Origin of the sequence: Xanthomonas sp. WHRI 6106, from assembly GCF_040202405.1 — a bacterium.
Classification (GTDB): domain Bacteria; phylum Pseudomonadota; class Gammaproteobacteria; order Xanthomonadales; family Xanthomonadaceae; genus Xanthomonas; species Xanthomonas cannabis.
On record NZ_JBEGFC010000003.1, the window covers coordinates 1 to 113,437 of the forward strand.

The 113,437-nt window shown below is 66.2% G+C and carries 98 protein-coding genes, 1 tRNA gene and 5 pseudogenes (1 of these 104 cut by a window edge); 57 read left to right on the forward strand and 47 right to left on the reverse strand.

All coding sequences use genetic code 11. The annotated features are described in order from the left end of the window. Positions 1-449: 449 nt before the first annotated feature. The gene (gene putA, locus ABQZ09_RS05565) at positions 450-3,650 is read right to left on the reverse strand and encodes a bifunctional proline dehydrogenase/L-glutamate gamma-semialdehyde dehydrogenase PutA (protein WP_349776354.1); all 3,201 of its coding nucleotides are present in this window, start codon (positions 3,648-3,650) and stop codon (positions 450-452) included. A gap of 276 nt (positions 3,651-3,926) precedes the next feature. On the opposite strand from putA, the gene ABQZ09_RS05570 reads away from it, so the two are divergent. The 6 genes from ABQZ09_RS05570 to ABQZ09_RS05595 are packed head-to-tail and all read left to right on the forward strand — an operon-like array spanning position 3,927 to position 8,687. Further along, positions 3,927-4,403, forward strand: coding sequence for a DUF2244 domain-containing protein (locus ABQZ09_RS05570; protein WP_228334745.1), 477 nt, complete (start codon positions 3,927-3,929; stop codon positions 4,401-4,403). Between the two features lie 16 nt (positions 4,404-4,419). Next, positions 4,420-5,370, forward strand: coding sequence for a cytochrome c oxidase subunit II (gene coxB / locus ABQZ09_RS05575; protein WP_184391044.1), 951 nt, complete (start codon positions 4,420-4,422; stop codon positions 5,368-5,370). 41 nt (positions 5,371-5,411) lie between these two features. Beyond that, positions 5,412-7,016, forward strand: a complete 1,605-nt coding sequence (ctaD, locus tag ABQZ09_RS05580) for a cytochrome c oxidase subunit I (RefSeq protein WP_039408685.1) — start codon at positions 5,412-5,414, stop codon at positions 7,014-7,016. 19 nt (positions 7,017-7,035) lie between these two features. Continuing rightward, on the forward strand, positions 7,036-7,170 hold the full coding sequence (locus ABQZ09_RS05585; protein WP_008577456.1) for a hypothetical protein: 135 nt from the start codon (positions 7,036-7,038) through the stop codon (positions 7,168-7,170). Further along, the gene (locus tag ABQZ09_RS05590) at positions 7,167-7,775 is read left to right on the forward strand and encodes a cytochrome c oxidase assembly protein (RefSeq protein WP_349776355.1); all 609 of its coding nucleotides are present in this window, start codon (positions 7,167-7,169) and stop codon (positions 7,773-7,775) included. The genes ABQZ09_RS05585 and ABQZ09_RS05590 overlap by 4 nt, the downstream gene beginning before the upstream one ends. Positions 7,776-7,811: 36 nt before the next feature. Next, positions 7,812-8,687 carry a cytochrome c oxidase subunit 3 gene (locus tag ABQZ09_RS05595; RefSeq protein WP_039564424.1) on the forward strand — a complete coding sequence of 292 codons (876 nt, stop codon included), beginning with the start codon at positions 7,812-7,814 and terminating at the stop codon, positions 8,685-8,687. 94 nt (positions 8,688-8,781) lie between these two features. Here the strand turns inward: ABQZ09_RS05595 and ABQZ09_RS05600 are convergent, their stop codons facing one another. Then, positions 8,782-9,000, reverse strand: coding sequence for a twin transmembrane helix small protein (locus ABQZ09_RS05600; RefSeq protein WP_104543860.1), 219 nt, complete (start codon positions 8,998-9,000; stop codon positions 8,782-8,784). A gap of 60 nt (positions 9,001-9,060) precedes the next feature. Here ABQZ09_RS05600 and ABQZ09_RS05605 point away from each other — a divergent pair, with 60 nt between their 5' ends. From ABQZ09_RS05605 to cyoE, 4 genes are read left to right on the forward strand one after another with little or no spacing between them, the layout of a single operon-like run. Further along, positions 9,061-9,786 (forward strand): SURF1 family protein, encoded by a 726-nt coding sequence (locus ABQZ09_RS05605; RefSeq protein ID WP_349776356.1) that lies wholly within the window; start codon positions 9,061-9,063, stop codon positions 9,784-9,786. A 27-nt stretch (positions 9,787-9,813) separates the two neighbouring features. Continuing rightward, positions 9,814-10,389 carry a redox-active disulfide-containing membrane protein gene (locus tag ABQZ09_RS05610; RefSeq protein ID WP_228314763.1) on the forward strand — a complete coding sequence of 192 codons (576 nt, stop codon included), beginning with the start codon at positions 9,814-9,816 and terminating at the stop codon, positions 10,387-10,389. A 5-nt stretch (positions 10,390-10,394) separates the two neighbouring features. Further along, positions 10,395-11,558, forward strand: coding sequence for a COX15/CtaA family protein (locus tag ABQZ09_RS05615; RefSeq protein WP_039408698.1), 1,164 nt, complete (start codon positions 10,395-10,397; stop codon positions 11,556-11,558). Positions 11,559-11,560: 2 nt separating this feature from the next. Then, the gene (cyoE, locus tag ABQZ09_RS05620; RefSeq protein WP_039408661.1) at positions 11,561-12,457 is read left to right on the forward strand and encodes a heme o synthase; all 897 of its coding nucleotides are present in this window, start codon (positions 11,561-11,563) and stop codon (positions 12,455-12,457) included. Between the two features lie 63 nt (positions 12,458-12,520). Here the strand turns inward: cyoE and ABQZ09_RS05625 are convergent, their stop codons facing one another. The 6 genes from ABQZ09_RS05625 to rpsU form a co-directional block, all read right to left on the reverse strand. Beyond that, positions 12,521-14,101, reverse strand: coding sequence for a thioredoxin family protein (locus ABQZ09_RS05625; RefSeq protein WP_349776357.1), 1,581 nt, complete (start codon positions 14,099-14,101; stop codon positions 12,521-12,523). Between the two features lie 153 nt (positions 14,102-14,254). After that, the gene (locus ABQZ09_RS05630) at positions 14,255-15,256 is read right to left on the reverse strand and encodes a bile acid:sodium symporter (protein WP_179456307.1); all 1,002 of its coding nucleotides are present in this window, start codon (positions 15,254-15,256) and stop codon (positions 14,255-14,257) included. Positions 15,257-15,408: 152 nt separating this feature from the next. Further along, positions 15,409-17,157, reverse strand: coding sequence for a DNA primase (gene dnaG, locus ABQZ09_RS05635; RefSeq protein WP_039408652.1), 1,749 nt, complete (start codon positions 17,155-17,157; stop codon positions 15,409-15,411). Between the two features lie 92 nt (positions 17,158-17,249). After that, a complete protein-coding gene (locus tag ABQZ09_RS05640; RefSeq protein WP_104581268.1) occupies positions 17,250-18,206 on the reverse strand; it encodes a YihY/virulence factor BrkB family protein in 957 nt (318 codons plus the stop codon). Positions 18,207-18,722: 516 nt separating this feature from the next. Then, positions 18,723-19,169: a GatB/YqeY domain-containing protein gene (locus tag ABQZ09_RS05645; RefSeq protein ID WP_039408646.1), complete on the reverse strand. Its 447-nt coding sequence runs from the start codon at positions 19,167-19,169 to the stop codon at positions 18,723-18,725. 226 nt (positions 19,170-19,395) lie between these two features. Beyond that, positions 19,396-19,611, reverse strand: a complete 216-nt coding sequence (gene rpsU / locus ABQZ09_RS05650) for a 30S ribosomal protein S21 (protein ID WP_002808376.1) — start codon at positions 19,609-19,611, stop codon at positions 19,396-19,398. Positions 19,612-19,891: 280 nt separating this feature from the next. On the opposite strand from rpsU, the gene tsaD reads away from it, so the two are divergent. From tsaD to ABQZ09_RS05665, 3 genes are all read left to right on the forward strand, one after another. Continuing rightward, positions 19,892-20,956, forward strand: coding sequence for a tRNA (adenosine(37)-N6)-threonylcarbamoyltransferase complex transferase subunit TsaD (gene tsaD / locus ABQZ09_RS05655; RefSeq protein WP_349776358.1), 1,065 nt, complete (start codon positions 19,892-19,894; stop codon positions 20,954-20,956). A 73-nt stretch (positions 20,957-21,029) separates the two neighbouring features. Next, positions 21,030-21,386 (forward strand): dihydroneopterin aldolase, encoded by a 357-nt coding sequence (folB, locus tag ABQZ09_RS05660; RefSeq protein ID WP_039408607.1) that lies wholly within the window; start codon positions 21,030-21,032, stop codon positions 21,384-21,386. 216 nt (positions 21,387-21,602) lie between these two features. Continuing rightward, entirely contained in the window at positions 21,603-23,774 is a 2,172-nt protein-coding gene (locus ABQZ09_RS05665) for a glycoside hydrolase family 3 N-terminal domain-containing protein (RefSeq protein WP_228314768.1), read from the forward strand. A gap of 126 nt (positions 23,775-23,900) precedes the next feature. On the opposite strand, the gene ABQZ09_RS05670 is transcribed toward ABQZ09_RS05665, so the two are convergent. From ABQZ09_RS05670 to ABQZ09_RS05700, 7 genes are all read right to left on the reverse strand, one after another. Further along, the gene (locus ABQZ09_RS05670) at positions 23,901-25,079 is read right to left on the reverse strand and encodes a PQQ-dependent sugar dehydrogenase (RefSeq protein ID WP_349776359.1); all 1,179 of its coding nucleotides are present in this window, start codon (positions 25,077-25,079) and stop codon (positions 23,901-23,903) included. Positions 25,080-25,719: 640 nt separating this feature from the next. Continuing rightward, positions 25,720-26,049, reverse strand: a complete 330-nt coding sequence (locus tag ABQZ09_RS05675; RefSeq protein ID WP_039408600.1) for a hypothetical protein — start codon at positions 26,047-26,049, stop codon at positions 25,720-25,722. A 146-nt stretch (positions 26,050-26,195) separates the two neighbouring features. After that, positions 26,196-26,693 carry a hypothetical protein gene (locus ABQZ09_RS05680; RefSeq protein WP_039408598.1) on the reverse strand — a complete coding sequence of 166 codons (498 nt, stop codon included), beginning with the start codon at positions 26,691-26,693 and terminating at the stop codon, positions 26,196-26,198. Between the two features lie 87 nt (positions 26,694-26,780). Continuing rightward, positions 26,781-28,088, reverse strand: coding sequence for an APC family permease (locus tag ABQZ09_RS05685; RefSeq protein ID WP_349776360.1), 1,308 nt, complete (start codon positions 28,086-28,088; stop codon positions 26,781-26,783). After that, positions 28,085-28,858 carry a L,D-transpeptidase family protein gene (locus ABQZ09_RS05690; protein ID WP_349776361.1) on the reverse strand — a complete coding sequence of 258 codons (774 nt, stop codon included), beginning with the start codon at positions 28,856-28,858 and terminating at the stop codon, positions 28,085-28,087. The genes ABQZ09_RS05685 and ABQZ09_RS05690 overlap by 4 nt, the downstream gene beginning before the upstream one ends. A gap of 275 nt (positions 28,859-29,133) precedes the next feature. Next, positions 29,134-30,231, reverse strand: coding sequence for a dipeptide epimerase (locus ABQZ09_RS05695; RefSeq protein ID WP_349776362.1), 1,098 nt, complete (start codon positions 30,229-30,231; stop codon positions 29,134-29,136). Continuing rightward, positions 30,228-31,637, reverse strand: coding sequence for a C40 family peptidase (locus ABQZ09_RS05700; protein ID WP_349776363.1), 1,410 nt, complete (start codon positions 31,635-31,637; stop codon positions 30,228-30,230). Before ABQZ09_RS05700 ends, ABQZ09_RS05695 begins: the two co-directional genes overlap by 4 nt. Positions 31,638-31,990: 353 nt before the next feature. On the opposite strand from ABQZ09_RS05700, the gene ABQZ09_RS05705 reads away from it, so the two are divergent. The 10 genes from ABQZ09_RS05705 (at position 31,991) to hglS (ending at position 39,523) form a co-directional block, all read left to right on the forward strand. Next, positions 31,991-32,797: an N-acetylmuramoyl-L-alanine amidase gene (locus ABQZ09_RS05705; RefSeq protein WP_349776364.1), complete on the forward strand. Its 807-nt coding sequence runs from the start codon at positions 31,991-31,993 to the stop codon at positions 32,795-32,797. Between the two features lie 120 nt (positions 32,798-32,917). Further along, the gene (locus ABQZ09_RS05710; RefSeq protein WP_349776540.1) at positions 32,918-33,586 is read left to right on the forward strand and encodes a M15 family metallopeptidase; all 669 of its coding nucleotides are present in this window, start codon (positions 32,918-32,920) and stop codon (positions 33,584-33,586) included. Positions 33,587-33,729: 143 nt separating this feature from the next. Continuing rightward, positions 33,730-33,924, forward strand: a complete 195-nt coding sequence (locus tag ABQZ09_RS05715) for a CPXCG motif-containing cysteine-rich protein (RefSeq protein WP_039405377.1) — start codon at positions 33,730-33,732, stop codon at positions 33,922-33,924. 194 nt (positions 33,925-34,118) lie between these two features. Then, positions 34,119-34,496 carry a hypothetical protein gene (locus ABQZ09_RS05720; protein WP_039405375.1) on the forward strand — a complete coding sequence of 126 codons (378 nt, stop codon included), beginning with the start codon at positions 34,119-34,121 and terminating at the stop codon, positions 34,494-34,496. A 226-nt stretch (positions 34,497-34,722) separates the two neighbouring features. Further along, entirely contained in the window at positions 34,723-35,100 is a 378-nt protein-coding gene (locus ABQZ09_RS05725) for an EF-hand domain-containing protein (RefSeq protein ID WP_039405373.1), read from the forward strand. 236 nt (positions 35,101-35,336) lie between these two features. Beyond that, positions 35,337-35,744, forward strand: a complete 408-nt coding sequence (locus ABQZ09_RS05730) for an EF-hand domain-containing protein (protein WP_184441779.1) — start codon at positions 35,337-35,339, stop codon at positions 35,742-35,744. Positions 35,745-35,781: 37 nt separating this feature from the next. After that, entirely contained in the window at positions 35,782-36,540 is a 759-nt protein-coding gene (locus ABQZ09_RS05735) for an HAD family hydrolase (RefSeq protein WP_349776365.1), read from the forward strand. A 249-nt stretch (positions 36,541-36,789) separates the two neighbouring features. After that, positions 36,790-37,359, forward strand: a complete 570-nt coding sequence (locus ABQZ09_RS05740) for a hypothetical protein (RefSeq protein WP_349776366.1) — start codon at positions 36,790-36,792, stop codon at positions 37,357-37,359. Positions 37,360-37,390: 31 nt separating this feature from the next. Further along, positions 37,391-38,008 (forward strand): hypothetical protein, encoded by a 618-nt coding sequence (locus ABQZ09_RS05745; RefSeq protein WP_349776541.1) that lies wholly within the window; start codon positions 37,391-37,393, stop codon positions 38,006-38,008. A 147-nt stretch (positions 38,009-38,155) separates the two neighbouring features. Further along, positions 38,156-39,523 (forward strand): 2-oxoadipate dioxygenase/decarboxylase HglS, encoded by a 1,368-nt coding sequence (hglS, locus tag ABQZ09_RS05750; RefSeq protein WP_184375524.1) that lies wholly within the window; start codon positions 38,156-38,158, stop codon positions 39,521-39,523. A 51-nt stretch (positions 39,524-39,574) separates the two neighbouring features. Here hglS and ABQZ09_RS05755 read toward each other — a convergent pair whose 3' ends face one another. The 3 genes from ABQZ09_RS05755 to ABQZ09_RS05765 form a co-directional block, all read right to left on the reverse strand. Then, positions 39,575-42,718 (reverse strand): efflux RND transporter permease subunit, encoded by a 3,144-nt coding sequence (locus ABQZ09_RS05755; protein WP_349776367.1) that lies wholly within the window; start codon positions 42,716-42,718, stop codon positions 39,575-39,577. A gap of 145 nt (positions 42,719-42,863) precedes the next feature. Beyond that, positions 42,864-46,112 carry an efflux RND transporter permease subunit gene (locus tag ABQZ09_RS05760; protein ID WP_349776368.1) on the reverse strand — a complete coding sequence of 1,083 codons (3,249 nt, stop codon included), beginning with the start codon at positions 46,110-46,112 and terminating at the stop codon, positions 42,864-42,866. Positions 46,113-46,211: 99 nt separating this feature from the next. Further along, a complete protein-coding gene (locus tag ABQZ09_RS05765) occupies positions 46,212-47,453 on the reverse strand; it encodes an efflux RND transporter periplasmic adaptor subunit (protein WP_349776369.1) in 1,242 nt (413 codons plus the stop codon). Between the two features lie 257 nt (positions 47,454-47,710). Here ABQZ09_RS05765 and ABQZ09_RS05770 point away from each other — a divergent pair, with 257 nt between their 5' ends. From ABQZ09_RS05770 to ABQZ09_RS05790, 5 genes are all read left to right on the forward strand, one after another. Beyond that, positions 47,711-49,027 carry a M20 family metallopeptidase gene (locus tag ABQZ09_RS05770; protein ID WP_349776370.1) on the forward strand — a complete coding sequence of 439 codons (1,317 nt, stop codon included), beginning with the start codon at positions 47,711-47,713 and terminating at the stop codon, positions 49,025-49,027. 163 nt (positions 49,028-49,190) lie between these two features. Next, on the forward strand, positions 49,191-50,006 hold the full coding sequence (gene queF, locus ABQZ09_RS05775) for an NADPH-dependent 7-cyano-7-deazaguanine reductase QueF (protein ID WP_228314784.1): 816 nt from the start codon (positions 49,191-49,193) through the stop codon (positions 50,004-50,006). A 102-nt stretch (positions 50,007-50,108) separates the two neighbouring features. Further along, positions 50,109-50,402: a LysM peptidoglycan-binding domain-containing protein gene (locus ABQZ09_RS05780; protein WP_039564919.1), complete on the forward strand. Its 294-nt coding sequence runs from the start codon at positions 50,109-50,111 to the stop codon at positions 50,400-50,402. Between the two features lie 81 nt (positions 50,403-50,483). Beyond that, positions 50,484-51,044 carry a hypothetical protein gene (locus ABQZ09_RS05785; protein ID WP_349776371.1) on the forward strand — a complete coding sequence of 187 codons (561 nt, stop codon included), beginning with the start codon at positions 50,484-50,486 and terminating at the stop codon, positions 51,042-51,044. Positions 51,045-51,396: 352 nt separating this feature from the next. Beyond that, positions 51,397-53,628 carry an NADP-dependent isocitrate dehydrogenase gene (locus ABQZ09_RS05790; RefSeq protein WP_349776372.1) on the forward strand — a complete coding sequence of 744 codons (2,232 nt, stop codon included), beginning with the start codon at positions 51,397-51,399 and terminating at the stop codon, positions 53,626-53,628. Between the two features lie 73 nt (positions 53,629-53,701). On the opposite strand, the gene ABQZ09_RS05795 is transcribed toward ABQZ09_RS05790, so the two are convergent. Continuing rightward, positions 53,702-53,962, reverse strand: coding sequence for a hypothetical protein (locus ABQZ09_RS05795; RefSeq protein WP_349776373.1), 261 nt, complete (start codon positions 53,960-53,962; stop codon positions 53,702-53,704). Positions 53,963-54,064: 102 nt separating this feature from the next. Here ABQZ09_RS05795 and ABQZ09_RS05800 point away from each other — a divergent pair, with 102 nt between their 5' ends. Continuing rightward, positions 54,065-55,012, forward strand: a complete 948-nt coding sequence (locus tag ABQZ09_RS05800; protein ID WP_349776374.1) for a LysR substrate-binding domain-containing protein — start codon at positions 54,065-54,067, stop codon at positions 55,010-55,012. Further along, entirely contained in the window at positions 55,009-56,748 is a 1,740-nt protein-coding gene (gene aceK / locus ABQZ09_RS05805; protein ID WP_184555560.1) for a bifunctional isocitrate dehydrogenase kinase/phosphatase, read from the forward strand. The genes ABQZ09_RS05800 and aceK overlap by 4 nt, the downstream gene beginning before the upstream one ends. Before the next feature lie 132 nt (positions 56,749-56,880). Here aceK and rho read toward each other — a convergent pair whose 3' ends face one another. Together rho and trxA are read right to left on the reverse strand one after the other, a co-directional pair. Continuing rightward, entirely contained in the window at positions 56,881-58,719 is a 1,839-nt protein-coding gene (gene rho, locus ABQZ09_RS05810) for a transcription termination factor Rho (RefSeq protein WP_166752340.1), read from the reverse strand. Between the two features lie 219 nt (positions 58,720-58,938). Next, entirely contained in the window at positions 58,939-59,280 is a 342-nt protein-coding gene (gene trxA / locus ABQZ09_RS05815; RefSeq protein WP_039405310.1) for a thioredoxin TrxA, read from the reverse strand. Between the two features lie 197 nt (positions 59,281-59,477). Here trxA and rhlB point away from each other — a divergent pair, with 197 nt between their 5' ends. From rhlB to rpoH, 6 genes are all read left to right on the forward strand, one after another. Next, positions 59,478-61,199: an ATP-dependent RNA helicase RhlB gene (gene rhlB, locus ABQZ09_RS05820; RefSeq protein ID WP_349776375.1), complete on the forward strand. Its 1,722-nt coding sequence runs from the start codon at positions 59,478-59,480 to the stop codon at positions 61,197-61,199. 76 nt (positions 61,200-61,275) lie between these two features. Further along, on the forward strand, positions 61,276-61,962 hold the full coding sequence (gene ftsE, locus ABQZ09_RS05825; protein ID WP_003484499.1) for a cell division ATP-binding protein FtsE: 687 nt from the start codon (positions 61,276-61,278) through the stop codon (positions 61,960-61,962). Continuing rightward, positions 61,959-62,909 (forward strand): permease-like cell division protein FtsX, encoded by a 951-nt coding sequence (gene ftsX, locus ABQZ09_RS05830; protein WP_047694624.1) that lies wholly within the window; start codon positions 61,959-61,961, stop codon positions 62,907-62,909. The genes ftsE and ftsX overlap by 4 nt, the downstream gene beginning before the upstream one ends. A gap of 8 nt (positions 62,910-62,917) precedes the next feature. Further along, entirely contained in the window at positions 62,918-63,760 is an 843-nt protein-coding gene (locus tag ABQZ09_RS05835; protein WP_039405267.1) for a response regulator, read from the forward strand. Next, complete coding sequence (gene ung, locus ABQZ09_RS05840; protein WP_349776376.1) at positions 63,757-64,482, forward strand: uracil-DNA glycosylase; 726 nt, start codon at positions 63,757-63,759, stop codon at positions 64,480-64,482. The genes ABQZ09_RS05835 and ung overlap by 4 nt, the downstream gene beginning before the upstream one ends. Positions 64,483-64,680: 198 nt before the next feature. Further along, the gene (gene rpoH / locus ABQZ09_RS05845) at positions 64,681-65,556 is read left to right on the forward strand and encodes an RNA polymerase sigma factor RpoH (RefSeq protein WP_039564933.1); all 876 of its coding nucleotides are present in this window, start codon (positions 64,681-64,683) and stop codon (positions 65,554-65,556) included. A 124-nt stretch (positions 65,557-65,680) separates the two neighbouring features. Here rpoH and ABQZ09_RS05850 read toward each other — a convergent pair whose 3' ends face one another. Further along, positions 65,681-66,295: a trimeric intracellular cation channel family protein gene (locus ABQZ09_RS05850; RefSeq protein ID WP_039405257.1), complete on the reverse strand. Its 615-nt coding sequence runs from the start codon at positions 66,293-66,295 to the stop codon at positions 65,681-65,683. Between the two features lie 50 nt (positions 66,296-66,345). Beyond that, positions 66,346-67,638, reverse strand: coding sequence for an NAD(P)/FAD-dependent oxidoreductase (locus ABQZ09_RS05855; RefSeq protein ID WP_349776377.1), 1,293 nt, complete (start codon positions 67,636-67,638; stop codon positions 66,346-66,348). A 118-nt stretch (positions 67,639-67,756) separates the two neighbouring features. Between ABQZ09_RS05855 and ABQZ09_RS05860 the strand changes: the two genes are divergently transcribed. Genes ABQZ09_RS05860 through ABQZ09_RS05870 form a run of 3 tightly spaced genes read left to right on the forward strand, consistent with a single transcriptional unit; the run spans position 67,757 to position 69,797 of the window. Further along, positions 67,757-68,311: a hypothetical protein gene (locus ABQZ09_RS05860; protein WP_349776378.1), complete on the forward strand. Its 555-nt coding sequence runs from the start codon at positions 67,757-67,759 to the stop codon at positions 68,309-68,311. Beyond that, positions 68,308-69,138, forward strand: coding sequence for an NYN domain-containing protein (locus ABQZ09_RS05865; RefSeq protein WP_349776379.1), 831 nt, complete (start codon positions 68,308-68,310; stop codon positions 69,136-69,138). Before ABQZ09_RS05860 ends, ABQZ09_RS05865 begins: the two co-directional genes overlap by 4 nt. A 35-nt stretch (positions 69,139-69,173) precedes the next feature. After that, positions 69,174-69,797 carry a glutathione S-transferase family protein gene (locus tag ABQZ09_RS05870; RefSeq protein ID WP_349776542.1) on the forward strand — a complete coding sequence of 208 codons (624 nt, stop codon included), beginning with the start codon at positions 69,174-69,176 and terminating at the stop codon, positions 69,795-69,797. Between the two features lie 383 nt (positions 69,798-70,180). Here the strand turns inward: ABQZ09_RS05870 and ABQZ09_RS05875 are convergent, their stop codons facing one another. After that, positions 70,181-72,403, reverse strand: a complete 2,223-nt coding sequence (locus ABQZ09_RS05875) for a primosomal protein N' (RefSeq protein WP_349776380.1) — start codon at positions 72,401-72,403, stop codon at positions 70,181-70,183. A 459-nt stretch (positions 72,404-72,862) separates the two neighbouring features. Here ABQZ09_RS05875 and ABQZ09_RS05880 point away from each other — a divergent pair, with 459 nt between their 5' ends. Next, on the forward strand, positions 72,863-73,891 hold the full coding sequence (locus ABQZ09_RS05880) for a hypothetical protein (RefSeq protein ID WP_184555593.1): 1,029 nt from the start codon (positions 72,863-72,865) through the stop codon (positions 73,889-73,891). Continuing rightward, a complete protein-coding gene (locus ABQZ09_RS05885) occupies positions 73,878-74,450 on the forward strand; it encodes a DUF3106 domain-containing protein (RefSeq protein ID WP_184555596.1) in 573 nt (190 codons plus the stop codon). The genes ABQZ09_RS05880 and ABQZ09_RS05885 overlap by 14 nt, the downstream gene beginning before the upstream one ends. 222 nt (positions 74,451-74,672) lie before the next feature. Here the strand turns inward: ABQZ09_RS05885 and ABQZ09_RS05890 are convergent. Next, positions 74,673-74,912, reverse strand: a pseudogene (locus ABQZ09_RS05890) (hypothetical protein); the annotation flags it as partial. Positions 74,913-75,121: 209 nt separating this feature from the next. On the opposite strand from ABQZ09_RS05890, the gene ABQZ09_RS05895 reads away from it, so the two are divergent. Continuing rightward, positions 75,122-76,498, forward strand: a complete 1,377-nt coding sequence (locus ABQZ09_RS05895) for an MATE family efflux transporter (protein WP_349776381.1) — start codon at positions 75,122-75,124, stop codon at positions 76,496-76,498. A gap of 84 nt (positions 76,499-76,582) precedes the next feature. Further along, the gene (gene sppA / locus ABQZ09_RS05900) at positions 76,583-78,484 is read left to right on the forward strand and encodes a signal peptide peptidase SppA (protein WP_104581298.1); all 1,902 of its coding nucleotides are present in this window, start codon (positions 76,583-76,585) and stop codon (positions 78,482-78,484) included. Between the two features lie 64 nt (positions 78,485-78,548). On the opposite strand, the gene ABQZ09_RS05905 is transcribed toward sppA, so the two are convergent. After that, complete coding sequence (locus ABQZ09_RS05905; RefSeq protein ID WP_184555604.1) at positions 78,549-78,764, reverse strand: hypothetical protein; 216 nt, start codon at positions 78,762-78,764, stop codon at positions 78,549-78,551. A 106-nt stretch (positions 78,765-78,870) separates the two neighbouring features. Here ABQZ09_RS05905 and ABQZ09_RS05910 point away from each other — a divergent pair, with 106 nt between their 5' ends. Further along, positions 78,871-79,647: an SDR family oxidoreductase gene (locus ABQZ09_RS05910; RefSeq protein WP_228314798.1), complete on the forward strand. Its 777-nt coding sequence runs from the start codon at positions 78,871-78,873 to the stop codon at positions 79,645-79,647. Positions 79,648-80,018: 371 nt separating this feature from the next. On the opposite strand, the gene ABQZ09_RS05915 is transcribed toward ABQZ09_RS05910, so the two are convergent. The 9 genes from ABQZ09_RS05915 to ABQZ09_RS05955 all read right to left on the reverse strand — a co-directional run bounded on the left by ABQZ09_RS05915 (position 80,019) and on the right by ABQZ09_RS05955 (position 90,159). Continuing rightward, the gene (locus ABQZ09_RS05915; RefSeq protein ID WP_349776382.1) at positions 80,019-80,678 is read right to left on the reverse strand and encodes a DUF4124 domain-containing protein; all 660 of its coding nucleotides are present in this window, start codon (positions 80,676-80,678) and stop codon (positions 80,019-80,021) included. Next, positions 80,675-81,445 carry a DUF4124 domain-containing protein gene (locus ABQZ09_RS05920; RefSeq protein WP_349776383.1) on the reverse strand — a complete coding sequence of 257 codons (771 nt, stop codon included), beginning with the start codon at positions 81,443-81,445 and terminating at the stop codon, positions 80,675-80,677. The genes ABQZ09_RS05915 and ABQZ09_RS05920 overlap by 4 nt, the downstream gene beginning before the upstream one ends. A gap of 521 nt (positions 81,446-81,966) precedes the next feature. Continuing rightward, positions 81,967-82,530 carry an L-threonylcarbamoyladenylate synthase type 1 TsaC gene (gene tsaC / locus ABQZ09_RS05925; RefSeq protein WP_349776384.1) on the reverse strand — a complete coding sequence of 188 codons (564 nt, stop codon included), beginning with the start codon at positions 82,528-82,530 and terminating at the stop codon, positions 81,967-81,969. Positions 82,531-82,538: 8 nt separating this feature from the next. Continuing rightward, complete coding sequence (locus ABQZ09_RS05930; RefSeq protein ID WP_349776385.1) at positions 82,539-85,034, reverse strand: DNA topoisomerase I; 2,496 nt, start codon at positions 85,032-85,034, stop codon at positions 82,539-82,541. Between the two features lie 182 nt (positions 85,035-85,216). Then, positions 85,217-86,494 (reverse strand): RDD family protein, encoded by a 1,278-nt coding sequence (locus tag ABQZ09_RS05935; RefSeq protein WP_349776386.1) that lies wholly within the window; start codon positions 86,492-86,494, stop codon positions 85,217-85,219. Positions 86,495-86,535: 41 nt separating this feature from the next. Continuing rightward, positions 86,536-87,258: a pilin gene (locus ABQZ09_RS05940; RefSeq protein ID WP_228314803.1), complete on the reverse strand. Its 723-nt coding sequence runs from the start codon at positions 87,256-87,258 to the stop codon at positions 86,536-86,538. A gap of 40 nt (positions 87,259-87,298) precedes the next feature. Next, the gene (locus tag ABQZ09_RS05945; RefSeq protein ID WP_003484452.1) at positions 87,299-87,772 is read right to left on the reverse strand and encodes a DUF494 family protein; all 474 of its coding nucleotides are present in this window, start codon (positions 87,770-87,772) and stop codon (positions 87,299-87,301) included. 42 nt (positions 87,773-87,814) lie between these two features. Continuing rightward, the gene (dprA, locus tag ABQZ09_RS05950; protein ID WP_349776387.1) at positions 87,815-88,951 is read right to left on the reverse strand and encodes a DNA-processing protein DprA; all 1,137 of its coding nucleotides are present in this window, start codon (positions 88,949-88,951) and stop codon (positions 87,815-87,817) included. A gap of 71 nt (positions 88,952-89,022) precedes the next feature. Then, positions 89,023-90,159 carry a LysM peptidoglycan-binding domain-containing protein gene (locus ABQZ09_RS05955; protein ID WP_349776388.1) on the reverse strand — a complete coding sequence of 379 codons (1,137 nt, stop codon included), beginning with the start codon at positions 90,157-90,159 and terminating at the stop codon, positions 89,023-89,025. Between the two features lie 130 nt (positions 90,160-90,289). On the opposite strand from ABQZ09_RS05955, the gene def reads away from it, so the two are divergent. The 5 genes from def (at position 90,290) to ABQZ09_RS05980 (ending at position 96,643) form a co-directional block, all read left to right on the forward strand. Beyond that, positions 90,290-90,802 (forward strand): peptide deformylase, encoded by a 513-nt coding sequence (gene def / locus ABQZ09_RS05960; RefSeq protein WP_039564470.1) that lies wholly within the window; start codon positions 90,290-90,292, stop codon positions 90,800-90,802. A 399-nt stretch (positions 90,803-91,201) separates the two neighbouring features. Continuing rightward, a complete protein-coding gene (gene fmt / locus ABQZ09_RS05965; protein WP_349776389.1) occupies positions 91,202-92,125 on the forward strand; it encodes a methionyl-tRNA formyltransferase in 924 nt (307 codons plus the stop codon). Then, positions 92,125-93,435: a 16S rRNA (cytosine(967)-C(5))-methyltransferase RsmB gene (rsmB, locus tag ABQZ09_RS05970; protein ID WP_349776390.1), complete on the forward strand. Its 1,311-nt coding sequence runs from the start codon at positions 92,125-92,127 to the stop codon at positions 93,433-93,435. The genes fmt and rsmB overlap by 1 nt, the downstream gene beginning before the upstream one ends. Before the next feature lie 48 nt (positions 93,436-93,483). After that, positions 93,484-95,205, forward strand: coding sequence for an ArnT family glycosyltransferase (locus tag ABQZ09_RS05975; RefSeq protein ID WP_349776391.1), 1,722 nt, complete (start codon positions 93,484-93,486; stop codon positions 95,203-95,205). A 151-nt stretch (positions 95,206-95,356) separates the two neighbouring features. After that, complete coding sequence (locus tag ABQZ09_RS05980) at positions 95,357-96,643, forward strand: O-antigen ligase family protein (protein ID WP_349776392.1); 1,287 nt, start codon at positions 95,357-95,359, stop codon at positions 96,641-96,643. A 20-nt stretch (positions 96,644-96,663) separates the two neighbouring features. Here the strand turns inward: ABQZ09_RS05980 and ABQZ09_RS05985 are convergent, their stop codons facing one another. Beyond that, on the reverse strand, positions 96,664-97,488 hold the full coding sequence (locus tag ABQZ09_RS05985; RefSeq protein ID WP_039413609.1) for a glycosyltransferase family 2 protein: 825 nt from the start codon (positions 97,486-97,488) through the stop codon (positions 96,664-96,666). On the opposite strand from ABQZ09_RS05985, the gene ABQZ09_RS05990 reads away from it, so the two are divergent. Beyond that, complete coding sequence (locus ABQZ09_RS05990; protein WP_349776393.1) at positions 97,489-98,547, forward strand: CDP-glycerol glycerophosphotransferase family protein; 1,059 nt, start codon at positions 97,489-97,491, stop codon at positions 98,545-98,547. Positions 98,548-98,627: 80 nt separating this feature from the next. On the opposite strand, the gene ABQZ09_RS05995 is transcribed toward ABQZ09_RS05990, so the two are convergent. The 3 genes from ABQZ09_RS05995 to ribA form a co-directional block, all read right to left on the reverse strand. After that, positions 98,628-100,136 (reverse strand): PH domain-containing protein, encoded by a 1,509-nt coding sequence (locus tag ABQZ09_RS05995; protein ID WP_349776394.1) that lies wholly within the window; start codon positions 100,134-100,136, stop codon positions 98,628-98,630. After that, positions 100,133-100,642 carry a PH domain-containing protein gene (locus ABQZ09_RS06000; protein WP_349776543.1) on the reverse strand — a complete coding sequence of 170 codons (510 nt, stop codon included), beginning with the start codon at positions 100,640-100,642 and terminating at the stop codon, positions 100,133-100,135. The genes ABQZ09_RS05995 and ABQZ09_RS06000 overlap by 4 nt, the downstream gene beginning before the upstream one ends. 105 nt (positions 100,643-100,747) lie before the next feature. Continuing rightward, positions 100,748-101,881 (reverse strand): GTP cyclohydrolase II RibA, encoded by a 1,134-nt coding sequence (gene ribA / locus ABQZ09_RS06005; RefSeq protein ID WP_349776395.1) that lies wholly within the window; start codon positions 101,879-101,881, stop codon positions 100,748-100,750. Between the two features lie 241 nt (positions 101,882-102,122). Here ribA and ABQZ09_RS06010 point away from each other — a divergent pair, with 241 nt between their 5' ends. Further along, complete coding sequence (locus ABQZ09_RS06010; protein WP_166749411.1) at positions 102,123-102,644, forward strand: GNAT family N-acetyltransferase; 522 nt, start codon at positions 102,123-102,125, stop codon at positions 102,642-102,644. Positions 102,645-102,935: 291 nt separating this feature from the next. Here the strand turns inward: ABQZ09_RS06010 and ABQZ09_RS06015 are convergent, their stop codons facing one another. Continuing rightward, positions 102,936-103,850 carry a lauroyl acyltransferase gene (locus tag ABQZ09_RS06015; RefSeq protein ID WP_039408481.1) on the reverse strand — a complete coding sequence of 305 codons (915 nt, stop codon included), beginning with the start codon at positions 103,848-103,850 and terminating at the stop codon, positions 102,936-102,938. Between the two features lie 99 nt (positions 103,851-103,949). Here ABQZ09_RS06015 and dtd point away from each other — a divergent pair, with 99 nt between their 5' ends. The 4 genes from dtd (at position 103,950) to ABQZ09_RS06035 (ending at position 107,190) form a co-directional block, all read left to right on the forward strand. Next, positions 103,950-104,390: a D-aminoacyl-tRNA deacylase gene (gene dtd / locus ABQZ09_RS06020; RefSeq protein WP_047694681.1), complete on the forward strand. Its 441-nt coding sequence runs from the start codon at positions 103,950-103,952 to the stop codon at positions 104,388-104,390. A gap of 108 nt (positions 104,391-104,498) precedes the next feature. Then, positions 104,499-106,373, forward strand: coding sequence for an RNA polymerase sigma factor RpoD (gene rpoD, locus ABQZ09_RS06025; RefSeq protein WP_039564462.1), 1,875 nt, complete (start codon positions 104,499-104,501; stop codon positions 106,371-106,373). 161 nt (positions 106,374-106,534) lie between these two features. Continuing rightward, a complete protein-coding gene (locus ABQZ09_RS06030) occupies positions 106,535-106,858 on the forward strand; it encodes a DUF6566 family protein (protein ID WP_349776396.1) in 324 nt (107 codons plus the stop codon). A gap of 256 nt (positions 106,859-107,114) precedes the next feature. Beyond that, positions 107,115-107,190, forward strand: a tRNA-Ile gene (locus tag ABQZ09_RS06035). Between the two features lie 424 nt (positions 107,191-107,614). On the opposite strand, the gene ABQZ09_RS06040 is transcribed toward ABQZ09_RS06035, so the two are convergent. The 3 genes and pseudogenes from ABQZ09_RS06040 to ABQZ09_RS06050 all read right to left on the reverse strand — a co-directional run. Continuing rightward, on the reverse strand, positions 107,615-108,355 hold the full coding sequence (locus ABQZ09_RS06040; protein WP_349776397.1) for an SDR family NAD(P)-dependent oxidoreductase: 741 nt from the start codon (positions 108,353-108,355) through the stop codon (positions 107,615-107,617). A 46-nt stretch (positions 108,356-108,401) separates the two neighbouring features. Beyond that, on the reverse strand, positions 108,402-109,058 hold the full coding sequence (locus ABQZ09_RS06045; protein WP_349776398.1) for a TetR/AcrR family transcriptional regulator: 657 nt from the start codon (positions 109,056-109,058) through the stop codon (positions 108,402-108,404). Between the two features lie 437 nt (positions 109,059-109,495). Continuing rightward, a pseudogene (locus tag ABQZ09_RS06050) lies at positions 109,496-110,042 on the reverse strand (transposase); the annotation flags it as partial. A gap of 135 nt (positions 110,043-110,177) precedes the next feature. Here ABQZ09_RS06050 and ABQZ09_RS06055 point away from each other — a divergent pair. After that, on the forward strand, positions 110,178-110,765 hold the full coding sequence (locus ABQZ09_RS06055; protein ID WP_349776399.1) for a hypothetical protein: 588 nt from the start codon (positions 110,178-110,180) through the stop codon (positions 110,763-110,765). Positions 110,766-111,329: 564 nt separating this feature from the next. On the opposite strand, the pseudogene ABQZ09_RS06060 reads toward ABQZ09_RS06055, so the two are convergent. From ABQZ09_RS06060 to ABQZ09_RS06070, 3 pseudogenes are all read right to left on the reverse strand, one after another. Further along, positions 111,330-111,647 (reverse strand): annotated as a pseudogene (locus tag ABQZ09_RS06060) (phage virion morphogenesis protein); the annotation flags it as partial. Further along, positions 111,635-112,046: pseudogene (locus ABQZ09_RS06065) on the reverse strand (phage tail protein). The pseudogenes ABQZ09_RS06065 and ABQZ09_RS06060, both read right to left, overlap by 13 nt. Continuing rightward, positions 112,043-112,396, reverse strand: a pseudogene (locus tag ABQZ09_RS06070) (hypothetical protein); the annotation flags it as partial. The pseudogenes ABQZ09_RS06065 and ABQZ09_RS06070, both read right to left, overlap by 4 nt. Positions 112,397-112,506: 110 nt before the next feature. Here ABQZ09_RS06070 and ABQZ09_RS06075 point away from each other — a divergent pair. Further along, a complete protein-coding gene (locus ABQZ09_RS06075) occupies positions 112,507-112,893 on the forward strand; it encodes a hypothetical protein (RefSeq protein ID WP_349776400.1) in 387 nt (128 codons plus the stop codon). A gap of 442 nt (positions 112,894-113,335) precedes the next feature. Here the strand turns inward: ABQZ09_RS06075 and ABQZ09_RS06080 are convergent, their stop codons facing one another. Beyond that, a protein-coding gene (locus ABQZ09_RS06080) for a hypothetical protein (protein WP_349776401.1) crosses the window boundary here: on the reverse strand, positions 113,336-113,437 show its final stretch. The gene runs 177 nt beyond the window's last position; the window shows 102 of its 279 coding nt (coding positions 178-279); its start codon lies beyond the right edge, outside the window; the stop codon is at positions 113,336-113,338.

A 113,437-nucleotide genomic window follows, 5' to 3' on the forward strand; every position in this document is an offset into this window, starting at 1 on the left:
TGAGTTTGTAGCGCACTACGGCAGCTGCGACATGTGAGCCATCAAGTCGACGCCGCAGCGTCCAACGGACGCCTGATCGCCCGTGCATCGCCCTCCGCGCCTACCGCAGCCCGCCGCTTGTTTGCCGCGGCCATCTCTCTAGCTAGATAGAGGCAGTTGCAGCAAGTTGATACGCATCTACGATGCTTCGTCCGGTGCGCGACATCCGCTAAAACAGCGACAGCCGCCTCCGCGGGCACCAAAGCGGCTGATGTTGAAAGGCGGCGCTAAGCAACGTCGGGCATCGCGCCTGGATCAATGCAGCGCTTGTTGGCACTATCGGTGTCTGCCGGTGCCTGACCGAGTTCGACGGCGGAGCGGGTTTTGATCAGTCAATCGGAGTCCACGCCGCCACGCGCGCACAAAAAACCCCGCACCAGGCGGGGTTTTTGTGTGGGGCTTTTTTTTGATCAATCGCCCAGGGTCAGTAACGATGCATTACCACCTGCTGCGGTGGTATTCACGGTGACGACCTTTTCGGTCGCAAAGCGCAGCAGGTAATGCGGGCCGCCGGCCTTGGGGCCGGTACCTGACAGGCCTTGGCCCCCGAACGGCTGGACGCCGACGACGGCGCCGATCTGGTTGCGGTTGACATAGACGTTGCCGACTGCAACCCGCGAGGTGATGCGCTCGATGGTCTCATCAATGCGCGAATGCACGCCCAGGGTCAGGCCGTAACCAGTCGCGTTGATCTGATCGATGACAGCATCGAGTTGGTCGGCCTTCCAGCGGATGACATGCAAGACCGGCCCGAAAATCTCGCGTTGCAGCTGGGCCAGCGAGCCCAGCTCGTAGGCGCGCGGGGCGAAGAAGCTGCCGTGGGCGGTAGCGTCATCCAGCTTGGTACTTCCGATCAGGCGCGCCTCACGGTCCATGCGTGCTGCGTGATCGTCGAGGATCCTGAGCGCATCGGCGTCGATCACCGGTCCAACGTCGGTTGAGAGCAGGCCGGGGTCGCCGATCTTCAGCTCGCCCATGGCACCGGCCAGCATGGTCATGACCTTGTCGGCGATGTCGTCCTGGACGAACAGGACGCGTGCGGCCGAGCAACGCTGTCCAGCTGAGATGAACGCGCTGGAAATGGCGTCTTTCACCACGGCTTCGGGCAGCGAGGAGGAATCGGCAATAAAGGCGTTCTGCCCGCCGGTCTCGGCAATCAACACGCCGATGGCCGCATCGCGCGCGGCCAGGGTGCGATTGATGATGCGCGCGGTCTCGGTGGAGCCGGTGAATGCCACGCCAGCCACCCGGGGGTCGTTGGTCAGGGCTGCACCCACGGTGGCGCCATCTCCAGGCAGGAACTGCACTGCGGCTTCCGGGACCCCAGCGTCGTGCAGCAACTTCACTGCCGCATAGCCGATCAGATTGGTCTGTTCGGCGGGCTTGGCGATCACGCTGTTGCCGGCCGCCAACGCGGCCGCCACCTGGCCGAGGAAGATCGCGAGCGGGAAATTCCAGGGACTGATGCAGACGAAGACGCCGCGGCCATGCAATTGCAGCTCGTTGGATTCACCGGTCGGTCCGGGCAGGCGTTCGGGCGCGCCGAATTGCGCGCGCGCCTGGCCGGCGTAGTAACGCAAGAAGTCGACCGCCTCACGCACTTCGGCCACGGCATCGGGCAGGGTCTTGCCCGCTTCCTTGACGCAGATGGCCATGAACTCGGGCATGCGCGCTTCCAGCAGGTCGGCGGCGTGCTCCAGGATGGTGGCGCGGCTGGCTGCGGGCGTGCGGTTCCACCCGGGTTGTGCAGCCGCGGCCGCAGCAAGTGCCTTCTGTACCGTGGCCGGATCGGCTGGCTGCCAGTGACCCACCGTCTCGCGGCGATCTGCGGGATTGAGCACGGCTTCGCGCGGCGTGCTCATTACCGCACCGGGAACCAGTGGTGCGGCTGTCCATGGCTTGATTGCGGCGTTGAGTTGCTCGGCCAGCTGCCGCAGATCGTTGTCGTTGGCGAGGTTGGCGCCCATGGAGTTTTTCCTGTTCTGGTTCTGGCTGCGCAGCAGATCGGTCGGCAGCGGGATCTTTGGATGCGGGATGGATGCGAACGACGCGACAGCCTCGACCGGATCGCGGATCAGGTCTTCGATGGCAACGTCTTCATCGGTAATCCGATTGACGAAGCTGGAGTTAGCGCCGTTCTCGAGCAGGCGACGGACCAGGTAAGGCAGCAGATCCTCGTGCGAGCCGACCGGCGCGTACACACGGCACGGCAGGCCCAGGCGATCGGCCGGGATCACTTCGGCATACAGGTCGTCGCCCATGCCGTGCAGCTTCTGGTGCTCGTAGGTCTTGCCGGCGGAAATGGCGCGCACGGCGGCAATCGTCTGCGCGTTATGCGTGGCGAACATCGGGTACAGCGCGTCGCTATGCGCAAACATGCGACGTGCGCAGGCCAGGTAGGACACGTCGGTGTTCTGCTTGCGGGTAAACACGGGATAGCCGGGGTGCCCCTCGATCTGGGCGCGCTTGATCTCCGCATCCCAGTACGCGCCCTTGACCAGCCGTACCGGGATGCGGCGCCCGACACGACGCGCCAGGTCGGCCAGGAAATCGATCGTGTACGGCGTGCGTTTCTGATACGCCTGCACCGCCAGGCCATACCCTTCCCAGCCCTCCAGCGACGGGTCGGAGAAGGTAGCTTCGATGATGTCCAGCGACAGCTCCAGACGGTCGGCCTCTTCGGCGTCGACGGTGTAGCCGATGCCGAAGGACTTGGCCAGCTGCGCGAGTTCCAGCACGCCGGGCACCAGTTCGGCCATGACACGCGCGCGCTTGGCGTGTTCGTAGCGCGGGTAGAGCGCGGAAAGCTTGATGGAGATGCTGGGAGCGGCGAACACATCGGTGCCGACAAAGCTGCCGCTGCGGCCGATCGCATGGATGGCATCGCGATATGCCTGCAGGTAGCGCTGTGCATCCTTCATGGTGAGTGCGCCTTCGCCGAGCATGTCGAACGAATAGCGGTAGTCGGCGTTGTCGCCCTTGCGCGAACGCGACAGCGCCTCGCCGATGGTGCGGCCCATGACGAACTGGTGGCCCATGATCTTCATTGCCTGGCGCACTGCCAGGCGGATCACCGGCTCGCCGACGCGGCCGATCAAGCGCTTGAAGGCACCGGGCACATCGGCGCGGGTGAGGTCGTTGAGCTGCACCAGCCTGCCGGTCAGCATCAGTCCCCAGGTCGAAGCATTGACCAGCACCGAATCGCTGCCGCCCATGTGCTTTTTCCAGTCCGCATCGCCGAGCTTGTCGCGGATCAGCTTGTCTGCGGTCTCCTGGTCCGGAATGCGCAGCAGCGCTTCGGCGACGCACATGAGCAGCACGCCTTCCTCGCTGCCGAGATCGTACTGCCGCATGAAGGCTTCGATCGCGCCCTGGTCCTGCGCACGTGCACGCACGCGGGTGACCAGATCGGCGGCCAGCGCCTGCACCTTGGCCTGCTCGGCGGCGGGCAGGCGCGCCTGGTCGAGCAGTTCGCGTACATGTTCGGTCTCGTCCTTGAGCCAGGCAGCGGTGATGGCGGCGCGCAAGGCGCCGGATGCGGCCGGCAATTCCGGCGCGAGCAGCGGATGTGGAACGGCGGCGGAGGCAAGTGGGTCGAGCTGAGCGTTCATGCGAAAGATGCCTGGAGATCCATGCCCATTCTAGAGAGCGAAGGCGCGCGCGCACTTGTGTGGAAGCGGCAGCTTTCCCGCCGTTTTGTGCAGGTCGCCATCGCCTGTGACGGCAGGCCCAGTCCTCGGGTTGTGCCGTCGCGGGTTTTCGGAAGTGATTGATTTACGCGTGTTTTTAGCTGCACTGCAGCAAATTTTTGATCGCCGGAAATGCTTGCCGCATGCGTTCGCGCGGGTCTACCATCGGGCTGTTCCCGCAGTCCGCTGCGTGTTGCCATGATCGAAGTACTGCCGTTGATGTCCGAAGGGGTCGGGACGCAATTGCGGTTGCGGCCTCCGCGGGCGCTGTCGGCCAGGCAGTTCGTGATGCTGTTTGCGGTGCTGGCAGGAACGATGTGGTTGTTTGCGGGCCTGGGGTGGTGGACCGGCAATGCATTCGCGCCGGTATTCGCCCTGTTGCACAGTGGTGTGGTGGCGCTGGCGCTACGTCAGTTGTGGCGAAGTGGCGAGCGCGAAGAAGCGATCCGGGTGGGGGAGACCGTCGTTGAGGTGTTTCCGTCCGGACAGGCGCCACCAGCGTTTCAGGCACATCCGCACTGGGTGCGGCTATGCATGGAGCGCGACGACAGGGTGCTGCTGGTGAGCAGCGGCAGGCAGATCGAGATCGGAAGCTTTCTCGGGCCGGCCGAACGTGTGGAACTGGCAGATACGCTGAAACGCTTGCTCGCGGCCGCCAATGGCCGTCACCGATGACGTAAGGGTCTAGGCAATGACGCAACGCAGCAGCTGGAAGTCGACGTATTCACGCTTTGGCCTGGCGATGGCGGCGCTGTCGTGCGCACCCGCCGTGTGGGCGCAGTCGGCCGATCCGAAGGAGTGGCAGCTCAATATGGGGCGCGGTGTCACCCAGACTGCGCGCATGGCCTACGAGGCGCACATGGTGGCGCTGTGGGTGTGCGTGGTGATCGGCGCGCTGGTGTTCGCGGCGATGGGCTATGCGATGTTCAAGTTCCGCAAGTCCAAGGGGGCCGTCGCTGCGCAGTTCAGTCACAACACGCAGGCCGAAGTATTGTGGACCGTGATTCCGGTGCTGGTGCTGATTGCGATGGCGTGGCCGGCGACCGCCAAGTTGATTGCGATGTACGACACCCGCGAATCGGAAATGACCGTCAAGGTGACCGGTTACCAGTGGATGTGGAAGTACGAATATCTGGGCCAGGGGGTGGAATTCACCAGCCGCCTGGCGCGTGAGTCGGACCGCATCCGCCAGAGCGGCGAGCGGCCCACAGTCGCTTCGCAGCCGCACTACCTGTTGGACGTCGACAATCGGCTGGTGCTGCCAGTCAACACCAAGATCCGCTTTGTCATCACCGCCGACGACGTGATTCATGCCTGGTGGGTGCCGGCGCTTGGCTGGAAGCAGGATGCGATCCCGGGCATCGTCAACGAGGCCTGGACCAATATCGAGCAACCGGGCGTGTATCGCGGCCAGTGCGCCGAATTGTGCGGCAAGGATCATGGCTTCATGCCCATCGTGGTCGAGGCGTTGCCCAAGGCCGAATTCCAGCGTTGGCTAGCGGCGCGCCGCGCTGCTGGTACCGCACCCGCGGCGGCGCCCGTGCCCGCGGGCGCCCCGGCACCAGCGGCCGCCCCTGCTGGTGAAGCCGCGCCTGCCGCAGCGCCGGCAGCGCAACCTGCCGCACCGACCGCCGCTCTCTAACACCGCTCGCAACCGCACCGCTTCGCAGAGGCCGTTCCGTCATGGCGCACACCGCAGTCGATCACCACGGACACCACCAGCCCGGCTTCGTCGAGCGCTGGTTCTTTTCGACCAATCACAAGGACATCGGCACGCTGTACCTGCTGTTTTCCTTCGTGATGTTCATCATCGGCGCGGCGATGAGCGTGGTGATCCGCGCCGAACTGATGCAACCCGGGTTGCAGTTCGTCAAGCCGGAATTCTTCAACCAGATGACCACCGTGCATGCGTTGGTGATGATCTTCGGCGGCGTGATGCCGGCGTTCGTCGGTCTGGCCAACTGGATGATCCCGCTGCAGATCGGCGCGCCGGACATGGCGCTGCCGCGCATGAACAACTGGTCGTTCTGGCTGCTGCCCGTCGCCTTTACCCTGCTGTTGCTGACGCTGTTTTTGCCGGGTGGTGCGCCAGCCGGTGGCTGGACCTTGTATCCGCCGCTGTCGCTGCAGGGCGGCTACAACGTGGCCTTCAGCGTGTTTGCGATCCACGTGGCCGGTGTCAGTTCGATCATGGGCGCGATCAACATCATCGCCACCGTGCTCAATATGCGTGCGCCGGGCATCGATCTGCTGAAGATGCCGATCTTCTGCTGGGCCTGGCTGATCACCGCCTTCCTGCTGATTGCGGTGATGCCGGTACTGGCCGGTGCGGTGACCATGTTGCTGACCGACAAGTTCTTCGGCACCAGCTTCTTCAACGCGGCCGGCGGCGGCGACCCAGTGATGTACCAGCACATCTTCTGGTTCTTCGGGCACCCGGAGGTCTACATCATGATCCTGCCGGCGTTCGGCGTGGTCAGCGAAATCATTCCTACCTTCAGCCGCAAGCCGCTGTTCGGGTACCAGGCGATGGTGTATGCGATCGCGGCGATCGCGTTCCTGAGCTTCATCGTGTGGGCGCACCACATGTTCACGGTGGGCATGCCGCTGGGCGGCGAGATCTATTTCATGTTCGCCACCATGCTGATCTCCATTCCGACCGGAGTGAAGGTGTTCAACTGGGTCAGCACGATGTGGAAGGGCTCGCTGACGTTCGAATCGCCGATGCTGTGGGCAGTGGCGTTCGTGATCCTCTTCAGTATCGGTGGGTTCTCCGGTCTGATGCTGGCAATCGTTCCGGCCGACTTCCAGTATCACGACACCTATTTCGTGGTCGCGCATTTCCACTACGTGCTGGTGACCGGCGCGGTGTTCGCGTTGATCGCGGCGGTGTACTACTGGTGGCCGAAATGGACCGGCCGGATGTACAACGAGACCTGGGCCAAGGTGCATTTCTGGTGGACGATGATTTTCGTCAACCTGTTGTTCTTCCCGCAGCACTTCCTGGGCCTGGCCGGCATGCCGCGGCGTATTCCCGATTACAACGTGGTGTTTGCCGACTGGAACCTGGTCAGCTCGATCGGTGCGTTCGGCATGTTCGCCACCCCGTTCCTGATGGCGGCGATCTTGTTCGCTTCGCTGCGCAGCGGTGCCCGCGCCGATGCGCGTGCGTGGGAAGGTGCCAAGGGGCTGGAATGGACGGTGCCATCGCCGGCGCCGGCGCATACCTTCACCGTGCCGCCGGTGATCAAGCCTGGAGATCTTGCGCATGAAGACATCGGTCACTGACTCTGCATCGGAGCCGGCGGTGACGCGCCTGCTGTCGGCTGCCGAACGACAGGCGCAGCAACGCCGTGCCGTGCGACGGACTGCCATCACGGTGGGGATCATCGCGTTGCTGATCTACGCGGGCTTCATCGCGTCGGGAGTCATCGGGCGATGAATGCGCGCGTGCCAGCACCTGCGCCAACAGCGGGCTTGTTCAAGCTCCTCGGCGTGGTGCTGGGCGTATTCGTGCTGACCTTCTCGTTGGTGCCGCTGTACCGCATCGCCTGCGAGAAGGTGTTCGGTATCCGCATGGAGCGTGCGCCGGGCAGTACGCGCGCGAGTGCTGCTGGCGCAGGTGGTGCAGTGGCGGTGCCGGGCAGGCGCACGGTGCGCGTGGAGTTCGATGCGGGGGTCAACTCGAAGTTGCCGTGGACCTTCCATCCCGAGCAGATGACGATGGATGTGGTGCCCGGCGAACTCAACGAGGCGTTGTATTTCGCGCGCAACGACAGCAAGCGGGCGGTGGTCGGCAGCGCGGTGCCGTCGGTGGCGCCTGCGCGTGCGTCCGGGTATTTCAACAAGACCGAATGTTTCTGCTTTACCGCGCAAACCCTGCAGGCCGGTGAAACGCGCGACATGCCGCTGCGGTTCATCGTCGACCCTGCGTTGCCGCCGGAAGTCACCACGATCACCTTGTCGTACACGTTCTACCGCAACGACGCGCTGACTTCGCAATTGCCGGGCGGCGGCGCATCCGCTGCGCCGCGCGCGGCGCCGTAACCTTCATCCACCGCTCCACGACACGGAAGCAACGCCATGGCCGATCACAGTCCCAACGCCGATGCGTATTTCGTCCCGACGCAAAGCAAATGGCCCTTTGTCGGCTCGATTGCGATGTTCGTGATGATGATTGGCGTGGCCAGTTGGCTCAACGATGCGGCCTGGGGACGCTGGACCTTTTTCGTCGGCATGGCGATGTTGCTGGCGACCTTGTTCATGTGGTTTGGCGATGTCATTCGCGAGTCCAACGCCGGCAACTACAACCGCCAGGTGGACGGTTCGTTCCGCATGGGAATGGTGTGGTTCATTTTTTCCGAGGTGATGTTCTTTGGCGCCTTCTTCGGCGCCTTGTTCTACACACGCGTGCTGACGCTGCCCTGGTTGGGTGGCGAAGGCGATGGCGTGATGACCAATGAGTTGTTGTGGAACGGCTACTCCGCTGCATGGCCGACCAACGGCCCGGGCACGATCGGCGGGCAATTCCAGACCATTCCGGCCTGGGGCCTGCCGCTGATCAATACGCTGATCCTGCTGAGCTCCGGCGTGACCTTGACCATCGCCCATCACGCACTCAAAGGTGGGCGGCGTGGGGCGCTGTTGCTGTGGCTGGGCCTGACCGTGCTGCTGGGCTGCGTGTTCCTGTTCCTGCAGGCCGAGGAATACATCCACGCCTATACCGAACTCAATCTCACGCTGGGTTCGGGCATCTACGGCTCGACCTTCTTCATGCTCACCGGATTCCACGGCATGCACGTGCTGCTGGGCACGATCATGCTGGCGGTGATGTGGCTGCGCGCCGCCAAGGGACACTTCAGCCGCGACAACCATTTCGCATTCGAAGCGGCTGCCTGGTACTGGCACTTCGTCGACGTGGTGTGGCTGGCGCTGTTCCTGTTCGTGTATGTACTTTGAGGGCGGCGATTGGGGATTGGTGATTCGGGATTCGTAAAAGCGGCAGGCTTTAGTTTTTACGAATCCCCAATGCCGAATCGCCAATCCCGGCTCCTCAGCGGCCGACGCCATGCGGCTTGATCCAGCCGGTGTAGATGCCGATGATCACGATGGCGATCAATGCGACCGATAAGCCGATGCGCCAGGTGAGTGCGTTGACGGTGCGCTTGGTCTGGCCGCGGTCGGTCAACAGGTAGTAGAGACCGGCACCCAGGTTCCACAGGATCACGATCAGGAAGGCGACAATCAGCAGCGTCTTGAGCGAATCGTTCACAGCAGCCCCGGGAGTCGTCGGCGTGGTGTGGGCATTGCACGCCTTTTTGCGCCGCTTGTCATGACGCGCAAGCACACCGCCGCGATCGGGTGGGTGCTGGCGCTGCTGCTGAGTGCCGGATTCGCAGCGCTCGGGCAGTGGCAGCTGCAACGCATGCACGGCAAGGAAGCACTGCTGGAACGTGCCGCGCATGTCCGCGAAAGGCCGCTGACCCTGCGCCAGGCCGTGCAGGCTCAGCCCGGGTTGTGCTGGGTAAGCGGTCGGGTGCGGTTTTTGCCGGCGCAGGTGTTGCTGGACAACCAGTTACATGCGGGGCGTGCCGGCCTGCGCGTCTATCAGCTGGCCGCAGTGGAGGGCACCGCCAGCACGCTGCTGGTCGATCTGGGCTGGCTGCCGCTGCGGGCCGATCGGCAGTTGCCGCCCATCGCGGCACATGAGGGTGTGCAGGCAGTGCAGGGTCTGTTGAGCGCGCCGCCATCGGCGGGCCTGGCCATCGGTCCTGCACTGGCGCCCACCGCGACAGCGCACACCTGGCTGGCCACGCGCCTGGATACGCAGGCGCTGCGCGATGCGTTGGGCAGGCGCGACATTTCGTCGCAGGTCCTGCGCCTGGATCCGGCGTTGCCGGTGGGCTACGTGCGCGATCTGGACGTGCTGCCAAACACGCTGCCACCCGCGCGGCACTTGGGTTACGCGGTGCAATGGTTCGGGTTGGCGGCTGCCGTGCTGGCCACGGCCACGCTGCTGACATGGCGTGCGCGACGCCGCCGTCGGCGCGGGCACTAACGCCTGCGGCATGAGAAAATCGCCGCCATGACCTCTTCTACATCGGCCACGCCGCACTCGGTCAAACGCGGCCGCAGGATGCTGATTGCCCTGGCAGTGCTGTTCTTCGGCTCGATGTTGCTGGCCGGCGTGCTGCGCTTCTCCGGTTGGCAGCCAGCGGCGATGCGCAACAATGGCGAACTGCTGCATCCGCCTGCCGACCTGCGGGCGATGACGCCGTTGCGTGCGGACGGGCAGCCGTACCTGTGGGCGCCGGGCGAGCGCATCTGGCGGATTGCGCTGGCACCGCCGGCAGATTGTGCGCAGCGCTGCGTGGCGCTGGCCGCCGAGCTGGACAAGGTGTGGCAATTGCTCGGGCATCGCGCCGACAAGGTCGAGGTGCTGTGGATCGGCGCGCCACCGGCTGGCCTGCCGCCGATGCCCGCCCTGCGTGAACTGCGCAATGACGCGGGCTTGCGGCAAGCGCTGCCGCGCGCCAACGATGTCGCCGGCGTGCCGGTGTATGTGATCGACCCCAATGGCTTCGTGATCCTGCGCTATGCCCCCGGGTTCGCCCCGGCCGGCTTGCGCGCGGATCTGGTCAAGCTGCTGAAACTGATGTGAGCCCGATGAATCTGTTTGCGCCACCGGCGTTGTTCCGCCACTTCCACCGCATGGCCTGGCTGGCGGCGTTGTTCACCGCGAGCACGATCCTGTTCGGGTCATTCGTGCGCCTGTCCGATGCCGGCATGAGTTGCCCGGACTGGCCGACCTGCTACGGCCGCGTGACCTGGCCGCAGACCACCGACGAAGCCAACACCCACGTGGCCAGCAAGATCCGCCCGCTGGAATCGCACAAGGCCTGGCGTGAGCAGGTGCACCGCTTCCTGGCCGGTGCGCTGGGTGTGGAGGTGCTGGTGCTGTCGCTGCTGGCCGCGCGCCGACGTCGCATGGGCATCGCCCAGGTGGTCTCGGCCGCGGTGCTGGTGGCGCTGTCGATCCCGTTGTACATGTCCGGCTGGCACATCCCGGCGATGGGCGTGGCGATTGCCGGTGAGGCGATCCTGCTGCTGGCGGCCCTGCGCTGGAGCAATATCGATCTGGCGCGCGCGGCCGTGCTGACGCTGGCGGTGGTGATCTTCCAGGCGCTGCTGGGCATGTGGACGGTGACTTTGCTGCTCAAGCCCATCGTGGTGATGGGCCATCTGCTCGGCGGCATGCTGATGTTTTCGCTGCTGGTGTGGATGGCGTGGCGCGCAACGCACCTGCCGATCACGTTGGCCGACGCGTCGCGCTTGAAATGGCTGCTGCGCCTGGGTGTGGCAGTGCTGGGCCTGCAGATCGCGCTGGGCGGCTGGGTCAGTGCCAACTATGCGGCGCTGGCCTGCGGTGGCGGAAGCTGGTCGGCCGACAACTTCCCGCGCTGTGTCAGCCAATGGTGGCCACCGCATGACTTCCGCGAGGGCTTCACGCTGTGGCGCGGCATCGGCGTGGATTACGAAGGCGGCGTGCTCGATGGCGCGGCGCGGATTGCCATCCAGATGGCGCACCGGCTATGGGCGATTGCGACCGCGCTGTACCTGTGGTGGCTGGCGTGGCGTCTGTCGCGCTCGCCGGGGATGCGGGTGTGGGCCAGCGCGCTGGCGGTGCTGGTGGCCGTGCAGGTGACGCTGGGCATGCTCAACGTCAAGCTGGCGCTGCCACTGGAAGTGTCGGTGCTGCACAACGGCGGCGCAGTGGCCTTGCTGTTCGTGCTGGTGTCGCTGCTGGCGCGGCTGCGCGCGCCGGAGTGAGCATGGCTGTCAGTGCACGCGATTACTGGGATCTGACCAAGCCAAAGGTGGTGGCACTGATCGTGTTCACCGCGTTGGTCGGCATGTTCCTGGCCATTCCCGGCTTGCCCACCTGGGCGCAGGTGCGTGCCGGAACGTTGGGTTTTCTCGGCATCTGGCTTGCCGCCTCGGCGGCAGCGGCGATCAACCAGCTGCTCGATGCCAAGATCGATGCACAGATGGCGCGCACCTCGTGGCGGCCGCTGGTGGTGGGCAAGGTGCGGCCGTGGCAGGTGCTGGTCTTCGCCGGCGTGCTGATCGTGATCTCCATGACCATTCTGGTGGTGTGGGTGAACGTCATCACTGCGGTGCTGACCTTTGCGTCGATGATCGGTTACGCGGTGATCTACACCGTCTACCTGAAGCGGGCGACCTCGCAGAACATCGTGATCGGCGGGCTGGCGGGTGCCACGCCGCCGATGCTGGGCTGGGCGGCGGTGACCGGGCTGCCGACGAGCGCCGACTGGATCAACTCCGCGTTGCTGGTGCTGATCATCTTCATCTGGACGCCGCCGCATTTCTGGGCGCTGGCGATCTTCCGGCGCGCCGATTACGCCAAGGCCGCGATTCCGATGTTGCCGGTGACCCACGGCGTGCCGCACACGCGCAAGCAGATCCTGGTCTACACGGTGCTGCTGGCCATCGTGACTCTGCTGCCGGTGGCGGTGGGCATGAGCGGGGTGTTCTATCTCGGCGGGGCGGTGGTGCTCAACGCGGTGTTCCTCTGGTATGCGTGGCGCATGCTGGACCCACCGGACGAGCTGTTTTCGATGAAGATGTTCGGGTATTCCATCGTCTACCTGATGGCGCTGTTCGCGTTTCTGATGGTCGATCACCTGCTGCTGCCCTGGGTGCGCTAAAGGGCATGCGCCAGGCCTGCAGCCTGCCTGCGGCAGGCAGCAGGCTGTTGCAGGCGTCCGCTCTCAGCTCAGCCAGCCGGCGCAGTCGCTGGCATTCTTGCTGTCGCAGCTGGACTGCATCTTCTTCTGCAACCTGGCCAGGACCGCGCTGCCGTCCCGGTGGTGCTGCTTGCTCCAGCCTTTCAGGGCAGCGGCGAGCGTGTCGAACCGTTGCCGGGTTCGTTGGCGGTAGCCATCCGGCTGCCCGGCCAGCTCGCCGATCACCTGCGTGGCGGCGGTTTCGATGGCTGCCGTGTCGTCCGGGCTGAGCCGGATCAGCCCATCGACATACTGCACGCCCCATTGCACGCGGGTGGCCGGGCCCTGCGCGCCCTCATAGGCCTTCCTGAGCCATGCCAGCGCGGTTTTCTTGTCGCCACGGTGTTCGGCCAGATCTGCCAGTTCGGGCATGTAGTAGTACGGCGTCCGGGTCCGCGAGAGCTCTGCCAGCAGCAGCTGCTCGGCGCCGCTGTGGTCGCCCACCTCGCTCAACAGGGCCGCAGCCGTGCTGATGGTGGACTGACGTTCTTCATCGGTCCTGGCGGTTTCGCTGGCCCACTGCACGCGCTGGCGAACGGTATCGACGAGCTCCTGCGGAAGCGGCGGCGGATCTTTGGGCTCGGTCTCGGTTGGCTGGCCCTGCGCCAGGCGGGCCAGCTGGATGCGTGCGAACGCGGTGCCGAGCCTGTCGGAGACCGGCAGCGAGGGGTCGGCGTAGGCCTTGTCCAGGGCGTTGACCACCTCAGCGGACAGGGTGGCGCGTTCGCCGGCATCGGCGCTGGCGGCAGCGACCAGGCGTGCCGGCATGTAGTTCAGCGTGCCGAGATTGGCGCGCACCTCTGCCGGATCGGCCAGCACCGACTCGAGCAACGTGCGATAGCCCGGAGCGGGGGCGGGCGGGTCCTTGGCGGCAGTGAGTGCCGCCAGCGCAAAGCTGCGCTGCAGCGCCGGCTGTGGCGCCACCTTGGACAACCGGGTCAGCACGTCCGCTGCCTCCTCGCGCTTGAGCAGACGGTCGTCAGTGCCCCAGGCGTAGTTGCCGAGCACCGACCAGTCGTCTGGAGTCAGGGTCTGTGGCGCATGCAGTGCGGTGTCCAGCAGCTGTCTGGCGGTACTCGTGCTGCGGGCAGCCACGCGCAATACGTCGACCAGGCGGGCAGTGTCGGCGTCGCCGGCCAGGCGGGTGATCTCGCTGCGGTCAGGGCGCAGCACGATGATGGTGGGATAGCCCTTGATGCCGAAACGCTCGCCCCAGGCCTGCGCGCCTTCCGAATCGCCATCCAGGTGCACGGCAACGAATTGTTGGGTGCGCGCAATGAACGCCGGGTCCTTGAACAAGGTGGCCTTGAGGCGATTGCAGGGCGGGCACCAGGCTGCGCCCCAGTACAGCAGGACCGGCTTGCCGCTCTCCCTGGCCTCGGCGAAGGCATCGTCCACGTCGCCCTCGCGCCAGGCGATGCTGGACGCGGGAACAGGCGTTGCGGCTGCCTTGGGCGCTGTCGCCGGTGCCGCCGGGGGCGCGGGCTTGTTGCAGCCGGCCAGGAGCGCCAGCGCTGCCAGCAGCGCGGTCGCGCGCGGGGAAGGGCGTGGGAACGACAACGTCATGGCAGTCACCGTGGGGTTGGCAAATGTCGATCGCCTACGCTAGCGCACGCTGACGCGTGGGCGTCATAACCGTTGTATCTGTGCTGACAACCGGCAGCAGCCGGCCAGGCGAACCGGTGTCATGCAATGCGCAGTGGGCCACGCCCACCATCCTCAATGATGGCCGGCCTGGCCCTGCGCGGCGTCCGGCGCGGTACGCGCATAGCGGGCGGCCACGAAGGCGCACACGATCAGCTGCAACTGGTGGTAGAGCATGATCGGCAGCACGATGGCTCCCAGACCGCCGCCGGCAAACATCACCTTGGCCATCGGCACGCCGGTGGCCAGGCTCTTTTTCGAGCCGCAGAAGACGATGGCGATTTCGTCCGCGCGGTTGAAGCGCAGGCGCCGTGCGATGAAGGTGATCGACAGCATCGCCACCGCCAGCAGCAGCGCGGCGGCGCCCAGGACGGCGAGCAATGCCGGTAGCGGGGTCTTCTGCCACAGCCCTTCATTCACCGATGCACTGAAGGCGGTGTAGACCACCAGCAGGATGGTGCCCTGATCGGTGTAGCGCAGTACGGCGCGATGCCGCTCGACCCAGCCACCGATCCACGGGCGCAGGAAATGGCCGGCCAGAAACGGCACCAGCAACTGCAGCAGGATCTTGCCGATGGCTTCGGCGGGATGCGCCATGGCCCCTTGGCTGCCGACCAGCGCGCCCATCAGCAAGGGCGTGAAGAACACGCCCAGCAGGCTGGACAGCGAGGCCGCACAGACCGCGGCGGGCACATTGCCGCGCGCCATCGAGGTGAAGGCGATCGACGATTGCACCGTGGACGGCAACGCGCACAGGAACAGCACGCCGATGTACAGCTCCGGCGTCAGCGCAAGATGTGCCAACGGCTTGAACAGCAGCCCCAGTAGCGGAAACAGCACAAACGTGCAGGCCAGGATCACCAGATGCAGCCGCCAGTGCAGCGCGCCGGCCTTGACCGCTTCGCGCGACAACCGCGCGCCATGCAGGAAGAACAGCGCGGCGATGGCCACATCGGTGACATCGTCCATGACCGCCGCGGCCGTGCCCGAGACCGGGAGGAACGAGGCGAGCGTGACCGTGCACAGCAGCGCGAGGGTGAACGGATCAATGCGCAACCGCGCCAGCAGCTTCTTCATCGAGGTGGGAGGTGTCGCGCGATCACGCGCCTGGAGCGGGCCATTCTACGACGCGTGCGGGCGCAGCCTGTGTCGCCGCGTCAGCATCGTCTACGCGCGCCAGTGCAGTGATGCGCCCTGCGTCGCCTGCCGCGACGCCGGCAGCCACGACATCACAGTGCGGCGAGCGCCTTGAGCAACTCGCGCATTTCGTATTTATCGGTGTGGTCCAGGCCTTGCGCGCGCTGTTTGGCCTGCAGTTCTTCCACCCGCTGACGCAGCAATTGCTTGTCGAGCTGGGCAACGACGTCGTGCAGTTCGATCGCCCAGCTGTGCTCGTCGCCGGGCAGCTCCTGCGCGGCCAGTTTCTGCAGGGCCGGCAGCTCGTCGCGGTCGGTGAAATGCTCCAGCAGCGCTCCGGTGCTGATTTCCGGGCGTTGCCGCACCAGCGCCAGCAGCTCCATCAACAACTCGATGCCGGGCAGGCGCAGGCCGGAAAAATCGTGGTCGCCTTCCAGGCTCATCGCCAGCGATGGTTGCTGCAGCAGGATCGCGATCGATGCACGCACCAGGCTGCGTTTCTGCGTGGGGGCCACCATGCGCGCGGGTGGCCGCGCTTTGGCCGGGGATTGTTGCGCAGCGGTGCTCGCGCCAACGCCGGTCATGCGCGCCAGTTCCTGCTTCATCAGATCGCCGAATGCGCCTTCCGGGATCTGCGCCAGCATCGGACGTGCGCGTTCGGCCAGGCGTGCCTTGCCGTCCAGCGTGTGCAGGTTGATCTCGCGCGACATCTCGTCGAAGAAGAACTGCGACAGCGGGGTGGCCTGTTTCAGGCGCTGATCGAAGGCCTGCGCGCCTTCCTTGCGCACGATGGTGTCGGGGTCCTCGCCATCGGGCAGGAACAGGAAGAACGCCTGGCGGCCGTCCTTCATGCGCGGCAGCACCGATTCGAGCGCACGCCAGCCGGCCTTGCGCCCGGCGTTGTCGCCGTCGAAACAGAAGTACACATCCGGCGCGTTGCGGAACAGCAGCTCGGCATGTTCGGGCGTGGTGGCGGTGCCCAGCGTGGCCACCGCCTGGGTGACGCCGAACTGGAACAGCGAGACCACGTCCATGTAGCCCTCGACCACGATCAGCCGTTCGATCTTCTGATTGGCCTGGCGCACCTGCCACAGGCCATACAGCTCGCGGCCCTTGTGGAATAGTGCGGTTTCCGGCGAGTTGAGGTACTTCGGGCCCGGGTCGCGGCCGTCGGCCGGCGCGCCCATGATGCGGCCGCCGAAGGCGATCACGCGGCCGCGGCGGTCGAAGATCGGGAACATCACCCGGTCGCGGAACTTGTCGTAGACGTGGCCGCGATCGTTCTTGGAAAACAGCCCGGCGCGTTCGAGCACGCTCATGCGTCGCGCATCGGTGCCCAGGGTGTCCTTCAAAGCGCTGTAGCCGTCGGGGGCGTAGCCGATCTGGAAGCGTGCCTGGTTGTCGGCATCCACGCCGCGCCCGTCCAGGTAATCGCGGGCGCGGTCGCTGCCTTCGAGCTGGCGCTGAAAGAACTTGGTGGCCGCTTCCAGTGCCGAATACAGCTCGCGGCTGTCGTCCTGCTGTTGCGGCGTGCGCTGCTGGGTGTCGCGCGGGATGTCCATGCCGGCACGCTTGGCCAGCTCGTCGACCGCATCGAGAAACTCGAGGCGGTCGTAATTCATCAGAAAACTAATGGCAGTGCCGTGCGCGCCGCAGCCGAAGCAGTGGTAGAACTGCTTGGTGGGCGAGACCGTGAACGACGCCGAGCGCTCGTCATGGAACGGGCAGCGCGCCGAGTATTCCTTGCCCTGGCGCTTGAGCGGCACCCGGCCGCCCACCACCTCGACGATGTCGGTGCGTGCGAGCAGTTCGTCGATAAATGCGTCGGGGATGCGGGCCATCCCGCTAGGATATCCCAGCAGCTGGCACCGGCTGGCGCCAGCGGTCTACCGGTGGCGCAGCAGTCAGGCGTGAGGCAGCGTGCGGCGCGGTCTCAGGGGCGTGGCGCTGCCTGTGGCGGGTTCGGCGGCACCACGGCATCCGGCGTTGCAATGACCTGCGGCGGATGCTCCGGGTCGACCCCCGCCTCGCGCAGCTTGCGATGCGAGCGCACGCGCTCGTCGATCACCGCGGTCAGCAATGCGCCGACGAAGAACACCACCGAGGCGTAGTACATCCACACCAGCAGGATCACCAGCGTGCCCATCGACCCGTAGGCGCTGCCGGGCGCTGCCTTGGCGATGTACACGCCGATGGCATAGCGGCCCAGCGCAAACAACAAGGCCGTGATGACGCCACCGACAAAGGCCTGTCGCCAGTTCACGGTGCGATCGGGCAGGTAGCGATACAGGAACGCAAAGGCCAGCGAGTACAGCGCCAGCGTGGTGACATACCCCACCGCAGGCAGCACCGAGGGCAGCCGCGCGAACACCACCTGCAATGCGGTGGTCGCAATCATCGACACGATCAACAGGAAGCCCAGCGCCAGGATCACGCCGAACGAAAAGACGCGCTTCTTCAGCCACGCCATGAGCCCTTCCAGGCGCTGCTTGTCGGTACGGAAGATCAGGTTCAGGGCGTTCTGCAGCTGCGCGAATACCGCAGTTGCACCGACGAACAGCAACAGCGTGCTCCACAGACCCGCCAACGATCCGACCCCGGGTTGATCGGTGGCGTTGCGGATCACCGTATCGGCCACCTCGGCGGCGCTGCCGCCGGCCAATTGCGCGATCTGCTGCACCAGCGCTTCCTGCGCCGGCGGATACAGCGATGCGGTCAGCCACAACAGCAGCACCAGCAGCGGTGCCAGCGACAACAAGGCATAGAACGACAGCGACGCGGCCTGCGTCATCACGTCGATTTCGAGAAAGCGATTGAGCAGCGCCATCGGCAGACTGCGTTGCAGGCGGCCCAGATGTTTCTGCAGGTGTTCGGTCGAGAGCTTCGTCACCGGCGAGGGTCCTTGAGGCAGACGGTCATGCGCACAGAGGTCGTCAGGCAGTCCCGGGTGCGGCATGCCTCGCCCGCGTCTGCGCTGGCGACCCGTTCTAACAGGGCACTATCGAAGGTCTGGTGAAAGCGCCGGCAGTGGTGTTGCTGTGGGCGTACGCAAGCATGCCTGATACCTGCCTGTTGCACGTCGCGGCTGTGGCGCGTGCAGACGGCAGCGTCGATCCGCTGCACTGCGCCTGCACTGTCGCGATGGGGCGGCTCTGGATGAGCCGTGATGGAGTCTGCAAGCGATCTGCGCAACGCTGCACGTTGCCGCGGGGCAACACTGCGCTGTGCCTGCCGGTGGACTGCGCGCAGGTTGCCGGCACTCAGCTACAACGGCACGTGCATCAGCTGCAGAGGTGCACTGCGCATCACGCCTTGCGCATCAATTGCAGACGCACCCTGCAACCGTCCGGCGAATGTCGCGGCGATCGTGCCGTGTCGCGGCCGAACGACCACGACACGGCATGGCTCAGCCGGCCAGCTGTTGCTTGACCAGCGTGGAGACCAGGCCCATGTCGGCCTGTCCGGCGAGCTTGGGCTTGAGCGCACCCATCAGCTTGCCGATATCGGCCGGGCTGCTGGCGCCGGTTTCGGCGATGGCGGCCTGGATGGCCGCCACGATCTCGGCTTCGCCCATCTTGGCCGGCAGGTAACGCTCGATCACCACGATTTCCTCGCGCTCGATCTGCGCCAGGTCTTCGCGCGCGGCGCCTTCGTATTGGGTGACCGAGTCCTTGCGCTGTTTGACCATCTTGTCGAGCACGGCGATGACGGCGGCATCGTCCATCTCGATGCGCTCGTCCACTTCCTTCTGCTTGATCGCGGCGTTGATCAGCCGGATCACGCCCAAGCTGTGCTTGTCGCCGGACTTCATCGCGGCCTTCATGTCATCGGTGAGCTGCTGCTTGAGGGGCATGGGGTGACTCCTGGGTGGCAGGTGAGAGGTGTCGACGCGTGCTGTCGGGCGCCTGCGTCGGCATAGAGGGAATGGGGCGGCGGCGTCTGGTCCGGCGCTGAGTACCTGGCGGGACGGCTGCAGGCCAATACAAAAAGCCGGCGACGCTTGCGCGTGCCGGCTCTTGGGTTCAATCCCGCTGGGCCGCGCCTACAGCGCATGCCCGGCGGCAAGGAACCGCGTTCGATCAGTACAAGCGCTGGCGCTTGGTGACGTCGCGCGAGGAACGACGCAGCTGACGCTTCACGGCAGCGGCAGCCTTGCGCTTACGCTCCTGGGTCGGCTTTTCATAGAACTCGCGCTTGCGGGTCTCGGCCAGCACGCCGGCCTTTTCGCAGGTGCGCTTGAAACGGCGGAGCGCAAATTCGAAGGGCTCGTTCTCGCGGACTTTAACGCTGGGCATGTGTTCTCCAGAAAATGGGATTTCCGTCCGGGAGCCCCGGGCGGGTGCGAGCGGACTCGCGTGACGGAATTTCCGGGTTGCCCCGGCGAGCCGCGCATTATAACGACTTGCAAGCGGCCTGCAAGCCCCGGGTGAAAATTGCCGGGAACGGTGCGGCAGAGCGTGCGTCGGCGCGCGTTTCCCGGCAGCCGACGCGGCGGCTGCGCACCTGCGGGTCGGCGCATCTGCGCAACCCAAAAGCTGCGAAAATGCGGGCCTGTTCCTTGTCTGCCGAGTTGCCGTGAAAGTCCTTGGGATCGAATCATCGTGCGATGAGACCGGCGTGGCGGTCTATGACACTGCCTTGTCCGGCGTGCCGGCGCTGCGCGCCCACGCGGTCTACAGCCAGATTGCGCTGCATGCCGAGTATGGCGGCGTGGTGCCGGAGCTGGCCAGCCGCGACCACGTGCGCAAGCTGCTGCCGCTGATCCGCCAGACCCTGGGTGAGGCCGGGCTGCGGATCGACGAACTGGATGGCGTGGCCTACACGGCCGGGCCGGGGTTGGTCGGCGCGCTGCTGGTCGGTGCCGGGGTGGCGCGGTCGCTGGCCTGGGCGCTGGACGTGCCGGCGATCGGCGTGCATCACATGGAAGGTCATCTGCTGGCGCCGCTGATGGAAGACGACCCACCGCAGCCGCCGTTCGTGGCCTTGCTGGTGTCGGGCGGGCATACCCAATTGGTGTCGGTGAAGGCGCTGGGCAGCTACGAGGTGCTGGGCGAGACGCTGGACGATGCGGCCGGCGAGGCCTTCGACAAGACCGCCAAGATGATGGGCCTGCCGTATCCCGGTGGCCCGCAGCTGGCGGCGCTGGCCGAAACCGGCACGCCGGGGCGCTACAGGTTTGCGCGGCCGATGACCGACCGGCCCGGGCTGGATTTCAGTTTCAGCGGGCTCAAGACCCAGGTGCTGCTGGCCTGGCGCAACAGCGATCAGTCAGACACTACCCGGGCGGACATCGCGCGCGGCTTCGAGGACGCGGTGGTGGAGACGCTGGCCATCAAATGCCTGCGCGCGCTGGATGCGGCCGGCTGCGACACCCTGGTGGTGGCCGGCGGGGTGGGCGCCAACAAGCGCCTGCGTGCGCAGCTGCAGGAGGCCGCGCAGCGCCGCGGGGGCAGGGTCTGCTTCCCGCGCCCGGCCTTGTGCACCGACAACGGCGCCATGATCGCCTTCGCCGGCGCGCTGCGCCTGGAGGCCGGCGAACGGGCCGACGCGGCGGTGCAGGTGACGCCGCGTTGGGATATGGCGAGCTTGCCGCTGTTGGCGGCGGCGCGGGATTCGGGAGTGGGGATTGGGGATTCGTAGAAGCTAGCCCTTTCACCTGCTTTCTGTTGCGCTCTTGCGAATCCCGACTCCCCAATCCCAAATCTCGGCTCCCATGGATAAAGTGTTTATTGAAGGTCTCGACATCGATGCGCTGATCGGCATCTACGATTGGGAGCGGCGCATTCGCCAGACGCTGCGGTTCGATCTGGAGATGGGGTTCGACAACCGCATCCCGGCTGCCAGCGACGACATCGCCGACACGCTGAACTACAAGGCGGTGAGCAAGCGGCTGATCGAGTTCGTGCAGGCGTCGGATTTCGGGCTGGTCGAAACCCTGGCCGAGCGCTGCGCGGCGATCGTGCTGGACGAATTCGGCGTGCAGTGGCTGCGGCTGAAGCTGAGCAAGCCCGGTGCTGTGCGCGGGGCGCAGGCAGTGGGCGTGATCATCGAGCGGGGACGCGCCGCCTGAGTGTCGCGAACCGCCCACCTGGCTTGCATGCCTGGATCCCGGAGTATCGAAGGTTGCGGCGGACCAGGCGCTGCGCCATTGCCGCTCCGACGGCAACATGCCGTGCAACCGGCCTCTACAAATCCCCAATCTCGAATCCCGGCCTGCAAAACTTGCCCTCCCGCAGCCGCGTCAGGCTAGAATTGCCGGCCATGTAAACGTTTTCTCAAGGATCTCATGGCTGCTGATCGCATCGAAACCCTGATTGCCCGGATGACCGTCGAAGAGAAGGTCGGACAGTTGGGTGTGTTCGCCGACATGGTGCGGCCGTTTGCGCCGGACGTGAATCCCGAAGCCAATGTGCGCAATGCCGACGAGGTGTTGCAGCAGGTGCGCGAGGGCCGGGTCGGCTCGCTGTTCAATGGCGTGGGCGCCGCGCTGGGCGTGCAGATCCAGAAAGTCGCCGTGGAAGAAAGCCGGCTGGGCATCCCGGTGATCCTGGCGGCGGACGTGATCCACGGCATGCGTACGGTGTTCCCGATCCCGCTGGGCGAGGCAGCCAGCTTCGAGCCGGAGCTGGCCGAGCGCACCGCGCGCGCCACCGCGATCGAAGCGACCGCCGCCGGCCTGCATTGGACTTACGCACCGGCCGTGGACATCGCGCGCGACCAGCGCTGGGGCCGCGGTGCCGAAGGTGCCGGCGAAGACGTGGTGCTGGGCGCGGCGTTTGCCGCCGCGCGTGTGCGCGGTTTTCAGGGCAGCGACCTCACCGCCGACGATGCGTTGCTGGCCACGCCCAAGCACTTTGCCGCCTATGGCGCAGTGGCCGCAGGCATGGAATACAACACCGTCGATATCGCGCCGCAGACCCTGCGCGATGTGCATCTGCCGCCATTCAAGGCGGCCTTCGATGCCGGCGCATTGACCGTGATGTCGTCCTTCAACGACATCAATGGCGTTCCGGCCAGCGCCAACCACGAGTTGCTGACCGAGATCCTGCGCGGCGAATGGCAGTTCCCCGGCGTGGTGATTTCCGACTACACCGCCGACATGGAACTGATCGCGCACGGCTACGCCGCCGATGAGCGCGATGCCACCAAGAAGGCATTCCTGGCCGGGCTGGACCTGAGCATGCAGAGCGGGTTCTATGCCGCGCATCTGCCGTCGCTGGTGGACAGCGGCGAGGTGCCGATGGCCACCCTGGATGCCAGCGTGCGCCGCATCCTGCAGCTCAAGGAGGCGATTGGTCTGTTCGACAATCCGTACCGCTCGCTGGACCCGGCACGCGAAGCCGACACCGCGCATCTGCCGGCCCACGACGCACTGTCGCGCGATGCGGCGCGCCGCTCGATCGTGTTGTTGAAAAACCAAGGCGATGTGCTGCCGCTGAAGAAGAGCGGCCAGCGCATCGCGCTGATCGGCCCGTTCGTGCAGGACCGCGAAAACATCGAGGGCTGCTGGACCCTGTTCGGCGACAAGGAACGCTACGTGACCCTGGAGCAGGGCGTGCGTGCAGTGGTCGGCACCGAAGATCTGAGCGTGGTGGCGGGCTGCGGCCTGGAAGAAGCACTGCCGGGTGGCATTTCCGCCGCGATCGATGCTGCACAGGCCGCCGACGTGGTGGTGCTGGCCCTGGGCGAGCCGCAGCGTTTCAGCGGCGAGGCGCAGTCGCGGACCGAGATCACCCTGCCGCCCGCGCAGCAGGCGTTGGCAGAAGCGGTGGCCGCGACCGGTACGCCGGTGGTGGTGTTGCTGCGCAACGGCCGCGCGCTGGCGCTGAGCGGTGCCGTGCGCGACGCCGATGCAATTGCCGTGACCTGGTATCTGGGTACCCAGACCGGCACCGCCGTGGCTGATGTCTTGTTCGGCGACTACAACCCGTCGGCGCGGCTGCCGATCAGCTTTCCGCAGGTGACCGGCCAGCAGCCGTACTTCTACAACCATCTGCGCACCGGCCGCCCGGAGTTGCCGACGTTGTCCGAGTACAAGGCGCGTTGGCGCGAGATGCCCAATGAGCCCTTGTATCCGTTCGGGCATGGCGTGAGCTACACCACCTTTGCCTACGCGCAGCCGCAGCTGAGCGCCGTGAAACTGGGCTGGGACGACACGCTGACCATCACCACCCGGGTGACCAACACCGGTGCGGTGGCAGGCGAGGAAGTGGTGCAGCTGTACGTGCACGATCGCGTGGCCAGCCGGGTGCGGCCAGTGCGCGAGCTCAAGGGCTTCCGCAAGGTATTGCTGCAGCCGGGTGAGAGCGTGGACGTGGCATTTACGCTGACGCGCGATGCGCTGGCATTTACCAATCACAAGGGCGTGTTCGGCGCAGAGCCGGGTCAGTTCGATGTGTGGGTTTGTGCATCGGCTATCAGCGGCGACGCGGTCACGTTCGAGCTGCTGGACGCCTGAGGCGCGTCAACTGACGCAGGTGTACGCGCCTGCATCGGCATCACCAGCGCTCATCGAGCGCTGGTGATGCTGCAAGGCACTCCTGGATGCGCGCGGTGCACGTCGCACGGCCGCACCCCACCACGCTTACGCGTCGTTTTCGACTGCTGCCTTGCTCTTGGGGGTCAACTTGAGCAGGCGCCCGGTACTGCCGCTGGCTTCGTCCTCCAGCAACCACAGGGCACCGTCCGGTCCCTGTTCCACTTCGCGGATGCGTGCGCCCATGTCGTAGCGGGCAACCTCGCGTGGCTGGTCGCCCAACGAGACCTGCACCAGCGCCATCGATGACAAGCCACCGATGAAGCCATTGCCGCGCCACGCGGGGAATTGCTTGCCGCTGTAGATCACAAAGCCGGCCGGCGAGATCACCGGTGTCCAGCTGATCTTGGGCGCGGCAAATTCCGGGCGGGTGTTGTGGTCGGGGATCGGCGTGCCGTCGTAATGGTCGCCATTGGAAACGATCGGATAGCCATAGTTGGCACCGCGCTGGATCAGGTTGAGCTCATCGCCGCCGGCCGGGCCCATCTCGTGTTCCCACAGGCGGCCCTTGCTGTCGAAGGCAATGCCCAGGATATTGCGGTGACCCAGCGACCAGACCTGCGCAGCCACACCGCCCTGCGCGGCGAACGGATTGTCGGCCGGCACGCTGCCGTCGTCGTTGAGGCGGATCAGCTTGCCGAGATTGGCCTTCATGTCCTGCGCAGGATCGAACTTCTGCCGCTCGCTGGAGGTGATCCACAGCTTTCCGTTCGAGTCGAACGCAAGCCGATGACCGAAGTGACCGTTGCCGGAAACCTTGGGCTCCTGTCGCCAGATCACCTTCAGGCCGGACAAGGTGCCGCCACCAGTGGCATCCAGCGTGAGCTTGGCACGCGCAACCGCCGCTCCGCGCGTGTCGCCCTGGCCCGGTTCGGCATAACTCACATAGACCAGGCCGTTTTTAGCAAAGCGCGGGTGCGCGAGCACATCGCCAAATCCGCCCTGACCGCCATAGGCAACCGCAGGCACGCCGGTGACCGCGCTCTTGCGCTTGGTCTTTGGATCGAACCGCATCAACGCGCCGCGTTTTTCACTGACCAGCAGCGTGCCATCGGGCAGGAAGGTCATCGCCCAGGGCTCGTCGAAGTCGGCAACGGTGGCGGCCTGGAATGGCCATTGCGCCTTGGGAATGGATGCTGCCGGTGCGGCGGCAGGCGCAGCCAGCGCGGCGCCGGAGGTCAACAGGGTGGCCGAGCAGGCCAAGGCAAGCAGACGACGGATAGACATGAGGTCCTCCAGGGGATGGGACGGTCACGCTGCAGCCCTCCCGCAACGTGTTCCGCGTCGGGTTTTCATTACCTTACACGACGCTGCGCACCACACCCTTGTCGCAGATCACTCTCTGCAGGGCAGGCACGTCGCATATCGTTGTTCACGAACGGATAGTTCATGAAGCGGTTCTGACGGCGGTACAAACCTGTATGCGTCGTCACCATCCGGCTGGTCGCGTTGCGCGATCACGCTGCCGACCCGGTCCGCATGGGAATGCTTAGCGTTGCATGGCCAAAAACCCATGGCCTTGTCCAATGCTGGTTCGGCCTATGTGCTCCTGTATTGCAGCAGTAACGAGTGCTCGTGTGACGCAATCCCAACACTCCCGCTGCGTCCTGCGATTGCTGGTTCACTGAGCATCTCGCGGGTGCCGCTGCGATATGCGCTCAATGCGATCTTGCTGCCTAGCAGAAAAGGATTTGCTGCACTGCATATGTGCCGAGTCCGTTCGCGTCAGTGACAGTGCATAACGACATATGCAATGCGATGCAATCGAAGTCGGCGGCGCCACGTGCAACTCACCTGTGGCGCCCCCGACACTGAGGTGCTCTTACACGCCAAAAAACAACGCCACCTCGACGGTGGCGGTGTTCGTCTACGGTTTTGACTTGTCGCCGGTGACGAAGTCGGCTGCGTTTTCCCAGGCACGCTTGACCGCGTGACGGGCCTTGCTCCAACTCAGGCCTTCGGTGCCGCGCTTGGCTTCCCAATCACGGTGCAGTTCGGCTTCCACCTGATCATAGGCGCGGGCATTTTCGCGAATTCGCGCTTCGTGCCCGGCCAAATAGGCGCCCTCATAATCTTCGTAACGGTCGCCTTCGGTGTAATACGGTTCTTCGGTGAAGCGCTCGCGCCAATAGTTGGATACGTTCTGGCTGCGGTCTTCGTCCGGTGCGCGGCCCGGAATCTGATACGGCACGTTCATGCTCGTCTCCATCAATGCGAATGTGCAGTCAACTTAGGCAGCGAGGTGTTAACAGCGCGGCACGCCAGGTGACGACGGGATCAAGGCAGCGATGCCCTGCAGGCGACAGCCGCCACCTTGTTGCCAGCCCAGCTCCGGCATCGGCGTCAGACCGCAGCAGACGCCGCTTCATACGGCAGGGGAGTTGCTCCGGCGGTCAGCAGCGCTGGCTCGGACGCGTGGAGGGTCTGCTCGTCGGCGTCGATGACCACCAACACACGGCCGGATTCGATTTCATCTTCGAATTGGCGCCGTACCGGGTCGGGCACGGTGGCACCGACCAGCGCCGACGACCAGCTGCCCACCAGTGCGCCCGCCAATGCCATGACCCCTACGCCGGCCAGGGTCAAACCGATCGGCGGCACGGCGACCGCCACCAGCCCCGCCACCAGACCGGCAGCACCACCGGTTGCAGCGCCACGTGCCGCAGCCGGAACGAAATCGGTCTTGGCGTCCTTGCGCTCGTCCGGGACATCATGCAGTTCGATATCGGCACGCGCGATCAGCGACAGCGCGTCGTTATCGATGCCGGCACTGCGCGCTGACTGCAGCACGCGCTGCGCGCTTTCAAGATCGGGTGTGCTGTAGACGCGGCGCAGTTTCATCGCAAGCTCCCAGGCAGGTGAGAGCCGCAGCGTTGGGCGTGCGCGGTTAGGCGTGCGTGAGCGTGGCGCGAGTGTATTGCGAAGCTGTCAGGCAGGTGTGCGCGGGAACAGATAAAACGCCCCTCCCACCAGCACTGCCACACCGGCCGCAGCCAGATTCTGCCAGCTGGCGCTGGCCAGCAGCCCAAGCGAGAGCACCAGCGCGGCGACGGGAATGAGCGGGCCACCCGGCAAGCGCAAGGTGTCGGTGCGGTGCCGATAGCGACGCGCCAGCACGATGACGGCAGCGGCAGTGCCGATGTAGGCGAACAGGCGCGTGACCATCGACAACAGCGCCAGCTGCGTGAATGAGCCCGACAACGCCAGTGCCAGCGACAGCACGCCCTGGGTGAGCACGGCCGCCGCCGGGGTGTGGAAGCGCGGGTGCACACGGGCAAGAAATGCCGGCCCATACCCGTCCTGCGCAAGCGCAAACAGAAAGCGCGGGCCCAGCATCACCGTGTTGCTGGTGGTGCCCAGGATGGAAATGGTGGCGCCCACGGTAAGGATCAGCGCCAGTGCCTCGCCACCGAAGCCGCTGGCCGCATCGGCCAACGGCGTGGGCGAAGCGGCCAGGTTGGGCAGCGTACCTTGCGCCACCACCTGCACGGCGGCGTAGATCAAGGTGACCGTGACGATCATGGTGATCAGGGCGAACGGGACGTCGCGGCGCGGGTTGCGGTATTCGCCCGCTGCGGCGGGGATGTTCTCGAAGCCGGCATAGGCAAACAGCAGCAGCAATGCGGCCTCGCCGAGATTGCCCATGTCGCGCAGATCCGGCGCAGTGCCGGCAAACGCCCACGACCAGTCCACATAGAACAGGCCGATGGCCACGAACAGCAGCAACGGCACCAGCTTGCCGATCACCAGGGCGATCCCGGTGCGCGCGGCCGATTTGACGCCAATGACGTTGATCGCGGTCAGCACGCCCAGCGAGCCGACCACCACCAGCGTGCGCGCCCAGGTCTCGGTGGACGCGGTCGGCCAGAACCGCGCGACCGCATCAGCCAATCCATTGCTCAGTGCTGCCGCCGAACTGATGCGGGTCAGCCAGATCATCCAGCCGATCTGAAAGCCGACGAATGGGCCGAAGGCTTCACGTGTGTAGAGATAGCTGCCGCCGGGCGTATCGAAATAGCTCGCCGCCTGCGCGTAGCACAACACCAGCAGCGCGACCGCCAGGCCGGCCAGCATCACCGCCCACAGGCTCATCGGACCGAGCAGCGCGGCCGTGGCCGCGGGCAACAGATAGATGCCACTGCCGATGACGTCGTTGATCGACAAGCCGACGATCTGCCAACGGCTGACCACCCGTACCAGGCCGGTGGCATCGGGTGCGGGGGGCGGCGTGCTCATGGTGCGTCCTCGGCCAGCACGGGAAGCTGCCACTGCGCCTGCAGGCGTGTGTAGTCGGCGCGCGGCAACAACACGAACAGCGGGTGGTCTTCCGGTTTCAACCACGCCAGCAGACGCTGCATGTCGGCAGGCGCCATCGCAGTGCAGCCGGCGGTGAACTGGCCCGGCGTGCGCCACAGATGCGCAAAGATGCAGCTGCCGCGGCCGGGTACATTGCCGGGGTTGTGCGCAATGACGAAGCCCTCGCGGTAGCGCACATCGCCGGGTTGCCGCAGGTCCAGCCGCATCGGCTCGGTGGAACCGGCGACGGCGCGTTCGCCGACCTGCGCGGCATCGACGATGCGGTTGTACAGCGGCGAGTCGGGCACATCCATGCAGTAATGGGTGGCGCTCATCGCCTGATACGGCATGGCGCTGTCGATACGGGCCGCATCACCGAATGCCGGGCCGATGGCGAAAACGCCGGCCGGGCTGCGGCCATCGCCTTCGCGCTTCTGCGGGCCCTGCGGCTGGGCGGGGTGCAGGCCATCGCCCCAAGCGCTGCCGTGCCGGCCGAGCGCCACCGCGAATGCCGGCGCGGCCGGTGCCCATCCACCGTCCACTCGCGTAAAGGTCTGCAGGCGCGCCTGGGTGCTGTTCCAATCGGGAGTGGTCACCACGATCAGCGCACGTGCCTGCTGAAGCGCCTGCATCGGTTCATCGGCATGGGCGCTGCCGCACACTGTCAACGCCATCAACAGGGTGGATCGCAACAGGATGGCAAGACGCATGCAGGCTCCGGAGGCTGGGGGTGAGCTGAAACGAACGCGGTGCGTCCGTGCCGATCGCCATGTGGTGGCGCGAGGCAGAGACCGCGTAGGGCAGGTGCCGATGGTCGCTACTGTACCCAGCAATGCGGCCGCGTGGCGCACGCCCGTGCATCGTGCACGCATGGTTTGCGGCGACAGGCGGGCACGCCGCTGGCACGGCCCCACCTTGCCCTCTGCCCGCGCTGGTGGCTCATGGGCGTCGGTATCGGCATGACCGACCCTCGCCGAGGACGCGCTTAGTCCGGCAACAGCTCCAGCCCGCGGATGCGGCGGATGCCCAGCCCCGGCGAATCGTCGATGTGGATCTGCGCGTGGTCGAACCGGACGCCGCCATCAGTGGGGTCGAACTGGCCAAGTGCCGGCGCGTCCAGGTCGGCCAGGGTGATGCTGTGGGCCTTGGCCACGGCCAGATGCACGGCGGCGGCCACGCTGACACTGGATTCGATCATGCAGCCGATCATGCACGGCACGTCGTACACGGCCGCGATATCGGCGATGCGCATCGCGTTGGACAGGCCGCCGGTCTTCATCAGTTTGATGTTGACGATATCGGCGGCGCGGCGCTGGATCAGGTCGATCACCTGCGATGGCGAGAACACGCTTTCGTCGGCCATCACCGGGGTGTCGATGCGCGCGGTGACGAACGCGAGCCCGTCGACGTCGGCTGCCTTGACCGGCTGCTCGAGCAGCTCCAGCGCGATGCCGGCGTCTTCCAGCGTCCGCATGCTGCGCACTGCCTGCTTGGGCGTCCAACCCTGGTTGGCATCCAGGCGCAAGGTCGCGCGGCCATCGACGGCCGCATGGATCGCCTTGATACGTTCGACATCCGAGGCGCTGTCCTTGCCGACCTTGATCTTCAGCGCCCGGTAGCCACGTGCAAGCGCCTGCTGCGCCTGCGCGACCATGATGTCGATGGCATCGGCGCTGATGGTGAGGTCGGTGGTGATGTGTGGCGTGCCGCCACCCAGCAACTGGTAGAGCGGGGCGCCATAGGCCTGCGCCCACAGGTCGTACAGCGCGATCTCCACTGCAGCCTTGGCGCTGGTGTTGCGTTCCAGTGCGTGCTGCACCAGCCCGCACAGGCGATTCAAATCGGCCACGTCCTGGCCGATCAGGCGCGGGGCGATGCACTGCCGGATCGCGGCGACGATGCTGCCGTGCGTTTCGCCGGTGATCGCAGCAGTGGCCGGAGCGGAACCGTAGCCGATCTGGCCGCCATCGGTCTGCAGCAGCACCACCACGTCCTCGATTGCGTGCACGGTGCGCAGCGCGGTCTTGAACGGGGTGTGCAGCGGCACGCGCAGCATGCCGAGGGTGAAGCCGGTGATCTTCATGGGGAATCGATCGGTGCGATGCGCTGGATGCGGGTGATGTGGTCGATGAAGGCGGTGCCGTCGGTGGCCAGCAGGGGCAGCAGCGGCGTCACCGACACGCCATTCAGGCGCGCGCGCTGCACGCTGCCGTCGGCTGCGCGGTAGCTGGCACCGGCGACATCGTGAATCACCCAGGGCGCACCGTCTGCGTGCCCGATCACCATCATCACGTGGCCGGGAATATAGATCAGGTCGCCGATACGCAACTGCGCCAGCTGTTGCAGCCGCTGTTCCAGCGGTGCGTCGGCGGTGAACGCGACGCCGCGCAGGGCGCGGCTGCGTGCCTGGTCGCCGGTGTTGCGCGGCAGCGCAATGCCCACGCTGCGATAGACATCCAGCACGAACCCGCTGCAATCGCGCGCGTGGTAATCGTTGCCCCAGCCATAACGCTCGCCAAGGAATTTGAACGCCTGGCGCAGCAATGCCTCATCGGTGGCCGGCAATGGACCCATGCGCACGTCGGCACCGCGCGGCACCAGCGCAGGGACCAACTGCAAGCGGCCATCGCTGCCACGCAGCGGCAGCTGCACGACATAGGCGGCCAGCGGTAGCTGCCCGTTGACCGGCTGCTGCGGTGGCCAGGTGCGCTGCAAGGGCAGGCTGGTGCCCATGTCCAGCGACAGGGCAGAGACGGCCGGCAGCTCCGGCGTGTAGGCCGTCTGTACGCGTGCGCCGGTCACCATCAGGCGTGGGCGGCGCTGCGCGTACTGCAACACGTCCGCGCGCGGGCCTTCGGCAATCTGGTCGCTGGCGACCCATGCGGCGTAGTTGGCCGCAAGCACGAACGCCCATGCGCCATCGGCACTGCCGTGCAGGACCGCGACCGGCGTGCCGGGGTAGAGCGCCGATTCCTGGAAGCGGTCGATGTCATGCTCGTCGGGGCCGCTGAACACGCGCAGCGTGCTGGGGAAGGTCCGTAACGCGGCGCGCTTCACCACCAGCGCAAAGCGTGGCGTGACCTGGGCCGGGAGCGTGTCCAGTGCGAGCAGGCGGCGCAGCTCCGTCAACTGCGCTGGCTGGATCAGCTGCCCGTCTGCAGCGTAAAGCGTGCGTGTCGGTGGCGCCGACAGTTCCTCGATCTGCGCGCGCACCGTCGCGCCGGTCAGCAGCGCGGGCAGCTGCGCCAGATCGCGCATGGAGGCATCGTCGCGCAGCAAGCGTGTGGTGAACGCGTCGATCTGTGCGGCGTTCAGATGCGGCCGCTGCGCGTCGGGGCTGCGCCGGATCCAGTGGTCGGGCGTCAGCTGCGCATCGCTGACCGCAAACGGTGCAGCCGGCGCCTGCACGCTGGCACGCGTGGTCGCTGCGCCGCAGGGCAGGGCAAGGGCGATCGACAGCAACGTCAGCAGGCAGCGCGGCAGGAACATGAAGAGCTCGGGATCAGGGCAGGCGTGGGCGAACTGCAAGGCACGTGACGCAAGCGGCAGCACGGCCGCATTGTGCGGTGGCGACCATGGCGCAGTGTACGCGGGGTGCCTGGCGCTGCGAACGCAGCGCAGGCGGATGCGGGCGCCGACCCCGCTGGCCGATATCCCGACGCAGTGCACGGCCACGCCATCAACGGCGATGCGGGTGCGGCGCAATCGGCGCGTTGCAGCGTCGCCTCGCGCAGGCCGCGCGTTGCCGGCCACAGCGGCGACACTGGGCAGATAATGGCCGCGCCGGACCTAGCGCGGCCAACAGCGACGGCGCGGGCCGCGCGATCCTCCAGGAGACAACGATGCTGTCCAGCTTCCCTCTACGCCCGTCCGCCTGGCTGCGCGCAGCCCTCTGCGCGGTGGCGTTGTCGCTGGGTGCCTGCGCCCATGCGCCGCAGCGCAACGCCCTGGCCGAGTGGGTGCCGTCGCCGAACTTCGATGCCCGGCGCCCGATCCTGATCGTGCTGCACTTCACCGACCAGCACTCGGTCCGGCAAAGTCTGGGCACGCTGCGTGGGCGCAACAGCGGGGGGCGCGTGAGCGCGCATTACCTGATCGGCGAGGACGGTCGTCGCTACCAGCTGGTCAGCGACGAGCAGCGCGCCTGGCATGGCGGCGCCGGCCGCTGGGGCACCATCACCGATATCAACTCGGCCTCGATCGGCATCGAGCTGGACAACGACGGCAGCGAACCGTTCGCACCGGCGCAGATCGACAGCCTGCTCGTCCTGCTGGAAGACCTGTGCACGCGCCTGCGGATTCCACGCACGCAGATCGTCGGCCATGAAGACGTGGCTCCGACACGCAAGAACGACCCCGGCCCGCGCTTTCCCTGGAAGCGCCTGGCCGACGCCGGTTTTGGCCGCTGGCCGGCTGCCGATGCGCCGCCCGCACCGGAAGGCTTCGATCCCTGGCAGGCGCTTGCCCTGCTCGGCTACGGCCTCGACGACCCTACCGCCACCCTGCAGGCCTTCCACCATCACTATCGCGGCAACAGCGCCAGCACGCTGGATGCCGAGGATCTGCGGATCCTGCATGCGTTGACCGGGCCACTGCAGCCCTCGACGCCACCCGGTAATGTGGCGTCAGGCGAGGGCGAAAGCCCGTAGCGCCACGACGGCAAGAGTGTCTGGCCCGATAGAGGAGCAGCCATGCATCACATTCACCAGAACCGGCGTGCAGCTGAGCTGCCGCGCTCCAGTGCCCGCGCCGCCGTGGTGCTTCTGGCCATGCTGCTGTCGGGCGTGGGCGCGGCACAGCCGCATGTCTCACCCGCAACGACCGCTGCACAAGCGGGGCTGATCGATGTGCAGCGCCTTGCACCCAACCTCGCAGTGGACCTGCGCTACGCGGGCAGCAACAACTTTACCGGGCGCGTGGTGCCTGGATATCTTGCGCCGCGGTGCTATCTGCTGCGTCCCGCTGCCGAAGCGCTCGCGCGGGTGGCGCAGCGGCTTCAAGCCGATGGCTACCGCTTGCAGGTGTTCGACTGCTACCGGCCGGTGCGGGCCGTGCAGGCGTTCGTGGCCTGGGCGGCGGACCCGGGCGATCAATCGACCAAGGCCCAGTATTACCCGCGCGTGGACAAGCGCGCGCTGTTGGGCGACTACATCGCCGAAACGTCCGGGCATAGCCGCGGCGCGACGCTGGATCTTGGGCTGCTGGACTGCCGGCACGGCGCCTGTGCGGCGGTGGACATGGGCACCGCGTTCGATTTTTTCGATACCCGGGCACACACCGATGCACCCGAGATCACCGACGCGCAGCGTGCCCAGCGCAGGCGCCTGCTGCGCGCCATGGCGGCCGAGGGATTCGCCAATTATCCGATGGAGTGGTGGCACTTCACCTTCCGGCCGAAGCCCACGCCGGACACCGCCTACGATGTGCCGGTGGAGTGATCGCGGCGGCCTTGCCTGCCCGCATTGAAAGGTGCGTGCGCCCGATGCCTGCACCTGCCCGAACGCTCGTACACTTGCGCTCCCGTGTCGTGATTGCCGATCTGGCGCATCCGATCCGGTCTGCCCGCTGCCGAGGAACCCCCATGTCCGATCCGGAACGCTTTGTGGATGTCGCCTGCCCGTACTGCGGGGAGTGGATCACGCTGACACTGGATCTGAGCGGCGGTGATCAGCAGTACATCGAGGATTGCCAGGTGTGCTGCAAGCCGATCTCGGTCAACGTAGGCTGGGATGAAGAGGGCGAGGCGCAGGTGACTGCGCGCGGGCAGGACGACTAGGGCGCGCCTCACGGTCTCCAGTTGATTGCACGCACATGGTGCAGCGCTCGTTCCCCGGCGTGAGCGTTGGCCGTGCGGCGGTGGGCGCGACCAGGGCGGCTGGCCTATTCGCGCCTTCGTGTGTCGATCTGGATTGCAGCCGGATCCATGGCCGTAGCGGCTAGACTGGCACGCCAGCTGCCCGGATCAACACGATGAATCTGCCCCTGCACTTCGGCCTGCTCGGTTCGCTGGAGGCCGGCCTGATTGCGCTGGTGCTCGGTGTCCTGATCTTCGCCGTCATCGAACATGTCGGGCGGCGTCTGCACTTCACCCATGGCCACACCCTGGGGATTGCCTGTCTGTTGGCGGTGGCGATCGGCGCCGGTTACGACATCTGGCACCTGGTGTACACCAGCATCGTGCGACTGGAATCGCCGTTGTATGCACGTCTGGCACTGGCCAGGATCCATGACCCCAACGAACTGGGCTCGCGCGTCATCCTCGAGATTGCCGGCGCACTTGCAGGGGTGGTGGTAGGTTGGAAACTGTTCAGTTCCGGAAGCTGGGACGATGAGGCGCCCGGCGCGTAGCCATCGCCGAAAAAAAGCGGCGTGGTTCGCATAAATTTCCATGTTGAATGCTCTGCTTCTGTTTGACTCACCCATGCCTAACACCCGGCTAGCGGCAACGTTGCCGGTTGTGGTTAAGAGGACGTTTTGCAGGAAATTGCGCCGGGTTGGGCGTTCATTTGCGATCGGTACGGTAGTGCCATGTGCGGTGACACCGTGCATTCCAACGCCCAAGGAGACCACCCAAATGAAGAATCGCAACCGCACCTCGCTGCTCGCTGCCACCGCCGCTCTTGCCGCCGCCCTGGCGCTGCCGGCCATGGCGCAGAGCACCTCGCAGGACGCCGCAGCGCCAACGGGCAGTCCTGCTTCCTCGGCACAGTCGGGAAGTTCTGCGACCTCTGCCCAGGGCGGTGCCAGCTCCGGCGGCGGGCAGACCTGGGCCAGCGTGGATACCGACAGCGACGGCGCCATCAGCAAGCAGGAAGCGCAGGTCAACGCCGGGCTGGTCCAGATTTTCGACCAGGCCGACGGCGACACCGACGGCAAGCTGACCCCGGACGAATACAAGGCGTTTGTCGCCAAGCAGCAGAGCGGCGGCGCGACGGGGTCGCAAGGTAACTGATCGAGTGTTTTGAAAGCCGTCGCCGTCCGTAGTGCTCCGGACACGGACCTGCGGAGGGCTTGGCACCGCCACAGTGCGCGTCTGCATGCCAGGCACGCGTGACTGATCAGGATGGACACACGGGAGCGGCCTGCCAGGGCCGCTCCCGTTTTCTTTACGTGGCGCGCGTTACGGTGACGCCATTCGCTTCTGGTCCTGTCTTCATGCTGCAAACGCGCCTCAGCTTGCTCGCCGTCCTGTGCAGTCCACTGCTCGCGTCTGCCGCGCCACCGGAGTTGCCGCCCGCCACCCAGCAGACGGCAGCACCGTTCACCGGCGGCACCAACGCTGCGGGCATGGCGCCCTTGCCCATCGAGCCGCCGCCACCTGCCACCACCCCGTTGTTGCCCGCCGACCCGTCCGGGCCGTCCCGCGGCAAGGGGGGCGCTGCGCCGTCGGGGGCGCCCACCGCCGGCACGTTGGCGCCGCGCAGCTTCGACAGCCTGGACAGCGATGCCGACGGCTCGCTGACGCCGGCCGAAGCCGGCGCCGACCCGATCCTGCGCGAGAACTTTGCCGGCTTCGACAGCAACGGCGACGGGCGCCTGTCGCGTGACGAATTTGCCAGCTATCAGCCCGGCCCCGGCGACGCGGCAGGCGACTGACTGCAGCTGCGCTTCAGCGCGCTGCTAGACTTGCGCAATGACTTCTCTTGCACAGCGCGACGGCCAGGCGATCCAACTGGTCGGCTTCGACGGCGACGATACCCTCTGGAAAAGCGAGGACTACTACCGCACCGCAGAAGCGGATTTCGAAGCGATCCTGGCCCGCTATCTCGACCTGGGCGACAGTCGCATGCAGCAGCATCTGCTGGCGGTGGAACGGCGCAACCTCAAGGTGTTCGGCTACGGTGCCAAGGGCATGACGCTGTCGATGATCGAAACCGCCATCGAACTCACCGACGCGCGCATCGATGCGCGCGACATCCAGCGCATCGTGGAGATCGGCCGCGCCACCTTGCAGCACCCGGTGGAGGTGATTGCCGGTGTGCGCGAGGCGGTTGGCGCCATTGCCGCCCACTGTGCGGTGGTGTTGATCACCAAGGGCGACCTGTTTCACCAGGAGCAGAAGATCGAGCAGTCCGGTCTGGCCGACCTGTTTCCGCGGGTCGAGGTGGTGTCCGAAAAGGACCCCAAGACCTACGCACGCGTGCTGGGCGAATTCGACCTGCCGGCACAGCGCTTCGTGATGATCGGCAACTCGTTGCGCTCGGATGTGGAGCCGGTGCTGGCGATCGGTGGCTGGGGGATTTACACACCGTACGCGGTGACCTGGGCGCATGAGCAGGAGCACGGTGTCGCTGCAGACGAGCCGCGCATGCGCGAGGTGCCCGATGCGTCGGGCTGGCCGGCGGCGGTGCAGGCGCTGGATGCGGTGGCGCGGCAGCAGCTGCCACGCTGAGGGCTGCGGCGGCTGCGTCAGGCGGCCGAGGCAGGGCCGGCATGTCCACGCCTGTGGTCTTCATCGGCTACCTGCGCGCCGGCCTGGCAAGGTGCAACGTCGGCGGACCGGCCGCGCAAGACTGGCGCCTGGCCGGCGGCTCTGGCGCGAAGTGCCCATTGCTGATGTAGTGACGATGCGGGCGCCCGACGGCGCCTGGTAACAGGACGTTCCGGCCAGCACGCATGGCCGACCTTGGAGGGAATGCCCATGAACATGTTGTCCGTGATCCGTCGTGCAGGGCTGGCCGTCGCGCTGGGTGCGCTGATGGGCGTCGCGCCGCTGGCGGCTGCCGAACTGGAAGAAGAAGTCATCAACCCCAGCGAGGTGATCTTTCGCAATGGCCAGCCGTATTACGACGATGCAGGCCAGCATGTCCGCCTGCACACGCGGCAGGTGGGCGATGACGTGGTGTATTTCCGCACGGTGCGCTTCGATCGCGAACAAGGCTATGTGGATGCGCAGGGGCAGAGCATCGCCACCCTGCAGTCGCGACCAAGGGCAAGTGACCGCGGCACTGCGTTCGTGGGCGACCTCGACGGGGGGTATGTCGGTGCCTACAGCGGCTACGGGTACGGCTCCGCACTGCGACTGGGCGCGTCGCGCAACCGCCCCTACGGCCAGATCTATTACGGCAACGGCCTGTATGGCCCGGATCCGTACAGCAGCCCGCATAACCGCGATGCACGCCAGCGTTATCTCGGGCCCGGCTATGTGGGCGCCTGCGATCTGAACGGCTGCCGCGAGGTGCACTACCTGGGCATCTACGACCTGCGCTGACCTGCTCTGCATGCCTGACACCGGCACGGGCATGCGGCATCATCGCGACATGTCTGCCTTGCGCTACTTGCTGTTGCGATCGCTGCCTTTGCTGGCCGCGTTGCTGGTTCCGTCGCTGGCGCTTGCCCAGGCTGCCGCTGCGCCGGTAGCCGGCGGCGCGCAGGACGCGGCAGTGCCTGCGGTGATGCCGGGGACCGGCGATGCGTGGGTGGACCAGCATCTGGCCGACATGGGCAGCTACGCGCAACGCTACCCGGACAGCTTCATCGACGAGGTGGCGCGTTACACCGGCACGCCGCGCGGTTACGTGCAGGCGCTGCTGCAGGTGCATGGCTGGCACGCGGGGGACATCTACTTCGCCTGCGTGTGGGCGCAGACGGTGCAGCTGTCGTGTCGCGACAGCGTGCGGGCCTATAGCCGCGATCATCACGATGGGTGGCAAGGCGTGATCACGCGGCTGGCGGTGGCGCCGGACAATGCCCACATGCGCGCGTTGCGGCACGCCATCGTTGCCAGCTACGACCGATGGGCGCGGCCGATCACCCTGGACGCACTGTTGCGTCGCCAGCTCGGCGACCATGCGCAGCGGCTGGAGGCCGCACGTCAGGCCAGCGAAGCGGCCGAGGCGGCGGCGCAGGCCGGGTTGTAACGCCGGCGGCGCGCGCACACGTCTTGCAAGGCTGTCTGCACTGCCAACGCGCGTACGCGATGCTGCCGTGCAGCTGGTCGCCGCAGGGCACGGTCGGCGAGAATGCGACCAACGCCGGCGTTGGCCGGCCTCTGCCAAGACCAGCCCATGCGCGATACCGTGTTTGTCTCTCCCGATCACATCCGCAGCCTGTTCGCCCAGGCAATGTCGGACATGTATCGCGCCGAGGTGCCGTTGTACGGCGACCTGATGACGCTGGTGGCGCAGGTCAACGCGCAGACGTTGCAGGCCGATCCTGCGCTGGCGACGCGGCTGCAGCGCAACGACGAGCGGGCACGGCTGGATCTGGAGCGGCATGGCGCCATCCGGGTCGGCACGGCCGCAGAACTGGCCACCTTGCGTCGGCTGTTTGCGGTGATGGGCATGCACCCGGTGGGGTATTACGACCTGTCAGTGGCCGGCGTGCCGGTGCATTCCACCGCGTTCCGTCCGATCGACGATGCGGCGCTGTCGGCCAACCCGTTCCGCGTGTTCACCTCGCTGCTGCGCCTGGAGTTGATCGAGGATGCCGCGCTGCGCGCGCAGGCCGCGCAGATCCTGCAGCAACGGCAGATCTTTACTGCAGGTGCGCTGGAGCTGATCGACCACTGCGAACAGGCGGGCGGCCTGGACGCGGCACAGGCGCAGCAGTTCGTCGCCGAAGCGCTGGAGACCTTCCGCTGGCATGGCGATGCCACGGTGTCGCTGCCGACCTATCGCGCGCTGAGCGAGGCGCACAAGTTGATTGCCGATGTGGTGAGCTTCCACGGCCCGCACATCAACCATCTGACTCCGCGTACGCTGGATATCGATGCGGCGCAGGCGCAGATGCAGCGCGCCGGCATCGATGCGAAGGCGGTGATCGAAGGCCCGCCGCGTCGACGCGTGCCGATCCTGCTGCGCCAGACCAGTTTCAAGGCACTGGAAGAGCCGGTGCGGTTTGTCGGCGATGGCGGGCAGCCCGAACACGGCACGCATACCGCGCGCTTTGGCGAGATCGAGCAACGCGGGCTTGCGCTGACGCCCAAGGGACGCGCGCTGTACGACGCGTTGCTGGCGCAGGCGCGCGATGCCGACGGTGCCGGCAGCACGGGCAGCGATTACGCCACCCGCCTGCAGACCGCATTTGTGGCCTTTCCCGATGACGAGGCGCTGCTGCGCCAGGAAGGGCTGGGCTATTTCCGCTACACGCTGACCGAGGCAGGGCGTGCCGATCCGGCGCAGGTGGCCGCGATGCCGGCAGAAACTGCGATCGCGCTGGGGCTGGTGAGTGCCGACCCGATCATCTACGAAGACTTCCTGCCGGTCAGCGCGGCCGGCATCTTCCAGTCCAACCTGGGTGGGGCCGAGCAGCGCGCCTATGCCGCGCATTCGAGCAAGCGCAGCTTCGAACAGGCCCTGGGCGCCCAGGTGCACGACGAGTTCGCGTTGTACGCGCAGCTGGAGCGCGCCTCGCTGCAGGCCTTGGTGGCCTGAACCCGCGTACGTCGTCGCGTGGCGCGGCGGCTCCTGGTGTGCTGCGCCGCTTCAGTGCGCCGACGACGCGGCCGGGCGCCGTGCTGCCGCGCGCTCTGCCCGGCGTGCACGCGCACGTGCGCGTCGCGCCTTCCAGCGTTCGCTCAGGCACGAGAAGATCACGTACAACGCCGGCGTGCTGAGCAGGGTCAGGCCTTGCGAGAACACCAGCCCGCCGATCATCGCGATGCCGAGCGGCCGGCGCAGCTCCGAGCCTTCGCCCAGGCCCACTGCCAGCGGCACCGCGGCCAGGATCGCCACCATGGTGGTCATCATGATGGGGCGGAAGCGCACGATCGAGGCTTCGCGTGCGGCCGCGCGTGCATCCATGCCGTGCACGCGCTGCGCCACCAGCGCAAAGTCGATCATCATGATGGCGTTCTTCTTGACGATGCCGATCAGCAGCACCAATGCGATCATCGAGATCACCGACAGCTCGGTGTTGCTCAGGAACAACGCCAGCAGCGCACCGACGCCGGCGGCCGGCAACGTGGATAGGATGGTCACCGGGTGGATCAGGCTCTCGTAGAGCATGCCCAGCACGATGTAGACGGTGAGCACCGCGGCCAGCAGCAACACGCCCATCGAATTGGGGCTCAGCTGCACATTGAATCCGCCGCCGTCGCTGATGCGGATGCCGTCCGGCAGGCGCAGGCCTTCCACAGTGTTCTTGATGATCAGGTCCGCTTCGCCGGTGCTCACGCCCGGTGCGAGGTTGTAGCTTAGGTCCATCGTGGTGTACTGGTTGTCGTGCGTGATCTGTGGCGGCGCCAGCCCGGGCAGCTGGGTGGCGACCGCAGTGATCGGCACCATCTGGCCGGCACGGTTGGGCACGAAGACCTGATCCAGCGCCTTGGGTGTGGCGGTCTGCGAGGGCAGTGCATTGACCACCACGCTGTACTGGTTGAGATCGGAATAGATGGTGGAAATGGAGCGCTGGCCGAACGCGCCGTACAGCGCGCCGTCGATGGCGCCCACCGAGATGCCCAGGCGTGCTGCCCTGGCGCGGTCGATCACGATGTTCTGGCGCAGGCCCGAGGTGTCCACGTCTGTGCCCACATCGCGCAGACGCGGGTTCTTCTTCAGCGCGGCCTGCACCTTGGGCAGCCATTCCTGCAGCTGCGCCAGGTCGTTGCCCTGCAGCGACACCTTGTACTGCGCGCCCTGGCTGGTGCCACCGCCACCGTCGCTGGGCAGGTCCTGGATCGCGCGCAGGCGCAGGTCCAGGTCCGGGTAACGGTCGGCCTTGGCGCTCAGGCGCGCGACCACCTGTGCGGTGGTATCGCGGCGGCCCTCGTCGCGCTTTTTCAGCTCGATATTGAACGATGCGCTGGAGCCCTGACGGCCGGAGCCCAGGCGCGCGCCGACGGTCTTCACGGCCGGGTCGGCCATCAGCATGTCGGTGATGCGGCGCTGGCGGCTGACCATGTCGGCAAACGACACCGTAGCGCTGGAATTGGCGCGCCCCCAGATCAAGCCGGTGTCCTGCGGCGGGAACGACCCCTTCTTGACCGCGCCACCCAGGAAGATGGTGGCGGCGATCAGCAGCAGCGGCGTCAGCGACAGCAGCAAGGCGTGCCGCAGCGAGAAATCCAGTGCCACCGTGTACACCGCGAGCATGCGCGCGTGCATGCGGTCCAGCCACGCGCCGAAACGCCCGGGTTTTTCCGGCTCGGTATGCGCGGACAGGAAGCGGCTGCACAGCGCCGGCGTCAAGGTCAGCGACACCAGCATCGACACCACGATTGCCGCCACCAGGGTCACGGTGAACTCGCGGAAGAACGCGCCGATCATGCCGCTGGCAAACAGCATCGGGATGAACACCGCCACCAGCGAGGCGGTGATCGAGACGATGGTGAAACCGATCTCGCGCGCACCGGCCAGTGCCGCGTCCAGGCGCGGCATGCCTTCATCGAGATGACGCATGATGTTTTCGATCACCACGATCGCATCGTCGACCACGAACCCAATGGCGATCACCAGCGCCAGCAGGCTGAGGTTGTTCAAGGTGAAGCCAAGGACGTACATCACCAGCGCCGAACCGGCCAGCGACAACGGCACGGTCACCGCGGCAATCAAGGTCGGCGCCAGCCGGCGCAGGAACAGCGCCATGGTCAGCACCACCATCGCCAGGCTGATCATCAGCGTGGCCTGCACCTCGTGCAACGACGCGCGAATGGTGGGCGTGCGGTCGAAGTAGGGCGTGAGCCGGGTTCCGGGTTGCAGGTAGTTGCGCAGCTCGGGAATCTGCGCTTTGACCTGGTCCACGGTTTCGACGATGTTGGCCCCGGCGCGGGTGAAGGCGTACATCACCACCGCCGGCTTGCCGTCGAACCAGGCTGCCTGATACGCATCCTGCTGGCCGTCGTAGACGGTGGCCACATCGCCCAGCCGCACGATGCGTCCGTTGGACTGGGTGGAGATCGCCAGCTGCGCAAAGTCGGCTGCCTTGGCCACCGCATCGTTGGCGATGATGGCCATGGTGGTGTTGCCATCGGACAGGAACCCGGTGGGCGAGGTCACGTTGGCCGCGCGCACCGCGTTGCGCAGGTCGTCCGGGGTCAGCCCCAGCGCGTTGAGCGCACGCAGGTCCACGTCCACGCGTACTGCAGGGGTGGAGGCGCCTGCGATGTCGACCGAACTGATGCCGGTAATCTGGCGCAGCCGTTGCGCCAGCAACGAGTCGGCCACGTTGTACAGCTCATCGGCCGATTGCGTGTCCGAGGTGAGCGCAATGGCGATGACCGGGTCGTCGTTCGGATTGGCCTTGGAGTACATCGGCGTGCCAAGCCCGGACGGCAGATCCGATTGCGCCGCATTGATGGCGGTCTGCACGTCCTGCGCTGCCGAATCGATGTTGCGATTGCTCTGGAACACCATGAACACCATGCTGCTGCTCTCCGAACTGGAGGAGCGCATGTGGTCGATGCCGGGCAACTGGCCCAGGTGGCGTTCCAGCGGCGCGGTGACGGTGGAGGCCATGGTGCTGGCATCGGCACCGGACTGCGTGGCGTGCACGAAGATCACCGGAATCTGGATGTTCGGCAACGCCGCCACGCCCAGCCGCAGGTAGCACATCAATCCGATCACGAACAAACCGATCGCCAGCAGCGAGGTGCCGATCGGGCGCTTGATGAAGGGCGCGGAGATGTTCATGGGTGTGGGGCCGGGAGTCGGGATTCGGGATTTGGGATTCGGTAAAGGCCGAAGCCAAAGCCAAATCCACGGCAGCTGCCACGCGTGCGTGGAGGAAAGCGATGCCGCGGGCAGGCGGACCGATCAGCGATGACGCCAGCGGACGTCATGCCGAGCGCTCCGGGGTGGATGCCGGGGTGAGGCCATCACGGTGTGCGGCACGGCGCGCGCGCCAGGCACGCATGCGCTCGCCGGCGCGTTCCATGTACAGATAGATCACCGGGGTGGTGTACAGCGTCACCAGCTGCGAGAGCAGCAGGCCACCCACAATCGCGATGCCGAGCGGGCGGCGCAGTTCCGAGCCGATGCCCGTGCCCAGCGCCAGCGGCAGCGCGCCCAGCATGGCAGCGGCGGTGGTCATCATGATCGGGCGGAAGCGCAGCAGGCAGGCGCGCCGGATCGCGTCGTGCGCGTTCGCCCCTTCGCGGCGTGCGTCGATGGCGAAGTCGATCATCATGATGGCGTTCTTCTTGACGATGCCGATCAGCAGCACGATGCCGACGATACCGTCCACCGACAGGCTCAGCCCGCACATCATCAGGGCCAGCAACGCACCGACGCCGGCCGGCGGCAGCGTGGAGATGATGGTGAGCGGGTGGATGTAGCTTTCGTACAGCACGCCCAGCACGATGTAGATCACCACGATCGACGCCAGCAGCAGCCACACGATGTCGGTCTGGCTGCCGGTGAATTCGGCCGCCTTGCCGACGAATTGCGCATGCACCTGGCTGGGGATCTCGAGAGTTTCGCGCGCCTTCTCGATTGCCGCCACCGCTTGCGACAGCGAATGCCCCGGCGCCAGGTTGAACGAGATGGTCACCGCCGGCAGCTGCTGCTGGTGGCTCACCACCAACGGCGTGTTGGTGACCTTGGCTTCGGCCAGCGCGGCCAGCGGAATGATGTTGCCGGCGCCGACCACGATGCCGGTGTTCTGCGCGCCCACGCCGGTGGCCGTGGACGAGTTGGACGAGGTCACCTGGCCGAAGCTGGTGGCATTGGTGCCGGTCAGCGCGCCGCTGCCATTGCTGGCCACCGCCAGCTGGTTCATCAACGCGGTGCTGCTGCGGAATTCCGGCGCCACTTCCAGCACCACCCGGTACTGATTGAGCTCGGTGAAGATGGTGGAGATCTGGCGCTGTCCGAACGCGTCGTACAAGGTATCGTCGATGGTCTGCATCGGCACGCCGAGCATGCTGGCCTTGTCGCGGTCGATGCTCAGTTCCAGTGCACGCCCCTGGTTGGCCAGGTTGTTGTCGACATCCGCCAGCTCGGGCAGCTTGCGCATCGCCTCGGTCATGCGCCCGGCCCAGGTGGCCAGTTCGGTACTGTCCACATCCGACATCGAATACTGGTATTCGGTGGCCGCCACGCGCGTGTCCAGGGTGACGTCCTGCACCGGCTTGAGGAACAGCGCCACGCCGGGGATGCCGGCCACCGCGTTCTGCAGGCGCGGCAGCACCTCATCCAGCCCATCGCGGTCGCCGCGTGTCTTCAGCACGATCGACAGCTGGCCCTGGTTGATGGTGGGATTCATGGTGCCGGCACCGATGAAAGCGGCCACGCCGGTCACCGCCGGGTCCTTGCGCAGCGCCGCGGCCACCGCCTGGGTGCGCTGCTCCATCTGCGGGAACGCGACGTTCTGGTCGGCCTGCACCACGCCGGTGATCAGGCCGGTGTCCTGCTCGGGCAGCAAGCCCTTGGGAATGGCCACATACAGCACCACGGTCAGTGCCACCGCGCCGATCGCCACCGCCAGGGTCAGCGGCTGATGCGCCAGCACCCAGTCCAGGCTGCGCTCGTAGGTGCCGACGGTGCGCGTCCACAGGTTGGTCTTGCCGGCGGCTGCGGCGCGCTCGTGCGCGTCTTCGCCTTCGGGCAGCGCATCGGGCTTGAGCAGGTAGGCGCACATCATCGGCGTCAGCGTCAGCGACACCAGCATCGAGATCACCACTGCAATCGACAGCACCCACGCAAATTCGTGGAATAGCCGGCCGGTGACACCGGGCATCAGCAGCAGCGGCAGGAACACCGCCACCAGCGACACGGTCAGCGACAGCACGGTAAAGCCGATCTGCTTGGCACCGATCTCCGCCGCTTCCGGCCCGCTCTTGCCCTGCTCGATGTAGCGCACGATGTTTTCGATCATCACAATCGCATCGTCGACCACGAAGCCGGTGGCCACCACCAGCGCCATTAGCGACAGGTTGTCCAGCGACATGCCCGCAAATGCCATCACCCCGAAGGTGCCGGCCAGCGACAACGGCACCGCCACCGACGGAATGATGGTGGCCCACAGCCGGCGCAGGAACACGAAAATCACCGCCACCACCAGCGCGATGGTCAGCACCAGGGTGAACTTCACCTCGTGCACCGAGGCGCGGATGGTTTCGGTGCGGTCGGAGAACACCTCCAGATGCACGTCGGCCGGCAGCACCGATTGCAACTGCGGCAGGATGCTGCGGATCTGCTCCACCGTCTGCACGATGTTGGCGCCGGGCTGGCGGCGGATTTCCAGCAGCACCGCCGGCTTGCCATCGGCCCAGGCGGCGAGTTGGTCGTTCTCCACCCCGTCGACCACCTTGGCCACATCGGCCAGCCGCACCGGGCGGCCGTTGGCGAAGCTGATGATGGTGTCGCGGTATTGCGCGGCATCCACCAGCTGGTCGTTGGTGCCGATGCTGTAGGACTGGGTCTTGCCGTTGAGCGAGCCCTTGGGCGCGCTGACGTTGGTCTGGGTCAGCGCGCTGCGCAGCGACTCCATGGTCAGGCCCATGTTCGACAGCTGCGCCGGATTGACCTGGATGCGTACCGCAGGGCGCACGTTGCCGGCGATCGACACCAGGCCCACGCCCGGCACCTGCGACAGGCGCTGGGCCAGGATCGCATCGGCGTAGCGGTTGACCTCGCGCAGCGGCAGCGAATCGGAGGTGAGCTTGAGCGTGAGGATCGCCGCATCGGCCGGATTGACCCGGTTGTAGACCGGCTGGTACGGCAGCGACGAGGGCAGCGTGGCCTGGCGGATCGCGGCCTGCACGTCCTGCGAGGCGATGTCGATGTCGCGGTCCATCGAGAACTGCAGGATGATCGTGGACAACCCCGCCGACGAGTCGGAGGTCATCATCTGCAGGCCGGAGATCTGCCCGAACTGGCGCTCCAGCGGGGTGGTCACCAGCGAGGCCATGGTGGTGGCGTTGGCGCCGGGGTACTGGGTGGTCACGACCAGGCTGGGCGCGTCGATTTCCGGCAACGCCGAGACCGGCAACTGCCGGTAGCCCAGGATGCCCAGCAGCAGGACGCCCGCCATCAACAACGAGGTGGCGATCGGGCGGCGGATGAAGATGGTCGAAAAGCCCACGGGGGGTGTCCTTGCTGAAGACGTCAATCGATGCCGGCGCACACGGCGCCGACGCGCACCGGCGACGGGGCAGGCCCGTCGCCAGCGGTCAGGCCGGCATCAACGCGGGCCGCCGCCGCGACGGCCACCGCCGCCGCCGCGCTCCTGCTTGTTCTGGGCGGCCTTGAGCTCGGCTTCGGTCGGCTCCGGCGGGGTTTCGCCCGGCTTGAGCGCACTGACCTTGCTGCCTGGCTTGAGCCGGAACTGGCCTTCGGTCACCACCCGCTCGCCGGGCTTGAGCCCCTTGGTGAGCTGCACATGGCTGTCGTCCACTTCCACGCCCTGCACCACGGTACGCATCTGTGCGGTGTTGTCGTTGCCGACCACGTAGACGTAATCGCCATCCGGGCCGCGCTGCACTGCCTGGGTCGGGACCACGGTGCCGCCGGAGATGGTGCGCAGCTGCAACCGCACGTTGACGAACTGGCCCGGCCATAGCGCGTTGTCGGTGTTGTCGAAGATCGCGCGCGCACCGAAGGTGCCGCTGTCGGCAGCGATGCGGTTGTCGATCACATCCAGCTTGCCGTCGCCGCTGATCACATGCGCATCGCCACGGTCCAGCGCCGCCACGCCCAGCGGTGCCGCCGCCTGGCCGCTGCGCACGGCCTGCAGCTCGCGCTCGGGCAGGTTGAAGGACACGTAGATCGGGCGGATCTGGGTCAGCGTCACGATGGTGGAGCTGGTGCTGACGATATTGCCCACGTCCACGCCACGGATGCCGGCGATGCCGTCGATCGGCGCGGTGACGCGGGTGAACTGCAATTGCACCTGCGCCGAGCGCATCTGCGCATCGTTGGCGGCCACGGCGGCCTCGTACTGCGCCACCTGGTTGCGCTGGGTGTCCAGATCGGTGCGCGAGACGTATTGCTTGTAGGCCGGGTCATTGGAGCGCTGGTAATTCACCCGCGAGGTCGCCAGCAGCGCCTGGTTCTGGCGCTTGGCCGCCAGCGCCTGGTCGTAGCTGGCCTGCAGCGTGCGCGGGTCGATCTGCGCCAGCACCTCGCCCTTCTTCACTTCCTGGCCTTCCTTGAAGTTCAGGCTCATCAGCTGGCCGCCCACCTGCGGGCTGACCGTGACCGTGTTGAGCGCGGTCACCGTGCCCAGCGCGCTGGCATACACCGGCACATCCTGGGTGGTGGCGGCCACCACCGTCACCGGCACCGGGCCGCTGTTTTCGGTGCCATTGCCGTCCGGTGCGCCTGCGCGCTTGCCCTGGTTGCCCCCACCCATCATCCGCATTGCGACGAACACCACGACAAGCACCGCTACAACCAGCAGTGTGATTTTCCAAAAACGCGACATGCGACAACTCCTGATGGCGGGCCGGGCGCGTGGTGCGACCGTGGGGCGGCTGTGCGCAGCATATCGTTGCGTTCCACCAATTGAGCGTTACTGAAGTAACGGCTCGGCCGGCGAAACGACCGCAACGGTCATGGAGGCACTGCAGCGGCAACGCGCCACGGCCGAGGCGGTTGACCGCCGGGCTGAATCGGGCCCCACTGCAGCCCATCGGGCGCGCACCTGCACTACATTAAGCAACCACCTTGAGAGGATTGCCGATGCGCCACTCCCGCCTGCTGACCAGCGCGCTGCTGCTCGCCCTGCCCACGCTCGCCGCCGCGCAGACTGCGCAACGGCCCGAAGTTCAGGCCGCCGCCGCCCCGCTGCAGGCCAAGGTGGTGCAATGGCGCCGCGACTTCCACCAGCACCCGGAACTGTCCAACCGCGAGGAGCGCACCGCCGCCACCGTGGCCGCGCAGCTGCGCAAGCTGGGCCTCAAGCCGCGCACCGGCATTGCCCATCACGGCGTGGTGGCCATCATCAAGGGTGGCAAGCCCGGCCCGAAGATCGCCCTGCGCGCGGACATGGACGCGTTGCCGGTGAAAGAGCAGACCGGGCTGGCGTTTGCCTCCAAGGCCACCGCCGAGTACCGCGGCGAGCAGGTCGGGGTGATGCACGCCTGCGGCCACGATGCCCATACCGCCATCCTGCTCGGCGTGGCCGAGGCGCTGGTGGGCATGCGCGAGCAACTGCCCGGCGAAGTGATGCTGATCTTCCAGCCCTCCGAAGAAGGCGCGCCCGGCAACGAGGAAGGCGGCGCCTCGCTGATGCTCAAGGAAGGCCTGTTCGCCGACTTCAAGCCGCAGGCGGTGTTCGGCCTGCATGTGTTCTCCAGCGTGCAGGCCGGCAAGATCGCGGTGCGCAGCGGCCCGCTGATGGCGGCCTCGGACCGGTTTGCGATCAAGATGATCGGCCGCCAGACCCACGGCTCGGCGCCCTGGAACGGCATCGACCCGATCGTGGCCAGCGCCGACATGATCGGCGCCGCGCAGACGGTGATCAGCCGCCGCGCAAACCTGTCCAAGCAGCCGGCGGTGCTCAGCTTCGGCGCGATCAAGGGCGGCATCCGCTACAACATCATCCCCGACGAGGTGGACATGGTCGGCACCATCCGCACCTTCGACGAGGGCATGCGCCAGCAGATCTTTGCCGATCTCAAGAACGTGGCCGAACACACCGCCGCTGCCCACGGCGCCAAGGTCCAGGCGCAGGTGCCGGACCAGCCCGGCAACCCGGCCACCGTCAACGACCCCGCACTGACTGCCAGGATGCTGCCCAGCCTGCAGGCCGTGGTGGGCGCCGAGAATGTGTACGAGCCGCCGTTGCAGATGGGCGCGGAAGATTTCTCGTTCTATGCCCAGCAGGTGCCGTCGATGTTCTTCTTCGTCGGCTCCACCGCCAAGGGCATCGATCCGGCCACCGCACCCAGCAACCATTCGCCGCAGTTCCTGCTGGATGAGTCCTCGCTGGATGTGGGCTTGCGTGCGCTGTTGCAGGTGTCGCTGGATTATCTGCGTCAGGGTGAGGCGGGCTGAATCGGGAATGGGGAATGGGGAATCGTCTTTGGCTGGGCGATTCCCACCTTCGGTGACGGGTGGGTTGAGCGGGCATGAACGGTAATCTTCGGGTTTCCCGTTCGCTGTGTTCCGCGTGTCGCCATACACCTCACGGCCAGCCCGTGCGGCCTAAAATGACGGCATGAATACCCCAGAAGATTCCACCCTTGGTCGCGAGGTTGCCTACCCGAGCGGCTACGACCCGTCCTTGCTGTTTCCGATTCCGCGTGCGGCCGGGCGCCAGGCGATCGGGCTGACCGGCGCACTGCCGTTCATCGGCCGTGATCGCTGGCATGCCTATGAGTTGAGCTGGCTCGATGCGCAAGGCAAGCCGTGCGTGGCCACGGCCACCGTGCATGTGCCTTGCGATTCGCCATCGCTGATCGAATCCAAGTCGCTCAAGCTGTATCTCAACTCCCTCAATGCCACCCGCTTCAATAGCGCCGAAGCGGTGCGCACACGCATCGCCACCGACCTGTCCACGCGCGCAGGTGCCGATGTATCGGTGGAGTTCGGGCTGCCGCCGATCGATGCGGTGGGCGAGGGTGAGTCGATCGATACGCTGGATGTCAGCATCGACGACTACGGCCCGCCCAATGCCGATTATCTGCGTGCGCACGCAGGCGCTGCGGTGGACGAAGTGCTGACCTCAGCGCTGCTCAAATCCAATTGCCCGGTCACCGGCCAGCCGGATTGGGCCAGCGTCACGCTGCGCTATCGCGGCGCGCCGATCGATCGCGAAGGCTTGCTGCGGTATCTGGTGAGTTTCCGCGACCACGCCGAGTTTCATGAGCAGTGCGTGGAGCGCATCTTCAATGACGTGCTGATCCGTTGCGCACCCGAATGGCTGGTGGTGGAAGCGCGTTATACCCGTCGCGGTGGGTTGGACATCAACCCCCTGCGCAGCTCGCCCAGCGTGCCAACACCGCTGTCGATCTTCCGCGACCTGCGCCAGTAAGTCGCGTCTGCACAGGATCGCGCCGGCTTCACGGTGGCGCGATCCACGCTTAACAGCCGCCCGCGCACCCTGCAGCCATCGTGAGGCACAAGGGTTGCAGCAATGAGCGCCGATAAAAAAGCAGATTTTTCCAATGTCACCGCATCGGTCGACAGCACGGCCGAGGTAACCCCGGCAGCGGATTTTTCCAACGTGCGCACCAGCGTGCAAAGCACTGCGCAGCTGGTCGATGAGTCGGTCACCGTGCAGGCAGGCGACACGCTATCTAGCATCGCAAAACGTCACCTGGGTGACGGTGCATTGTGGCCGCGTATCTTCGAAGCCAACCGCGAAACGCTCAAGGACCCGGACAAGATCTTCCCGGGCCAGGTGCTGCACCTGCCACCGAAGGCTTGAGCAGCTGCCGTGTCATTCATGCATTCGATTTAGACAAGGCGAGTCATTCGCCACCACCATTGGCTCTTTGGAGAACGATCCATGCGTAGCAAAGCCGTTTCCAGCTCCCTCGTGCTTGCCCTTGCCGGCGTCCTGGCCTTGTCGGGCTGCCGTAAGGAAGCCAACGACGATTCCAACGTGTCGAAGGATCCCACCTCCGGCGCTGCCACCGACGCCATGCCGGGCCCGGCCGCGACGCCGCCAGCCAGCGACCAGGCCGGGCAGAGCAGCGCGACCGGCGCTGCGAGCACCGATACCGCAGCGGGCGCCGGCGCTGCCGTCACCGTTTCCAGCGTTGCGGTAGGAACCAAGGCAGCCGCCGATAAGACGGTGATGCCATCTGCCAACATCGGCACCAAGGACACCATCATCGTCTCGGTCAAGACCGACGGCAGTGCGAGCAACGTGCCGGTATCGGCCAAGCTCACCTATCAGGATGGTCAGGTGGCGGGCGAACAGAACGCCACCTTGACCACGTCCGGGGCCGAGACCACCAATCTCAGCTTCAGCAAGCCCGATGGCTGGCCGGCCGGCACCTACACGGCGCAGGTGATGGTGGATGGTAAGCCTGCCGGCAATCCGCAGACCATCACCGTCAAGTAAGCGGCGCTGGTTGAGGCATCGGATGGTGTGCAGCGCTGTATTGCACACCTTCGTAGCAGGCACCCGGTTCTGTAGGGCAACCAGACAGGGCGCGGCCGCAAGGTCGCGCCTTTTCCATGCACGGCGCATTCGTTACAGCTGCATCCATCCCATTGGCCACGTGACGGGATGAAGCATCCGCCCGTGGTCGCTTTACCCGGGCGCGGCTCAGACGCGACAATGCGGTGCTGATCCAATGCCGCGTTCATTGCGCTGGCCGATCGGCGTGCCATCACCGACCCCCGTTGCGCACGCCAACCTCGCCATCGCCGGACGTCGGCGCTCCTCCCGACCATAAGAGCCATCGCACCTCATGTCGAAGACACCGAAGATCCTCTACACGCTCACTGACGAAGCTCCCTTTCTGGCCACGCAGTCGCTGCTGCCGATCATCGATGCCTACACCAACACCGCCGGGATCGTGGTCGAGACGCGCGACATCTCGCTGGCAGGCCGTATCCTGGCGCTGTTTCCCGAGCACCTGAGCGAGCAGCAGAAAATCGCCGACGACCTCGCCGAGCTCGGCGAACTGGCCACCACGCCGGAAGCCAACATCATCAAGCTGCCCAACATCAGCGCATCGGTGCCGCAGCTCAAGGCCGCGATCAAGGAACTGCAAGGGCAGGGCTATGCACTGCCGGCGTATCCGGACGAGCCCAAGGATGCCGCGGAGAAAGACATCAAGGCGCGCTACGACAAGGTCAAGGGCAGCGCGGTGAATCCGGTGCTGCGCGAAGGCAATTCCGACCGCCGCGCGCCGCTGTCGGTGAAGAACTATGCCCGCAAGCATCCGCACCGCATGGGCAAGTGGAATGGCGAGTCCAAGTCGCACGTTTCGCACATGGATTCCGGCGATTTCTTCGGTAGCGAGCAGTCCACCACGTTGGCCGAGGCCGGCAGCCTGAAGATCGAATTCGTCGCTGCCGATGGCAGCAGCACCGTGCTGAAAGACAAGGTGGCGGTCAAGGCTGGCGAAATCGTCGATGCCGCCGTGTTGAGCAAGCGCGCGCTGGCCAGCTTCATCGACGCGCAGATTGCCGATGCCAAAGCCAAGAACGTGCTGTTCTCGGTGCATCTGAAGGCCACCATGATGAAGGTCTCCGACCCGGTGCTGTTCGGCGTGGTGGTCGGCGAGTTCTACAAGGACACGCTGAGCAAGCATGCCGATGCGCTCAAGTCGGTCGGCTTCGATCCCAACAACGGCATCGGCGATCTGTACGCACGCATCGGCACGCTGCCGGAAGACCAGCAGGCGCAGATCAAAGCCGATATCCAGGCCGAATACGCACAGCGCCCAGGCCTGGCGATGGTCAATTCGGACAAGGGCATCACCAACCTGCATGTTCCCAGCGACGTGATCGTCGACGCATCGATGCCAGCGATGATTCGCGATTCCGGCCAGATGTGGAATGCCGACGGCAAGCTGCAGGACACCAAGGCGGTGATTCCGGACCGCTGCTACGCCGACGTGTATCAGGCGGTGATCGACGACTGCAAGGCGCACGGCGCGTTCGATCCGGCCACCATGGGCTCGGTACCCAACGTGGGGTTGATGGCGCAGAAAGCCGAAGAATACGGTTCGCACGACAAGACCTTCCAGATCCCCGCTGCCGGCACGGTCAAGGTCACCGATGGCAATGGCAAGACGGTGTTCGAGCACGCAGTGGAGGCCGGCGATCTGTGGCGCATGTGCCAGGTCAAGGACGCGCCAATCCAGGACTGGGTGAAGCTGGCCGTGGAGCGCGCGCGCCTGAGCGACACGCCGGCCGTGTTCTGGCTGGACAAGGCCCGCGCGCACGACGCGCAGGTGATCGCCAAGGTCGAGACGTATCTGAAGGATCACGACACCAACGGCCTGGATATCCGCATCCTGCCGCCGGTGGAAGCGACCACCTTCTCGTTGCAGCGCATCCGCAAGGGCCAGGACACCATCTCGGTCACCGGCAACGTGCTGCGCGATTACCTCACCGACCTGTTCCCGATCATGGAACTGGGCACCAGCGCCAAGATGCTCTCCATCGTGCCGTTGATGGCTGGCGGCGGCCTGTTCGAAACCGGCGCCGGCGGCTCGGCACCCAAGCATGTGCAGCAGTTCGTCGAAGAAAACTGCCTGCGTTGGGATTCGCTGGGTGAGTTCCTGGCGCTCGCGGCCTCGCTCGAACACCTGGGCAATCGCTACGACAACCCGTCGGCCACGGTGTTGGCCAAGGCGCTGGACGTGGCCAACGGGCAGTTCCTGGACAACAACAAGTCGCCGGCACGCAAGGTGGGCGAGCTCGACAACCGCGGCAGCCACTTCTATCTGGCGATGTACTGGGCTCAGGCCCTGGCCGCACAGACCGAAGACACCGCGTTGCAAGCCAAGTTCGCACCGCTGGCCAAGTCCCTGACCGAGAACGAAGCCACCATCGTGGCCGAGCTCAACGGCGCGCAGGGCAAGCCGGTGGACATCGGCGGTTATTACCATCCGGACCTGGCCAAGGTCAGCGAAGCGATGCGCCCGAGCAGGACCTTCAACGATGTGCTGGCGACGCTGAAGGCCTGAGTTCCCGCACCGCCTGTCGGTGCGGAGCACGCTGCCATCAAGGCCCGTCTCGTCAGAGGCGGGCTTTGTCGTTTCAACGGAACGGCGACAGCGCCGTCATGGTGCGAAGCAGGCGTCGGCTGAGCCGCGCCATACGCCGTTCGCGCCGGAGGCGCTGTCGTGCTTCGGCCGTCAGCTGGGTGTCCTGCACTATCGGCGCGAGGGGCGTCGTTGATTCCACGGACTCAACCGATTCAACCGATTCAACTGGCGCGTCGGCTTCTGCCAGGCATCGAGCGAGCGCCGCGTCGGCAATGTGGCCGTGCTGGAACAACAAGTCGGTAAAGATGCGCATGCCCTGGCCTCCACTTGAGTGAAACCCACAGTAGGTGCAGGCTAGGGGGCGTAAAAGCGATGCTTTTGCAAGTGAGTGTTGAATCCTATTCAAGGGTTGGCCATGGCGCGTCCTCCGCTTCACGCATTGCAGGGTTTCGTCAGCGCGGTGCGCCTGGGCAACCTGTCGCGCGCCGCAAGCGCAATGCATCTCACCGTCAGCGCGCTCAGTCATCAGATGCGCGCGCTTGAACAACGGCTGGGGTATCCACTGCTGCAGCGGCATGCGCGTGGCGTCACCGCGACACCGCAGGGCCAGCAGTTGCTCGATCGCATCGCACCGCATCTGGATGCGATTGCCGAAGCGTTCGAGCCCTTCGGTGCGCGCCGCGAAGACACGCTGACGCTCAGCATCACGCCGTCGATGGCGTCGGCCTGGCTGGTGCCGCGGCTGGGCGAATTCCTGGCGGTCCATCCCACCATCGAAATCAACCTGCTGTCGAGCGAGCGACTGGTGGATTTCGAACGCCAGCAGCAGGTGGATGCTGCCATGCGCATCGGTGCCGGGCAATGGGCGGGCGTCATCGCCGAACCTTTGTTCGACGAATGGCTGGTGCCGATGGCAAGCCCGGCACTGATCGCGCGCATGGGCGGCGGGGAGGCGCCGCCATTGCACCACTGGCCATTGCTGGGCGATCCGGATGATGCCTGGTTGCGCTGGTTTGCCGCGTTTGGCGGTGATGCGCCGCGGCGCTATGTCGCCGTGCTCGACGAATCGGAGGCGCACCACCGCGCTGCGCTGGATGGCGTCGGCGTTGCCTTGGGTCGCGTGACGCGTGCGCGCCTGTTGCTGGCGTCCGGCCAACTGGTGGCGCTGTCCACGCATCGGCTCAAGACCAGTTGGTCGCATTACCTGGTGTATCCGCCGCGTTCCAGTACGCATGGCGGGTTTCTCGCATTTCGTACCTGGCTACAGGGCCAGGCGCGCGAGCACGCCGCGCACGCGCAACAGGCCACCGCCGCGCCACTTGCCGCGCGTGGCCGCAAGCGCACAAGGACAGTGCAACCATGAGCCACCTACCGTTGCCGCCGCAATCCGAGCGCCGCGCGCTGGCGATCGCCCAGGCCGTGTATGAAGCGTTCGAGGACTATCACGCGCGGTTTTCCGGGATCACCGCACGCGCCAAACAGCGGTTCGAAACCCGCGATTGGAGCGGCGCGCGCGACGACGCAGTTGCACGCATCGCGCTCTACGATCAATACATCGCCGAATGCATGCTGCGTTTGCGTGCAGTACTGCTGGGCCAGGCGCACGACCGTGCGCTATGGATGCGCGCGCGCGATCATTACGCCGCGTTGCTGAGCGGGTTGATCGATCAGGAGTTGTACAAGACCTTCTACAACACCCTGACCCGGCGTTACTTCGGCACCCATGGCGTGGACGCCGACATCGAGTTCATTGCGCTGGATATCGAGCCCACCGATGCCATTACCGTGCCGGTGGCGCGGCACACCTATGCGGTCTCGCCAGGCCGATTGACCGACATGCTGGTGCGGGTGCTGGGGGACTACGCGTTCGCCGTGCCGTATGCGCATCGCACCCGCTGCGCGGCCGCCATCGCAGTGCGCCTGCTCGACGACCTTGCGCACTGGGGCGAGCATCCGGTACGCAGCGTGGAGCTGCTGGAGACCGTGTTCTATCGCGAGCGCCGCGCCTATCTGGTCGGGCGCGTCTTCGGCGAACATCGCTTTTCGCCGTGCGTCATCGCCTTGATCAACGACGATGCCGGCCTGCGCGCCGAAGCGGTGCTGACCCGGCGCAGCGATGTCGCGCAATTGTTCAGCAATTCGCGCAGCTATTTCCAGGCCGACCTGTCGACGGTAGGCGATGCGGTGGTATTCCTGCGCAGCCTGCTCACCCACAAGCCGGTCGACGAGCTGTACACGATGCTGGGCCGTGCCAAGCAGGGCAAGACCGAACGCTATCGCACGTTCTTCAGTCATTTCCAGGCGCAGCCGTCCGAGCAGTTGGTGCATGCCGACGGCACGCCCGGCATGGTCATGGTCGTGTTTACGCTGCCCAGTTATCCGCTGGTGTTCAAGCTCATTCGCGACCGCTTTGCCTATCCCAAGACCATGAGCCGCGCGCAGGTGGAAGGCAAATACGAGCTGGTATTCCAGCTCGACCGCATCGGCCGCCTGCTCGATGCGCAGCCATATCGGTTTCTGCGGTTTCCCAAAGCGCGCTTTTCACCGGCGCTGCTGCAAGAGCTGCAGACCAGCTGCGCGATGAGCCTGAGCGAAGATGGCGACGATGTGCTGATCGCGTTGTGCTACGTGCAACGGCGCCTGCGCCCGCTCAACCTGTACCTGCGCGAACAGCTGCCCGAGGCCGCGCATGCGGCCGCACTGGACTACGGCCAGGCGATCAAGGACATGGCGCGCAACAACATCTTTCCCGGCGACATGCTGCTGAAGAACTTCGGCATCACCCGGCACCAGCGCGCGGTGTTCTATGACTACGACGAGCTGTGCCTGATCACCGAATGCACGTTCCGCGACTGGCCCGCGCCCACCACCTACGAAGAACAGATGGCCGCCGAGCCCTGGTTCCACGTCGGCCCGCGCGACGTCTTCCCCGAACGTTTCGCCTTGTTCATGGGCTTGCCCTCCTCGCAACTGGAAGCGGTCAAGCACATCCACCCCGAGCTGTTCGACCCGCAATGGTGGCGCAACCTGCAGGCCCGGCTGCGCGAAGACGATTACCCGGACACGCCGCCCTACGCGGAGTCGCGCAGGCTGGCGTGATGCGTCTGTCTGCATCGACCGGTCCTGAAATGGGCGGGCATTGTCGATGCTCGTCGTCGCCACGCAATGGCAGCACGCCCACAAAAAAGCCCCGCAATGCGGGGCTTTTCTCCTCGTTGACGCAGACCGGAATCAGCGTTTCATCGAGCTGAAGAACTCGTCGTTGGACTTGGTGGTCTTCATCTTGTCCAGCAGGAATTCCATCGCCGCGATTTCGTCCATCGGGTGCAGCAGCTTGCGCAGGATCCAGATCTTCTGCAGCAGCTCCGGCTCGATCAGCAGGTCTTCGCGGCGCGTGCCGGAGCGGTTGATGTCGATGGCCGGGTACACGCGCTTTTCGGTGATGCGGCGGTTCAGATGCACTTCGCTGTTGCCGGTGCCCTTGAACTCTTCGTAGATCACCTCGTCCATCTTGCTGCCGGTTTCCACCAGCGCCGTGGCGATGATGGTCAGCGAGCCGCCTTCTTCCACGTTACGTGCCGCACCGAAGAAGCGCTTGGGGCGGTGCAACGCATTGGCGTCCACACCACCGGTGAGCACCTTGCCGGAGCTGGGCACCACGTTGTTATAGGCGCGCGCCAGGCGGGTGATGGAGTCCAGCAGGATCACCACGTCCTTCTTGTGCTCGACCAGGCGCTTGGCCCGCTCGATCACCATCTCGGCAACCTGCACGTGGCGCGCAGCCGGCTCGTCGAACGTGGAGGAGATGACCTCGCCGCGCACGGTGCGCTGCATTTCGGTCACTTCTTCCGGGCGCTCGTCGATCAGCAGCACGATCATGTGCACTTCGGGATGATTGGTGGTGATGGCCGTGGCCACCTGCTGCATCATCATCGTCTTACCGGCCTTGGGCGGGGAGACGATCAGCGCACGCTGACCCTTACCCTGCGGCGCCATCAGATCCAGGATGCGGCCGGTGATGTCCTCGGTGGAGCCATCGCCACGCTCCAGACGGAAGCGGCGACGCGGGAACAGCGGGGTCAGGTTCTCGAACAGGACCTTGTTCTTGCTCGCTTCCAGCGGCTCACCGTTGATGGTGTCCACGATCGACAGCGCGAAATAGCGCTCGCCGTCCTTGGGGAAGCGGATGCGGCCGGACAGATGATCGCCGGTACGCAGGTTGAAACGGCGGATCTGGCTGGGCGAGATATAGGTATCGTCGGGGCCGGCCAGGTAGCTGGCTTCGGCCGCACGCAGGAAACCGAAGCCGTCGGGCAGGATTTCCAGCACGCCGTCGGCGGCAACACCTTCGCCATGACGGGTCAGCACCTTGAGCAGGGCGAAGATCACGTCCTGCTTGCGCGCGCGCGCCACGCCTTCCTGGATGTTGAGCTGGTCGGCGATATCCAGCAGCTTCTGCGCCGGCATCCGCTTGAGGTCGCTCAGCGAATAGACCGGGAAGCCTTCTGGCACGGCCGGATGCGGACGCGCGATGAAGGGCTCGTTGCTACCGTCGGAGGACGGCATGCCGCCGCCTTCATTACCGAAGCGGTCGCGCGGACCGCGGTCGCGACGGTTGCGGAACCGGTCGCGGCGATTGCCCTGCTGGTTCTGCCCCTGACCCTGCTGATTCTGGCCGCCCTGATTCTGACCTTGGCCCTGGTTCTGGCCCTGGCTTTGCGCCTGATTCTGGTTCTGCTGTTGCTGCGCCTGATTGAAGCGCTGCTGCTGCGACTGGCCGCCCTCGCGGGGCTCGCCGTGGCTGTCGCTGCCCTGGCTGGCGCCGGAGGCGCTGCTGGTGCCTGCGCCATCGCTGGACGTCTGCGCCGGTGCCGATTCGGCAGCGGGCGACGGTGCCTGCGGAGGGCGTGGCGCGTCGGGTGCGGGACTGGCGGGCAAGGGCAGGTTGGGCTGCTGCGCGCCGGCATCGTCATGGGCGACGGCGGTCTTGCTCACGCGCGGCTTGCGCACGCGCTTCTCGACGGGAGCGTCGACGCTGCTCCCGGTATCGGAGGAAGGATGATCGGACAAGTGCGTGATTCCTCGCTAAGGTGCGAGCGCCCGGCTGGGGGGCGAACTATTGGTAGATGGGAGTCTAGAAGAGGGTTCTAGAGGGGTACGGCGGCGCACGAACGTGTGCCGGACCAACTGACACTATCACCGTGGCGCGCGACCGCGCAAGCATCGGCCTTGGCCGGATTTAACTGCCGGCCTACCACGGCAGGCGCCCATCGCTGGACGCCCGCTCACTCAGGCGGCCGCGCCGCCCAGGGTCTTGTCGATCATCTGGGTCAGCTGGCCCTTGCCAACCGCCCCGATCTGGCTGGCCTGGACTTCTCCGTCCTTGAACAGCAACAGCATCGGGATCGAGCGCACGTGGTACTTGATGGCCAGGGCGCGGTTCTGGTCCACGTTGACCTTGGCAACCTTGAGCCGACCCTGGTATGTATCGGCCAGATCGTCCAGCACCGGTGCGATCATCTTGCACGGGCCACACCATTCGGCCCAGAAATCCACCAGGACCGGTTCGCCGGATTGCAGTACAGCTGTCTCGAAGTCGGCATCGCCGACATGTTGAACCTTGTCGCTCACGTTGGGTCTCCTGGAAACCAAACGGCCCACCCGATCGGGCAGGCCGCCACATTGCGTTAAACTGGGGCATTGCGCGACTGAATCAAGTGTCAGTCCTGAAGCCGCGCTGTCCGCCACAACTGCCGCAGTTTGCGACGCTGTCGGCATCGATGCAAGCCGCGCCCGGGCTGCCCAGGGCGCCTTACGAAGACGGAATAATGAGCGACAAACCGCTGACCGATTTGACCTTTTCCTCGTTCGACCTGCATCCGGCGCTGATCGCCGGGCTGGAGAGCGCCGGATTTACCCGCTGTACCCCGATCCAGGCGCTGACCCTGCCGGTCGCGCTGCCGGGCGGCGATGTCGCCGGCCAGGCCCAGACCGGCACCGGCAAGACCCTGGCATTCCTGGTGGCGGTGATGAACCGCCTACTGATCCGCCCGGCGCTGGCCGACCGCAAGCCGGAAGACCCGCGCGCGCTGATCCTGGCGCCCACCCGCGAGCTGGCGATCCAGATCCACAAGGACGCAGTCAAGTTCGGCGCCGACCTGGGGCTGCGCTTTGCGCTGGTCTACGGCGGGGTGGACTACGACAAGCAGCGCGAGCTGCTGCAGCAGGGCGTGGACGTGATCATCGCCACGCCGGGCCGGCTGATCGACTACGTCAAGCAGCACAAGGTGGTGTCGCTGCATGCCTGCGAGATCTGCGTGCTGGACGAAGCCGACCGCATGTTCGACCTGGGCTTCATCAAGGACATCCGCTTCCTGCTACGGCGCATGCCCGAGCGCGGCACCCGTCAGACGCTGTTGTTCTCGGCCACGCTGAGCCACCGCGTGCTGGAGCTGGCCTACGAGCACATGAACGAGCCGGAAAAGCTCGTCGTCGAGACCGAGACCATCACCGCGGCGCGGGTGCGCCAGCGCATCTACTTCCCGTCCGACGAAGAGAAGCAGACGCTGCTGTTGGGTCTGCTGTCGCGTAGCGAAGGCGCGCGCACCATGGTGTTCGTCAACACCAAGGCGTTCGTCGAGCGCGTGGCGCGCACCCTGGAGCGCCATGGCTACCGCGTTGGTGTGCTGTCGGGCGACGTGCCGCAGAAGAAGCGCGAGTCGCTGCTCAACCGCTTTCAGAAGGGCCAGCTCGAAATCCTGGTCGCCACCGACGTGGCCGCGCGCGGCCTGCATATCGACGGGGTCAAGTACGTCTACAACTACGACCTGCCGTTCGACGCCGAAGACTACGTGCACCGCATCGGCCGCACCGCGCGTCTGGGCGAGGAGGGCGATGCGATCAGCTTCGCCTGCGAGCGCTATGCGATGAGCCTGCCGGATATCGAGGCCTACATCGAGCAGAAGATTCCGGTCGAACCGGTGACCACCGAGCTGTTGACCCCGCTGCCGCGTGCAGCACGCGTGCCGGTGGAAGGCGAAGAGGCCGACGACGACGCTGGCGACAGCGTGGGCACGATCTTCCGCGAAGCGCGCGAGCAGCGTGCCGCCGAAGAACAGCGTCGCGGTGGCGGGCGCAGTGGTCCCGGCGGCGGTTCGCGCAGCGGCAGTGGTGGCGGTCGCCGCGATGGCGCCAGCGCCGGTGCCGACGGCAAGCCGCGTCCGCGCCGCAAGCCGCGTGTGGAAGGGCAAACGCCTGCGACGGCTGCACGGAGCGAAACACCGGTGGTTGCCGCTGCAGCGGTGGACGCGCCGTCCACCATCGCGGCCGATGCCGAGCGTGCACCGCGCAAGCGTCGCCGTCGTCGCAACGGCCGTCCGGTCGACGGTGCCGAGCCGGTCGCGTCCACGCCGGTGCCCGCACCTGCTGCCCCGCGCAAGCCGACCCAGGTGGTCGCCAAGCCGGTGCGCGCCGCAGCCAAGCCGGCCGGCAGCCCGTCGCTGCTGAGCCGCATCGGTCGCCGCCTGCGGTCGCTGGTCTCGGGCAACTGACCATCGCTTCGCTGCAATCGCATCGCTGTTACGCGGCGATGCGACGCAGGCACGGGCGCTCCGGCATAATCGCCGGATGACCGTTCTGCGTTTCGACAACGTCAGCAAGCACTACGCCGGGGGCCACCAGGCGCTGACTGATGTCAGCTTCGAGGTGGCCGATGGCGAGATGCTGTTCGTGACCGGCCACTCCGGCGCCGGCAAAAGTACCTTGCTCAAATTGATCCACCTCAGCGAGCGGCCCAGCCAGGGCGCGGTGCTGCTGGGTGAGCGCAACCTGCTCAAGGTGCGCGGCCGGCAGATTCCGCTGCATCGGCGTCAGGTGGGTGCGGTCTACCAGGACCACCGCCTGCTCAACGACCGCAGCATTGCCGAGAACGTGGCGTTGCCGTTGATCCTGCGCGGCACCCGTCGCGCCGAGATCGGCAAGCGCGTGCGCTCGGCGCTGGAACGCATCGGTCTGGCCCATCGCGAAAAAGCCCTGCCATCGCAACTGTCGGCAGGCGAGCAGCAACGCGTGGGCATCGCCCGCGCCATCGTCGGCGAACCGCGCCTGCTGGTGGCCGACGAGCCCACCGGCAATCTCGACCCGGCGTTGGCGGCCGAAATCATGCAATTATTTGCCGAGCTTCCTGCGCGCGGCACCAGCGTGCTGGTGGTCAGCCACGACCTGGCACTGCTCAAGCAGATGCGCAAGCGCGTGCTGATCCTGGACCATGGCCGCCTGGTCGACGACATCTCGCCGCAGGACCTGGCCGAATGAGCAAGCTTGCCAATACCGAAGCGGTGGCACCGTCGCGATTCGGCGTCTGGATCGACCACCATCTGCACAGCATCGCCTTCAGCCTGGGCCGCGCCATGCGCAAGCCGTGGGCCACGCTGCTGACCATCGTGGTGATGGCCTTGGCGCTGGCCTTGCCGTTGGGGCTGTCGATCGCGCTGGACAACGTCAAGCTGCTGGCCGGCAGCGTGCAGCAATCGCGCGAGATCAATCTGTTCCTGAAGGTCGATGTCGCGGCCGAGGCCGCGCAGGCGCTGGCCACCGAGCTGCGAGCCCGCCCGGATGTGGCGCAGGTCACGCTGCGCACCCCCGAACAGGGTCTGGCCGAGTTGCGTGAGAGCGCCAAGCTCGATGAAGCTGCCGAAGCGCTGGGCGAAAACCCGCTGCCCACGCTGCTGATCGTCACGCCCGCCGACACGGCCGACGACGCGCAGCTGGCCGGCGCACTGCAGGCCCTGCCGCAAACCGACCAGGTGCAGCACGACGCGCTATGGCGCAAGCGCCTGGATGGCTGGCTGCACTTCGGCGAGCGCCTGGTACAGGTGCTGTCGGCCCTGCTTGGCATCGGTGCGGTGCTGGTGGTCGGCAACACCGTGCGGCTGGACATCCAGTCGCGGCGCGAAGAGATCGGCGTGCTGCAGCTGCTCGGCGCCAGCGATGGCTTCATCCGTCGCCCGTTCCTGTACCTGGGCGCGTGGTACGGGCTGGGCGCTGGCGCTGTGGCGCTGGCGTTGATTGCCGCTTCGGGACTGGCGTTGCGTGCGCCGCTGGCGACCCTGGCCGACAGCTATGGCAGTTCGTTTACGCTGCACGGGCTGGATCTGCTGCATTCTGTGATGGTGCTCATCGGCACCCTGGTGCTGGGCTGGCTGGGCGCCTGGCTGGTGACCGGCCATTTCCTTCGCCAGACCCGTCCCACCGAGACCTGAGGCCTGCCATGCATCCACCAGATCTCAAACACCTGATCAGCGACGCACCGCGCGTGATGGTCGTCGATGGTTCGAAACTGGTGCGCAAGCTCATTGCCGACGTGCTCACGCGCGAGCTGCAAAACGTGCAGGTAATCGGCTGCGCCAGCATCGCCGAAGCGCGCGATGCGCTGGAAGCCGGCGCGGTGGATCTGGTGACGACCTCGCTGTCGCTGCCGGATGGCGATGGCCTGGCCCTGGCGCGCAGCGTGCGCGAAGCGGCCGGGCAGGCGTATGTGCCGGTCATCGTGGTGTCCGGTGATGCGCAGCAGCACCTGGTCGAGCGCCGCTTTACCGAATACGTCACCGACTATTTCGACAAGGCGCTGGGCCATGAGGCCCTGGCCACCTTCATCCGTGGCTATGTGCAGCCCGAGCCGGTGGTCGGCGCGACCGTGCTCTATATCGAAGACAGCCGCGTGGTGGCCGAGGCGACCAAGCGCATGCTCGAGCGCCAGAGCCTGAAGGTGGTGCATGTACTGACTGCCGAAGATGCCTTTGCGCTGCTGACCGCCGAATCGCTGGGCCGGACCGAGCGTCGCATCGACGTGGTGCTGACCGACGTGACCCTGAAAGGCGAGCTCAACGGCCGCGATGTGGTCGAACGTATCCGCATCGATTTCGCCTACGGCAAGCGCCGCCTGCCGGTGCTGGTGATGACCGGCGACACCAATCCACGCAACCAGTCAGAACTGCTGCGCGCCGGCGCCAATGACTTGGTGCAAAAGCCCATCGAAGAGCGCTTGCTGGTGACCAAGGTGTTGTTCCAGCTGCGCCTGGCGCGACTTGAGGATCAGGCCGTCACGCTATGAGTGAAGTGGAAGGGCGCATCCAGCTGGAACCGTCGTGGAAGGCAAAGGTGGGCGATTGGCTGCTGCGCCCGGAGATGCAGGAGCTGTCGGCCTTCCTGCGCCAGCGCAAGGCGGCCGGGGCGCGGGTGTTTCCGCCAGGGCCGCAGATCTTTGCCGCCTTCGACGCGACCCCGTTCGATCAGGTCAAGGTGGTGATCCTGGGTCAGGACCCGTATCACGGCGAAGGCCAGGCGCATGGGCTGTGCTTTTCGGTGTTGCCCGGCGTGCCGGTGCCGCCGTCGCTGCTCAACATCTATAAGGAGATCCAGGACGATCTGGGCATCCCGCGCCCGGACCATGGCTATCTGATGCCGTGGGCGCGCCGCGGTGTGCTGCTGCTCAACGCGGTGCTGACGGTGGAGCAGGGCCGGGCGGGTGCACACCAGAACAAGGGCTGGGAAGGCTTCACCGACCACGTCGTGGAGACCCTCAACCGCGAGCGCGAGGGCCTGGTGTTCCTGCTCTGGGGCAGTTACGCCCAGTCCAAGGGCAAGGTTATCGACCAGGCGCGCCATCGGGTGTTCAAGGCGCCGCACCCGTCGCCGTTGTCGGCGCATCGCGGTTTCCTGGGCTGCAAGCATTTCTCCAAGACCAACGAGCATCTGCAGCGCCGGAGTCTCCCTCCGATCGACTGGTCGTTGCCTCCGCGCGACGGGTTGGACACAACGTCGGCCGCCGGCTGAACAGCCTAGCCGGGCGCCGCATCGTCGCGGGTTTTGTCACGGTCTGCGCAGGCGTGGGGTGCTAGTTTGGCGTCAGAATTCGGGGAGCTGTACGGTAGAACGCCGGCAAGCGCGGAAGCCCGAACGTCCTATAAATGGAACGCTGGGAACTCTTTCTATACCCGGCAGTCCAATAGTTCGACTGCTAAGATGGTGCCTATGAACCAGACTACTTCGACTGCCCTTGTGGCAAACAATCTCCCGATTCCCAGTGCGCTCGGTTCGCTGGACGCCTACATCGGTGCCGTGCACCAGATCCCGGTGCTGTCGGTCGATGAGGAGCAGAATCTGGCCCGCCGCTTCCGCGATGAGCTCGATCTGGACGCCGCGCGCGAACTGGTCCATTCCCACCTGCGCTTCGTGGTGCACGTGGCCCGCGGTTACAACGGCTACGGCCTGCCGCTGGGCGACCTGATCCAGGAAGGCAATATCGGCCTGATGAAGGCGGTCAAGCGCTTCGACCCGGATATGGGCGTGCGCCTGGTCAGCTTCGCAGTGCACTGGATCCGTGCCGAAATGCACGAGTTCATCCTGAAGAACTGGCGCATCGTCAAGGTCGCCACGACCAAGGCGCAGCGCAAGCTGTTCTTCAACCTGCGCAAGTCCAAGACCCGCCTGGGCTGGCTCAATGCCTCCGAGGTGACGGCGGTCGCCAAGGACCTGAACGTCTCCGAACGTGAAGTGATGGAAATGGAGTCGCGCCTGTCCGGTCGCGATATCGGTTTCGACGCGTCTTCCGACGAAGACGACGACCACGGTCCGCCGTCGCCGGTGAGCTACCTGGTGGCCAACGACGAAGATCCGTCGCAGGCCTACGAGCGGCACGACAGCGAAGACAACCAGCTGCAGTTGCTGCGCGAAGGCATGGCTGGCCTGGACACGCGCTCGCGCGACATCGTCAAGCGTCGCTGGCTGGATTCCGAATCCAAGGTGACGCTGCAGGAGCTGGCCGACGAGTACGGCGTGTCGGCCGAGCGGATTCGCCAGATCGAGGCGAACGCGCTGAAGAAGATGAAGGCGCTGTTCGTCGCCTGATCCTTCGCTCTCGCAGTTCCCGTCGCACAAACGGCCCGGTTACCCGGGCCGTTTGCATTGGGGGTCTATGGGCGCGAGCGGCCCTCTGACGCCGCTGCCAGGATCATGCCTGCGCGACAATGTGTCAGTCGGGCAGGCGTGCCACCGGCAGATGCCAGCCGTAGCGGATCGCCATGAAGCGCAGTCCGAAACATACGCCGGCGCCGATCGCCAGCGACCAGGCCTGCGGCACGCCGAGCACATGGCCGATGGCCACCAGGCCGCCACCGGCGAGCGCGGCGACGGCGTACAACTCGGCCTGCAGCACCACTGGCGTGCGTGCGACCAACAGATCGCGCGCAATGCCACCGCCGATGCCGCTGAGCATGCCCAGCAGCGTGGCACTGAGCGGGCTGAGCTGATAGTCCAGCGCCTTGCTGGTGCCGTAGACCGCAAACAACGCCAGCCCGGCCGCGTCGAAGATCTGCACCGGGTTGCGCAACCGTTCCACTGCTGCATGCCAATAGAACCCGGCAACGCCGGCCAGGCAGGCCGTGAGCAGATACTGCGGGTGCACCAATGCGGCCGGCGGGGTGGCGCCGATCAGCACGTCGCGCACGATGCCGCCGGACACGGCTGCTGCGCAGGACAGTACCAGCACGCCGAACAGGTCCAGGCGGTTGCGCACCGCCACGGTTGCGCCGCTCAGGGCGAACACGAAGGTGCCGAGCAGATCCAGCAGGAACAGGACAGTTGCCACGGTCAGGTCGTCGCATCAGGCCGCACAGCATCGCACGGCCTGCGGCGCTGTCATCCGTCCTTGCTGCTGGGCGGCGGGTCGTCGGTGGCGCCGCCGAAGATGATCCGCGCGGCACGCTGATAGCTCCAGTACGCCATTGCCCAGTTCACCAGCACCACGAAGCGGTTGCGGAAGCCGATCAGGAAGTAGACGTGCGCGGCCAGCCAGAACCACCACGCGACGATGCCGGACAGCTTGAGCTTGCCGACATGCACGATGGCGGCCATGCGCCCGATGGTGGCCAGGTTGCCGAAGTCCTGGTAGCGGAAGGCGGCCGCAGCCTGGCCGCGCTGGCGTGCGCGGATGGCCTTGGCGATGTGCTTGCCCATCTGCTTGGCCGCCGGTGCCACACCCGGTACCGGGCGGCCGCCCTGCTGCACCGACGCCAGGTCGCCGCCGACAAAGATCTCCGGATGCCCGGGCACGCTCAGGTCCGGCTCAACCAGCACGCGCCCGGCGCGATCCAGCGGCACGCCGAGCGTGCGCGCCAGCGGCGAGGCGGCGACGCCGGCCGCCCACACCACGGTGCGCGCCGGCACGAAGGTGTCGCCGAGCCGATAGCCCAGCGCATCGATATGGCTGACCGGCGTGCCGGTGTGCACCTCCACCCCCAGCCGCTCAAGCTGCTTGCGCGCCTTGTCGGTGAGATCTTCCGGAAACGAGGGCAGCACGCGCGGGCCGGCTTCGACCAGGCGCACCCGTGCCTGACGTGGGTCGATATGGCGGAATTCCTTCTTGAGCGTGTGGCGGGCGATCTCCGCCAGTGTGCCGGCCAGCTCGACCCCGGTCGGGCCGCCACCGACGACTGCGAAGCTCAGCCAGGCGGCGCGCGCCGCCGGATCGGATTCGGCCTCGGCGCGCTCGAAGGCGAGCAGCAGCTTGCGCCGCAGCACCAGCGCGTCGTACAGGGTCTTCAGGCCGGGCGCGTGTTCGGCCCACTGGTCGTTGCCGAAATAGGCATGTGTGGCGCCGGTGGCCAGCAGCAACATGTCGTAGCCCAGCGACGTGCCATCGGCGAGCACCACTTCCCGGCGGGTCGGCGTAATCTCTGCGACGTCGCCGAGCAGCACCTCGACATTGCGCTGCTCGCGCAGGATGTGCCGCAGCGGTGCGGCGATGTCCGGTGCCGACAGGCCGGCGGTGGCCACCTGATACAACAGCGGCTGGAACAGATGGTGGTTCTGCCGATCGATCAGGGTGATGCGGATGCCGGGGTCGTCGAGTGCACGGGTCGCCCACAAGCCGGCGAAACCGCCGCCGACCACGACCAGATGCAAGGGAGCAGGAGAGGGGGAAGAGGTCATCGTCAGGTCCGATGGAGTGCGACGCGGGCGCGACAGCATGCCAAATCGCCAATGAACATGACGCGTGGGCGTCGCACGCCTGCGGCATCATGTCGCATCTGCTGCCGACGGTCATTGCATGTCTTCACTGCCACCGCCCCTGCCACCGCTGCCGCCTGCCCCGGCGCACAGCGCAGCAGCAAACATTGCTCCTGCGACTGCGGTCAGACAGCCACGCAGTGGCGTGGCCATCGGCCTGATCGGCATCCTGGCCTGTGCGAGCGTGTTCGGGATGGTGGTGCTTGCTGCGGGGCTGTGGCTGGTCGGCACCGGCTGGTCGATGTTTGCTGACCAGGCGCGCACTGCGCTGCAGGAAGACGCCGTGGTGCAGGACCACATCGGCCAGATCCGCAGCATGCGCGTGGATCTGCTGCGCACCGGGATGGCAGCGGAGGGCGAAGAGTTCGTCTTCGACGTGGAAGGCGATCGCGGCGCTGGTCGCGTCGCGGCGACCTGGACCAGTGCCGGCGCCGATCAGGAGATTCTCAGCGAGGGGCTGCTCACCTTGCGCGATGGCACCGAGTACACCTTGCCGGCGGCAGCGACTACAGACGTTGAGATACCCGATGCCCCATCAGAAATGGACACCGATCCCGCACGCGACACCGCCCCTGAGACAATAGTGGAGCCATGAGCATGACCGACAATCCCGACAAGCGGATCGCCTTGCTGATCGATGCCGACAACGCGCCGGCCGGCAAGATCGATGTGGTGCTGGCAGAAGTGGCGCGCTATGGCGTGGCCAACGTGCGCCGTGCCTACGGCAACTGGAAGAGCCCGCACCTGAAAGGCTGGGAAGCGGCATTGCACGATTACGCGATCCGGCCGATCCAGCAATTTGCCTACAGCTCCGGCAAGAACGCCTCGGACATGGCGATGGTGATCGATGCGATGGACCTGTTGTATGCACGCAATCTGGATGGGTTTGCGATCGTCTCCAGCGATGCCGATTTCACCCCATTGGTGATGCGTCTGCTGACCGACGGCATGAAGGTCTATGGCTTTGGCGAGCAGAAAACCCCGGCGCCGTTCGTCAATGCGTGTTCCAAGTTCACCTATGTCGAAGCGCTGGGCGAGCAGGCTGCGGCCGCCAGCGACAGCGCGGCCGGCCGCAAGGACGCCACTGCATTGCGCAGCGACACGCGGCTGGTGCAGATGCTGCGCAATGCGATCGTCAGCGCTTGCGAAGACGACGGCTGGGCGCTGCTGAGCGCGGTGGGCAAGCAAGTCGCCAACCAGGCCTCGTTCGATCCACGCAACTACGGCTACCGCAAACTCAGTGACCTGGTGCGCGCGATCGGCCTGTTCGAGATCAAGCAAGACGAGCAGGCATTGTGGGTGCGCGATACGCCCAAGGGTGGGCGCGGCAAACCGACGCAGTCCGCCACTGCGGCGGCGCAACCGGCGGCTGCTGCCAAGCGCCCGGCGCGCGCGCCAGCCAAACCTGCAGCAGGGGGCTGAGCATGACGCATGACGCAAATGGGCCCGCTGCCGCGATGCCCGCCATCACGATTTGGGGACGTCGGAATTCAAGCAATGTGCGCAAGGTGTTGTGGTGCGCGGAAGAAGCCGGCGTGGCCTATGCCTCGATCGAGGTTGGCGGTGCATTCGGCGGTAACGACACGCCGGCGTATAGTGCATTGAACCCGAATGGCGTGGTGCCGACCTTGCAGGACGGCACGCTGGTGGTATGGGAATCCAATGCGATCGTGCGCTATCTGGCGGCGCAGTACGCGCCGGCGCTGTACCCGCAATCACCGGCCGAGCGCGCGCGGGGGGATCGCTGGATGGACTGGACTACATCGACGTTTGCCAGTGTGTTTCGTGATTTGTTCTGGGGCGTTGTGCGCACACCGGAGGCCGAGCGCGATGCCACACGTATCGCCGCGGCACTGGCGCAATCGGGCGAGCTGCTGGCACGCGCCGATGCGGCATTGGCACAGCAGCCATATCTGTCCGGCGAGCGCTTTGCGATGGGCGACATTCCGTTGGGCAGCTTCATCTACGCCTGGTTCGAAATGCCGATCGAGCGACCGGCGCTGCGGCACCTGCAGGCGTGGTACCAGCGCTTGCGTGCGCGGCCGGCCTACCAGCGTGGCGTGATGACGGCGCTGACCTGAGTTTCGCGTTTCCGCTCAGGCCAGCATGGTCCATGGCAGGCGCCGCACGTGCTGCCGACACGGCACGTTGCTGCAAGGACACAGGCCTCGTACATCGCGCGACCAAATAGCTCGCGTTTTCTGTAGGAGCGCACTTGTGCGCGAGGGCATTCCCAGTAACGCCCCATCGCGCGCAAGCGCGCTCCTACAAAAACGTGAGGACACCTGTGGCCTGTTGGCTCGCGGTGTTGTAGGAGCGCAACCGGGCGCGATGGCATTCCCGGTAACGCCCCATCGCGCCCAGGTGCGCTCCTACAAAGGATCACGCCACGCGCGATCAAGGACCTGGGCACACCGCGCAAAACTTCGGTTTGGCTGCTGCCCCATGTGCGATACGCCCTGCACTAATACAGATCGATCGGATCCACATCCAGCGACCAGCGCACGCGGCGTGCCTGCGGGAGTGCGTAGATCGCCGGCAACTGGGTGTCGAGCAACCGGTGCAGCGCCGAGCGTTGCTGGGCGGACAGCAGCAACTGGGTGCGCTGGAACCCGGCGCGGCGTGGCATCGGGGCAGGCATCGGGCCATAGCATTCCACAGCCGCAAACGCCGGCGACTGCGCCGAGCACTCGTCGGCGGTCAGCCCGCGTACCGCCAGCAGGAACTGATTAGCGGCGGCGACATCCTTTGCTTCGGCGCGGAACAGCGCCAGATGCGCAAACGGTGGAAAGCCGGCGGCCTCGCGCTGCTGCAGTTCGGCATCGGCAAAGGCGTGGTAGCCGCCGTTGACCAGGGTCTGCAGCAAGGGGTGTTCGGGGTGATGGGTCTGCAGCCAGACCTCGCCGGGGCGATCGGCGCGTCCGGCGCGTCCGGCTACCTGGATCAGCTGCTGGGACAGCTTTTCGGCGGCACGGAAGTCGGCCGAGAACAGGCCTTCGTCGATGCCGACCACCACCACCATGGTCAACCGCGGCAGGTCGTGGCCCTTGGCCAGGATCTGGGTGCCGACCAGGATGCCGGCGTCGCTGCCGAGCCGGGCGAGCTGGATCTCCAGTGCGTCGCGGCGCTGGGTGGTGCTGCGGTCGATGCGCACCACCGGGACATCCGGGAAGGCCTCGGTCAGGCGCTCTTCCAGCCGCTCGGTGCCGATGCCCTGCGGCTGCAGCGCCAGGCTGGCGCAGGCCGGGCAGGCCAGCGGTGCGGGTTGGCGCGCGCCGCAGTGGTGGCATTGCAGGCGTCGGCCGCCGGCATGCACGGTCATGGGCGTCTGGTGCAGCGGCGTGCTGCAGCGCTGGCAGGCGGCGGTCCAGCCGCAGTCGTGGCACAGCAGCACCGGTGCATAGCCGCGGCGGTTCTTGAACACCAGCACCTGCTCGCCACGCGTCAGGGTGGCGCCGATGCCAGCCAGCACCTCTGGCGACAATCCGTCCTTGAGCGGGCGCTTGCGCACGTCCAGCACCCGGACCCGCGGCGGGCGCGCCTCGCCGGCACGCCGCGACAGCCGCAGGTGCCGGTAGCGGCCGGAATAGGCGTTGTGCAGGCTTTCCAGCGATGGCGTGGCGCTGCCCAGGATCACCGGCACGTCCAGCGCCTTGCCGCGGACCAGGGCGAAATCGCGGGCGTGATAGCGGATGCCGTCCTGCTGCTTGTAGCTGCCGTCGTGTTCTTCGTCGATCACGATCAGGCCGGCGTTGGGCAGCGGGGTGAACACCGCCGAGCGGGTACCCACGATCAGCTTGGCCTCGCCGCGCCAGGCCGCAGCCCAGACGCGGGCGCGTTCGCCATCGGAGAGCCCCGAGTGCAGCGCGTGCACCGGCACGCCCAGGCGCGCGCGGAAGCGCCCCAGCGTCTGCGGGGTCAGGCCGATCTCCGGCACCAGCACCAGCGCCTGCCTGCCGGCCGTCAGGCAGTCTGCGATCGCCTGCAGGTAGACCTCGGTCTTGCCGCTGCCGGTGACGCCGTCGAGCAGGTAGGTGGCAAAGCCGGTCTGCGCGCGGACGGCAGCGGCGGCCGCCTGTTGCTCGTCGTTGAGCGCCGGCCCGCTGCCGGGGCGGGCCGGGATGGCATTGGCCGGCACTGCCACGCGTTCGGCAAGCTCACGTTTGGCCAGGGTGCGGGCGGCCTCGCGCCACTGCGGCAGCAACGGGTCCAGCTGCTCTTCGCCCACGGCGCCGGCCTGCAGCCGGCCGGCCAGCAACGCCGGCCGGCTGCCGGCGCGCAGGCTGCTGGCGGCGGTGTGCCCGGCTTCGGTCAGCTGCCAGGCCCAGGCGTGGGTGTCGGCCAGGGGCTCGCCGCGGCGCAGCGGGCCGGGCAGGGCGCTGGCCTGGGCCTCGCCGAGCGGGGCATGGGTATAGCGGGCCAGCCACTGCAGCGAGCGGGCCAGTTCATTCACCAGCAGCGGCGTGTCGTCGCACCAGGCCAGTGCCGGGCGCAAGCCTTCGGCCGACGGCTGCCGGCCGATTTCCACCACCACCCCGATCAGCTCGCGCGAGCCGAACGGCACACGCAGCCGGCAACCGACCCGCGCCGGATCGGCGCCTGGCACGTTGGCCGGGGGCAGGTAATCGAACAGCTGGGGCAGCGGCACCGGCAGGGCGACGCGCAAGGTGGGCACAGTCGAAGGCATCCGCCAAGTCTACCGGCTGTGTCCAGCGGACCTGTCCCGCGCACTTCGGGGCGTGAAGGGCGCGTGATCACTTGCAGCGTCTTTCTGTGACCCAAGTGATAAATACGACGTAAACCTATGTGAGGACTCAAGAAACGGGTTTATCCACACTGCCTGTGGATAAACCTGTGAATTAACCGCGTGCTCCACGCCGTGAAGGCGGATTCACTTGCCTTGGCAACCTCTTGGACATTTTTTCGCCATCCGATGAAATGCAATATGTATCAATCACTTAGGCGTGAAACACGATTGCAACAAAGAAAAAACAACAGTTGACAGACGGGGGCGTATCGGTATGCCTGCCGCTGTGCACAACGTGTGTGACCAGCGGTCGCGACCGGAGCAACGGCGGCGCGATCTGTCAAGCGGTCGGCGTGGCGGACCTGCGTCGGTATCATGCCGGCCGATGCTGGAGTTCACATGACCGTAGTCCCCGACGCCCCCGTGACACCTGCCGCGCTGTCAGCCTTCCTGCGGGGCGTGGAACGCCGGGGTCTGGTGCTGGCGCAGTTGCAATGTGGCGACCTGGCCGCCGCCGAGCGAGCGCTGGCCGCCGCCTTGCGCGCCTTCAGCAGCCAGGCGGCGGGACGCCCGATGGCTGGCTGGCCGATGCGCTTCTGGAGCCTGCTGGCCACCGCGCCGCCGCTGCGCCGCGAACCCATGCCCGGCACCTGGCTGCCACCGTTCACCGCGCTGGGCCGGATGCAGACGACCGACCGCCTGGCGTTGTTGCTGCGGATCGTCGCTGGGCTGGAAGAAGATGCCGCCAGCGAGGTGCAGGGCATCGCGGCGGCCGACTACCGGCAGTCGCTGGCGCGGGCCTGCCCGCGCGATGCGGCCGGCAACCCGGACGCGCAGGCCTGGCGGGTATTGGCGGAAGCGGCGCAGCAGGAACTGCGCGAGCTCGGTCCAGCCCAGCTGACCCGGCTCAGCCAGTTGCGCGATGCAGCCCTGGCCGGGGTGCCGTTGCAGCCCCCGGCCACACCGGCACAAACCGCACCAGCAGTGGAGCGCCAGTCGCGTGTGCGCGCACAGCGGTCGTGGCGTTGGCCGCAGGTCACCCGCCGCCACGCCGGCATCGGCCTGGGCGTGCTGGCACTGGCCCTGCTGCTGGCGGTGGTGGGCTGGTGGTGGACGCACCGCCGGCCGGCGCTGCCGCCCGAGCCGGTCTCGCAGGCGCCCGCCGGCGTGCTCCACGTGACCGACGCCGCGCCAGTCCTGGTGGAGGAGCTTCCGGCCGCCGACCTGCCGGACTCCGCCGCGGCCGCCGGCCCGGACCCGCGCGATCAGGCCATGCTGGCCGACCCGGACCTGGAGCTGGCGCGCTCGGCGGACTTCTATGCCTGGTACGCCGCCGGCCACCCGGTCCCCAAGGACGAGTCCGGCGCGCATGCCACCGCTGCCGAGCTGCCTTCTGCACCACTGGAGACGGTCGATGACGATCAATAAGTGGTCTGGCTTGTTGATGCTGGCGATGACTGGCATTGCCTGTGCGCAGGCCTTGCCCGCAGCACTGGACGAAGGCAGTGCTGCGGCGGCCCCGGCCGCGCCCAGCGCTGCGCAGCAACGTGCCCGTTGGGCGGCGCTGACCCCGGCACAACAGGCCGACCTGCGCGCGCGCTACGGGGCCTGGAAGGATCTGACCGCCACCGACAAGGTGGTGCTGCGGCAGGCGCGCGAGCGCCTGCATGGGCTGCCCGACGACCAGCAGCGTGCACTGCGGACCCAGTTCACTGCGATGGACCGCCTGCACCGCGACGGCTGGCGTCTGGGCTCGCAGCTGGGGGCGTTCTACCCGCAGCTGCAGCCGCTGATCGGCTATGTGCCGGTGGCGCAGCGCGAGCGTGTGCTGGCGGTCCTGCGCAGCCTGGATGCCGGCCAGCTGGAGCAGCTGGCGGTGCTGGCACAACGCACGCCGCCGCAGGAGCGCGATGGCCTGCGCGAGGCCTTGCTGGCCGAAGCCCCGGCCACCCGCAGTGCCTGGCTGAAGCGGCAACTGGCGCGCTGATCGCCGCAGGACACCGGAAGGCGGCGCGTCCCTGCCTCGCCCTGCGCGGTGCGACTGCATGACAGTCAGCGGGCTGTCCCGGCTTGGTGGGTGTCACCGAGGCGGTACGGCCCATGCGCGGCTCGCCATTCGGAACCGTCCGCGGCCAGGTCGCGCCGTTACTGCGTCAGACCTTGGGCAGCCGGAGCACCATGGCGATGTCACGCATGCCGTGTTCGAACACAGGCGCGCCAGGCTCGCCACCATCAGGAATGCGGCTGCCAGCGCGAGGACGACGGAGTACACGCTGCCCAGGCCGAGATACTTCAGCACGGTCACCGGCCACGACTGTCCGTACACCCGTCGCTGCATCCACAGCAGATACACCCGCACGCTGCGCAGGTGAAACACCCGTAACAGCAACGCAAACAGCGGCACCAGCACCAGCAAGGGGGTAGCGGCTGGCACGGCCACCCCAAGGGCCATGTCGGGCGCACGGTACAGCATGATCGCGCGGCTGGCCGGGATTGGCGTGCCGCGTTGTGTTGCCCCGCCTGCGCGAGCGAGCGCGGCGGCAGTGCCCAGGCGCGCGTCAGGCCGCTGTCGAAAACTGCGCGTAAGATAGCGGCCCCACGCGACCCGGTGCCAGCGCCTCCCGGTACGGCCGTAGTCCGCGCAGCGATCGGTTTGTCATGTCTGTTCCTTCTGCACCCACGTCCGCGACCCCAGGCTTCGCCGCGGAAGTGCGCACCACCGGCCTGCTGGCCTTGCCGCTGGTGCTCGGGCACGTCTCCACCGGCCTGATCGGCTTCACCGACAACGTCATCGCCGGCCACCACGGCACTGCCACGCTGGCGGCGGTCACCATCGGGACCTCGCTGCTGTGGCTGCCGATGCTGGTGCCGATCGGCACGCTGATCTCGCTGACCGCTTCGGTCTCGCAACTGCTCGGCGCCGGGCGCGAGCGCGAGATCGGCCCGTTGTTTCGTCAGGCGTTGTGGCTGTCGCTGGGCTTGAGCGCATTGATGTTCGCGTTTCTGAGCGTGGTGCCGCCGCTGCTGCCCACCTTCGGCATTGCGCCGGACATCGTGCCGGGGGCCACCGACTTCCTGCATGCGGTGCGCTGGGGCGTGCCGGCGCTGACGTTCTATTTCTGCATGCGCTATCTCAGCGAAGGCATGCACTGGACGCTGCCGACCATGCTGCTGGGGTTTGGCGGGCTGCTGGTGCTGGCGCCGCTGGGCTATGCGCTCACCTACGGCAAATGGGGCCTGGCCGAGCACGGCGCCGAAGGGCTGGGCATGGCCTCGGCGATCACCATGTGGGTGCAGGCCGGTGTCTTTGCGCTGTACCTGTGGCGGGCGCGGCGCTTTGCGCATCTGGAATTGTTCACCCACCTGGAAGGGCCGCGTTGGCGCGCCATCGGCGATCTGTTGCGTACCGGCCTGCCCATCGGTATCACCGTGTTGATGGAAGGCGGCCTGTTCATCGTCACCGCCCTGTTGATCGGCCGGCTGGGCTCCACCGAAGCGGCCGCACACCAGATCGCCATCAACGTCGCGCAGCTGTGCTTCATGGTGCCGATGGGCGTGGCCGAGGCCACCACCGTGCGCGTGGGCCACGCGGTCGGCCGCGGCGACCCGCTGGCGATGCGTCGCGCCACCTGGGCCGGTTACGCCATCGTGCTGGGCACCCAGGCGCTGTCGGCCAGCGCGCTGCTGCTGGGCCACGACGCCATCGTTGGCGTCTATACCGACGATGCGGCAGTGGCCGCGTTGGCCTCGGTGTTGCTGCTGTTTGCCGCCACCTTCCAGTTTCCCGATGGCATCCAGGTGCTGTCGGCCGGCGCGCTGCGCGGGCTCAAGGACACCCGCGTGCCGATGTTCCTGGCGATGGTGTCGTACTGGGGCGTGGGCATGCCGATCGGCGCCGGGCTCGGCCTGGGGCTGGGCTGGGGGCCGCAGGGCATGTGGATCGGGTTGATTCTGGGCCTGACCGTGGCGTCGGTCCTGATGGGCTTGCGCTTCCGCCATACCAGCCGGCGATTGACGGCCCGCGTGGCCCCCTGACTTTCAGCGCATGCCGCGCGCGCAGCGCAGCCGGTATGCTGCACACCATCATCTGTACGCAGCGTCTTTTCGACGGAGTTTTCCATGAACCACCCCGTGCGTCGCAATCCCATCGCCAGCTTCTTTGTCGGCCTGTGGGACGTGATGAATTTCACCCGGCGCCTGATCTTCAACCTGGTGTTCTTTGGCTTTCTGTTCCTGCTGTTGCTGCTGTTCGTGGTGGCGATCGCGCGCGGCGACGGGACCAAACCGCTGGCCGAGCGCACCACCCTGGTGATCAACCCTGAAGGCACCCTGGTCGAGCAGTTCAGCGCCGACCCAGTGAGCCGGTCGCTCGCCAAGGCGGTGGGTGACAAGAGCGCCGAAGAAGTGCAGTTGCGCGACCTGGTGCGGGTGATCGAGGCGGCCGGCAAGGACCGCAAGATCGAGCGGGTGCTGTTGAACCTGGACAAGCTGCAGCCGGCCGGCTTCGCCTCGCAGCGCGAAGTGGCCGCCGCGCTGCAGAAGCTGCGCGCCTCCGGCAAGCAGATCGTGGCCTTCAGCGAAAGCATGAGCCAGGGCCAGTACCTGCTGGCCGCGCAGGCCAACGAGGTCTATCTGGACCCGATGGGCAGCGTGCTGCTGGAAGGGCTTGGCCGCTATCGCCAGTATTTCCGCGAAGGCCTGCAGGACAAGCTCGGCGTGGACGTGCACCTGTTCCGCGTCGGCGAATACAAGTCTGCAGCCGAGCCCTACATCCTCGACGCGGCCTCGGCCGACGCCAAGGAAGCGGACCTGTTCTGGATGAACGATGTGTGGCAGCGCTATCTGGCCGATGTCGGCGCCGCGCGCAAGCTCACGCCCGCGCAGCTGGCCGCCGGCATCGACACCCTGCCGGAGGGCGTGGTGGCCGCCGGTGGCGACCTGGCCAAGTTTGCGCTGCAGCAGAAGCTGGTCGACGGGCTCAAGACCCGCGAAGACGTCGATGCCCTGCTGACCAAGCGCGGCGTGGCCGACAGCGATGCCGACAGCGGTTTCCGCAACATCGGCTACAACGATTACCTGAGCCAGTTGCAGGCGCAGCGCTCGCCGATGGACAGCCGTCCGCAGGTGGCCGTGGTGGTGGCCGCCGGCGAAATCAGTGGCGGCGAGCAGCCGGCCGGGCGCATCGGCGGCGAGTCCACCGCGGCGTTGCTGCGCCAGGCGCGCGACGACGACGAGGTCAAGGCGGTGGTGCTGCGGGTGGATTCGCCCGGCGGCGAAGTGTTCGCCTCCGAACAGATCCGCCGTGAAGTGGTTGCGCTCAAGCAGGCCGGCAAGCCGGTGGTGGTGTCGATGGGCGACCTGGCCGCGTCCGGCGGTTACTGGATCAGCATGAATGCCGATCGCATCTACGCCGACCCGTCGACCATCAGCGGCTCCATCGGCATCTTCGGCATGGTGCCCAACCTGACCCGCGCGCTGGACAAGATCGGCGTGCACACCGACGGCGTGGGCACCACGCGGTTTGCCGGTGCGTTCGACATCACCCGTCCGCTGGACCCGGCGGCCGGCCAGGTGATCCAGGCCGTGATCAACAAGGGTTATGCCGACTTTACCGGCAAGGTGGCGCAGGCGCGTCACCAGTCGGTGGAGGCCATCGACAAGGTCGCGCGCGGTCGCGTGTGGAGCGGGGCGCAGGCCAAGCAACATGGCCTGGTGGATGCGTTCGGCGGCATGCAGGACGCAGTGGCCGATGCGGCCGACCGCGCCAAGCTGGGCCGTGGCAAGTTCCGCGTGCGCTATGTGGAAAAACCGGCGACGCCGTTTTCGCAGTTCATGAGCGGGTTCGCCGGCAGCCGCATGGGCGCGTGGATGCTGGGTGACTCGGGCATGGCACGTGCATTGCTGGCCCGCTCGTTGCCGGAAGTGGACACGCAGCTGCGCTTCGTCGAGAGCGCCGTGCACGACAGCAAGGCGGGCGGCACGCCGGTCAAGGCGCTGGCCTACTGCTTCTGCGGGTTCTGAGCCGTCGCGCTTGGACAGCGATTGCTGTATCGACAACGCCGGCCATGTGCCGGCGTTGTTGTTTCTACTGCGTGGCGGCGTCGATCGCCTTGCGCTGGTCTTCGGCGGCCCGATCGGTCGCGGCCTGCACTGCGTGCGCCTTGTTCAGCGGTTGCTGGATGTGGTCGCGCAAGGCGGTGGCCTGCGGTTCGGGCTTCTGTTCGGTGGGTGCGGGCTGCGGCCGCTGACAGGCGCCCAGCGACACCGCCAGGCAGGCTGCAAGCATCCAATGCGTCTTCATCGTCGTGACCTCGCTCGGGGTGGCGGTATCCTAACGCTCGGCCCACGCATGCGCGTCAACTGCGCTGCAGCGGCCGTTTCTCAGCGTCTTGAAGAGGATCACCCACGTGACACAGCATCGCTGGCGGCTGGATGGACAGACCGCGCTCATCACCGGCGCCAGTGCCGGCATCGGTCTGGCCATTGCGCGCGAGCTGCTGGGTTTTGGCGCGGATCTGCTGATGGTGGCGCGCGATGCCGATGCCTTGGCGCAGGCGCGCGATGAACTGGCCGAGGAATTTCCCGAGCGCGAACTGCATGGCCTGGCGGCCGACGTGGCCGACGATGAGGAGCGCCGGGCAATCCTGGACTGGGTGGAAGATCATGCCGACGGCCTGCATGTGTTGATCAACAACGCCGGCGGCAACATCACCCGCGCCGCGATCGACTACACCGAGGACGAGTGGCGCGGCATCTTCGAAACCAACGTGTTTTCGGCGTTCGAACTGTCGCGCTATGCGCATCCGTTGCTGACCCGGCACGCCGCATCGGCCATCGTCAACGTCGGCAGCGTGTCCGGGATCACCCATGTGCGTAGCGGTGCGCCGTATGGCATGACCAAGGCTGCCCTGCAGCAGATGACGCGCAACCTGGCAGTGGAATGGGCCGAAGACGGCATCCGCGTCAATGCCGTCGCGCCGTGGTACATCCGCACGCGCCGCACCTCCGGGCCGTTGTCGGATCCGGATTACTACGAGCAGGTGATCGAGCGCACCCCGATGCGCCGCATCGGCGAACCCGAAGAAGTGGCCGCCGCAGTGGGTTTCTTATGCCTGCCGGCGGCCAGCTACATCACCGGCGAATGCATCGCGGTGGATGGCGGCTTTCTGCGCTACGGGTTCTGAGCACCGCGCCACGGCAGGGCGACGTTGCCGGTCATTGCGCTGGCGGGCGAGGGCACAGCGTCGCTGCGCGGCGTCGCGTTCTGTGCGGCGCCCAGGTTCCGCCCGGCGGCAGTGCACATGGGGGCGATGGGTCACGTCGCGCAGCGCCTGCACCGCCTTGCGCCTGATCGAGATACAGCGCGGACTACCTGGCAACACCTGTCGACATATGCCGATCAACGTTCGTTTCATCGATGCAGTGCAGCCCATGATCGGAACAGCGCTGACGGCATCGCGGCAGGATTGGCGCGGCGGTTATCATCCCGCGCACGCCGCAGCTGGTCGTAGCGCGGTTTGCGTAACGCATTGCAGCCGGTGATCACGCCGCGCGCTCAGGGCGTGGCGGCGGGATTGGCGCAGCGACTTTCATCCAGCACGCGCCGCATCTGGTCGTAGCGCTGTTTGCGCTCGGCCGATTGCGCCTCATCGGAGAAGCGCCAGGTGGATTCGGCCTGCTCGGCACGTTTGCGCCAGGCCTCGCACAGGCTCTGGTCCGGCACCGGTGCGCAGCGGTCGGTGACCACTTCGCAGGCGCTGCCGCCACCGGTGGCCGGCCCGCCGGCCAGATTGGTGGTCTGCATCGGCAGGCAACGCGTGGCCGGTTCGCGGTCTTCGGTGAAGTAGCGGCCGTTATCGTGCGCGGTGCATTCGAACAGCGGCGGCGGTGGCAGTGTCGAGGTGGAGGTCGCTGCCGGCACTGGCGTGGCGGGAGGCGTCGCGGCTGGCGCGGCAGGCGCCGATGCAGCGGTTGGTGCAGCGGCGCGTGGCTGCGTGGCACGTGCAGGCGCAGCGGTTGCCGCTCCGCCTGGCGCGAATGGCACTGCGGCCGGGGCGATCATCAGCTTTTTCTGTTGCTGCATGCCTTTCGGGCACGGCATGTTCTGCACCGTGAGCGCGCCGGTGGGATCGGTGCAACGGTAGATGGCCACTTCCTGGGCGCTAGCGCCCCACGCCCCGCCCAACAGCAGGCATACCACCAGGGTGCGGTTCATGCGCCGCCGCAATCGCGTTGCTGACGCGCTTCGATGCCACGTTGTTCGCGGCTGAGATCCTGGCGCTCGCTTTGCAGTGCGTTGTTGTAACGACGGATCAGCTCCCAGCGGCGGTCTGCCAACCGCGCGCAGACTTCCTGTTCCGGCAGGGCATGGCATTCGTCGCGGACCTGCACATTCCCGTAGGGCACGATCACGGTGCCGCCATGGTCGCCACCGTGGTATCCGCCCTGATAGCCACCTTGATAGCTGCCGCCGCCAAAACTGGCGCTGCCGCGCAGGCTGCCGCGTCCGGAACCACCCTGCATCGAGATCGCCGGGCGCGGGCTCACCGGTAGCGGCGGGCGCAGGGTGCCAGCGGGGGGCGGAGGCGGGGCGATGCCGTTGCCGACATAGGCCGGCCCCCAGGTCGGCACCCAGCGCGGATTGCCTTCCGGGCTGTCGCTGGTATAGCGCTGGCCGTCTTCGGTGGTGCACTCGTACATCGGCTGCGGCGGTTGCACGGTCACGATGCGCACCTCGCGCGCGGGTGCGGCGGCCGGGGCGGGCGCTTGAACGCGTGCCGGGCGTGGCGGCGGATCCTGGGGGCGCTGCATGTCCAGCACCTGCTGGCGGCCGCCGCTGCACGGCGCATCCTGCAAGGCGACGGTACCGGTGCTGCTGACACAGCGGTACACGCGCACGTTGGGGTCGGGCTTGCTGGCCGTGCTCGCTGCCGCTGTGGGCAGTGCGCAGGCCAGCAACAGAAGAGTCAGGGGAGTACGCATGGCCTGAGTGTGCGCGCTCGGCGGCCGCGCCGCAAAGTGGCGGGCTGTCGCCTGCGACGCCGTCGTGCCGCAGCATGGCAGCGTCACTGAAGGCGACAAACTTGCCTGGCTGGGCACTGCCGCAGGTGCCCGGGTGCTGCTTGTGGCGGAACCCGGCCGCTCCAGGAGACTGCTCGTTGATCGATACCCGGCCGAGAGCTCAGGGCCTGCCGCGCCGGGTCGTTACCGCGGACGTGCCGATCAGGCGAAGCGGGCTGGCATGCGTCGCATGCGGGAGGCACAGCCGCCGAAGACGGAAGAGGGGCGTCGGGACCGGGCGCGGCGTGGTCGAGCGGCCGGGCCAGGTGCGTGCCTGATGCGGCCTACACGGCAGCGCAGCAACCGCCAGACGGGCGCTGTCCAGTGCACCTTGGGCCAAACGCGGTGGCGCCGTGCCTTGCGCCAACGCACGCACACGGAAAGTAAAGATGACACCAACCCGCAGCATGCGCATGACGCCGGCTTGTTCGGCCGGCGGTGGCTCAGTCGCGCAGCACCTGGCCGGTCCGTGCGTCGCGGATCTGGGTGGGTTGCGCCTGCCCGCCGACATCGCCCGCCACCACGCCGTCGATGGTCGCCAGCAGGGCCGGGTCCAGGGCCTCGCGGCTGCGCGCGGGGGGCTCGCCTGCCAGGTTGGCGCTGGTGGACACCAGCGGGCCGCCCCAGGCCGCGCACAGCGCAGCCACCACCGGATGCGCGCTGATGCGCACGGCCAGCCCGTCGTGCGTGCCGGTGACCCAGCGCGGCGCGCGGGACGTGACCGGCAGGATCCAGGTATGCGGGCCGGGCCAGCTGGCCAGCACGTCCTGCCGGCGCGCCGGCGCCAGCGCATCGAGATCGATCCAGTCGTACAGCCGCTCGATGGCGGACGCCACCACGATCACGCCCTTGTCGACGGGGCGCCGCTTGATCTCCAGCAGCCGCAGTACCGCCGCTTCCTGTGCCGGGTCGCAGCCCAGGCCCCAGACCGCTTCGGTCGGGTAGGCGATCACGCCGCCCCGTTGCAGGGTAGCGACCGCGCCGTCCGGGTTCAGCGTGTGGTCCATGCGCTGCCTTAGCCTGCCGCCTTGCTCACGGTTTTCTTGACCACGCGCTTGGCCGCCTTCTTGGTGGCGGTCTTCTTGGCCGGCGCTTTCTTCGCTGCCGTCTTGATGGCGGTTTTCTTGACCGTGGTCTTCTTGGCAGCGTCCTTCGCTTCCTTGGCCGAATCCTTGACCGCATTCTTTTTCAGCGTGGCCTTCTTGGCGCCAAAGCCCTTGCGCACCGGCTTACCGGTATCGGCCAGCAGTTGCTGCACCTCGGCGAGCGTCAACGACGACGGCTCGCGCTCCTTCGGGATCTTGCCATTGAGCTTGCCATCGCTGATGTACGGGCCGAAGCGGCCGTTGAGCACCTGGATGTCGCTTCCCTCGAATTCCTTGATCACGCGGTTGCGCGCGATCTCTTCCTTCTCTTCGATCAGGAATACCGCGCGTTCCAGATCGATGGTGTACGGGTCGTCCTCTTTCTTCAGCGAGGCGTACACGCTGCCACGGCGCGCAAACGGGCCGAAACGACCGATGCCGACGCTAACGTCTTGATCTTTGTCCTGGCCCAGCGCGCGCGGCATCTTGAACAATTCCAGCGCGTCCTCGATGGAGATCGAATAGATGCTCTGGCCCGGCCGCAGCGAGGCGAAGGTGGGCTTTTCTTCGTCTTCGACGGTGCCGATCTGCACCATCGGGCCGAAGCGGCCGATGCGCGCACTCACCTCTTTGCCGCTGACCGGGTCGGTGCCGAGCACGCGCACGCTGCCGGCGTCGGTCTTGTCCAGCGAATCCTTCTTGTCCTCGACCAGTTCCTTGAACGGGCCCCAGAACTTCTCCATCAACGGGATCCACTCAGCTTCGCCGCGCGACACCGCATCCAGATCGTCTTCCAGGTTGGCGGTGAAGTCGTAATCCACGTAGCGGGTGAAGTGCCCGGACAGGAACTTGGACACCGCCCGGCCCACGTCGGTCGGGCGGAAGCTGCGGCCTTCCATCTCGACGTACTTGCGGAACTGCAGGGTCTGGATGATCGAGGCGTAGGTGGACGGACGGCCGATGCCGTATTCCTCCAGCGCCTTGACCAGCGCCGCTTCGGTGAAGCGCGGCGGCGGCTGGGTGAAGTGCTGGTCGGTGACGATGCGGTCCAGCGGGACGTTGTCGCCGGCCTTCATCAGCGGCAGCTTGCGGCCTTCGTCTTCATCCTCGCTGCTCTTGGTGTCCTTGCCTTCCTCGTAGACAGCCAGGAAACCCGGCACCACCACGGTGGTGCCGCTGGCGCGGAACACGTGCTCGCTGCCGGCCGACAGATCCACGCTGACGGTATTGAGCGTGGCCGGAATCATCTGGCAGGCCACCGCGCGGCGCCAGATCAGCTCGTACAGGCGGCGCTCGTCGTCGGACAAAAAGCGCGCCACCTGGGCCGGTGTACGCAACGCCGAGGTCGGCCGCACCGCTTCGTGGGCTTCCTGCGCGTTCTTGGATTTGGTGGTGTAGGCGTTGGGCTGGTCGGGCAGCGAGGCGGTGCCGAAATCGCGCGCGATCACATCGCGGATTTCCGCCAGCGCGTCCTGCGACAGGTTCACCGAGTCGGTACGCATATAGCTGATCAGGCCGACCGAGCCTTCATCGCCCAGCGCCACGCCTTCGTACAACTTCTGCGCCACCTGCATGGTCTTGCGGGTGGTGAAGCCGAGCTTGCGCGAAGCTTCCTGCTGCAGGGTGGACGTGGTGAACGGTGGGGCAGGGCGGCGCTTGCGCTCCTTGCTGGCCACGTCGGTCACATGCAGCACACCTTGCGCGGCCTGCTGGATGCGCAGGCGCGCCGCTTCGGCGGTGTCGCCGTCGGTGACGGTGAACTGCTCGAACTTCTGCCCGTCTAGCTTGATCAGTCGCGCGTTGAATGCCTGCGAGGGATGCCGGCAGTGCGCATCGATGGACCAGTATTCGCGCGGGATGAAGGCTTCGATCTCTTCTTCGCGCTCGACGATCATGCGCAGGGCCGGCGACTGCACGCGGCCGGCGGACAGGCCGCGCTGCACCTTGCGCCACAGCACCGGCGACAGGTTGAAGCCCACCAGATAGTCCAGCGCGCGGCGGGCCTGCTGCGCATCCACCAGGTCGGCGGCGATCGCGCGCGGCTTGAGCATCGCTTCCTTGATCGCGCGCGGGGTGATCTCGGTGAATACCACCCGCTGCATCGGCTTGTCCTTGAGCAGGCCGCGCTCTTTCAGGATCTCGGCGATGTGCCAGCTGATCGCCTCGCCCTCGCGGTCCGGGTCGGTCGCCAGGAAGATGTCGTCGGCGCCCTTGGCGGCGCGCGCGATGGCCTCGACATGCTTCTCGTTCTTCTCGATCAGGTCGTAACGCATCGCAAAGCCGTTGTCCGGATCGACCGCGCCCTCCTTGGGGACGAGGTCGCGCACGTGCCCATACGAGGCCAGGACGGTGAAGTCCTTGCCGAGGTATTTATTGATCGTCTTGGCCTTGGCGGGCGATTCGACGATGAGCAGGTGCTTGGGCATGGTGGCAACTTCTTGGGGCAGAGCCCGGGGGGCGGGTAGCGTGGCCTAATTGGCCGGTCGAGGGAAGCAGATCGGCCGTTTCCCACACGTTAACGCCCGGGGAGTGCTCCCGGGCGTTCAGTCGTCTTATTAGAAAGATCACGGCGGACGCCGCCGTGTCAAGCGCCTGGCGCGGCGAACTGCTAGCTCTGGCTCATTCCGATGGTTGCCAGCATGATCGCGACGACCACGATGGAGAGCACCAGCAGCACCGCATAAATGGCCAGCACCACGATCGTGACCGTGTCCAGGCCTCGCGACTGCAGCTCCGGGCGGTCGGTGAAGGCCCAGCGGTCCACCACCAGGGTGTCGCAGATCTTGTCGTGCGGGGTCTGTTTGCGCTGGGTCATGCCGGCCATGAAGGCCGCCACGACCGCGCCGATCCCCAAGGTCAGGACGCTGATCAGCATATAGGCCAGGTACCGCAGCACGTTGCGCCAGAACCCGACCCGGGCACCGTTGCTGTCGGCGCGCACCACCTTGATGCCACAGGCGAGCTTGCCCAGGCTGGCCTGCAGCCGGCTGGACTGCATCCAGGCAAAGTACAGCGTGGGAATGGCCAGGCCGATGCCGTAGGACATCACCAGGATCGCAATGCCGAGCGCGCTGCCGTCGTCCAGGGCCGAACCGGAGTCGCCGCGGGTGGTCATCAGCGCCACCACGAACACCAGCGGGATCACGATCAGGTACACCGCGAAGGTGGTGATCAGGCTGTCGAGGATGCTGGCGGCCACGCGCCGCCACAGGCCGGCGTAGACGACCGGCGCATCTTGCAGTGCACCGCTTGCCGCGGGCGCGGCGAGGGCCGGGTCACCCCAGGCGCCCGGAAGCGGCGTCGTCGCACTTGCCGGTGCGTTTCCGGGTGCCGAAGCCGCGCCGGCGGTCTCGCTCAGGCTCGGCCCCGACGCTGGCGGTGGGGCGGTGGCGTCTGCCGGCGGGGCGGACCATGCCGGCCGGTCCGGTGATGGGGCGTGGTCGCGTGGCGGGTGGGCTGGAGAATCGACCAAGGGAGATTGACCGGCAAGGCCGGTGGCCACAGCGGCACCAGCGACGGCGCTGCCGCTGGCGTCGGCAACGGCCGTCTGCGCGGGCGATGCCGTGGCAGCGTGGTCATTGACCGGCCGGGCCGCGACCGGCGACGCCATCGCAGGCGCGCCGTCGGCGCTGTCGGCAGCCGACAGCGGTGCATCGATCGGTGTTTCCACGCGCGGCGGCCCGCCGGCCTCGGGCACCGCAGGCCTCGCGCCATCAAGGCCCAGTTCGGCGGCGACCTCGTGCAGGGCCACCCATTGCGGCAGGCCTTCGCGCCAGACCAGGCTGGAGCGGTCGATGATGCCCTGCGACAGGCGCGCGGCAAGCGTGTCCGTGTCCACCGGTCCCTGGCGTTGCCGCTGTGCGTCGGCGTAATACCACTGCGTCATGTCGTCCCCTTAACGTGTAGCCATTGGCGTGCCGCAGGCGGTCAGCCGCGGCAATGCGGCGGAAGTTGGGCGTCGTCGATCTCGGAACTGCAGTTCCAGCTCCCGGCATCCGCATCCAGATCCAGCCACAGCGCCTTGCCGTCGATTCTGGCCGACTTCGGCGCGTGGATGACCGCTTCGATGCCGCATGCGGTCGTCTCGAAACGGCCGATGCGCACGCTGCTCAAGCGCTCGCTCGCGTACTGCTCGGGTGGCTTGAAGCCAGCGTCATCGTTGACCGGGCAGCGACCTTCGCTCGCAAGAAATTCGGCGATCTGCGGCTTTAACGGTGCCAACTCGCCAATCGCCTCGGCCACCCTGGCACGGTTCAGATAGTCGTTGTAGGCCGGGAACGCGATCGCGGCAAGGATCCCGATCACGCCGACCACGACGAAGACGCCGGCCACCGCGCCCAGCACTGCAATCAACGGCCAGCCAGCGGTATTGCCGCGTGGGTGCAGAGGCGGTGCGGGCGCATGAAGAAGCGGAGCGTGCGCCGCAGCGGGCGGCAATGGCGGCGGAACCGATGCCGCACGCATATCAGTGGAAATTGGCGGGCCAAGGGTGTCGGCACAGGCGGACAAGGGCAGCCACTGGTCCAGCCCTTCTCGCCAGACCAACGTATCCAGGGCGATCAGGTGATCGCGATACAGACCCAGCAAGGCGTCCTCGGCCACCGGCCCGTGCCGATGGCGATTGCCATCGGCGTAATACCAACTGCGCATCCCCGTTCCCCTGCACGCACGTCCGTGGCGGCTTCAAGGCTCAGTGTACGGGTTCAGGCTCGTCCAGGAACATCTGGGTTTCCATCCAGGCATAGGCCGCTTCGGCGCCGGGCTGGTTGAACAGCACCATCAGCACCACCCATTTGAGGTCGTCCAGGTCCAGCTCGTCCTGGTCCAGCGCCATGGCGCGGTCCAGCACCAGCTCGCGCTGATCGGCATCGAGAATGCGGTGTTGCTCGAGGAACAGCAGGAACCCACGGCAGTCCACGTCCAGCTTGTCCAGCTCCGGCCCGTGATAGATCCGCACCGGCCCATCGACATGCGGGCGCGCGACGCTGGGCCGCTGCTCGGAGAGCGCGTCCAGCCAATCGAAGGCCTTGCTGATTTCTGCGGGGCTGAAACCGGCCTGGATCAGGCCATTTTGTAGCGAGTCACGGTCACGGACCAGGTCCGCGTCTTCGCTGAAGTAATGTTCGAACAGGTACAGCAGTACATCGAGAATGCTCTCTTTCATTGCCCTCGGCCTGCGTCGCGCGACGCTGTGGAGGTGAAGAAACTAAGGATTGCGGGTATAGCGACCGTGCTCGGTGACCACGTCTCCCTCCAGTTCCATGATGAGCAGCATGGAGGACAGCGCGGCGGCCGTCAATCCGGTGCGCTGCACCAGGGAATCCATAGGGGTTGGGTCGTGGCCCAGCGCCTGCCACAAGCGCTGGTAGTCGGGGTCCGAGCGCACGGAAGTGGCGGTGCGCATCGGCCTGGCCTCCTGAGTGGGGGCGCTCAGGCGTTCGCGCAAGGCGCTGGCCAATTCGCCCGACAGCAGGCCCAGTCCGTCGACGACCTGGGCCGGTTCCTGCGCGAGCGTGGCGCCCTGGCGGATCAGGTGGTGGCAGCCGCGGGCGAGCGGGTTGTGCAGCGAGCCGGGCAGGGCAAAGACCTCGCGGCCGGCTTCTGCCGCAAGGCGTGCGGTGATCAGGGCGCCGGAGCGCATCGCCGCTTCCACCACCAGCGTGCCCAGGGCCAGCCCGGCGATGATCCGGTTGCGGGCCGGAAAGTGCGCCGCCACCGGGCCGGTGCCCGGCAGGTATTCGCTGACCACCGCGCCACGTGCGGCGATGCGATCGCGCAAACCGTGGTGCCGCTCGGGATACGCCACGTCGGTGCCGGTGCCGACCACTGCCACGGTGATGGCGTCGCGGTGGGCCAGCGCGGCCTCGTGTGCAATCGCGTCCACGCCTGCGGCCATGCCGCTGACGATGCTCAGCCCGGCGCCCGCCAGGCTGGAGGCGAACACGCGGGTATGGTCGCGGCCGGCGGCGGTGGCCGAGCGACTGCCCACCACGGCCACGCCCGGGTGCCAGAGCGCGTTGGGGTCGCCGTCCACGAACAGGGCCATGGGTGGATTGGCGATGTGGCGCAGCAGGGCCGGGTAGTCCGGGTCGTGCCAGCCGATCAGGTGGTGCCCCGGCCGTGTGCACCAGTGCAGCGCCGCATCCAGCGCCTGCTGATCGGGTGCGTGCAGGCGCTGCGATTGCACCTCGTCGCAGCCGGCGGAGCGCCACGCCTCGGGCCCGGCCGCCAGCATCTCGGCCGCCGACGCGAAGGTGGTCAGCAATGCCTTTCGCGGTGGGCTACGGCCGCCTGCCAGTAGCAGGATCAGCAGGGCGCGCAGGTCGGGAGCAGTCAGGGCCATGCATTCAGGCTAGGCCGCAAACGACGACGGCGCCCTCGGGCGCCGTCGCGTTGATGCATCGGAATTTTCGCTTACTGCGCGTCGGGATGCTTGACGAAGTACCCCAGGCCGGTCGGCTTGACGCTTTCCATCACCAGCGCATAGCTCACCTTGTCGAAGGTGCGGAACACCATCGCATGCGAGGCGTATTCGTCGGGCAGGCCGACGGTGGAGCCGGACGGGCCGCTGAAATCGTCGTCGGTCCGCGAGAAGCGCGCGTGCTTGACGCGGTCGCTGACCGTGCGGCCCTTGCGCCAGATCGAGAACACGGTGCCGTTGTTGATGCCTTCGCGGGCGCCGCCGGAGATGGCGATCACGTCGCGGGTGCCGCCGACGATGAAGGCGTCGGAGATGGCCAGCACGCGCAGTTCGGTCTGCAGCGCCTGTTCGGACGGCGGGTGCGGGATGAACTGCAGATCGTAGGGCTGTGCTTCGACCGCGACGATGCGATCGCCCGCGCGCACCTCGCGGCCGCTGTCCTGCAACAGCAGGGTCGCCGCCTTGGAGTTGCCGCCTGCCGCGCTGCGGGTGATGGTGCCGACGTTGACCTGCGCCAGCTCATAACCGAGGAACTCGCGGCGCTTGCTCGGCGCGATGAAGTTCTTCCAGATGTTGCCGGAGCCGGCGGTGATGTTGCCCGCCATGTCCAGGCCTTCGTTGTGCTTGGGCAGGCTGAACTTCACGGTCGGACGAACCACCGCAAAGCGCTGGCCCGGCTGCGCGTTTTCCAGGCCGACCACGTAAGCGACCTGGCCGGTGGTGGCGCGCGTGCGGCCGCCTTCCAGGCCCACCACGTAGGGCAGCTGATCGAAGTCGTCGACCACGCGCAGGTTCTTCAGGAACGGCTCGACGTCGGCCAGCGGAATGGCGTTGATCGGCGCTTCCTGGCGCGGGCCGGGCTGGATGGTGCCTTTGCCGACGCGGTCCAGATAGGCCAGGCTGATCACGTCACCCGGATAGATCAGGTGCGGATTCTGAATCTGCGGATTGGCCTGCCAGATCTCCGGCCACAGCCATGGTTTTTGCAGGAAACGCCCGGCGATGTCCCACAAGGTATCGCCCTTGCGGACCACATAGGTCTCTGGATGCTCGCCCACCGCTTGCGCGGCAGCGTAGGTCGCGACGATCAGCATCGCCGCAGCGACGACCGTACGAAGTCGGTTCAACATGAGTGCCTTCTTGCCTGATTCCCCAACAGGTCCGCGCACTATAGTCCAGAAACCGGGGCGCCACGCAAGCATTGCGCTAGAATGACACCGTCTTGCCGGCGCCGCGCCGGTGTCCCAGACGGGTAACCCCATGGCTTTGCTCCCTATTCTCGAATTTCCCGATCCGCGGCTGCGTACCAAGGCCGTGCCGGTCGATGCGGCCGAGGTCACCAGCCCGGCGTTCCAGAGCTTGCTCGACGACATGTTCCAGACCATGTACGAGGCGCCCGGCATCGGCCTGGCCGCCAGTCAGGTGGACGTGCACAAGCGCTTCATGGTGATCGACGTCAGCGAAGAGAAGAACGCCCCGCAGGTGTTCATCAATCCTGAAATCGCCACCCGCCAGGGCGAACAGGTGTACCAGGAAGGCTGCCTGTCGGTGCCGGGCATCTTTGCCGATGTCAGCCGTGCCGATGCGATCACCGTGCGTTACCTGGACCGCGACGGCAAGGCACAGGAACTCAGCACCGATGGCCTGCTGGCGGTGTGCATCCAGCACGAGATGGACCACCTGGACGGCAAGCTGTTCGTGGACTATCTGTCTCCGCTCAAGCGCGAGATGGTGCGCAAGAAGCTGGCCAAGCAGCGCAAGCATGTGGCTTGAGGGCTGGGATTGGGGATTCGGGATTGAGGATTGGTAAGCGCGGGTTTTTGCGCGCCTGTGAGCCGGCTGGTTTCAAATCGTCGAGCGCTGATCTCGGTGCGATCTGATGGCTATGCCGGCACATGGCCATTGCGCCAAGTCCCGGGGCGGATGGCCTTGAAACCTCGGGCGCGGAATGCGTGACCGCCAAGCAGCTGCCTATTACGGGCATCGAGTCCCGGATGCAATTCCCGCTTCTCAGCGCACCCGATCGATGATGGGGCATGCGGGTGCCGGCGCCGGTTTGCCAAATCTCCCAGCGTAAATCCCGCTCTGCGCCTTTCAGCCCCACGCTACTCCCGCCCCGGCCAGCACCCCGCCGTTGCCAATCCCGAATCCCAAATCCCGAATCCCCGCCCTATGAGAATTATCTTCGCCGGTACACCGGACTTCGCTGTCGCCTCCTTGCGCGCGGCCGCACAGCGGCATGAAGTGGTGGCGGTCTACACCCAGCCGGATCGGCCGGCCGGGCGCGGGCGCGGGCTGACCCCCTCGCCGGTCAAGCTGGAAGCGATCGCGCGCGGCATTCCGGTCTACCAGCCGCAGACCCTGCGCTCGCCCGAGGCGCTGGCCACGCTGCGCGGGCTCGATGCGGACCTGATGGTGGTGGTGGCGTACGGGCTGATCCTGCCCAAGGCGGTACTGGCCGCGCCGACCCACGGCTGCTGGAACGTGCACGCCTCGCTGTTGCCGCGCTGGCGTGGCGCCGCGCCGATCCAGCGCGCCATCGAGGCCGGCGATACCGAAACCGGTGTGTGCCTGATGCAGATGGAAGCCGGCCTGGATACCGGCCCGGTGCTGTTGTCGCAACGCATCGAGATCGGCGAGCAGGAAACCGGCGGGCAGCTGCACGACCGCCTGACGGCGCTGGGCGCGCAGGTGCTGTCCGACGGCCTGGGTCTGCTGCGCGCCGGCATCCGTCCGGTGGCGCAACCGCAGCCGGCCGAGGGCGTGACCTATGCGCACAAGCTGGACAAGGCGCAGGCGCGGCTGGACTGGGCGCAGCCGGCGCAGGAACTGGCGCGGCGCGTGCGCGCGTTCAACCCCTGGCCGGTGGCCGAGGCGGTCCTGGCCGGCGAGCGGGTGCGCCTGCATGGCGCGGTGGCGCTGGAGCTGGCCCACCAGCAGCCGCCGGGCACCCTGCTGGCCGCCAGCAAGCAGGGCATCGACATCGCCTGCGGGCAGGGCGCGCTGCGGGTGCGCGTGTTGCAGCGTGAGGGCGGCAAGGCGATTACCGCCGCCGATTACCTCAACGCGCGCCGCGACCTGCCGGCGCTGCGCTGATGTCGGCCGATACGGTGGCGGCGGGCGTTGGCTCGCGCCTGGTTGCGGCGCGCGTGCTGACGGCGGTGTTCGACCAGGGCCGCTCGTTGAAGGCCGAGCTGGCCGCCACCTTGCCCGGCGTGGCCGATCCACGCGATCGCGCGCTGGTGGAGGCGATCTGTTTTGCGGTCATTCGCCGGCGCCCGGCGTATGACGTGGCGTTGCGGCAATGGCTGGAACGTCCGTTACCGCCACGCGATGCCGAACTCAAGGCGCTGCTGATGGCCGGCTTTGCGCAACTCGATGTGCTGCAACTGCCCGCGCACGCGGCGTTGTCGGCCACCGTGGAGGCATGCCGCGCGCTGGGCCGGCCGCGTCAGGCCGGCATGGTCAACGCGATCTTGCGGCGCGCGCAGCGCGAAGGCTTTCCGGCAGTGGCCGACGATGCCGGCTGGCCGTCGTGGCTGCGCAAGCAGTTGCGTGCGGACTGGGGCGAGCGTGCCGAAGCCATTTTTACCGCCAGCGCGCAGATGGCGCCGATGTGGCTGCGGGTCCATCGCGGGCGCACCGACCCGGACACCTATGTGGCACGTCTGACCAACGCGGGCATCGCCGCGCAGGCCGACCCGGTGCTGCCGGATGCGGTGCGCCTGTCCACGGCGGTGCCGGTCAGCCAGTTGCCCGGCTTTGCCGAAGGCGAGGTCTCGGTGCAGGACGGGTCGGCGCAGCAGGTGGCCGATGCGTTGCCGCTGGCGCCATCGGCGCGCGTGCTCGATGCCTGTGCCGCACCCGGTGGCAAGGCGGCGCATCTGCTGGAGCGGCACCCGGCGCTGCAGCTCACCGCGCTGGACGTGGATGCGCGCCGCCTGGAGCGCGTGCAGCAGACCCTGCAGCGCACCGTGCCGACGGCGCAGGTGGCATTGCACGCGGCCGACGCGGCCGATACGGACACGTGGTGGGACGGCCGGCCGTTCGATGCGGTGCTGCTGGATGCGCCGTGTTCGGCTACCGGGGTGGTGCGCCGTCAGCCGGACGTGCTGCTGCATCGCCGGGCCGACGACATTGATGCGCTGTGTGCGCTGCAGGCACGCCTGCTGGATGCGAGCTGGCGGACCTTGCGGCCGGGCGGGCAACTGCTCTACACCACCTGCTCGCTGCTGGCGCGCGAAAACCAGGCGCAGATCGACGCCTTCCTGCAGCGCACGCCCGATGCACAGGCACAGCCGCTGGGGGCGCAGTTCGGCCACGCGGCGGGGCCGGGGCGGCAGCGCTTCCCCGGCGAGCAGCACTGCGACGGGTTTTTCTACGCACGTTTGCTAAAAGCCTCCTGATCGCGCGCCGGTTTCGGCGCCCCCTCCCGCATCCCGCTGCTGCCCGCCATGCTCAAGACCCGTGCCTCGAAGGATTTCTGGCTGCTGGCCATCACCGCTGTGCTGGTGATCGGTGCCGGCCTCGGATTGCGTGACCCCTGGCCGTCGGACGAGCCGCGCTTTGCCCTGGTCGCCAAGCAGATGGTGATGAGCGGGGACTGGCTGTTCCCGCACCGCGGCAACGAGTTGTACTCGGACAAGCCGCCCATGCTGATGTGGCTGCAGGCGCTGTTCTACACGCTGCTGGGCAACTGGCGGGTGGCGTTTCTGCTGCCGTCGCTGCTCGCGGCGCTGGGCACCCTGGCCTGCGTCTACGACCTGGGCCGGCGGTTGTGGACGCGGCGGGTAGGTGCCTACGCGGCGTGGATGCTGTTGTTCACGCTGCACTTCACCTTCCAGGCCAAGAAGGCGCAGATCGACCCGCTGGTGGTGTTCTGGATCACCCTGGCCAATTACGGATTGCTGCGGCATCTGCTGATGGGCCCGGCCTGGCGCTGGTGGACGCTGGGCTGGTTCGCTGCCGGGTTGGGGGTGATCACCAAGGGCGTGGGCATTATCGCGTTGCTGATGCTGATTCCGGCCGGGATTGCCGCAGCGCGCGGCTGGCCGGGCGTGCGCGTGCATGTGCGTGACCGCCGCTTCTGGCTCGGGCCGCTGTTCTTCTTCGTGGCGATCCTGCTGTGGTTCGTGCCGATGATGGTCACCGCGCTGACCGCCGGCCAGCCCGAATACCGCGTGTATCTCAACGACATTCTGCTGCGCCAGACCGCCAAGCGCTACGCCAGCTCCTGGGACCATGCGCAGCCGGTGTGGTACCACCTGCAGAGCATGGCCACGATGTGGCTGCCGACCATCCTGCTGCTGCCGTGGGCGGTGCCGGCATGGCGGCGGCGGTTGCGGCGACGCGATGCGCGTTATCTGCTGCCGCTGGCGTGGTGGCTGCTGGTGCTGGTGTTCTTCACCATTCCCAGCGGCAAGCGCGATGTCTACATCCTGCCGGCGCTGCCGATGTTCTGCCTGGCGCTGGCACCGTTGGCGGCGGGGCTGCTGCGCCGGGCCGGCGTGCAACGGCTGTTGTTCGGCTTCGTGGTGCTGCTGACGGTGGCCTTCGCTGCGGGTGGGGCGGCGATGCTGATCGGGCATCCGGGGTTCGAGCAGAAGATCATGGACAGCCGCGGTGTCGGCAGCGAAGCGACCGACCCGCTGGGCTGGCTGCTGCTGGCGGTCGGCAGCTGGGGCGCGGCCAGCCTGCTGCTGTTGCGCGTGCGCCGCTCCGCGCTGGCGGCCGCCTCGCTGCTGGGTGCGTGGTGGGTGGCGTTCGGGTTGGTCTGCTACCCCGTCTTCAACGACTCCAGTTCGGCCGGGGCGGTGATGCGCGAGGTTGGCCGGCGCATCGGCCCGGATGCACAGCTCGGCCTGGTGGCCTGGAAGGAGCAGAACCTGCTGATGGCCGACCGCCCGGCACAGACCTTCGGCTTCAAGGTGCCGTGGGAAGAACAGCTGCGCCGCGGCGTGGCCTGGCAGGCCGCGCAACCGGGCCAGCGCTGGCTGATGGTGCAGGAGACCGCCTTGCTGGGCTGCGTGGATCGCAGCCGCAGCCAACTGGTCGGCGTGGCCAATCGCCGCCGCTGGTGGCTGGTGCCGGCCGATGCGGTGCAGGGCGACTGCGTGGCCAGCTCCACCGAGAAGGCGGTCGAAGAAAAGGAGCAGGGCAACCTGGACGTCGAGTGAGGCGCGCATCCCCGCAGCCCGTGCGGCAGGCGCTGCGTCAATGCGCGCGCCGGTGGCCGTCTAGCAGGGATTCATGCGCCGCATCGTTAGCTTGGCCGGCGTCGCTGACGCCCCCTGCCTGTTCTACCTTCCTTTTGCTGCCGATCTGTCGATGACTTCCTTGCACATCCCGCCTGCCTCGCGTCACATCACTGCGCCCGTCGTATCACGGGCGGGGGTGGGGATGGCCGAGCTGGGCGTGTTTGCGCTCACCGCCCTGGTGGTGAGCATGCCCAGCGGCCTGTTGCCGTTCGGCCTGTGCCTGCTGCTTGGGTCGTTGCTGGGTTGGCGCGGCCTGCGGGCAGGCATCGCCGCGCGTGATGTGACCTTGCGTACGCTGGGATGGCTGACGGTGGCGGTGATTGCGATGTCGCTGCTGTCGATCGCCTTGTTCGAGCATGGCCTGCGCGATGTAGGCAACCGTTCGCGCTTTCTGGTGCTGCCGTGGGCGGCGTTGTGGGCCTATGCCTTGCAACCGCGCCAGATCTGGCTGTGGCGGGGCGCGCTGGCCGGCTTGGCGGCGGCCATGGTGATCGCGATCGTGCAGGTGATGCGTGGCGCCGACCGTGCCGAAGGCTTCACCAACGCCATTGTCTTTGCCGACATCGCAATGATGCTGCTGGTGGTGGTGGCGTTCTGCCGTCCCACCGGCGCCGTGCGCTGGCTGGTGGGCGCGGCCATCGCCACGGTGGTGGTGATCGTGCTCAGCGGCAGCCGCGGCGTCTGGCTGGCCTTGCTGGCAACCGTGGGCGTCCTGATCTGGGGCGCGCCCTGGCACAGCGCGCGCATACGCCTGCTCACCTTCGTCGGCGGGGCGGTCGTGGCCGTGGGTGTGATCGCCAGCGTGCCCGCCTTGACCGACCAGATGCGCCTGGGCGAGTTGCAGCGCGATCTGCAGCGTTATGAGGTCGGCGACAGCGATTCGTCTGCCGGTGCACGCATCGAACGCCTGCACGTCGCCTGGGATACCTTGCGTACGCATCCGCTCGCCGGCATCGGCGTTGGCCGTTTCGACGATGCGATGCATGAGCTGCCGGCGTGCGCGGCCGACAACGCCCTGTTTCGTTGCCATCTGGGCCATGCGCACAACGACCTGGCCGAATGGGGCGCCACCCAGGGCGTGCCCGGGTTGCTGTTGCTGATTGCGGTCTACGGCGTGCCGCTGTGGCTGTTCGTGCGTCTGCATCGGCGCAGTGGGCAGGTGCAGTTTCGCGGACCGGCCGCAGCCGGGGTGATGTTCGTGATCAGCTACGCGCTGTGCGGGCTGACCCAGTCGATGTTCGCGCACCAGGTGGCGGCCAGTTTCTATACCGCGATGGTGGGCGTGCTGGCGGGCCTGGCAGCGCGCCAGGCGCAGCAGGCCGCGCCGGCATTGCAGGTCACCCGTAACGGGGTGTGACCCGGCAGCGCCCCGCGCACTCAGTCGCCGCGCGGTTCCGCTGCGCGTGGCGGGTCCTGCACCGGCTGCCGGTGCTGCAACAGCCACAGCATGATGGTCTTCTGGCGCACGTAGTTGGCGCGCACATAGGCGTAGATCAGCCCGTGCCAGCCGTCGCGGAAGCCGCCGCGCAGCAGATAGCCGCGCCAGAAGCGCCACGCCGGCGCCAGCACCAGCTTGCTCCAGGTGGCGCGCTTGCCGCGCGCGTAATCGTGCTCGGCCATCATCTGTGCGTAGCGCTGGGTCTTGGACAGCTGCTGCATCAAGGAGCGATAGGGGTAATGGATCAGGTCGCCCGGCAACGTGATCACTGCACCATCGACGCTGGCCGCCTCGTGGATCTCGCGCTTGCCGCGCCAGCCGCCGCGGCGGCGGTCGAACAGGCGCAGCACCCGGTCCGGATACGCATTGCCATGCCGCAGGAAGCGGCCGAAATAGTCCGACAGCCGCGCGAAGCGGTAACCGGCAGCAGCAGGAAACCCGGCATCGCGTGCGGCAATGATCGATGCGCGCAAGCGCTCGCTGATGCGCTCGTCCGCATCCAGGCACAGCACCCAGTCGTGGCTGGCCTGCTGCACGCAATACGCCTTCTGGCTGCGGTAGCCATCGAAGGCGCGTTGCACCACGCGCGCGCCGTGCGCGCCGGCAATGGCCGCAGTGGCATCGGTGGAGCCGGAGTCCACCACCACGATCTCATCGCAGAACGCCAGCGAGGTCAGACAGTCGCGTAGGCGATCGGCCTCGTTGAACGCGATAATGCAGGCGCTGATGCGAGGCCGTTCGTCGGGTGCGGTCGAAGAGGACATGTGATGGCCGATTACCTGCTGTTCGCAACGGAGCGTTACGCGTTGCCTATTCTGGCGCCATTGGCGCAGGCATTACAGGCCCGCGGCGACACCGTGGCCGCCTGGTACGAAGGCGGTGCCCGCGGGCTGGTGCTGCCGGGGGTGCGCGAGGTCGGCCTGCGCGATGCGCTGGCCTTGCGCCCGCGCGCGGTGTTCAGCGCGGCCAACTGGGTGCCGCCATTCATCGCCGGTGCCAAGGTGCAGCTGTTCCATGGCTTCAACGTGCAGAAACGCGAAGACAACCGCGGCCACTTCCGTGTGCGTGGGCTGTTCGATCTATATTGCACGCAAGGCCCGGCCACCACCGCGCCGTTTCGCGCACTGGCCGAGCGCGAAGGGCATTTTGCCGTGGCCGAAACCGGCTGGCCCAAGCTCGACCCGGTGTTCCGCGACGATGGCGGGCACAGCGCCGCGCTGCGTGCGCCGGCCAATGGCCGCCCGGTGCTGCTGTTCGGTTCCACCTTCACCGAGCGCCTCAGCGCAGCACCGGTGCTCTACGACGAGATCGCCGCCGACATCGCGCGCGGTGCGCACTACTGGCTGCTCACCCTGCATCCCAAATGCGCGCCGGAGCTGTTCGACCGCTATCGCGCGCTGGCCGGTGCCAACGCGCGGTTCGTCGAGCCCGAAGAGGTGATTGCCGCGCAGCGTGCGGCCGATGTGCTGGTGTCCGATACCTCGTCGATCGTGTCCGAGTTCGTGGTGCAGCACAAACCGGTGGTGACCTTCCGCAACCGCGTGCCGCAGCCGCATATGCTGAACTTCGAGCAGCCCGGGCAATTGCCGCAGCAGCTGGCGCGCGCGTTGGCGCCGGATGCGGCGCTGCGCAGTGCGCTGGCCAGTTATGCCGATGCGATCCATCCGTACCGCGACGGGCAATCGTCGGAGCGGGTGATTGCAGCGACCGAGGACTTCATCGCTGGCAAGCTCGGTCCACTGCGGCGCAAGCCGCTGGGCGCAGTGTGGCGCGGCCTGCAGATCCGCCGCGAGCTCGGATACTGGGGCCCGGCGCAACGCTGATCGCTGCTAGTTGCGCGTTGACGAGATACCGCTGCCAACCAGCACCTCACCCAATCCCAATCGCAATCCCGATTCCCAACTCACCAGCGCAGCGTGCGACGCGCCAGTGCGGCGGCCAGTTGCCCCTGCAGCCGTTGCGCCTGCGCCAGTGGCACAAAGCGCAGCCGCAGCGCCGGGCCGGTGGCGCTGGCACCGGCGGTATCCAGCCACAGCGTGGCGGTGCCGGTCAGCCGGTCCAGCGGCGAGCGCTGCAATTGCAGCGCCTGCAGCTTGTCCAGTTCGGCCAGCCGCCACCAGCGTTTCCACCACCCGCCACGCACCGCCACATAGCGTGTGTCTACGGCATAGCCCATGCGCTGCACCTGGCGATACGCCTTGAACCCGCTCCACGGCAGCCAGAGCAGCAACCATGCAGCCTGGCTGCCGATCTGCCATGCCAGCGCGGCCACCAGCGGCACCAGCATCAGCACCGTGGGCAGGCTCAGGCGCCACCAGCAATGGGTGGCAACGGCCTGCCACTGCTGCGGCGGCCAGGCGATGTCGGGCAACAGGCGCTGCAGCAAGGCATCGCAGCGCTGCGGTGGGGCGATGGGTGCCAGTTCCTTGAGCGCGCTGTCGTGGGTGTCGCCGGTGCCGGACACCGCGGTGTCCACACGCAACTGGCGGCGGCCGAACAGCCGGTGCAGACGGCTTTCGTACAGCGTCCACGACTGGATGCGCCGTAATGCCACGCTGCTGCGGATGCGCGTCAGCAGGCCACGCTCCACGGTCAGGCGCCGCTCCGATTCGCTGAGATGAAACCCGTGGTATTGCGTTACCGCCAGCGCCACCGAGAGCGCGCGCATGGCCAGCAACACGGCCAGCATGGCGATTACCACCAGCGTGGCGGTGACTGCTGCGCCCGGATGGACCTGACTGACGTAGCGGTAGGCCAGTTCGCCATTGGTCTCGATGAACGTGGAGGCCACGCGGCGCGGAATCATCTGGTAGATCACACCGATACTGGCGGCCACCACCACCATGCCGCGGTTGGAGATCAGGCCCAGGCGAATCACTTCGGCCATCGGCAGACGTAGCAGGGTGCTGCGGTCCTGCGCCTGCATTTGCGCCTGCGTAGTGTCCGGGTGCTGCGCACGGCGGCGGATCAGGTCTTCCAGGGCCAGGGCCTGATCCAGCCGCAGCACGCGCATTTCCGCTTCCGGCTTGTGCCCGCCCGCCGACTCCAGCCGCACTTCGGCCACCCCGGCCAGCCGATGCAGCAGCGACTGATGCACCACCACGTTATGGATGCGCGCGAACGGAATATCGCGCCGGCTGCGCTCCAGCAGCCCGCTGCGGATCGCCACGCTGTCTTCCCCAATGCGGTAGCGATAGGTGAAATAGCGCAGCACCGAGATCGCCACCAGCACGGCCATCACCACACCGGTGGCGATGTGGTCGGCAACGTCGCGGCTGCCATCACGGCTGCCGAACACGATCAGTGCCACCAGCGGGATCAGGAACTGGCGGATCTGCTGCAGCAGCACGAACATCCACGACAGCGGATGCAGGCGCTGCTCGTCATCTCCGGAGCGCTGCACGGCGCTCACAGCGCGTCGTCGTGGTGATCAAGCTGGCGGGCGAGGCGGTCGCGCAGCTGTTCGGCATCGGCCTGATCCAGCCCGGACACCGCCACGGCGTTGAGCCGGCTGCCGGCGGTGTGTACCACCAGCGTGGTCAGCCGGGTGGCGCGTTCGATCGGGCCGCGGCGCAGGTCCACGTGCTGCACGCGCGAGATCGGCACCCGCGTATCGCTTTGCCACAGGTGGCCACGTTGCAGCGCCAGACCATGCTGGTCGAGTTTCCACAGCGTGAGCCGGTGCCGTTTGACCGCCAGCCACGCGCACAGCAGCGCGAGCACCAGCATCACGCCCGGCGCCACCGGCCAATAGCGCCAGGCATGCAGCGCGGTGAGCGCAACGCCGGCGGCGATCAGCCCGGCACATCCGCCGCCGAGCACACCGTTGGCCGCCGCGACATAAGCGCCACGCCGCGGCAACTGCTGCCACTGCGCGTGGTCTGCGGCCGCAAGCTGGGCAGGCGCGACGGGGACCAGGATGTCGGGGTGCGGCGGTGGAACGTCGTGCACGAGGCGGGCCTGCAGAAGCGGTTCGCAAGCATAGCCGGGCGCCGAGTGCAGGCGCACCCGGCGCCGGGCGCGCTACTGCGCCGCCAGGATCAGCGCATCCACATCCAGCGCATGGCCCGCGCGGGTGGCCTTGGTGCGCAGGTAGTGTTCGTTTTCCGGCGTGATGTCGCCGGTGACCGGAATGCGGTCCTCCACGGCGATGCCGGCTGCGCGCAGGCGCTCGGCCTTGGCCGGGTTGTTGGTCAGCAGCCGGATCCGGCCGATGCCCAGCCCCCGCAGCATCGCCACCGCACTGCCGTAGCGGCGCTCGTCCGGGCCAAAGCCCAGCTGCGCATCGGCGTCGATGGTGTCCAGCCCGGCGTGTTGATAGCCGTAGGCGCGCATCTTGGCGGCAATGCCGGTGCCGCGGCCTTCCTGGTCCAGATACAGCAGCACACCGCCGCCCAGGTCCTTGAGCTTGGCCAGCCCGTGCCGCAGCTGGTCGCCGCAGTCGCATTTGAGCGAGCCGAACAGGTCGCCGGTAAGACAGGAGGAATGCACGCGTACCGGTACGGCGGCGGTCAGGTCCGGCTGGCCGACCACGATCGCCACCTGGTCGCGCTGCGCCACGCCGCCGCGGAACACCACGAATTCGCTCATGCCCAGGCCGCGCAGCGGCACCGGGGTGCGGGTGACCAGCTCGAAGCCGGCGGCGGCCGCTGTGGCGCAACCGCTCCCCAAATCGTCCAGGGCCAGCGACTGGCAGCCGGCGAAGGCGGCATGGTCGTGCACATCGCGCAGCTCCACCGCCAGCATGGCCGGCAGCAGCAAACCCAGCCGCGCGATCTCCGCGCCACCGGCATCCAGCGCATCGCCGGCGGTCCACTGTGTCGGTACCGGGGTGTCGCGCAGATAGGCCAGGGCGGCCAACTGGTCGTAGCTCTGGTCGGCCAGCACAACCCGTGCGCCCTGCGGCGCGGTCAGCCCCAGCACCTGGGCGCGGGTCGGGGTGACAAACAGATAGTGGCGGCCCTGCGCGGCGCGTGCGAAGGCGGCGTACGACTGCGCCGTGCTGCTGTCCAGCGCCAGCACCGCACGCGACCGCCCGCCTGCGGCGGTCAGCAGCACCGGCCGGCCGGCGCGCAGTTCGGACGCGGCGCGCTCGCAGCGGATCGCCGCCGGATCGCCGAAGGCCTGTGCGCTGGGGGAGGGGACGGGGCTGCTCATGCACGACTCCAGATGGGGATTGCCACGGCCGCTTCAAGGCGGACGCCGCCGCGCCGCGACCGGACGCATGGCGCCATTGTCGCGTGCTTCGCCGCCGCTAGTTGCCACCGCCGGCTGGAACGCTGCATCCAGCGGCCGCGCATGAGTGACCGCGTGGGTACCGGTTGGTTGCGCACCGGCCGCGTTGTTCAGCGCCCGGCAATGCTTTCTAATCGGGCGATCTTTCAGCCCAGCAGATCCCATGCGTCTTATCGACTGCAGCGAAGCGCGTCATGCCAGTGCGATCCTGGACATCTTCAACGAGGCCATCGCCCATTCGACCGCGCTGTACGACTACCGGCCACGGCCACCGGAGAGTATGGTCGGCTGGTTCGCCACCAAGCGCGCCGGCGGATTTCCGGTGATCGGCGTGGAAGACGACGACGGCACCCTGATGGGGTTTGCCAGTTACGGCACCTTCCGTGCCTGGCCGGCGTTCAAATACAGCGTCGAGCACTCGATCTACGTGCACCAGGACCATCGCGGCAAGGGGCTGGGGCGTACGCTGCTGCAGGCCCTGATCGCGGCGGCCGAGCAGCGTGGCGTGCATGTGCTGGTAGGCGGCATCGACGCCAGCAACCAGGCCAGCATCGCCTTGCACGAACAGTTCGGCTTCACCCACGCCGGCACCGTGCGCGAGGCCGGCTTCAAGTTCGGGCGCTGGCTGGATCTGGCCTTCTATCAGCGCATCCTGGCCACGCCTGCGGACCCGCACGACGATTGAGCGTGGTGGTGATGCGGCGTGACACGTTCTGCGCGCGAACCTGCCGCAAGCGCTTGATGGAAGAGCGCGCCGTGACGCGCGCTCCCGCGCGTGCGGGGCCGCAGGACGCGTGATGCGCCGGACCCGATTGCAGCGTCGTTTCCAGTGGCTGCGCGGCATCTGGCACAACGCCGCCATCCACGCCCGGTAGCTGTGCCCCGCCGACGGGACGGCCCGGGCGCCGATGGGACGGGTGTGCAGGCAGCACCGGCGCCCGTCTCGCAAGGCGAGTGGCCGCTGGCGATCGGTAGCCTAGTGCGGATGTCGCTCGGTCGCGTAGGGATTGGCTTCGCCACTGCCCGGCGGGCGCAGCGTGTAGCGCTTGTAGGTCCATTGATATTGCGCCGGGTCGCGCCGGGCGATCTGTTCGATGCCGGCATTGAGCGCGCTGGCGGCGCGCACCGGGTCCGGGTCGGCCACGGCCGGGTCGGCCGGCTGTACATGCAGCGCAAACTGCAGGTCGTCGCCGGCGCGCTCGCACCAGCCGTACAGCACGGTGGCGCCGGTGCGTTCGGCCAACCGGTTGACCAGGGTCATGGTCAGCGCCTGCATGCCGAAGAACGGCGCAAATACGCCATCGCCCATCTTCGGCTGCTGGTCGGGCAGGATGCCGACCGCGCCGCCGTCCTTGAGCACCTTGAACAGCTGCCGCACGGCCGGGCCTTCGGCGCGCACCTGGCGCACGTTGTCGCCGCCGCGCGCCAGCTGCAGGAAGCCGTCCACCGCCTCGGACTCCGGCGGCCGGTAGACAATCGCGATCGGCCCGCGTTCGGACAGCCACTGGTTGAGCAGCTCCCAGTTGCCGAAGTGCGGCGCGGCCACGATCACCCCGCGGCCGGAGGCCAGGGCCGCGTCGTAGAGCTCCTGGCCATTGCGCTGCAGGCGCGCCAGGTTGTCTGCCGGCGGGCGGGTCCAGGTGCGCAGCACTTCCAGGGTCTGGCGTGCGGTTGATCGCAGGACCTGTGCATGCAGCTGCGTGCGCTGTGCCGCGCTCAACTCCGGGTACGCCAGCTCCAGGTTGCGCCACGCCACGCGCGCCTCGCGTGCATTGAGCTTGCGCCAGCTCCAGGCCAGCGCATCGGCCACGCGTTTGAGCAGCGGCCAGGGCAGGCGGCCCACGGTGGCGGCGGTGGCATACAGCAGGCGAGCGCGAAGATCAGGTGTCATCCGCGCAATTCTAAACAGCGCGGCCGGTGAAGACCCGCAGGTGACACGGCGGGCAGCGCTGGGCATGCTGCGCGGCACAGTTTGCTGCCCGGGATGCCCATGCTTGCCTTGATCCAACGCGTTACCCGGGCCTCGGTCACCGTCGACGGCCAGAGCGTCGGGCAGATCGGCCCCGGCCTGCTGGCCCTGGTCGGGGTGGAGCCCGGCGACAGCGATGCGCAGATCCGGCGCCTGGCCGAGCGCCTGCTCGGCTACCGGGTATTTGGCGACGACGCCGGCAAGATGAACCGCTCACTCACCGACACCGGCGGCGGCCTGCTGCTGGTCAGCCAGTTCACCCTGGCTGCGGACACCAGCTCCGGCAACCGGCCGGGCTTCAGCACCGCCGCGCCGCCGCAGGAGGCTGAACGGGCGTTCAATCAATTGGTGGCGATCTGCCGCGAAAAACATCGCGGCGGGGTGGAAACCGGGCGCTTCGGGGCGCATATGGTTGTCGACCTGGTCAACGACGGCCCGGTGACCTTCCTTCTCAGACCCTAGATACACCACGTCCACCAGCGGTCCCGTCTTGAATCCGGCAGACCGGGCTTCACGCTGGTATAATGCTAGGTTCTCTTTCCAATCTCAAAGCCGGTGGCGCGAGCACTCATGGCCAACGAACGTCCTGCCCAGCAATCCGACATCAAGCTACTGATCAGCAAGGGCCTGGAACAGGGCTATCTGACCTACGCCGAAGTCAATGACCATCTGCCCGACGACCTGGTCGACCCGGAGCAGATCGAAGACATCATCAGCATGATCAACGGCATGGGCATCGATGTCCATGAAGTTGCACCCGATGCCGAAACCCTGCTGCTCAACGATGGCAACACCGGCAACCGCGAGGTTGACGACACCGCCGCCGAAGAAGCCGCCGCCGCGCTGACCGCGCTCGACACCGAAGGTGGCCGCACCACCGACCCGGTGCGCATGTACATGCGCGAAATGGGCACGGTCGAGCTGCTGACCCGCGAAGGCGAAATCGCCATCGCCAAGCGTATCGAAGAAGGCCTCAGCCAGGTCCAGGCAGCACTGGGCGTGTTTCCGCTGTCGACCGAAATGCTGCTGGCCGATTACGAAGCGCACAAGGAAGGCAAGAAGCGTCTGGCCGAGATCGTGGTCGGCTTCAACGACCTGATCGAAGAAGCCGATGCCGCCGCCGCTGCACTGGCCGCTGCTGGCCCGGTCGCCGTGGACGAAGACGCCGTCGATGAAGACGACGACGAAGACGGCGATGACGACGCGGCCGAAGAAGAGGCCGGCCCAACCGGCCCGGACCCGGTGGAAGTTGCAACGCGCATGGAGAACCTGGCCAACGAATACGCCAAGTTCAAGAAGATCTATGCCAAGAACGGCGCCGAGCACAAGCTGGTGGTCAAGGCGCGCGAAGACATGGCCGCCATCTTCACCACGCTCAAGCTGCCGCTGCCGCTGACCGACGCGCTGGTCACCCAGCTGCGTGGCGTGGTCAATGGCATCAAGGACCACGAGCGCAAGGTGCTGCACCTGGCCACCACCGTGGCACGCATGCCGCGCAAGGACTTCATCCGCTCCTGGGAAGGCAACCAGACCAACCTGGAATGGGTGGAAGACGCACTCAAGCGCAAGCAGAAGTGGTCGTCGGCGCTGCGCGACGTCAAGGACCAGATCGTCTCCGAGCAGCAGGGCTCGATCGAGATGGAAAAGGCCAACTATCTGACCCTGGCCGAGATCAAGGAGATCAGCCGTGCGATGGCCTACGGCGAAGCCAAGGCACGCAAGGCCAAGAAGGAAATGGTCGAGGCCAACCTGCGCCTGGTCATCTCCATTGCCAAGAAGTACACCAACCGCGGCCTGCAGTTCCTGGACCTGATCCAGGAAGGCAACATCGGCCTGATGAAGGCCGTGGACAAGTTCGAATACCGTCGTGGTTACAAGTTCTCCACGTATGCAACCTGGTGGATCCGCCAGGCCATCACCCGTTCGATCGCCGATCAGGCGCGCACCATCCGTATTCCGGTGCACATGATCGAAACGATCAACAAGTTGAACCGCATTTCCCGCCAGATGCTCCAGCAGTTTGGCCGCGAGGCCACGCCGGAAGAACTGGCCAAGGAAATGGACATGCCGGAAGACAAGATCCGCAAGGTGATGAAGATCGCCAAGGAGCCGATCTCGATGGAAACCCCGATCGGCGACGACGAGGATTCGCATCTGGGCGACTTCATCGAGGACACCAATGTGGAGTCCCCGATCGACAACACCACCAACATCAATCTCTCCGAGACGGTGCGCGACGTGTTGGCTGGCCTCACCCCGCGCGAGGCCAAGGTGCTGCGCATGCGCTTCGGTATCGACATGAATACCGATCACACGCTGGAAGAGGTGGGCAAGCAGTTCGACGTCACCCGCGAGCGGATCCGCCAGATAGAGGCCAAGGCGTTGCGCAAGCTGCGTCACCCCAGCCGCTCGGAACAGCTGCGCTCGTTCCTGGATATCGACTGACCTGTCAGTCGCATCCGCACGGTGGTCCCAACAGCCCCGCACACGCGGGGCTGTTGCGTTTCAGGCGCTGACCCGGCAATGCTGCTGCAGGCTGCACTGCATGGAGGAGATCGGCTTCACACCTCGGTGACGAAGCCGCACGGCAACGCACTATTAAGTAGATGTTTCTTCCAATCTCACGTGGTATTCCAGCCGGCGCTTCTAAGTTGATCCACGAAAGGAAACGAGGCCATCCGATGAGTAGACAAAGCCGCTACGAAACCACCACCTACCGCGATCACGAGATCCGCGTACGTGCCGAACAGGCCACGCCAACGGCCAAGTGGACGCTCTGGGTGGACGTCTACGCGGACGGAGGCAGCACGCGCCTGCCCCGTATCAACAACCGGACCCAGACCTGGGACACCTACCAGGACGCCATTGCGCAAGGCTTCCGCGAAGGTCGCCAGCTGATCGACAGGCAGCAACAGACTGCGGATGCGTGATGGTCTCCCGCCAGTTTATGTGTGCCGATCGAACAGCACGTACAGCTTGAGCGGCCCGCCTATCTCCGCTGGCGTCTGCAGCGCGCTTTGGTTCGCGTGCAGTGCGGTTAGATAGGCGCTTGGAAAGCGGACGAAGGATGCAGCAAGCAGTCAGCACCAGGCATCCAGCAGACAAGCTTGTTGGCGGACAGGTAAACTTGCACCACTCCTGTGGGCCCGACGCATGGCATGCGGCACCAGCGAGCGCTGTGCAGCCGGGCCTATAGCTCAACGGTTAGAGCAGAGGACTCATAATCCTTTGGTTCCAGGTTCGAATCCTGGTGGGCCCACCAATAGATAGCAGGCACTTGGGTACGCGCCCGAGTGCCTTTTTTGTTGTCTTCGAGACCTATCGGAAACGGTCTTTTGATTCGCTGATCGCGGCGCTGGCGTGTTCGATAAGCGACTGCGTTTGCGGGGTTCATCGTTCCGCCCCAGCGCGGTGCGCTTGCTTTCGCAGCCAAGTGAGGACCTCGATTGCCACGCCCGCTTTGCCTTCGCGCAGGAAACCACGATCTGTTCTTGGAAAATGCGCTTCTTCACGTCCAATCTCCTCGGCTAGGAAATTGGACTCCAAATTGCTGTGATACTCAAAGTCGGGGTGTCGCGCGCAGGGTTAGCCCCACTCGCCGAATCGCATTGACCTAGAAAACTGGGTCCTGGTCGTTTCGATCTGAAAGTCAGTGCTCCCTTCCGCTTCCTTCTGGCGACTAAACATCAGAGATGCATGCCGCCATTAGCTTGAATAAGTTGTCCGGTTATCCACGCCCCATCGGGTGATGCCAGGAATGTAACAACGCGTGCAATATCTTCGGGCTTTCCAATACGTCCTAGAGCTGTACCTGCGGCAATAGAGTCGAGCACGCCAGGATAATCTCTAGCTGCGTTTATGAAATCAGTATCGGTTGCGCCGGGCAAAACCGCATTTACTGTAATCTTTCGTGCGCCGAGGCCGGCGGCCAGAGATCTAGTGAAGGCGTTGACAGCAGCTTTCGACATCGAATACGCAATGTAGTCTGGATAGGCTGCGATCGACACCGTTGATGAGGTGTTTATGATCGATCCGCTCTCACGTAGCTTTGGTAGAAGCGTCTGGGTCAGGAAAAACAGTCCCTTGACGTTGGTGTCGAATACTGCATCAAACTGCGCCTCCGTTGTTGACGCAAGGTTTGAGCCTTCTGCTACACCTGCATTGTTGATCAGAATGTCAAGCGCGTTGACTTGCGTATCCAGTTGCTCAATCGCTGCAGGGTCACGCAAGTCCGCCTGAATGATTCGAGCTGTCGCGCCCTTATCCCGGATGGCTGAGGCTGTTTTTTCCGCGCCTTGCTTGTTGCCTGAATAATGAACTATTACTTCCGCGCCAGAATCTGCAAGATGCAGACAAATCGCGCGTCCGATGCCTCCCGAAGCTCCGGTTACTAGCGCTATTTTGCCGAAAAGTTTCTGTTGAGTCATTTTCGATGCTCTCTATCTGAAGTAAGCGGCTTAAGTAGGTTAATTGCTAGAATTTTTCTGAAGTCGTCAGCCCTGCTAAAAGAGCGTCAGCAGCTTGCCTCACGTGGGCCTCAAGCTTTGAGCGCTGCGGCAAAGAGCCTAGTCCACAAATTGCGCTTAAATGTATGTCTTCGCGTATCATCCCGACAAAGTTCTTCGCGGCTTTTAGAGGGTCCGGGCATACGATAATTCCGGAAGAATGAAAGTGGGCTAATCCATTGGCGATCAAAGCATAAGTGGGAGTGATGCATTTCTTATAAAATATATCTGCAATCTCCGGGTGTCTTGAGCCTTCGCTAAAAACCAGGCGCGTAATTTCAAGAGCTCTCGGATTCAGCATGCCACTAAGAATTACCACCCCGGTGTCGATTAAATAGCTTGAGACACCTCGCTGGGCAGGATCGACTTCAGGAAATTCACCAAACACCTCGTCACAGCATCGAATCATGGCCGTTTCAAAGAGGGCCTGTCTGGACGAAAAATACTTGTACAGCGTAGCTTTTGATCCGCCCAGTCGCGCAGCAATGCTCGACATGGATGTTTGCCCGTAACCGTTTTGCGCGAATAATTGAACGGCAACGTCTACGATGTGCTCCGTCCGCTCATCCTTGGATAATCTGGGAAGTCGTGAGTTAGTGATCATTCCGTACACTAGATCGTTCATGGCCGTTTTGCAAGGGTTTTCGAGCGCTAAGTGAATTCCAGCCTCCTATAAAATTGACCCAGTCGCAGGGGCAATCATTGCGTACCGATCGCTCATGAGGAGGCGAAGGTGGCGTCCCACAGGATCGCTATGCCCGGTAACAGGGGCATGCGCGATCATGAGGTTGGCAACTGGGTCGTCATAGCAGGTCCGGTGAAAAAGCAGTCATGCGCGCGGTTTTGCAAGCGTAGATAGCGAATCGATCGGGAAATTTGATGTGCACAAGCAATTCATTTAATGGCAAATCCAACTAAAATATAATCCTTGGTCCCGGTTTGAACCCTGGCGTGCCCACTCTCGACTCTCCGCAATTCAAGGCCAGCTAAAGCGAGAGGTCTGCGATGATGTTGATCACGGAACTCGGCGGGCGTTAGTCCGCACAGGTTGCCGTGCGGGATCTGCTGGTTGTAGCCGGCCAGCCAGTACACGCGCCACACCCTTTTACGATTCCACACATGTCCGCGACGGCGGATGGTCTGAAACAGCTTTCCAAAACCACGCTCGGGAAAGCGCTCGGCCAATTCGGACAGCAGCGCAATGACCTCCTCGTCGCGATCGGGGCGGCGCCGATAGCGCGCTGTCGAGCGAGCCACGCCAACGACCGCACAGGCCCGGCGCCCGCTCCAGCCATGCTGCTCGACGAGCCAGGCAAGAAGCGGGCGTTTGTGCGCCGGGTCTACAGCTTTTTTGCGATGACATCCTTCAATGCAAGGTTTTTTCCATCGCGAGCTCGGCGTACATGCGTTTGAGCTTGCTGTGCTCGGTCTCCAGGTCGCGAAGGCGCTGCACATCAGCGGCCTCCATGCCGCCGTACTTGGACTTCCAGGCGTAGTACGTCACGTCGGAAATACCCAGCTCACGGCACACATCCTTGACCTGGCGGCCGCCCTCAACCTGCTTCAGCGTGGCGACAATCTGGCTCTCGGTGAACTTGCTCTTGCGCATCGTTGGTCTCCTTGGTGGCTAGTGTGCCCGGAGACCTCTAACCATGGATGGATCAATTTTACGGGGAGTCGACATTGACCGCGTCCTAGAAATCCGTTGATGATTGAATGGCGGCAGACTAAATGGAGCGTCGACATGAGGACTGTAGTTGCTTTTGCGTTGGTGTTTTGCATGTTGGTGACAACGGGAAGGGGCGCCCAGATGGTAGTTAGGGATTCTGATAGTAAAGAAATACAAACATACGCCAGAGCCGCTTTGATTTCAGAGCAAGAGGCGGTAAAGCGAATAAAGTTGCAAGACAGTGCAGAGGCACTAATTCAGCGTCTTGTTGAGAGTTACCAGGGGAGATTGGCCGGCGCCTATTGGGAGGATGTCCCAGAATTGCGATTTGTAATAAGGGTAAAAGGAGCAGATCCAGTCACAAGCCGTAAAATTTCAACCAAGTCAGGTGATGTCGCAGTCATTATAAAAGGAGGTGCGGAGAAGACTTTAGAAGAATTACAGGCTGTCATCGATAGGCACTATGACGAGCTATTTAGCAACGTCCCGGGACTTGAAGGGGTGTTTGTAGATGAGAGGACAAGCGAGATCGTCCTGCATATTTACAGTAAGGACGTTGATAAGGAGCAGTATAGAAAAGACATTCCACTTCTCGAAAAAACGTTAAATAATCCTGTGCGGGTTGATTTTATTCCGGGGCCGATGCAGCCGGCCGCAACTTAAACGTGCGTGGCGGCCCGACATTGGCGAATGTGCTAAGCACGCAGGATCAGTAAATAAGTTATATTAACCGAGGGGCGGTGCGCCAATACGGGCTACTCCCTCGGTATTCTTCTGCAACTAAATACAATGTTGAGCCAGGTGCTTGCAATGGTGAAAACCGTGAATTAAGTGCGTTCCTGGTGGTTGTCGGCAATCAGTTGGCTTGTTTTTCTGGAGGTAGCAGCGGGCCGGTACCTGCTGGTAATTCTGCTATGGGAATTGTTACGGCAGATTCATATGCTGGAGCGAAATCCGGGCAATGCAGTGCTTTGGAATTATGAATGCTTAGCTGCATAAAGACGCAGGCCTGAAAATTAATTGACTAGTTTTTGCATAATATTTTTTAGCTAAGCTTTGAGAGAATCTGTAGCGCCCAAGCTGGATGTTGTTGATTTAGATATTACCTTTCAGACGTTGTTTTGAAAATCCTCAATAAACCGGCGATCAACTTAGACGATCAGGTGGCGTTCGCTTCAGATAGGTGGTTTTTGGTTTGGATTTTATGAGCGCGTCAGCTAGTCCTTATTGATGCATGCGAGCAATGCGGGTTACGCGGCCCATGAATTCCACGCTCCTGTACTGGGGCTAACGCTGACCCTTAGGTACTTGGCCTGCCGCAGCTTGGTAAACACCTCTGTCCGTTTGACTCGCCCGGACTTCCGGCGCAGCTGCTGCATGCGGTGTGTAAGGCGTGCCATCCGGGCGCCCGCATCTTGCCGATGCGCTGGCTCTGCGAGCGCCTCAGTTCCATTTCGATCTTGCGTGCCAGCGTGCGGCGGTCACCGGCTGCGGGTGTGTCAGTAGCGGCGCGGCCCAGTTTTCCAGCGCGGTCAGGCCATCCAGGTGAGCTCGATCACGGGTTCGGGCGCATGGGTGATGTCGTCGCCGCTGCCGTTTTCCGCAGTTACTACCACGCGTTCGGTCACCGGCAACTTGATCGCCAGATGCACCGCTTCGTTGGCGAGGATGTCGGTCTCGAAGGCGATGTCGCCTCGGCGCGCCGGATTGGAGAGCAGTTCCGACTGATTTGACCTGCACCACTCCAGCAGTGACAGCATCACGCTGTCCGGATCGCGGGCATAGTTAGGATCGTTAGCGTGTGCTGGTGCTCGAAAGACAGACCCGGCTGGAACGTGCTGGTCAAGCTACCTGCACCGATAACACCAGCAGTCGGTCAGCATCGCGTGCCAGGTCCGGCAATACCACCACCAGATGCGCGCGCAAGCCGGCGGGCTTGATCACGGCGCTCGATCAAGTGCGTGCGGGTCGATCCAGTCCTGCAGCACCTTCAGCTGCGCGGCGGTAGCGCGGCAGCTGGTGAAGTTATCAGCAACAGTGCCGGCGACGGCAGAAAGCGTAAGGCGGCGGCCGGCGCATCAGGCTCTCCTGTTGGCCCGGAAGGTTTGCCTGGGGCGGCGGCACCTAGCAGTCGTACGAAGCCAGCAGGGATAGCGCAAGCAGCGTCGGCTTTCTGGGTCACATAGGTCGGGATCTCGCGGTAATGGTGCGCCGGCTTCGCGCACAATCTGCGTGCGGTGGACGTACTGTGTCGCCGCGGTGGTGGAGACCTTGGCGCTGTCACGTTCGGCTTCGGTGTGTGCATTCCAGCGAAACTGCAGCGGTTTGCCGCATACTGGCCATCGACTACCTGCTTAGTCCTCTGCAGTAGCACACCACCGAAGCCCTGCGCGAGCGCTGACACATGCTGTCCCTTTCTCTGATCTATGTGGGCATCGTGTTCGTGTCCGGGATGCTTGGCTGCGGATGTCGGCTGCGGGTGGCCGCGTATCGCCTGGCAACAGAGACGATCGACAGCCCGGCGCTGGGCACGCGCTGGACGAATCGATACCTGTTCTTCAGCTTCTGGCACCTGTTTGTCTCGCTCTTCTCGCTCGCTTTCATGTTGCCTTTGATGGATCTCCTCATCAACCACGGCGTATCTGGCAGGGCCCTGCCGGGCCTGTATCTGTTGTTGTGCCTTCCGTTGGCCGGCGTCTGCTACTGCATTGACCTGCGGCTAACACGCCGCTGCGATCCCCGGAAGCGGGCAGGGCGGCTGGCGCTTCGCAAGCGCCTGAAAGGGTCTTGATGCGTCCACGTGTTCCAGGGCTTCCAGACGATCGTCCGCGATGACGTTCCAGCAGTGCCGGAGGCGCCCTGGTATGTCAGCCGCAGATTGGACCAGGACGAGCCTGTCAAAGGGATCTTCCAAGGGTCTCATCGTTTCACTGAGGAGGTAGATATGCCATATTTCACTGGGGTAGGCCTGCAGCCGACATGAGGGGCACGTCTAAACAGGAAAGTTAAGGTGCCTGAGCATTTTTTTCTTTAGCTCTACCTCCCCATGACCCTTTGGTTACATGTTCGAATCCTGCTGGGCCACCAAGAAAGCAGGCACTTGGACACGCGTCCAAGTGCCTTTTTTCAGTCCGAAAAATGTCGGGAACTCTCGGAGACCTATTGGACACGATCTTTTGCCGAGCTGATCGCGGCGTCGGCGTATTCTCGATAAACGTTTACGTGGGCGGTATTTATTGTGAAGCTTGATTGCGGTGCGCTTGCCTGCGCAGCCAAGTGAGGACATCAACTGCCGGGTCTTCATACATGCAGACGTGCAGCCGGCCCAGCACGAT

Bases quoted from the DNA above. Each gene is read 5' to 3' on its own strand.
- putA (WP_349776354.1), bottom strand. From the start codon at position 3,650: ATGAACGCTCAGCTCGACCCACTTGCCTCCGCCGCCGTTCCACATCCG.
- ABQZ09_RS05570 (WP_228334745.1), top strand. From the start codon at position 3,927: ATGATCGAAGTACTGCCGTTGATGTCCGAAGGGGTCGGGACGCAATTG.
- coxB (WP_184391044.1), top strand. From the start codon at position 4,420: ATGACGCAACGCAGCAGCTGGAAGTCGACGTATTCACGCTTTGGCCTG.
- ctaD (WP_039408685.1), top strand. From the start codon at position 5,412: ATGGCGCACACCGCAGTCGATCACCACGGACACCACCAGCCCGGCTTC.
- ABQZ09_RS05590 (WP_349776355.1), top strand. From the start codon at position 7,167: ATGAATGCGCGCGTGCCAGCACCTGCGCCAACAGCGGGCTTGTTCAAG.
- ABQZ09_RS05595 (WP_039564424.1), top strand. From the start codon at position 7,812: ATGGCCGATCACAGTCCCAACGCCGATGCGTATTTCGTCCCGACGCAA.
- ABQZ09_RS05605 (WP_349776356.1), top strand. From the start codon at position 9,061: ATGACGCGCAAGCACACCGCCGCGATCGGGTGGGTGCTGGCGCTGCTG.
- ABQZ09_RS05610 (WP_228314763.1), top strand. From the start codon at position 9,814: ATGACCTCTTCTACATCGGCCACGCCGCACTCGGTCAAACGCGGCCGC.
- ABQZ09_RS05615 (WP_039408698.1), top strand. From the start codon at position 10,395: ATGAATCTGTTTGCGCCACCGGCGTTGTTCCGCCACTTCCACCGCATG.
- cyoE (WP_039408661.1), top strand. From the start codon at position 11,561: ATGGCTGTCAGTGCACGCGATTACTGGGATCTGACCAAGCCAAAGGTG.
- ABQZ09_RS05625 (WP_349776357.1), bottom strand. From the start codon at position 14,101: ATGACGTTGTCGTTCCCACGCCCTTCCCCGCGCGCGACCGCGCTGCTG.
- ABQZ09_RS05630 (WP_179456307.1), bottom strand. From the start codon at position 15,256: ATGAAGAAGCTGCTGGCGCGGTTGCGCATTGATCCGTTCACCCTCGCG.
- dnaG (WP_039408652.1), bottom strand. From the start codon at position 17,157: ATGGCCCGCATCCCCGACGCATTTATCGACGAACTGCTCGCACGCACC.
- ABQZ09_RS05645 (WP_039408646.1), bottom strand. From the start codon at position 19,169: ATGCCCCTCAAGCAGCAGCTCACCGATGACATGAAGGCCGCGATGAAG.
- rpsU (WP_002808376.1), bottom strand. From the start codon at position 19,611: ATGCCCAGCGTTAAAGTCCGCGAGAACGAGCCCTTCGAATTTGCGCTC.
- folB (WP_039408607.1), top strand. From the start codon at position 21,030: ATGGATAAAGTGTTTATTGAAGGTCTCGACATCGATGCGCTGATCGGC.
- ABQZ09_RS05665 (WP_228314768.1), top strand. From the start codon at position 21,603: ATGGCTGCTGATCGCATCGAAACCCTGATTGCCCGGATGACCGTCGAA.
- ABQZ09_RS05670 (WP_349776359.1), bottom strand. From the start codon at position 25,079: ATGTCTATCCGTCGTCTGCTTGCCTTGGCCTGCTCGGCCACCCTGTTG.
- ABQZ09_RS05675 (WP_039408600.1), bottom strand. From the start codon at position 26,049: ATGAACGTGCCGTATCAGATTCCGGGCCGCGCACCGGACGAAGACCGC.
- ABQZ09_RS05680 (WP_039408598.1), bottom strand. From the start codon at position 26,693: ATGAAACTGCGCCGCGTCTACAGCACACCCGATCTTGAAAGCGCGCAG.
- ABQZ09_RS05685 (WP_349776360.1), bottom strand. From the start codon at position 28,088: ATGAGCACGCCGCCCCCCGCACCCGATGCCACCGGCCTGGTACGGGTG.
- ABQZ09_RS05690 (WP_349776361.1), bottom strand. From the start codon at position 28,858: ATGCGTCTTGCCATCCTGTTGCGATCCACCCTGTTGATGGCGTTGACA.
- ABQZ09_RS05695 (WP_349776362.1), bottom strand. From the start codon at position 30,231: ATGAAGATCACCGGCTTCACCCTCGGCATGCTGCGCGTGCCGCTGCAC.
- ABQZ09_RS05700 (WP_349776363.1), bottom strand. From the start codon at position 31,637: ATGTTCCTGCCGCGCTGCCTGCTGACGTTGCTGTCGATCGCCCTTGCC.
- ABQZ09_RS05705 (WP_349776364.1), top strand. From the start codon at position 31,991: ATGCTGTCCAGCTTCCCTCTACGCCCGTCCGCCTGGCTGCGCGCAGCC.
- ABQZ09_RS05710 (WP_349776540.1), top strand. From the start codon at position 32,918: ATGCTGCTGTCGGGCGTGGGCGCGGCACAGCCGCATGTCTCACCCGCA.
- ABQZ09_RS05715 (WP_039405377.1), top strand. From the start codon at position 33,730: ATGTCCGATCCGGAACGCTTTGTGGATGTCGCCTGCCCGTACTGCGGG.
- ABQZ09_RS05720 (WP_039405375.1), top strand. From the start codon at position 34,119: ATGAATCTGCCCCTGCACTTCGGCCTGCTCGGTTCGCTGGAGGCCGGC.
- ABQZ09_RS05725 (WP_039405373.1), top strand. From the start codon at position 34,723: ATGAAGAATCGCAACCGCACCTCGCTGCTCGCTGCCACCGCCGCTCTT.
- ABQZ09_RS05735 (WP_349776365.1), top strand. From the start codon at position 35,782: ATGACTTCTCTTGCACAGCGCGACGGCCAGGCGATCCAACTGGTCGGC.
- ABQZ09_RS05740 (WP_349776366.1), top strand. From the start codon at position 36,790: ATGAACATGTTGTCCGTGATCCGTCGTGCAGGGCTGGCCGTCGCGCTG.
- ABQZ09_RS05745 (WP_349776541.1), top strand. From the start codon at position 37,391: ATGCGGCATCATCGCGACATGTCTGCCTTGCGCTACTTGCTGTTGCGA.
- hglS (WP_184375524.1), top strand. From the start codon at position 38,156: ATGCGCGATACCGTGTTTGTCTCTCCCGATCACATCCGCAGCCTGTTC.
- ABQZ09_RS05755 (WP_349776367.1), bottom strand. From the start codon at position 42,718: ATGAACATCTCCGCGCCCTTCATCAAGCGCCCGATCGGCACCTCGCTG.
- ABQZ09_RS05765 (WP_349776369.1), bottom strand. From the start codon at position 47,453: ATGTCGCGTTTTTGGAAAATCACACTGCTGGTTGTAGCGGTGCTTGTC.
- ABQZ09_RS05770 (WP_349776370.1), top strand. From the start codon at position 47,711: ATGCGCCACTCCCGCCTGCTGACCAGCGCGCTGCTGCTCGCCCTGCCC.
- queF (WP_228314784.1), top strand. From the start codon at position 49,191: ATGAATACCCCAGAAGATTCCACCCTTGGTCGCGAGGTTGCCTACCCG.
- ABQZ09_RS05780 (WP_039564919.1), top strand. From the start codon at position 50,109: ATGAGCGCCGATAAAAAAGCAGATTTTTCCAATGTCACCGCATCGGTC.
- ABQZ09_RS05785 (WP_349776371.1), top strand. From the start codon at position 50,484: ATGCGTAGCAAAGCCGTTTCCAGCTCCCTCGTGCTTGCCCTTGCCGGC.
- ABQZ09_RS05790 (WP_349776372.1), top strand. From the start codon at position 51,397: ATGTCGAAGACACCGAAGATCCTCTACACGCTCACTGACGAAGCTCCC.
- ABQZ09_RS05795 (WP_349776373.1), bottom strand. From the start codon at position 53,962: ATGCGCATCTTTACCGACTTGTTGTTCCAGCACGGCCACATTGCCGAC.
- ABQZ09_RS05800 (WP_349776374.1), top strand. From the start codon at position 54,065: ATGGCGCGTCCTCCGCTTCACGCATTGCAGGGTTTCGTCAGCGCGGTG.
- aceK (WP_184555560.1), top strand. From the start codon at position 55,009: ATGAGCCACCTACCGTTGCCGCCGCAATCCGAGCGCCGCGCGCTGGCG.
- rhlB (WP_349776375.1), top strand. From the start codon at position 59,478: ATGAGCGACAAACCGCTGACCGATTTGACCTTTTCCTCGTTCGACCTG.
- ftsE (WP_003484499.1), top strand. From the start codon at position 61,276: ATGACCGTTCTGCGTTTCGACAACGTCAGCAAGCACTACGCCGGGGGC.
- ftsX (WP_047694624.1), top strand. From the start codon at position 61,959: ATGAGCAAGCTTGCCAATACCGAAGCGGTGGCACCGTCGCGATTCGGC.
- ABQZ09_RS05835 (WP_039405267.1), top strand. From the start codon at position 62,918: ATGCATCCACCAGATCTCAAACACCTGATCAGCGACGCACCGCGCGTG.
- ung (WP_349776376.1), top strand. From the start codon at position 63,757: ATGAGTGAAGTGGAAGGGCGCATCCAGCTGGAACCGTCGTGGAAGGCA.
- rpoH (WP_039564933.1), top strand. From the start codon at position 64,681: ATGAACCAGACTACTTCGACTGCCCTTGTGGCAAACAATCTCCCGATT.
- ABQZ09_RS05855 (WP_349776377.1), bottom strand. From the start codon at position 67,638: ATGACCTCTTCCCCCTCTCCTGCTCCCTTGCATCTGGTCGTGGTCGGC.
- ABQZ09_RS05860 (WP_349776378.1), top strand. From the start codon at position 67,757: ATGTCTTCACTGCCACCGCCCCTGCCACCGCTGCCGCCTGCCCCGGCG.
- ABQZ09_RS05865 (WP_349776379.1), top strand. From the start codon at position 68,308: ATGAGCATGACCGACAATCCCGACAAGCGGATCGCCTTGCTGATCGAT.
- ABQZ09_RS05870 (WP_349776542.1), top strand. From the start codon at position 69,174: ATGCCCGCCATCACGATTTGGGGACGTCGGAATTCAAGCAATGTGCGC.
- ABQZ09_RS05875 (WP_349776380.1), bottom strand. From the start codon at position 72,403: ATGCCTTCGACTGTGCCCACCTTGCGCGTCGCCCTGCCGGTGCCGCTG.
- ABQZ09_RS05880 (WP_184555593.1), top strand. From the start codon at position 72,863: ATGACCGTAGTCCCCGACGCCCCCGTGACACCTGCCGCGCTGTCAGCC.
- ABQZ09_RS05885 (WP_184555596.1), top strand. From the start codon at position 73,878: ATGACGATCAATAAGTGGTCTGGCTTGTTGATGCTGGCGATGACTGGC.
- ABQZ09_RS05895 (WP_349776381.1), top strand. From the start codon at position 75,122: ATGTCTGTTCCTTCTGCACCCACGTCCGCGACCCCAGGCTTCGCCGCG.
- sppA (WP_104581298.1), top strand. From the start codon at position 76,583: ATGAACCACCCCGTGCGTCGCAATCCCATCGCCAGCTTCTTTGTCGGC.
- ABQZ09_RS05905 (WP_184555604.1), bottom strand. From the start codon at position 78,764: ATGAAGACGCATTGGATGCTTGCAGCCTGCCTGGCGGTGTCGCTGGGC.
- ABQZ09_RS05915 (WP_349776382.1), bottom strand. From the start codon at position 80,678: ATGAACCGCACCCTGGTGGTATGCCTGCTGTTGGGCGGGGCGTGGGGC.
- ABQZ09_RS05920 (WP_349776383.1), bottom strand. From the start codon at position 81,445: ATGCGTACTCCCCTGACTCTTCTGTTGCTGGCCTGCGCACTGCCCACA.
- tsaC (WP_349776384.1), bottom strand. From the start codon at position 82,530: ATGGACCACACGCTGAACCCGGACGGCGCGGTCGCTACCCTGCAACGG.
- ABQZ09_RS05930 (WP_349776385.1), bottom strand. From the start codon at position 85,034: ATGCCCAAGCACCTGCTCATCGTCGAATCGCCCGCCAAGGCCAAGACG.
- ABQZ09_RS05935 (WP_349776386.1), bottom strand. From the start codon at position 86,494: ATGACGCAGTGGTATTACGCCGACGCACAGCGGCAACGCCAGGGACCG.
- ABQZ09_RS05940 (WP_228314803.1), bottom strand. From the start codon at position 87,258: ATGCGCAGTTGGTATTACGCCGATGGCAATCGCCATCGGCACGGGCCG.
- ABQZ09_RS05945 (WP_003484452.1), bottom strand. From the start codon at position 87,772: ATGAAAGAGAGCATTCTCGATGTACTGCTGTACCTGTTCGAACATTAC.
- dprA (WP_349776387.1), bottom strand. From the start codon at position 88,951: ATGGCCCTGACTGCTCCCGACCTGCGCGCCCTGCTGATCCTGCTACTG.
- ABQZ09_RS05955 (WP_349776388.1), bottom strand. From the start codon at position 90,159: ATGTTGAACCGACTTCGTACGGTCGTCGCTGCGGCGATGCTGATCGTC.
- def (WP_039564470.1), top strand. From the start codon at position 90,290: ATGGCTTTGCTCCCTATTCTCGAATTTCCCGATCCGCGGCTGCGTACC.
- fmt (WP_349776389.1), top strand. From the start codon at position 91,202: ATGAGAATTATCTTCGCCGGTACACCGGACTTCGCTGTCGCCTCCTTG.
- rsmB (WP_349776390.1), top strand. From the start codon at position 92,125: ATGTCGGCCGATACGGTGGCGGCGGGCGTTGGCTCGCGCCTGGTTGCG.
- ABQZ09_RS05975 (WP_349776391.1), top strand. From the start codon at position 93,484: ATGCTCAAGACCCGTGCCTCGAAGGATTTCTGGCTGCTGGCCATCACC.
- ABQZ09_RS05980 (WP_349776392.1), top strand. From the start codon at position 95,357: ATGACTTCCTTGCACATCCCGCCTGCCTCGCGTCACATCACTGCGCCC.
- ABQZ09_RS05985 (WP_039413609.1), bottom strand. From the start codon at position 97,488: ATGTCCTCTTCGACCGCACCCGACGAACGGCCTCGCATCAGCGCCTGC.
- ribA (WP_349776395.1), bottom strand. From the start codon at position 101,881: ATGAGCAGCCCCGTCCCCTCCCCCAGCGCACAGGCCTTCGGCGATCCG.
- ABQZ09_RS06010 (WP_166749411.1), top strand. From the start codon at position 102,123: ATGCGTCTTATCGACTGCAGCGAAGCGCGTCATGCCAGTGCGATCCTG.
- ABQZ09_RS06015 (WP_039408481.1), bottom strand. From the start codon at position 103,850: ATGACACCTGATCTTCGCGCTCGCCTGCTGTATGCCACCGCCGCCACC.
- dtd (WP_047694681.1), top strand. From the start codon at position 103,950: ATGCTTGCCTTGATCCAACGCGTTACCCGGGCCTCGGTCACCGTCGAC.
- rpoD (WP_039564462.1), top strand. From the start codon at position 104,499: ATGGCCAACGAACGTCCTGCCCAGCAATCCGACATCAAGCTACTGATC.
- ABQZ09_RS06030 (WP_349776396.1), top strand. From the start codon at position 106,535: ATGTTTCTTCCAATCTCACGTGGTATTCCAGCCGGCGCTTCTAAGTTG.
- ABQZ09_RS06040 (WP_349776397.1), bottom strand. From the start codon at position 108,355: ATGACTCAACAGAAACTTTTCGGCAAAATAGCGCTAGTAACCGGAGCT.
- ABQZ09_RS06045 (WP_349776398.1), bottom strand. From the start codon at position 109,058: ATGAACGATCTAGTGTACGGAATGATCACTAACTCACGACTTCCCAGA.
- ABQZ09_RS06055 (WP_349776399.1), top strand. From the start codon at position 110,178: ATGAGGACTGTAGTTGCTTTTGCGTTGGTGTTTTGCATGTTGGTGACA.
- ABQZ09_RS06075 (WP_349776400.1), top strand. From the start codon at position 112,507: ATGCTGTCCCTTTCTCTGATCTATGTGGGCATCGTGTTCGTGTCCGGG.